84 protein-coding genes, 2 tRNA genes and 1 pseudogene are annotated in these 96,466 nt (G+C 55.7%); 47 read left to right on the forward strand and 40 right to left on the reverse strand.

The window, feature by feature from the left end:
- Positions 1-26: 26 nt before the first annotated feature.
- The 6 genes from GSQ94_RS13575 to GSQ94_RS13595 all read left to right on the forward strand — a co-directional run bounded on the left by GSQ94_RS13575 (position 27) and on the right by GSQ94_RS13595 (position 6,466).
- Complete coding sequence (locus tag GSQ94_RS13575; RefSeq protein WP_371417513.1) at positions 27-1,214, forward strand: phosphatidylinositol-specific phospholipase C1-like protein; 1,188 nt, start codon at positions 27-29, stop codon at positions 1,212-1,214.
- 386 nt (positions 1,215-1,600) lie between these two features.
- Positions 1,601-3,274: an alkaline phosphatase family protein gene (locus GSQ94_RS13580; protein ID WP_158944418.1), complete on the forward strand. Its 1,674-nt coding sequence runs from the start codon at positions 1,601-1,603 to the stop codon at positions 3,272-3,274.
- Positions 3,275-3,434: 160 nt separating this feature from the next.
- Positions 3,435-4,043: a TetR/AcrR family transcriptional regulator gene (locus GSQ94_RS13585; protein WP_158944419.1), complete on the forward strand. Its 609-nt coding sequence runs from the start codon at positions 3,435-3,437 to the stop codon at positions 4,041-4,043.
- A 349-nt stretch (positions 4,044-4,392) separates the two neighbouring features.
- Positions 4,393-5,142, forward strand: a complete 750-nt coding sequence (locus GSQ94_RS13590; RefSeq protein ID WP_254063862.1) for an alpha/beta hydrolase — start codon at positions 4,393-4,395, stop codon at positions 5,140-5,142.
- 6 nt (positions 5,143-5,148) lie between these two features.
- The gene (locus GSQ94_RS21450) at positions 5,149-5,373 is read left to right on the forward strand and encodes a prolyl oligopeptidase family serine peptidase (RefSeq protein ID WP_256369980.1); all 225 of its coding nucleotides are present in this window, start codon (positions 5,149-5,151) and stop codon (positions 5,371-5,373) included.
- 256 nt (positions 5,374-5,629) lie between these two features.
- Positions 5,630-6,466 carry a hypothetical protein gene (locus GSQ94_RS13595; RefSeq protein WP_158944420.1) on the forward strand — a complete coding sequence of 279 codons (837 nt, stop codon included), beginning with the start codon at positions 5,630-5,632 and terminating at the stop codon, positions 6,464-6,466.
- Positions 6,467-6,549: 83 nt separating this feature from the next.
- Here the strand turns inward: GSQ94_RS13595 and GSQ94_RS13600 are convergent, their stop codons facing one another.
- Together GSQ94_RS13600 and GSQ94_RS13605 are read right to left on the reverse strand one after the other, a co-directional pair.
- Positions 6,550-7,317 (reverse strand): heme-binding domain-containing protein, encoded by a 768-nt coding sequence (locus tag GSQ94_RS13600; RefSeq protein WP_158944421.1) that lies wholly within the window; start codon positions 7,315-7,317, stop codon positions 6,550-6,552.
- Entirely contained in the window at positions 7,314-8,309 is a 996-nt protein-coding gene (locus tag GSQ94_RS13605) for a metallophosphoesterase (protein WP_158944422.1), read from the reverse strand. The genes GSQ94_RS13600 and GSQ94_RS13605 overlap by 4 nt, the downstream gene beginning before the upstream one ends.
- A gap of 193 nt (positions 8,310-8,502) precedes the next feature.
- On the opposite strand from GSQ94_RS13605, the gene GSQ94_RS13610 reads away from it, so the two are divergent.
- Positions 8,503-9,036 carry an RNA polymerase sigma factor gene (locus GSQ94_RS13610; RefSeq protein WP_158944423.1) on the forward strand — a complete coding sequence of 178 codons (534 nt, stop codon included), beginning with the start codon at positions 8,503-8,505 and terminating at the stop codon, positions 9,034-9,036.
- A complete protein-coding gene (locus GSQ94_RS13615; RefSeq protein ID WP_158944424.1) occupies positions 9,033-9,800 on the forward strand; it encodes an anti-sigma factor in 768 nt (255 codons plus the stop codon). The genes GSQ94_RS13610 and GSQ94_RS13615 overlap by 4 nt, the downstream gene beginning before the upstream one ends.
- A gap of 110 nt (positions 9,801-9,910) precedes the next feature.
- Here the strand turns inward: GSQ94_RS13615 and GSQ94_RS13620 are convergent, their stop codons facing one another.
- Both GSQ94_RS13620 and GSQ94_RS13625 read right to left on the reverse strand, forming a co-directional pair.
- Entirely contained in the window at positions 9,911-11,044 is a 1,134-nt protein-coding gene (locus GSQ94_RS13620) for an NAD(P)/FAD-dependent oxidoreductase (RefSeq protein ID WP_158944425.1), read from the reverse strand.
- Positions 11,041-12,591: an FAD-dependent monooxygenase gene (locus GSQ94_RS13625; protein WP_158944426.1), complete on the reverse strand. Its 1,551-nt coding sequence runs from the start codon at positions 12,589-12,591 to the stop codon at positions 11,041-11,043. Before GSQ94_RS13625 ends, GSQ94_RS13620 begins: the two co-directional genes overlap by 4 nt.
- A 76-nt stretch (positions 12,592-12,667) precedes the next feature.
- Between GSQ94_RS13625 and GSQ94_RS13630 the strand changes: the two genes are divergently transcribed.
- Positions 12,668-13,357: a TetR/AcrR family transcriptional regulator gene (locus GSQ94_RS13630; protein WP_158944427.1), complete on the forward strand. Its 690-nt coding sequence runs from the start codon at positions 12,668-12,670 to the stop codon at positions 13,355-13,357.
- Between the two features lie 170 nt (positions 13,358-13,527).
- On the opposite strand, the gene GSQ94_RS13635 is transcribed toward GSQ94_RS13630, so the two are convergent.
- Positions 13,528-14,508, reverse strand: a complete 981-nt coding sequence (locus GSQ94_RS13635) for an SDR family NAD(P)-dependent oxidoreductase (RefSeq protein WP_158944428.1) — start codon at positions 14,506-14,508, stop codon at positions 13,528-13,530.
- A gap of 114 nt (positions 14,509-14,622) precedes the next feature.
- Here GSQ94_RS13635 and GSQ94_RS13640 point away from each other — a divergent pair, with 114 nt between their 5' ends.
- Positions 14,623-15,204, forward strand: coding sequence for a TetR/AcrR family transcriptional regulator (locus GSQ94_RS13640; protein WP_158944429.1), 582 nt, complete (start codon positions 14,623-14,625; stop codon positions 15,202-15,204).
- Positions 15,205-15,243: 39 nt separating this feature from the next.
- Here the strand turns inward: GSQ94_RS13640 and GSQ94_RS13645 are convergent, their stop codons facing one another.
- Complete coding sequence (locus tag GSQ94_RS13645; protein WP_158944430.1) at positions 15,244-15,807, reverse strand: carboxymuconolactone decarboxylase family protein; 564 nt, start codon at positions 15,805-15,807, stop codon at positions 15,244-15,246.
- 157 nt (positions 15,808-15,964) lie between these two features.
- Here GSQ94_RS13645 and GSQ94_RS13650 point away from each other — a divergent pair, with 157 nt between their 5' ends.
- The 4 genes from GSQ94_RS13650 (at position 15,965) to GSQ94_RS13665 (ending at position 21,310) form a co-directional block, all read left to right on the forward strand.
- Entirely contained in the window at positions 15,965-16,615 is a 651-nt protein-coding gene (locus GSQ94_RS13650) for a carboxymuconolactone decarboxylase family protein (RefSeq protein ID WP_158944431.1), read from the forward strand.
- Positions 16,608-17,888 (forward strand): MFS transporter, encoded by a 1,281-nt coding sequence (locus GSQ94_RS13655; RefSeq protein ID WP_254063864.1) that lies wholly within the window; start codon positions 16,608-16,610, stop codon positions 17,886-17,888. The genes GSQ94_RS13650 and GSQ94_RS13655 overlap by 8 nt, the downstream gene beginning before the upstream one ends.
- 2 nt (positions 17,889-17,890) lie before the next feature.
- Complete coding sequence (locus GSQ94_RS13660) at positions 17,891-18,463, forward strand: carboxymuconolactone decarboxylase family protein (protein ID WP_158944432.1); 573 nt, start codon at positions 17,891-17,893, stop codon at positions 18,461-18,463.
- Between the two features lie 99 nt (positions 18,464-18,562).
- A complete protein-coding gene (locus tag GSQ94_RS13665) occupies positions 18,563-21,310 on the forward strand; it encodes a glucosidase (protein ID WP_158944433.1) in 2,748 nt (915 codons plus the stop codon).
- Between the two features lie 14 nt (positions 21,311-21,324).
- Here the strand turns inward: GSQ94_RS13665 and GSQ94_RS13670 are convergent, their stop codons facing one another.
- Together GSQ94_RS13670 and GSQ94_RS13675 are read right to left on the reverse strand one after the other, a co-directional pair.
- Entirely contained in the window at positions 21,325-22,749 is a 1,425-nt protein-coding gene (locus GSQ94_RS13670; RefSeq protein WP_158944434.1) for a cytochrome P450, read from the reverse strand.
- A 115-nt stretch (positions 22,750-22,864) separates the two neighbouring features.
- Positions 22,865-24,139, reverse strand: a complete 1,275-nt coding sequence (locus GSQ94_RS13675; RefSeq protein ID WP_158944435.1) for an acyl-CoA desaturase — start codon at positions 24,137-24,139, stop codon at positions 22,865-22,867.
- 260 nt (positions 24,140-24,399) lie between these two features.
- Between GSQ94_RS13675 and GSQ94_RS13680 the strand changes: the two genes are divergently transcribed.
- Complete coding sequence (locus GSQ94_RS13680) at positions 24,400-27,693, forward strand: fatty acyl-AMP ligase (protein WP_158944436.1); 3,294 nt, start codon at positions 24,400-24,402, stop codon at positions 27,691-27,693.
- Between the two features lie 2 nt (positions 27,694-27,695).
- On the opposite strand, the gene GSQ94_RS13685 is transcribed toward GSQ94_RS13680, so the two are convergent.
- A complete protein-coding gene (locus tag GSQ94_RS13685) occupies positions 27,696-28,319 on the reverse strand; it encodes a hypothetical protein (RefSeq protein ID WP_158944437.1) in 624 nt (207 codons plus the stop codon).
- A 300-nt stretch (positions 28,320-28,619) separates the two neighbouring features.
- Between GSQ94_RS13685 and GSQ94_RS13690 the strand changes: the two genes are divergently transcribed.
- Positions 28,620-30,857 carry an MMPL family transporter gene (locus GSQ94_RS13690; RefSeq protein ID WP_158944438.1) on the forward strand — a complete coding sequence of 746 codons (2,238 nt, stop codon included), beginning with the start codon at positions 28,620-28,622 and terminating at the stop codon, positions 30,855-30,857.
- On the opposite strand, the gene GSQ94_RS13695 is transcribed toward GSQ94_RS13690, so the two are convergent.
- Complete coding sequence (locus GSQ94_RS13695) at positions 30,844-31,212, reverse strand: hypothetical protein (protein WP_158944439.1); 369 nt, start codon at positions 31,210-31,212, stop codon at positions 30,844-30,846. The two genes, GSQ94_RS13690 and GSQ94_RS13695, sit on opposite strands and share 14 nt — an antisense overlap.
- Before the next feature lie 92 nt (positions 31,213-31,304).
- On the reverse strand, positions 31,305-31,973 hold the full coding sequence (locus GSQ94_RS13700; RefSeq protein ID WP_158944440.1) for a hypothetical protein: 669 nt from the start codon (positions 31,971-31,973) through the stop codon (positions 31,305-31,307).
- A gap of 401 nt (positions 31,974-32,374) precedes the next feature.
- On the opposite strand from GSQ94_RS13700, the gene GSQ94_RS13705 reads away from it, so the two are divergent.
- Positions 32,375-34,444, forward strand: coding sequence for a beta-N-acetylhexosaminidase (locus GSQ94_RS13705; RefSeq protein WP_158944441.1), 2,070 nt, complete (start codon positions 32,375-32,377; stop codon positions 34,442-34,444).
- Between the two features lie 118 nt (positions 34,445-34,562).
- On the opposite strand, the gene GSQ94_RS13710 is transcribed toward GSQ94_RS13705, so the two are convergent.
- Positions 34,563-35,399 carry an SGNH/GDSL hydrolase family protein gene (locus GSQ94_RS13710; RefSeq protein ID WP_158944442.1) on the reverse strand — a complete coding sequence of 279 codons (837 nt, stop codon included), beginning with the start codon at positions 35,397-35,399 and terminating at the stop codon, positions 34,563-34,565.
- Between the two features lie 89 nt (positions 35,400-35,488).
- Between GSQ94_RS13710 and GSQ94_RS13715 the strand changes: the two genes are divergently transcribed.
- The 3 genes from GSQ94_RS13715 to asnS are packed head-to-tail and all read left to right on the forward strand — an operon-like array spanning position 35,489 to position 38,169.
- The gene (locus tag GSQ94_RS13715; RefSeq protein WP_158944443.1) at positions 35,489-36,364 is read left to right on the forward strand and encodes a sugar phosphate isomerase/epimerase; all 876 of its coding nucleotides are present in this window, start codon (positions 35,489-35,491) and stop codon (positions 36,362-36,364) included.
- Positions 36,361-36,807, forward strand: coding sequence for a hypothetical protein (locus GSQ94_RS13720; protein WP_158944444.1), 447 nt, complete (start codon positions 36,361-36,363; stop codon positions 36,805-36,807). Before GSQ94_RS13715 ends, GSQ94_RS13720 begins: the two co-directional genes overlap by 4 nt.
- Before the next feature lie 15 nt (positions 36,808-36,822).
- Positions 36,823-38,169 carry an asparagine--tRNA ligase gene (gene asnS / locus GSQ94_RS13725; RefSeq protein ID WP_158944445.1) on the forward strand — a complete coding sequence of 449 codons (1,347 nt, stop codon included), beginning with the start codon at positions 36,823-36,825 and terminating at the stop codon, positions 38,167-38,169.
- Here the strand turns inward: asnS and GSQ94_RS13730 are convergent.
- On the reverse strand, positions 38,160-39,077 hold the full coding sequence (locus tag GSQ94_RS13730) for a hypothetical protein (protein WP_158944446.1): 918 nt from the start codon (positions 39,075-39,077) through the stop codon (positions 38,160-38,162). The two genes, asnS and GSQ94_RS13730, sit on opposite strands and share 10 nt — an antisense overlap.
- Positions 39,078-39,590: 513 nt before the next feature.
- Here GSQ94_RS13730 and GSQ94_RS13735 point away from each other — a divergent pair.
- Complete coding sequence (locus GSQ94_RS13735) at positions 39,591-39,905, forward strand: hypothetical protein (protein ID WP_158944447.1); 315 nt, start codon at positions 39,591-39,593, stop codon at positions 39,903-39,905.
- A gap of 81 nt (positions 39,906-39,986) precedes the next feature.
- Here the strand turns inward: GSQ94_RS13735 and GSQ94_RS13740 are convergent, their stop codons facing one another.
- Both GSQ94_RS13740 and GSQ94_RS13745 read right to left on the reverse strand, forming a co-directional pair.
- The gene (locus tag GSQ94_RS13740; protein WP_158944448.1) at positions 39,987-40,349 is read right to left on the reverse strand and encodes a type II toxin-antitoxin system VapC family toxin; all 363 of its coding nucleotides are present in this window, start codon (positions 40,347-40,349) and stop codon (positions 39,987-39,989) included.
- Entirely contained in the window at positions 40,346-40,564 is a 219-nt protein-coding gene (locus GSQ94_RS13745; RefSeq protein WP_158944449.1) for a CopG family transcriptional regulator, read from the reverse strand. Before GSQ94_RS13745 ends, GSQ94_RS13740 begins: the two co-directional genes overlap by 4 nt.
- 514 nt (positions 40,565-41,078) lie before the next feature.
- Here GSQ94_RS13745 and GSQ94_RS13750 point away from each other — a divergent pair.
- Positions 41,079-41,741 (forward strand): Bax inhibitor-1 family protein, encoded by a 663-nt coding sequence (locus tag GSQ94_RS13750; protein ID WP_158944450.1) that lies wholly within the window; start codon positions 41,079-41,081, stop codon positions 41,739-41,741.
- Positions 41,742-41,837: 96 nt separating this feature from the next.
- Positions 41,838-42,374: an SDR family NAD(P)-dependent oxidoreductase gene (locus GSQ94_RS13755; RefSeq protein ID WP_158944782.1), complete on the forward strand. Its 537-nt coding sequence runs from the start codon at positions 41,838-41,840 to the stop codon at positions 42,372-42,374.
- Positions 42,375-42,426: 52 nt separating this feature from the next.
- Here GSQ94_RS13755 and GSQ94_RS13760 read toward each other — a convergent pair whose 3' ends face one another.
- From GSQ94_RS13760 to GSQ94_RS13770, 3 genes are all read right to left on the reverse strand, one after another.
- Positions 42,427-42,966 carry a DinB family protein gene (locus tag GSQ94_RS13760; protein ID WP_254063866.1) on the reverse strand — a complete coding sequence of 180 codons (540 nt, stop codon included), beginning with the start codon at positions 42,964-42,966 and terminating at the stop codon, positions 42,427-42,429.
- 171 nt (positions 42,967-43,137) lie between these two features.
- Complete coding sequence (locus GSQ94_RS13765) at positions 43,138-43,686, reverse strand: DinB family protein (protein ID WP_254063867.1); 549 nt, start codon at positions 43,684-43,686, stop codon at positions 43,138-43,140.
- 54 nt (positions 43,687-43,740) lie between these two features.
- The gene (locus GSQ94_RS13770) at positions 43,741-44,700 is read right to left on the reverse strand and encodes a VWA domain-containing protein (protein WP_158944451.1); all 960 of its coding nucleotides are present in this window, start codon (positions 44,698-44,700) and stop codon (positions 43,741-43,743) included.
- A 179-nt stretch (positions 44,701-44,879) separates the two neighbouring features.
- Between GSQ94_RS13770 and ychF the strand changes: the two genes are divergently transcribed.
- Complete coding sequence (ychF, locus tag GSQ94_RS13775; protein ID WP_158944452.1) at positions 44,880-45,977, forward strand: redox-regulated ATPase YchF; 1,098 nt, start codon at positions 44,880-44,882, stop codon at positions 45,975-45,977.
- 65 nt (positions 45,978-46,042) lie between these two features.
- Here ychF and GSQ94_RS13780 read toward each other — a convergent pair whose 3' ends face one another.
- On the reverse strand, positions 46,043-46,285 hold the full coding sequence (locus tag GSQ94_RS13780; RefSeq protein WP_158944453.1) for a hypothetical protein: 243 nt from the start codon (positions 46,283-46,285) through the stop codon (positions 46,043-46,045).
- A 97-nt stretch (positions 46,286-46,382) separates the two neighbouring features.
- Positions 46,383-47,915, reverse strand: a complete 1,533-nt coding sequence (locus GSQ94_RS13785; protein ID WP_158944454.1) for a FecR family protein — start codon at positions 47,913-47,915, stop codon at positions 46,383-46,385.
- A gap of 338 nt (positions 47,916-48,253) precedes the next feature.
- On the opposite strand from GSQ94_RS13785, the gene tyrS reads away from it, so the two are divergent.
- The 3 genes from tyrS to GSQ94_RS13800 all read left to right on the forward strand — a co-directional run bounded on the left by tyrS (position 48,254) and on the right by GSQ94_RS13800 (position 53,178).
- A complete protein-coding gene (tyrS, locus tag GSQ94_RS13790) occupies positions 48,254-49,516 on the forward strand; it encodes a tyrosine--tRNA ligase (RefSeq protein WP_158944455.1) in 1,263 nt (420 codons plus the stop codon).
- A 105-nt stretch (positions 49,517-49,621) separates the two neighbouring features.
- Positions 49,622-50,443, forward strand: a complete 822-nt coding sequence (locus tag GSQ94_RS13795) for a hypothetical protein (RefSeq protein ID WP_158944456.1) — start codon at positions 49,622-49,624, stop codon at positions 50,441-50,443.
- Positions 50,444-50,481: 38 nt separating this feature from the next.
- Positions 50,482-53,178, forward strand: coding sequence for a ribonuclease R family protein (locus GSQ94_RS13800; protein WP_158944457.1), 2,697 nt, complete (start codon positions 50,482-50,484; stop codon positions 53,176-53,178).
- On the opposite strand, the gene GSQ94_RS13805 is transcribed toward GSQ94_RS13800, so the two are convergent.
- The gene (locus GSQ94_RS13805; protein WP_158944458.1) at positions 53,175-53,651 is read right to left on the reverse strand and encodes an anthrone oxygenase family protein; all 477 of its coding nucleotides are present in this window, start codon (positions 53,649-53,651) and stop codon (positions 53,175-53,177) included. The two genes, GSQ94_RS13800 and GSQ94_RS13805, sit on opposite strands and share 4 nt — an antisense overlap.
- An 87-nt stretch (positions 53,652-53,738) precedes the next feature.
- On the opposite strand from GSQ94_RS13805, the gene GSQ94_RS13810 reads away from it, so the two are divergent.
- From GSQ94_RS13810 to GSQ94_RS13820, 3 genes are all read left to right on the forward strand, one after another.
- Positions 53,739-54,011 carry an oxidative damage protection protein gene (locus GSQ94_RS13810; protein ID WP_158944459.1) on the forward strand — a complete coding sequence of 91 codons (273 nt, stop codon included), beginning with the start codon at positions 53,739-53,741 and terminating at the stop codon, positions 54,009-54,011.
- 103 nt (positions 54,012-54,114) lie between these two features.
- A tRNA-Pro gene (locus GSQ94_RS13815) sits at positions 54,115-54,191 on the forward strand.
- A 727-nt stretch (positions 54,192-54,918) separates the two neighbouring features.
- A complete protein-coding gene (locus GSQ94_RS13820; RefSeq protein ID WP_158944460.1) occupies positions 54,919-59,307 on the forward strand; it encodes an S-layer family protein in 4,389 nt (1,462 codons plus the stop codon).
- 382 nt (positions 59,308-59,689) lie between these two features.
- On the opposite strand, the gene GSQ94_RS13825 is transcribed toward GSQ94_RS13820, so the two are convergent.
- Positions 59,690-60,349 carry a response regulator transcription factor gene (locus GSQ94_RS13825; protein WP_254063868.1) on the reverse strand — a complete coding sequence of 220 codons (660 nt, stop codon included), beginning with the start codon at positions 60,347-60,349 and terminating at the stop codon, positions 59,690-59,692.
- Positions 60,315-61,448, reverse strand: coding sequence for a PAS domain-containing sensor histidine kinase (locus GSQ94_RS13830; RefSeq protein ID WP_158944461.1), 1,134 nt, complete (start codon positions 61,446-61,448; stop codon positions 60,315-60,317). The genes GSQ94_RS13825 and GSQ94_RS13830 overlap by 35 nt, the downstream gene beginning before the upstream one ends.
- A gap of 615 nt (positions 61,449-62,063) precedes the next feature.
- On the opposite strand from GSQ94_RS13830, the gene GSQ94_RS13835 reads away from it, so the two are divergent.
- Complete coding sequence (locus GSQ94_RS13835) at positions 62,064-65,510, forward strand: carboxypeptidase-like regulatory domain-containing protein (protein WP_158944462.1); 3,447 nt, start codon at positions 62,064-62,066, stop codon at positions 65,508-65,510.
- A 40-nt stretch (positions 65,511-65,550) separates the two neighbouring features.
- The gene (locus GSQ94_RS13840; protein WP_158944463.1) at positions 65,551-66,576 is read left to right on the forward strand and encodes an acetamidase/formamidase family protein; all 1,026 of its coding nucleotides are present in this window, start codon (positions 65,551-65,553) and stop codon (positions 66,574-66,576) included.
- 283 nt (positions 66,577-66,859) lie between these two features.
- Here the strand turns inward: GSQ94_RS13840 and GSQ94_RS13845 are convergent, their stop codons facing one another.
- Both GSQ94_RS13845 and GSQ94_RS13850 read right to left on the reverse strand, forming a co-directional pair.
- On the reverse strand, positions 66,860-67,339 hold the full coding sequence (locus tag GSQ94_RS13845; RefSeq protein WP_158944464.1) for a glycoside hydrolase family 30 beta sandwich domain-containing protein: 480 nt from the start codon (positions 67,337-67,339) through the stop codon (positions 66,860-66,862).
- Positions 67,336-68,001 (reverse strand): hypothetical protein, encoded by a 666-nt coding sequence (locus tag GSQ94_RS13850; protein ID WP_158944465.1) that lies wholly within the window; start codon positions 67,999-68,001, stop codon positions 67,336-67,338. The genes GSQ94_RS13845 and GSQ94_RS13850 overlap by 4 nt, the downstream gene beginning before the upstream one ends.
- Between GSQ94_RS13850 and GSQ94_RS13855 the strand changes: the two genes are divergently transcribed.
- Positions 68,000-68,248 carry a hypothetical protein gene (locus GSQ94_RS13855; protein WP_158944466.1) on the forward strand — a complete coding sequence of 83 codons (249 nt, stop codon included), beginning with the start codon at positions 68,000-68,002 and terminating at the stop codon, positions 68,246-68,248. The genes GSQ94_RS13850 and GSQ94_RS13855 overlap by 2 nt on opposite strands.
- A 404-nt stretch (positions 68,249-68,652) precedes the next feature.
- Here GSQ94_RS13855 and GSQ94_RS13860 read toward each other — a convergent pair whose 3' ends face one another.
- From GSQ94_RS13860 to GSQ94_RS13870, 3 genes are all read right to left on the reverse strand, one after another.
- Positions 68,653-70,131: an aminotransferase class V-fold PLP-dependent enzyme gene (locus GSQ94_RS13860; protein ID WP_158944467.1), complete on the reverse strand. Its 1,479-nt coding sequence runs from the start codon at positions 70,129-70,131 to the stop codon at positions 68,653-68,655.
- The gene (locus GSQ94_RS13865) at positions 70,132-71,544 is read right to left on the reverse strand and encodes an amino acid permease (RefSeq protein WP_254063869.1); all 1,413 of its coding nucleotides are present in this window, start codon (positions 71,542-71,544) and stop codon (positions 70,132-70,134) included.
- A 337-nt stretch (positions 71,545-71,881) separates the two neighbouring features.
- Positions 71,882-72,841 carry an oxidoreductase gene (locus tag GSQ94_RS13870; protein WP_158944468.1) on the reverse strand — a complete coding sequence of 320 codons (960 nt, stop codon included), beginning with the start codon at positions 72,839-72,841 and terminating at the stop codon, positions 71,882-71,884.
- 132 nt (positions 72,842-72,973) lie between these two features.
- On the opposite strand from GSQ94_RS13870, the gene GSQ94_RS13875 reads away from it, so the two are divergent.
- From GSQ94_RS13875 to plsX, 4 genes are all read left to right on the forward strand, one after another.
- On the forward strand, positions 72,974-73,924 hold the full coding sequence (locus tag GSQ94_RS13875) for a catalase family peroxidase (RefSeq protein ID WP_158944469.1): 951 nt from the start codon (positions 72,974-72,976) through the stop codon (positions 73,922-73,924).
- A 25-nt stretch (positions 73,925-73,949) separates the two neighbouring features.
- A complete protein-coding gene (locus tag GSQ94_RS13880; protein ID WP_158944470.1) occupies positions 73,950-74,546 on the forward strand; it encodes a DUF177 domain-containing protein in 597 nt (198 codons plus the stop codon).
- 70 nt (positions 74,547-74,616) lie between these two features.
- The gene (gene rpmF / locus GSQ94_RS13885) at positions 74,617-74,802 is read left to right on the forward strand and encodes a 50S ribosomal protein L32 (protein ID WP_125485089.1); all 186 of its coding nucleotides are present in this window, start codon (positions 74,617-74,619) and stop codon (positions 74,800-74,802) included.
- 33 nt (positions 74,803-74,835) lie between these two features.
- Positions 74,836-75,840, forward strand: a complete 1,005-nt coding sequence (plsX, locus tag GSQ94_RS13890) for a phosphate acyltransferase PlsX (RefSeq protein WP_158944471.1) — start codon at positions 74,836-74,838, stop codon at positions 75,838-75,840.
- 19 nt (positions 75,841-75,859) lie between these two features.
- On the opposite strand, the gene GSQ94_RS13895 is transcribed toward plsX, so the two are convergent.
- Positions 75,860-76,954, reverse strand: a complete 1,095-nt coding sequence (locus GSQ94_RS13895) for a hypothetical protein (protein ID WP_158944472.1) — start codon at positions 76,952-76,954, stop codon at positions 75,860-75,862.
- A 103-nt stretch (positions 76,955-77,057) separates the two neighbouring features.
- Positions 77,058-77,675 (reverse strand): thiamine phosphate synthase, encoded by a 618-nt coding sequence (locus GSQ94_RS13900; protein WP_158944473.1) that lies wholly within the window; start codon positions 77,673-77,675, stop codon positions 77,058-77,060.
- 186 nt (positions 77,676-77,861) lie between these two features.
- On the opposite strand from GSQ94_RS13900, the gene sthA reads away from it, so the two are divergent.
- The gene (gene sthA / locus GSQ94_RS13905) at positions 77,862-79,259 is read left to right on the forward strand and encodes a Si-specific NAD(P)(+) transhydrogenase (RefSeq protein ID WP_158944474.1); all 1,398 of its coding nucleotides are present in this window, start codon (positions 77,862-77,864) and stop codon (positions 79,257-79,259) included.
- 34 nt (positions 79,260-79,293) lie between these two features.
- A complete protein-coding gene (locus tag GSQ94_RS13910) occupies positions 79,294-80,190 on the forward strand; it encodes an ROK family protein (protein ID WP_158944475.1) in 897 nt (298 codons plus the stop codon).
- A 22-nt stretch (positions 80,191-80,212) separates the two neighbouring features.
- On the opposite strand, the gene mutM is transcribed toward GSQ94_RS13910, so the two are convergent.
- Positions 80,213-81,046, reverse strand: coding sequence for a bifunctional DNA-formamidopyrimidine glycosylase/DNA-(apurinic or apyrimidinic site) lyase (mutM, locus tag GSQ94_RS13915; RefSeq protein ID WP_158944476.1), 834 nt, complete (start codon positions 81,044-81,046; stop codon positions 80,213-80,215).
- A 188-nt stretch (positions 81,047-81,234) separates the two neighbouring features.
- Between mutM and GSQ94_RS13920 the strand changes: the two genes are divergently transcribed.
- The gene (locus GSQ94_RS13920; RefSeq protein ID WP_216843088.1) at positions 81,235-82,152 is read left to right on the forward strand and encodes a YncE family protein; all 918 of its coding nucleotides are present in this window, start codon (positions 81,235-81,237) and stop codon (positions 82,150-82,152) included.
- A 120-nt stretch (positions 82,153-82,272) separates the two neighbouring features.
- Here the strand turns inward: GSQ94_RS13920 and GSQ94_RS13925 are convergent, their stop codons facing one another.
- Positions 82,273-84,309 carry a fused MFS/spermidine synthase gene (locus GSQ94_RS13925; RefSeq protein WP_158944478.1) on the reverse strand — a complete coding sequence of 679 codons (2,037 nt, stop codon included), beginning with the start codon at positions 84,307-84,309 and terminating at the stop codon, positions 82,273-82,275.
- A gap of 262 nt (positions 84,310-84,571) precedes the next feature.
- Here GSQ94_RS13925 and GSQ94_RS13930 point away from each other — a divergent pair, with 262 nt between their 5' ends.
- From GSQ94_RS13930 to GSQ94_RS13945, 4 genes are all read left to right on the forward strand, one after another.
- Positions 84,572-85,660 (forward strand): VWA domain-containing protein, encoded by a 1,089-nt coding sequence (locus tag GSQ94_RS13930; RefSeq protein WP_158944479.1) that lies wholly within the window; start codon positions 84,572-84,574, stop codon positions 85,658-85,660.
- A 157-nt stretch (positions 85,661-85,817) separates the two neighbouring features.
- Entirely contained in the window at positions 85,818-87,128 is a 1,311-nt protein-coding gene (locus tag GSQ94_RS13935) for an adenylosuccinate synthase (RefSeq protein ID WP_158944480.1), read from the forward strand.
- Positions 87,129-87,140: 12 nt separating this feature from the next.
- The gene (locus GSQ94_RS13940) at positions 87,141-87,428 is read left to right on the forward strand and encodes a putative quinol monooxygenase (protein WP_158944481.1); all 288 of its coding nucleotides are present in this window, start codon (positions 87,141-87,143) and stop codon (positions 87,426-87,428) included.
- A 146-nt stretch (positions 87,429-87,574) separates the two neighbouring features.
- A complete protein-coding gene (locus GSQ94_RS13945; protein WP_254063870.1) occupies positions 87,575-88,114 on the forward strand; it encodes a nuclear transport factor 2 family protein in 540 nt (179 codons plus the stop codon).
- A gap of 475 nt (positions 88,115-88,589) precedes the next feature.
- Here GSQ94_RS13945 and GSQ94_RS13950 read toward each other — a convergent pair whose 3' ends face one another.
- Positions 88,590-89,030 carry an HIT domain-containing protein gene (locus GSQ94_RS13950; protein WP_371417517.1) on the reverse strand — a complete coding sequence of 147 codons (441 nt, stop codon included), beginning with the start codon at positions 89,028-89,030 and terminating at the stop codon, positions 88,590-88,592.
- Positions 89,031-89,585: 555 nt separating this feature from the next.
- On the opposite strand from GSQ94_RS13950, the gene GSQ94_RS13955 reads away from it, so the two are divergent.
- Positions 89,586-91,595 carry a 30S ribosomal protein S1 gene (locus GSQ94_RS13955; RefSeq protein WP_158944484.1) on the forward strand — a complete coding sequence of 670 codons (2,010 nt, stop codon included), beginning with the start codon at positions 89,586-89,588 and terminating at the stop codon, positions 91,593-91,595.
- A gap of 93 nt (positions 91,596-91,688) precedes the next feature.
- On the opposite strand, the gene GSQ94_RS13960 is transcribed toward GSQ94_RS13955, so the two are convergent.
- The 6 genes and pseudogenes from GSQ94_RS13960 to infC form a co-directional block, all read right to left on the reverse strand.
- On the reverse strand, positions 91,689-92,537 hold the full coding sequence (locus tag GSQ94_RS13960; protein ID WP_254063871.1) for a hypothetical protein: 849 nt from the start codon (positions 92,535-92,537) through the stop codon (positions 91,689-91,691).
- 165 nt (positions 92,538-92,702) lie between these two features.
- Entirely contained in the window at positions 92,703-92,882 is a 180-nt protein-coding gene (locus GSQ94_RS13965; protein ID WP_158944485.1) for a hypothetical protein, read from the reverse strand.
- Between the two features lie 75 nt (positions 92,883-92,957).
- On the reverse strand, positions 92,958-93,134 hold the full coding sequence (locus GSQ94_RS20985) for a hypothetical protein (protein WP_174240937.1): 177 nt from the start codon (positions 93,132-93,134) through the stop codon (positions 92,958-92,960).
- A 64-nt stretch (positions 93,135-93,198) separates the two neighbouring features.
- Positions 93,199-93,378 (reverse strand): hypothetical protein, encoded by a 180-nt coding sequence (locus GSQ94_RS13970; RefSeq protein WP_158944486.1) that lies wholly within the window; start codon positions 93,376-93,378, stop codon positions 93,199-93,201.
- A 76-nt stretch (positions 93,379-93,454) separates the two neighbouring features.
- Positions 93,455-93,631 (reverse strand): hypothetical protein, encoded by a 177-nt coding sequence (locus GSQ94_RS20990; RefSeq protein WP_174240938.1) that lies wholly within the window; start codon positions 93,629-93,631, stop codon positions 93,455-93,457.
- A gap of 561 nt (positions 93,632-94,192) precedes the next feature.
- Positions 94,193-94,717: pseudogene (gene infC, locus GSQ94_RS13975) on the reverse strand (translation initiation factor IF-3); the annotation flags it as partial.
- Positions 94,718-94,973: 256 nt separating this feature from the next.
- Here infC and GSQ94_RS13980 point away from each other — a divergent pair.
- The gene (locus GSQ94_RS13980) at positions 94,974-95,591 is read left to right on the forward strand and encodes a response regulator (RefSeq protein WP_158944487.1); all 618 of its coding nucleotides are present in this window, start codon (positions 94,974-94,976) and stop codon (positions 95,589-95,591) included.
- A gap of 19 nt (positions 95,592-95,610) precedes the next feature.
- Here GSQ94_RS13980 and GSQ94_RS13985 read toward each other — a convergent pair whose 3' ends face one another.
- Positions 95,611-95,877 (reverse strand): hypothetical protein, encoded by a 267-nt coding sequence (locus GSQ94_RS13985; RefSeq protein ID WP_158944488.1) that lies wholly within the window; start codon positions 95,875-95,877, stop codon positions 95,611-95,613.
- Positions 95,878-96,116: 239 nt separating this feature from the next.
- Between GSQ94_RS13985 and GSQ94_RS13990 the strand changes: the two genes are divergently transcribed.
- Positions 96,117-96,203, forward strand: a tRNA-Leu gene (locus GSQ94_RS13990).
- The last annotated feature ends 263 nt before the right edge of the window (positions 96,204-96,466 follow it).

Below are 96,466 nucleotides of genomic sequence, written 5' to 3' on the forward strand. Positions count from 1 at the left end.
GGATTGCAGCCGGAGAGGGGTTTCCCTTGCAAAGAAGCGTGAGCATAGCCGCGCTATTCGTCTTCAGCATTGTGAGGATATTACCTGGACAGACTAAGTCCGATCAGGACGCCAGGGTTCACCTGAACCAGATCCAGGTAATCGGATCGCATAACAGCTATAACCTGGGATTTGCCCCAAGTGAGGAAAAGTTCGCCCGTAGCCGCAATCCTCGCGAATACGAAGCTCTCGAGTATAGCCACGCAACGCTCAGTGCGCAGTTGAATGGTGGAGTCCGGCAGCTGGAAATTGACATTGTCCAAGATCCGCATGGCGGGCGCTTTGCGCATCCAAAGATTGTCGCGCTGACGAAACAGGCAGGGCTTCCGCCGGACACGGATTTTGATCCAAATCGCAAGATGGATAAGGCCGGATTCAAAGTTATCCACATACCCGATCTCAATCAGCGTAGCTCTTGTCTCCTGCTTACGGATTGCCTCAAAGAAATTCGAGCCTGGTCAAAGGCCCATCCAGAACATGTCCCGTTGTTCCTTCTGATCGAGACCAAACATGGTCGAACGGAGTCGATACCCGATAGCGTTGAGGCGGAGCCATTCACCAGCGAAACGTTCGATGCGCTCGATAAGGAGATCCGTTCTGTTTTTGCTGACAGCGAAATGATTTTGCCGGATAAGGTGCGTGGCAACCACCCGACCCTCGAAGCCGCCGTACGCGCAGGTCACTGGCCGACTCTGGCGGAGTCGCGAGGCAAGGTGATTTTTCTGATGGATCAGAAAAATGCCGGACCAGTGTACACAGCCGGCCATCCGCTGCTACAAGGCCGCGTGTTATTCACAAACTCCGACCCTGGCAAACCCGACGCCGCGTTTGTTGAAGAAAATGAGGGCACTCCACAGCTCATCGATCAACTCGTGCGCCAAGGTTATATCGTTCGGGCCCGCGCTGACGAAAGCACAATCGCCGCTCGCACCAACGACACCACTCGTCGCGACGCCCTCTTGCATTCCGGTGCGCAAATGATCAGCACAGATTATCCCCTGTCGGAGCCTTCGAAGTGGACTGGCTACAGTGTCGGTTTCGCGGGCGGGTTGCCTGCGCGCTGCAACATCATCAATGCTCCGGCCGCCTGCAACAGCAGCTTGCTTGAGCCGAACGCAAGAAGTGGCGGAGTGCCCTCGCCGGAAAATCATCCGGTCTCCCAGCAGCTGAAATAGAGCCAATGTGCCCTCGAAGCAGAAGAAATGCACAACTGGAGGGGTGCGAGATGAAGTTTCTCGTAGCTCGCAATACGCTCCTGCAGGGGCCAGGAGCATCGATGTTTCTGACCACAAGACTTTTGCGACGCCTTTGCATGCCGTTGCCGCAAGGGCCTGCACTTGGCAATTCGTCTCAAGATATCCCATGCGATCTTTGGTTTTCGACGGGGTACAGTATCAAAAGTACTAAGTTGCAATCAGGACATAAGCGAGAAACCCGCGCACGCGTACTCAAGCGAATCCGCACGTCGTGGAGCGTAGGTATTCGGTCGTTTCGATTGGTATAAATCAACGGTTTGTCGACCCGATAACGAATAGTGTGTTGCTGACAGGAGTCATCCCTCATGAAAAGGTTAGATCATCTGTTCCTTGCTTTAGCACTTCTTGCTTCTTGCACGTCCAGGGCGTTTGGCGACGCATACGACGCCCAGCCAAAACTGGTCATTATTCTCGTGTTCGATCAGTTTCGAGGGGATTACCTCGATCGGTATCGCGCCGAGTTCAAGGAAAAGAATGGCTGGAATCTGTTTCTCAAACAAGGTGCGCATTTCACTGACTGCTACTACGATTACGCCAATCTTGTCACGGCGGCAGGCCACGCAACCATCGGCACTGGAGCTTACACCGACGCCCATCAGATTCCGTTGAACGAATGGTATGAGCGTTCCTCTGACGGCACGCTACGACAGGTGAGCTCCGTCGCTGACGATCGTTACAAGCTTGTCGGCGCACCAAGCGGCACAAAAGATCTTACCGGCGCCTCTGCTCATCGAGAGATGGCCACGACCCTTGGAGATGAGCTGGTGCTCGCAACACAGGGGCGCTCTCGCGTCTACGGTGTGTCTATGAAGGACCGGGCGGCGATTCTTACAAGTGGCCACGCCACGAACGGGGCCTTTTGGGTCGACCATGAGACGGGCCAATGGGTCACTTCGACTTACTGGATGAAAGATCTTCCCCAATGGGCTAAAGATTTCAACTCAGGCAATCACACCGCGGAAGCTCGCGCGAAGAGCCATGTGCCCCAGGGAAACTTTTACGAGATGGTAGGCAGGACTTCTGCCAGTGTCCAATATCAGCTTGACTTTGCGCAGGCCCTGATCGACGCGGAAAAGCTCGGAAGAAATCCCGCTGGAGTTACAGACATGATTACGATTTCGATTTCTTCAACCGATATCAATGGCCATGCCTTCGGCCCGGACGATCCCTCGCAGGAGGCTCTCATCGTTCAGTCCGATGCCTTGATTGACGCCTTTTTCACCCATCTCGATCAAACCATCGGCCTCAAAAATATTCTTGTTGCCGTCACTGGAGATCATGGCGTAGCAACAAGCCAGAAAGCTGGAGATGCCGATCGTATGCCAGTGCTCGACTTTCCTGCTGAGTCATTCACGAAGCCACTAGAAACAATGCTGGAAGAGAAGTACCCGCTCAAAGACAAGGGTGCCTACATCCTGCAAATGGATAACCCTTATCTTTTGCTGAATCAGGAAGCATTTGAGGCTGTCGGCCTGTCGGAGGGGACTGCAGAAGACACAACAGTCACCATGCTCAAGCAGGTCTTCGCGAAATTCAGTGATCCTCAGAAAGCGGAAAGCCATCGAGAACCTCCGGTCTTGACACACGTCTACACAAGCAAGCAGATGCGCGAAGGACTCTTGCCCGACACGCAGTACAGCCGTCTGATCGCGCATAGTTATTCGCCGAACGTGGGCTGGGCCCTGCATATCAATTTTGGTCCCTACCAATTTCCCTGGAAGGGGAGTGGCACGACACACTTCTCAGCCAATAGCTATGATCGCCACGTCCCTCTAGAGTTCTTTGGAAAGCCGTTCCTTCCAGGGACGTATCACACCCTTGTGGCGCCAGTCGATATTGCTGCTACCTTCGCTTCGCTCTTACGCATCAACCGCCCCAGTGCTGCGGTTGGCCGGCCATTGACAGAAGCCCTCAGGGCTGAGGAGCCGGGTTCTACCTGGGTGATCGATTTGGAAGAGGCTAAGCCAAGAAAGCCCTAAGCTCCCTCGGAATGCGATCTTGCTGGGCGTAAGACGCTTTACACCCCTGAACTCAATAGAGCTGCTGGATGTATATGAGCGGTTCGTAGCGATGCAGAACAACGCATCGCTTTTCTTGATACGCTTGCATGAAACATTCGTTTCATGTAGCAATCGTTTCATGAGCGAAGTGATCGAAAGACGAGAGGAGCTGCTGGAGAAGATTGTCGACGTTTTCCTCGCCAACGGGATTGCGGGGCTTTCTCTCCGTCCCCTGGCTGATTCTGTCGGCAGTAGCGCACGATTGTTGATTTACCACTTCGGATCGAAGGAGGAGCTCATCGCTGTTGCTCTGGACAGGGTGCGCTCTCGCATCACCGCTGCGGTGGGCGAGGTGGTAGAACGTGGAAATCCCGCTTCGCTTGAAGATTTCTTGCGTATGTTTTGGAGATGGGCGATTCAGGAGACCAATCAGCGCTACTTCAGATTGCTTTTCGAGATTGACGGCCTCGCGATGCACGAGGGCAATGTCGTCCCTGAAAAAGACCGGGTAGCAGGCGTCAACCGGTGGGTACAGATCTTCAAAGGAAAGGTCGAAAGGTTCTCAGACACGACGGAAGGCCAACTCGGCGCTTCGACGATTATCCTGGCAGCGATTACTGGACTCCTCCACGATTACTTCGCTACAGGTGACTTGAAGCGGACTACCGCTGGCCTGAATTTCTTTATCGCGACGCTCTCCAACCAAGCTACCTCGACTGCACGCAAAAGAAATAAGAAGGGAGTCTGATATGGAAGAGATGTTCACGCAAACAGAAGAAGGCTTCGCGAGTGGCTGCAAGTCAGGAGGCGAGGAGAGAAATAGATGCCTGGAGATGCTCGTCTGTGACTTGTTGCAGAAGAATCAGGAACTCCGTTTCGAAATGCCTTACCTCTACGGCCGAGATCAAGTGTCCATGCTGTGAGAGCTGCAAAGAGCACAGTCCGTAGACGGCTTCTCTCAGGTCTAGCTAAATCACTACGAAGCGTGAGTTTTGACTGTTGGTCGAAGGCGCTTCTCTAACCCATATCGAAGGCCTTCCAATCACGCTATCAAGAATGGCGCGTCAGATCTACGTTTCAAGAGTCAGGACACATACATGAGACCCCGCTCGCTCCATATCGTTCGCATTGCTACCTTCACAATCTTCGCCATCAGTGTTCTGCTGGCCCAACATCACAGGCGCGAACCGAAAGCCTACGATTCCCGTGATGTCGCCAGCCATAATTGTTATGACGCATCCGATCCGTCTGAGATTCGCCTGTGGCCAGGAGCTGCACCGGGCGCCATCGGTGCCGATCCTTGCCGCGACATTCCATACCTACGTGTTTTTCGACCGCCAGCTAATGTGAGCAAATCTGGTCAGGGCTTCATCGTCATCCCCGGCGGTGGCTATGATCGTCTGTCAGACACAAAGGAGCAGACGCCAGTCGCCAATTACTTCTCCCAACAACTCGGTGTCACTTCGTTCGTCCTTTACTATCGGCTCGTGCAGCTGGACGGTTCGTATCGTTATCCCGTACCCATGTGGGATGGGCAGCGTGCTTTGAAGCTGGTTCGCACACGTGCCCGCGACTTCGGTATCAATCCGGAGCGTGTGGGTCTCTTCGGTTTCTCTGCCGGCGGACACCTCGCCAGTACGCTGACCCTGCACTCGGCAACAGACTTCGATCTCCCGGTGCATGACAAAATTGACACGGCAGACGGACGTCCGAATCTCCTCGGTCTCGGCTATCCGGTTATCTCGATGGATCCCTCACAATTCGCCGCGACCAGTTCGCACAACCACCTCCTCTACGGTTACACCGGCCCGGCCCTTGATCATCTCCAGGATTATCTCTCCGGGTAGGATCACATCACCCCGCATACACCGCCAGTCTTTCTCTTCGAGAGCATGGATGATCAGCGCATCAGTCCACAGAACAGCGTTATTTTCGTCGAAGCACTCAAGCGTGCAGGTATACCAGTCGAACCTCATCTCTTTGCTCATGGAGTGCATGGTGCCGGCTTGGCGCAGGGAATCCCGGAAGAAGAGGCATGGCCGACCTTCTTCTCAGCATGGCTCGATAGCGAACGATAGAGCATCCGCTCTGTAGAGCACAGACAAATTCCATCAACAGACATCTGCGTTGTGAGCTGAGATGTTCTTCACGAAATTTGAAGTTGGAAAGAGGTTTCAAAATGCAGTACCCATTCACAAGCTACGCAAGAAGTTTCACTTTGAAGTCTGCCGCAGTCCTTGCTTTTTCGGCACTTCGCTACTCGCACATGGTGAACCAGCTCTTCACGACTCAAAGTCACCTCATCAAATGGTTGCTGCAAAGGAGCTTGTCGGTTTGGAAGGAGTTAAGCCGAACTCCGAGGGTATGCTTTCATTCAGCGCGACAGATCTGCGTTTCACAACAGAGCAAGGGTCAACCGATATCGCCCGTCAAAGGATCATCGCCGTCTCCAGCGGCGACGAACGAGTGGAGACTGGCGGTACGACAGCCAAAATTGGGCGCATGCTCCTTCCTTATGGTGGAGGCCTTGCTGTTGCCACCGTCACCCACAAGAAAGTCGGGTTGTTGACCGTCGAGTTCCTTGATGTGACCGGCAAATATCACGGCGCCGTCTTTGCGCTCAACACCGATGATATGGAAGATACGATCCAGCAACTTCACCTTTCGGTCCCACCGCCATATCCCTCTCGTGTCTCAGCAGCGCTGGCTTGCCCTGCGTGGGAGGTAGAGGAAAATGCCATCCGTGTAGAAGTTGTAAGCTCAAATCCGCAATCTGACTTTCCTTCGGAGGATCGCGTCCTTCTCTATGAACGTCTTCTTCAGCAGTTGAAGTCGGAGAAGACCATCCAGAACGTCTACCGTGCAGGCGATCAAAGCCCCGAAGGAAGTTGTGCCGAGTTCACCGTTACCGTGCGGCCCGTCGCCTTTACCAAAGGAGATCAGGCCGTCCGCGCATCCGTCGGCCCTTTAGGGCATTTCGTTGGAGCGACGAAGCTGAGCTACCACCTGACACTGTCCAAGCAGGACGGTATGCTCCTCTTCGACGGAGATATGAAGAACTCCGAGGGATCCGACAGCGACAGCCTGAATGTCACTAAAGTTATAAGCAAGACAGTCGTCAAGAATCTTAAGAAGTCGAGAACAAAGATGCGAAAGACGCAATCGGTATAAGCCGGAACCGGGTCGCCTACGCGAACAGTGGAACTAAACAGCTACTTCAAGCAGAAATTATCTGCGATTAACTTCTCGTGTCGCTATTTTTTCTGCTTGAAGTAAGCAATCAGATCCGACCGCTCCTGAGCTTTCGGAACACCGACGCCCATATTGTTATCCGGAACCATCACATCGGGATCGCTAAGCCACTTCTCCAATGTGGTTTCATTCCACGTGATGCCGGAGTTTTTCAGTCCCGCGGAGTAGTTGAACCGGGTCACGCTTCCGGCCTTTCTTCCAAATACTCCTCCCAGCCGTGGTCCTTCCCGGTCTTGCTCCATGGTGTGGCAGCCTGTACACCGCCTTTCAAATACGATCTTGCCGCGTGTGGCATCGCCCGTACTGCCTGTACCCTCATGCGCCGGGCCGCTTTTTTGCATATCTGAGAGCGTCGCAACGTCGGTGGTAGTCAGCTGGGATTTCCAGTGAAGAAGACGGTACTGCAAAGGCGGCATTTCGCCATTTTTCGCTTCATGGATGATCTCTCCGATCATTACCTCCTGGTCATCGGGAGACTTCTGATCCCAAAGCGAGAGATTCATCTTCTTTCGTGCCTCTACGATATCCCGCTCGATCAGCCACGAACCGGGCGCCACACGTGCATATACCGGCCATCGTGTCTCGTTCGAGTGGCAGTCAGCGCACTTCGTCATCAGGATCTTCTTCGCATTCGCGGGCATGTCGGCTTGTACGAGCAACGTATCGAGCCCTTTTGGCGGCGCTACGCGCGGATTCCCGAAGGGATGAACAAATCCGCTTCCCACCACGACGACAGCAGACAGAACAATGATTACAACTTGATGTTTCAAGCGCCCTCCGCCAACGAGTGATCGACAACGGCGAGATGGCTGTGTCCGCGAATAACCCTGACATCGGTTACTCCGAGTACGCTCTGCAGTTTGCCGGCTGGAACCACCATGGGTCCGGGGTTCGGCGTGGTTCCTGGAGCGGGCTGAGGAAATGCCGTAGCCATTGCTGTGTGGAACGCTACGTTGCCTTCCACCTTTTGCACTACTTGATGAATGTGGCCATTCAACACGGTGACAGATCCAAAACGCTTCAGAAGAGCCAGCGCTTGTGCGCCATCGGCTGTGCCCCAGCCCCACTTCTCATAGACCATCCACAAAGGCAGGTGAGCGAAGACCACGATCGGCGTCGAGGCGCTCAGACCAGCAAGATCAGATTTTAGCCACGCAAGCTGCTCCGGGCCCAGATTGCCCATCGCGTCGACCTGCACGCAGTTGTTGAGTCCTACAAAATGAACACCCTTGTGGCTATAGCTATACCAGCCATTGCCAACGGTTCCCTTGCCGTATCGCTGCTTGTAAAGTGCACCGTCATCGAGCGAAAAGTCATGCTCACCCGGGACGTAAAACACCTCTGAGACCTTGGCGCTCTTAATGACCTGAGCAGCGGTATCGAACTCCGATGCCTTCGAGTTCTGCGTGATATCACCGGTATGGATCATGAAGTCAGGTGCCTTCATCCCAGCCGGGACAACGTTGATCTTATCGATGGCCTTCTGCAGCGTTCCCGTGACATCCGGATTCGCGCCTTTGTTGAATCCAATGTGACTATCGCTGATCTGGACGAAGGAGAAATCCTCGACCTTCCCGACACCGGCGCCGGACTTTACCCCCTGGGCCAATAGTTTCGATACCGGAACACCGCTGGCCATGGTCCAAAGCAGACCTGTACCAGCCCATGCCATGCATCCCAGGAAGTTCCGTCTGTCGATTCCGTCACCCGCAGGCTGCGCCTGATTCTCTTGCACTGTTTCGTCTTCTTTAAAGCGATTCATATTCAGCTCCAGTAGGTTTATTTGCCTGCCAAATAGAGAACTGCCGAAGGACAGATTTATTCTGTGTAATCTGAAAATAATCAGATGGAATAAATCGGACCTAAATTTGGTTTAGGGTTAGGGTGTTCCATACTTAGGGCAACTCCCTATCCCCGGCTCCGCGCCTGCACTTAGATTCGAGGATCTCTGCATAATGCCCGCACCCGCCAGTAGCGCGCTCTTCGAACAACTTGCGCTGCCCCTCCTGCCATCGCTCTACAGCCACGCGTTCTGGCTAAGCCGCAATCATGAAGAGGCGGAAGATATCGTGCAGGAGACCATCTCCAAAGCGCTACGTGCCTTCGATTCCTTTCATGCCGGCACCAACTTCAAAGCATGGGTCTTCCGTATTCTGCGCAATACATTCCTTACTTCGCGTACCGCCATCGCTGCCTCGCGTACGGTCTTTCTGGAAGATCATCCCGATCTACTCAACATCAGCGACATGAGTCCTACACCGGAAGATCACCTGCTCCGTCTCGACAACCAGGCGGCGATGGACCAGGCTCTTGACCGTCTGCATCCTCAACTTCGCGAAGTGTTGCTGCTATGCGATGTAGAGGGTCTCAAATACAAGGAGATTGCATTGGTCATCGATGTGCCGATTGGGACCGTCATGTCGCGCATCTCTCGCGCACGTAGAACGCTTCACGAACATCTGCAAAAACAGCGTGGGGTATCGCTATGACTCACATCAACGCACATCTCGGCTACGACCAGGTGAGTGCCTTCATCGATGGCGAACTTTCTCCGAAAGAGACGAGCGAAGTGGAGGAGCACCTCGCTAATTGCCATCCATGCGCCATACGCATTCTTTCTGCGACACAGCTCAAAGCTGCCACCAGACATGTCTCCGAGCGTTTCGTCGTCCCGCCGGAAGCGCTGAGTCGCCTTACAGCGCAACTTAGCCCTGAGGCATCGAAAAAGCCCGCGGGTGTTTACACCTTACGTTCATGGACGTGGGGCGCACTGGCCGCAAGCCTGATCCTCGCTGTCTCCCTCCTCGGGTGGCACGCAACTCGCCAGTCCGGCAGTCTTGCTGCGGAGCTGCTCGATCAGCATCTGGCCGTCTTGTCCGGTGGTTCTCCGCCTGAGGTCATCTCCAGTGATCGTCATACGGTGAAACCCTGGTTCCAAGGAAAACTGCCCTTTAGCTTCAATCTGCCCGACGCTCTACCTGCCGGTACTACGCTCAACGGTGGCGACCTCACCTTTCTCCACGGACAGCCTGCGGCGCTACTCCGCTTCAACATCGGCAGGCATCAGGCCTCGGTCTTTTTTACGCAGCGGTCTCGAGATGAGAGTGAACCGGCAACCTCAGGAATTCAGTCCGGATTCGTCATCCAATACGCCAACACGCATGACCTGCGTATCACCGCTGTCAGCGACGTGAACCCCTCTGATCTTGCTCGCCTCATGTCCGTCCTGGTGGAGGCACAATCGCCTCGCTAGGCTAATGGAGGGTGTCTTTGGCGTAAGGTAAGTCCTGAGAACGCGCTTGTCGGAAGGAATCGGTTAGTAAACACAAGACGTTTATCGAGCCTCAGAAGGCGCGCAGGCAACTACTTGACGGGCTGGTTCTCAGTGAAGAAGTCAAGCAGGCTCTGAGGCGAGTTGTCACCGAAGAGCACCTCTTGCATCCGGTCCGCCTCCGCAGCTTCCAAGGCGCTGAGCGGAAAGAGGTCAGTCTCATAGGCAAGGAGCGCGGCTTCCACGTTCCCCACGTTCTCGGCGATGGCCTTCGCGAGTTCAGCGCCGTCGTACATTGCGAGATTGGCCCCTTCGCCTGATGGCGCCATCAAGTGCGCTGCATCGCCAACCAGCGTGACGCCGGGAACCCGGGTCCATCGGTGTTCGACCGGGAGCGCATAGATAGGGCGAGGCACAGGCTCAGTCTCACCGTCGGTGATAAGCGCAGTCAGCTTCGGGGCCCAGTCGCCGAACTCTTCGGCGACGAAGGCAGCAGCAGCTGCCGGATCGGAGAAGTCGATAGCGGATATCCAGTTCTCCGGTTTTTTCAACGCCACGTACGTATGCAGCACACCATTGGGTTCTCGGTGCGCCATAATGCCTTTTCCCGGCGCCATGGCAAACAGTGCGCCTCCGCCAACGGCTTCGGCACTCGCCTTGTGACGGGTGTCACTGTCGTAGAGGTACGTTTCGACATAGGTGATGCCGGCGTACACCGGTTTTGCCTCGGAGAGCAGTGGACGAACCTTCGACCAGGCGCCGTCGGCCCCTACGAGTAGATCCGTCGTCACGGTTGAGCCGTCAGCAAAGGTCAGGACGTGTCGGCCACCGCCGAGCGGAGCCGCAACTTTGAGTTTGTGTCCCCACCGAACCGTGTCGGGAGGGAGTGATTCGAGCAGGAGCCGGCGTAGCTCTCCCCGGGGCACCTCAGGTCGACCGCCTGTACCGTCGTCGGGCACATCGAGCAGCACGTTGCCGTCCTTGTCGAGTGCGCGCCCCTGCTGACCGCCAGAGTGAATGATCTCAAGAAATTTATCGAAGAGTTCCGCAGCCTTGAGTGCGAGCTGTCCGTTGTGTTCGTGAATATCGAGCATGCCGCCTTGTGCCCGAACGGTGGCAGAGGCTTCCGCTTCGTAGATCGTGGCTGGAATGCCGTGCACGTGGAGGACGCGCGCAAGGGTCAAGCCGCCGAGCCCAGCACCGATGATTGTGATTGCAGTGTTCAAATTGTCTCCTTACGAGCAAACCAAAGAGCGGCGGCTTTTCTGATGGATTGTTCCCTCGGTTCGCTGTCAGAAGCCCAGGCGACAAACCCATCAGGACGTATCAGTACAGCGCTCAAGCCGAGTTGTTCTTTCGCTCGGCGTGAAACGTACTTCAGCTGATCGCCATATTCACTCGCCAAAGTTTTGAGTGAAGTATCGCCATCGAAGTCGAGCAGCACACCGCGGCCATCGTGCATGAGCTCGCCGAGTCTTGCACCGTCTTCGAACTCAAAGTTGGGAACGCTGTGGCCCACCAAAGGGTGGTCGCCTCGGAGATCGTAGTGTGTGGTGACACCCCACACTCGTCCTGCAATGTAGGTGGCACCATCGCATGTCTCCATCAGGTCACGCATGATTGCGTTCATCGCGCGGGCAGCTGGGTCGGGCTTCATGATTGCAGCCTGGGCGCGAGACCAATCCAGGACCTTTGCACCAATGGGGTGCCGTTCGACATAGTAACTATCCAGCAAACCTTCCGGAGCTTTCTCTTTGCTCCTCGACGATCGGATGGTTGCGGCGAGCTTCCAGCCAAGGTTCATGGCATCGCCCAGCCCAAGGTTGAGCCCCTGGCCTCCTAACGGCGCGTGAATGTGCGCGGCATCGCCGGCTAAAAGAACTCGTCCGGTGCGGTAGGTCGTGGCCTGCCGTGCCCGGTCAGTCCATGTGGTTGCGATATGCAGAGCGCTGATGGTGACGTCGGTGTTCGAGATGCGGCGCAGCACCTCTTGCACGTGTTCCAGCGTGATCGGCTTGTCTGCGCCATGAAATTCCCCGCCATCAAAGTCCTGGATCATTAAATAACCAGGCTGTGATTGCAGGTACATGCCTGTTGATGTGATGTTTCTGCCTGGTTTGAGCTTCTCCGGATCGATAAGGTCAACATGAGCCGAGTAGCCGGTAAATTCCGGCTCCGTGCCAGCGAACTCAAAGCCGCCGACCTTGCGAACAATACTACGGGCTCCATCACAACCCACAAGCCATTGAGCTTGAAAGGATCGGTCACCACACGCAACAGTGACTCCGTCCTCGGTCTGATCGAGGTCAGTGATGGCAAGCCCGCGCCTGATGTCTACGCCCAGGGCTTCTGCCCGGCGGGCCAGCACTGTTTCAAGCTCCTCCATCTCTGATATCAAAATGGTGTCAGTAGCGCTTGGGAGGCGATACCTCCACTGTGAGGCGTCGATATTGCCGGAAAGCAACGGGATGCCGGCGAAGTGCCCGACCTGACGACGTGGCCCTTGTACGGCATTCGAGTGCGGGTCTTTCAGGCGTTTTGGCACCTCAAGCTGTTCCAGTAGCCCACGGCGGTACAGTGCTTCAATAGAGAGCGCATTGAGCCCTCGCAGACCGAAAGGAAGTTGCTTCAAGGGCGAGTGGAGATTCTCTGCCTTTTCCAATATCAGGACAGAACACTTCGCCATGGCCAATTCACAGGCAAGAAAGAGTCCTACCGGGCCAGCCCCGGAGATGATGACGTCGTAAGCCGGTTGATGTTGCTCGTTCCTCACGCAGAAGCTCCCGAGACGTTAGTGGAACGTCATTCCGTTATTGTGGAATGACATTCCATTTATGTCAAGATAGAGCATGGCAAAAAGAGCACACAGCGTCCAGCGACGCGAAGAATCGCTCTCTCGAGAACGCATCGTTGAAGCATCGATCCAGCTGTTAGACAGCAGCGGGGAAGAGGGTCTGACGTTCCGAGCGCTGTCCGAACGGCTCTCTACCGGCCCCGGTGCTATTTACTGGCACATCGCCAACAAAAGCGACTTGCTGACCGCCGCCTGCGACGCCGTGGTCGCGCGCACGATCAACGAAACCATCGTCGCCAGGACACCGGAGGCAACGATTCGCGCTGTCGCGTTGGGCCTGTTCGACGTGATAGACGAGCATCCGTGGGTAGGCTCGGCTCTCACAAGCGTTCCGGGGCTGTCGCCCATCGTGCGCATTCTTGAACGCATAGGCCAGCAGATTCGCGCTCTTGGCGTGCCGGAGGAGCAACAGTGGGCGGCCGTAGGCGCGTTGATGGCTTACATCCTTGGCGTCAGCAGGCAGAACGCAGCCAACGGGCAGCTCGCTCGGACGCGGGGTCTCGATCGAGCCGACTTTCTGGATGCGGTGTCGACCGCCTGGTCGCAGCTCGATCCGAAGGAGTACCCGTTTGCACGGAGCGTAGCTGGAAAGATCCGAGATCACGACGACCGGGTAGACTTTCTTGCCGGGATCGATCTCATCCTTAGAGGCATCGGCTCGCCGCGGCGTCGTCTACGACCTTAACGTAAAGATGTGCCTCGCCCGTGACTTGCGCTCGGCGCAAACAGATCGGTACCGACCATGCGCTTATCGTCCATGACCGTCCGTACTGTATCAACCAACCACTTCCGTAAGTCTGGAAGATGCGGCAGCCCGCTCACACAACATAGAGTGGTCTGCCGCTTCGTTTTTCGTTACGCGAAGGTTTCGCCAACCATCTGCTCGCTTTTCTTCCAGAGAGCTGCTGCGTTCTCGGAGTCGAGCGCATACCCGCGCACGCCTCTGTTGATGGCGCTCACCTGCAAGTCTGCAGGGATGAGTTCGCCGACCTGGCAGTCCTCACAGTACTTGCCTCCGACTTCATCAGCCGCCGCCACCACTCCAGCCCAGACCGAGGTAGCCGCGCCCTGTGGAACCGACTTGAACTCAAAGGGCTCCTCTCCTGCGGCAGCGCGCTGTTCTTGGACTTGCTGAACAAAGGCCTCGATGGCGCCATCTGGCATATGCCGCCCGAGTTCCGTCGCGATGCCGCCAGGGTGTACAGCCGTAGCGCGCACACCGCGGCCACGATGACGCCGGTCGAACTCAACTGCGAAGAGGATGTTTGCGGTCTTCGAACGTCCGTAAGCGAGAAAGGGCTCGTACGACGTTGTCTCAAAGTTGGGATCGTTTAGATCGACATTACTAAAACGGTGCCCTGAGGAAGAAAGGTTCACCAGGCGTCCCTCGTCCTTGATCAGTTTCGCGATGCGGTTCACAAAGACGAAGTGGCCCAGGTGATTGGTGCCGAACTGCGTCTCGAAACCATCCTCGGTCTTACCGGGCGGTGTGGCCATGACACCGGCATTCGCGATGATCACATCGAACGGTCTGCCATCGGCAAGCAGTTTGTCCGCAGCTCCACGCACGCTCTTCAGACTGGCTAAATCGAGCTCAATCAGCTCTAGATTCGCCCCGGTTTTTGCTGCGGTTTCGCTGACTTCTGTTGTCGCGCGCTTCGCCTTCTCGAGGTCACGCGCCGCACCCATCACATCCGCACCGTGGGCAACCAGCGCACGGGCTGTCTCGACTCCTAACCCGGCCGAAACCCCAGTTACAAGGATCCGTTTGCCCTTCAGATCTACGCCCGCGAGCACATCTTCCGTCGTCGATTTTGCACCAAACTGTCCTGCCATGTCGCACTCTCCTGTTTGAAACCGTTGACACGGGCTGCTGCCCGCGATAAAACGGAGTCTGTCTCCGTTATACCGATAAGATTGCCGGAGAGTGCCTCCGGTTTCAAAAAATGTATGGTGAAAAAGCTAACCCCCAATACTCCGACCCGCAAGCCACGCGTAGACGCGCAACGTAACCGTGCGCGGATTCTCGAAGTGGCGAAGCAGGTCTTCACGCGCCGCGGATCGGAGGCCAGTATGGATGAGATCGCCAAGCGCGCCAAAATCGGCCCTGGCACGCTCTACCGTCACTTTCCTACACGCGATGACCTGCTGGCCGCTGTCTACATCACCGAAGTCGAGAAGCTCGCTGAGGCACAGAGAAAGTTCTCCGCCGAGCTGCCTCCCATCGAGGCGCTGCGGGCATGGCTGCTGGTCTTCATCGGTTATATTGCTGCAAAAAAGATCATTGCCCCTGCGCTGAACGCAATGGCCGGCGGCCCTTCTCGGGTGTTTGAGCAGACCAACCGCGTTATGGAAGAAGCTGCCAAAGCGCTGGCGAACCGCGCTGTCGCCAGCAAAGATATTCGCCCGGATGTCGATCCAATGGACATGCTGCGCGCCATCTATGGAATTTCCAGCGCGGGCAGCACAGACGACTGGCCCACTAAGGCGCGGCTATTCGTGGATATCCTGATTCGGGGCTCCCGACCCTAAGGAGCAAGTTAGTCTTTCAGAAACACGCCCTGGCGTCGTCTACAACTGACGCGGAAGATATTCTTTGCTCATCTCCACATATCCTTCGCGCGCAGTCTTTTTGCCACGCTCGCGATAGAGCGACTCTTCGCGCGGTTGCCATGTGTCGAGTCCATCGACGTAACGGTTGTACATACAGAACGCTGCCGAGATGAGCACCGCGTCATGAATCTCAGTGTCGGTGGCGCCTTGCGCGCGGGCGGCTTGCACGTCGTCTGAAGTCACATTCTTGCCGCCCTTTTGAACCTTCGCTGCAATCACCAAAAGCGCTTTCAGTTTGTCGGAGATCTCTGCTGCCTGGAAGTCGGCCTTCACCCGCTTCACCAAATCGTGGTCGTCGTTGAGACATGCGGCTGCTATGGCACCGTGAACGGTCTGGCAGAAGTAACAGTCGTTGAGATACGACACATAGGTCGCAATCAATTCGCGGTCTGCCTGCGGCAGCGAGTTCGGCGCATGCAAAAGAGCTTCGGCGAGTTCGTTCAGCGGCTTTGCTGTCTCTGGCCGAAATGCCATGGCGCTGCGAATGCCTTGCAAGTCTTTGGGAAGCTGAATATGTGGCATAACGTCTCTCCTTCGTGCTTAAGTGCGTCATGAGCATAACGTGATGTATCGCGTCGGCGATAGGTGGAGTCGTTTCTCCACCGAAAGATCGACGACAGATTTCAGCGCAATCTGTAGGATTCACGTGACCGCGACTAAATGACGTTCCCATAGACCCATGAAGACTCCTGAAGACGAACAGCCTGCGCAGCGCAGCGATTTCGAGCAGATACAGGCCGCGAATCTGCCTGTCGTGAAGGAAGGCAGCGCTACCCCTGAGGTTCAACGGCTGTATCAGCAATTTCGCGCGGAGTTCGACCGACCCCAGGTGCCGGGCATTCTGCAGTGCTTTGCCACACATCCACCGCTCTTGGATCACATGATGGGCCTGGCGAAATCCATGCTCTTTGTTGCTGGCGCTCTCGGCCGTCAACACAAGGAGATGATCTCCACCTTCGTCTCCGCAAGAAACAGCTGCGAGTACTGTGCGGACAGTCACGCCTATTCCTTTCGACTAAACGGCGGTTCGGCGCCTGCGCTGAATTCGGTGCTGGCCTGCGATCTGGAATCCCTCTCTCTCAAAGCTGAGGAGCGTATACTCCTTCGCTTTGTAAAGAAGATCAGCGAGAATTCGCACACGATTACCTCTGCGGACATCGAAGCGATGCGACTGGCTGGCTGGACTGATCTTCAGATTGCGGAAGCGATCCACGTTACCGCACTGTTCGCCTGCTTCAATCGCATCGTGAATGCGTTCGGCCTGCCTTCACAGGAGATGTTGAAACTTTTCCAGCAGCAGCATCAGGAGGACGGTGCTGGCCATGCATGAGACAAGTCCAGTGATGGCGAACGACGAGAGCTCCCTCCGCTATCCCGGATGGAGCGTCGCGACTGCTGCCTTCGCCGGCGTGATGACGAGCTTCGCGCCCATCGTGCCGTACACGTTCAGCCTGTTTTTGAATCCGCTGCACGCGGCCTTCGGCTGGAAACGTGAGGCATTGGATGGGACCTTTGCGATCGCTGCTATCACGGTCGCGCTGGTGTCTCCGTTTATCGGGATGTTGCTGGATCGCTTCCCACCCCGGCGCATCATCTTGCCGTCTATCCTCGTCTTCGCTCTGGCGCTTGCTTCACTCAGCCGTTTGAGCGGCAGCATCGGACAGTTCTACCTCACGTTTTTCATTCTCGGACTGGTTGCCAACGGAACGGCTCAGTTTGCCTACACGCGCACGATTCTTACGTGGTTTCAGAAGCGCCGCGGCCTCGCGCTGGCGTTGATTCTCACGGGAAGCGGCGTGGGATCAATCCTTATACCACCTGCCACGCAATGGACTATCGCGCATCACGGCTGGCGCAGCGCCTACCTGCTGCTGGGTGGAATCGCGCTGCTTGGCCTGCCCCTCACGGCACTTCTTGTCCGTAACCGCCCAGCTGAGACGGCACAGTACGAAGAGCCTGTTGTCTCAGGTCTAAGTGTGAGATCTGCTTTCACGAGTTCAGCCTTCTGGCTGCTGTGCGGCATCACCGTGCTCTCTGCCTTCAGCGAGAACGGGCTCGTGACAAACCTCGCCGCGATCCTCTCCGATCACGGAGTAACAGCACAGAGCGCGGCGCTGGCTCTATCGGTCCGTGGCGCCGCCGGCATTCTTGGCAGGCTGGGCGTCGGTCTCCTGATCGATCGCTTCTCGCCGCAACGCATCCAGACCATGATCCTGGCCCTAGCAGCCACTGGAACTCTGGTTCTCGCCTTCGCGGGGTCTCCGGCCATCGCTCTGTCTGGAGCGGTGCTGCTCGGCATCGGCCTGGGCAGCGAAGCTGACGTCTTGCCCTACCTGCTCGCGCATTATGTTGGCCGTAAGCACTTCTCCGTTCTGTATGGTCTCACCTGGACAGCCTATGCGATCGGCGGAGCTACCGGGCCAATGTTTATCGGCCACATGTACGACGTTGCCGGAGCCTACCACTACTGCTCCATCGTCTATCTGGCAGCGATCGCCTTTGCTGCAGCCGCCGTCAGCTTGCTGTTGCCACGCAGGAAAACCGCCGGTTTCGCTATGTCTGGAGCGGCATTTGCCGCAAGCCCTATCTCATTGGAGGAATAAACATGCCACACATCGTACTGCCCGAAGAACTGCCGGGAATTACCGCCGGGTTCGCCTTCCGTCCGGAGACGGCAAAACCCATGCGGGAACTCGCACACGTGTTGCTCCACGCCTCAGGCAACGACGGCTTCACCTCCGCAGACAGAGAGTTACTGGCGGCGTTCGTATCCTCACGAAACACCTGCTACTTTTGCCAGACGAGCCACGGGGCAGCCGCAGCCCATCTACATGAAGGTGGTGAGACGGTCGTGAACGCAGTCTGTAGCGATTACAAATCAGCACCCATTTCGAACAAGCTCAAAGCGCTTCTCGCGATCGCAGAGCAGGTCCAGATCGACGGCAAACGTGTTACAGCGGACCTTATCGCGAAAGCCAAGGCCGAAGGAGCAACCGACCTCGACATCCATGACACGGTCCTGATCGCCGCGGCCTTTTGCATGTACAACCGCTACGTCGATGGCTTGGCGACCTGGCAGCCGCGCGATCCGGCCATGTACGTCGAGATGGGCAAACGGATGGCGATGCAAGGGTATGTCAGTGGCAAGGACCCTGATACCAGGTCGGAGCAGCGCTAAGACTTCAGCGGTATCTTTAAATGGTTGTGGGTGGAATCATCTAGCCTGCGAGATTAATATCTCAGGTGTGGATCTGTGTCCCCTAAGGTAAGGACAACTATGAGCGATGCAGTCTCAAAGACCGCTGAAGAAGAGCGCCTCATTGAAAACAAGGATCGCACCAAAAACTGGCAGCGATGGGGCACTTATCTGCCGGAGCGCCAGTGGGGCACTGTACGGGAGGATTACTCGTACAACGGTGACGTGTGGAATTCGTTCCCCTATGAGATGGCCCAGTTCCGCGCTTATCGCTGGGGTGAGGACGGGCTTCTCGGGTGGACGGATCGCCAGTGCCGTTTATGCTTCAGTACTGTTCTCTGGAACGAGAAAGACCGGACATTAAAAGAACGGCTCTTTGGCCTTGGGAACCCCGAAGGCAATCACGGCGAAGACGTCAAGGAGCAGTTCTATTATCTGGACGCACTTCCCACTCATAGCTACTGTAAGGCGCTGTACAAGTATCCCCAGAGCGCGTTTCCTTACGATGAGCTTCGCGCGGAAAACAAGCGGCGCGGCTATGACGAGCCGGAGTATGAACTGCTGGATACCGGCATCTTCGACGACAATCGATACTTCGATCTCTTCATTGAGTATGCGAAAGCTGACGCGGACGATACGCTGATTCGCATCACGGCGCATAATCGTGGACCAGATGCAGCGCCGCTTACGATCATGCCGCAGCTTACGCTACGCAACAATTGGTCATGGAAGAATCTTGAGGCAACGGGGAAGACAAAACCCATCATCTCGCAGACCGGCCCCTTCCGAGTGCAAGCTGAACACAAGATTCTTGGCGCTTATCGTTTCGAACCCCTGGAGGGAAATGCCATCTTGCCGGAGCGCCTTCTCTTCACTGAGAACGACAGCAACATGCGCCGGCTGGATCCAAACTATAACGGCCCTGATCACTTCAGCAAAGACGGCTTCGATCGCTATGTTGTCCACGGGGAGCAGAACGCAGTGAAGGAGGCCAGCGGTACGAAGTGCGCTTTCTTATACCGCGTCGTCCTTGAGCCGGGCACAAGCCAGACGATTTACCTCCGTCTCGCACGCATCGAAAGCGAGACCTTATCCGGCGGCAAATCGGACAGCTCACCCGGAGTCGAACCAGCGACGATCGACATTGCGACCGCTCAACGGATATTCGCAACACGCGAGGCGGAAGCAGACGACTTCTACTCACAGCACATTCCGCACGAGGCGACGGCAGAAGAATACAAGGTCTCACGTCAAGCCTACGGCGGCCTATTGTGGTGTAAGCAGTTTTATTACTTCATCGCAGAACGGTGGATGACCGGAGACCCCACTCAGATCGCGCCTCCGCCCGAGCGGATGAAAAAGTCAGAAGAGTGGAGGCACCTCTTTTGTCGTGACGTTCTTTCGATGCCCGATAAGTGGGAGTACCCGTGGTTCGCTGCCTGGGACACTGCGTTTCATATGATTCCCATGGCAAGGATCGATCCTGAGTTTGCGAAGAATCAACTTCTTCTCCTGCTGCGCGAGTGGTACATGCATCCGAACGGGCAGATGCCCGCGTATGAATTTGCCTTCGGCGACGTCAATCCACCCGTACATGGATGGGCAGTGTGGCATATCTACCGCCTCGGCGCCGCTGAGAACGGAGTCGGCGATCTCGACTTCTTGGAACGCGCCTTCCAGAAGCTCATGCTGAACTTCACCTGGTGGGTCAACCGCAATGATGAAAAGGGACACAACCTCTTCGGCGGCGGCTTCTTAGGGCTCGACAACATCGGTGTCTTCGACCGTTCCGTGACGCTACCGGATGGTGTGCAATTGCACCAGGCTGACGGCACTGCGTGGATGGGACTGTACTGCTCGGTCATGCTGCAGATCGCACTCGAACTCGCACATCATCGTTCAAAGGCCTACGAAGACATCGCCAGCAAGTTCTTCGAGCATTACATCGCTGTCATCGATGCCATCAACTCCATTGGTGGGACCGGTCTGTGGGACGAGGAAGAGGGATTCTATTTCGATCAGTTGGATCATGACGACGGGCGCAGCATGTCGCTGAAGGTGCGTTCTCTTGTGGGTATCGCCCCACTCTTCGCTGTGTGCATTATGAAGCGCGGCACGGTTGAGGGCCTGAAGGACTTCGAGAAGCGTACGAAGTGGTTCTTGGATTACAAGGAGCAGCTCTCGGAGTATGTCAGTACAGCCAATGGTCGCAGCGACGAAATCAACGGCTCGAAGTGGATTGCCATCGCGCCGCACGACCGATTCAAACGCATTTTGCAGCGGGTTCTCGACGAGTCTGAGTTTCTCTCCCCCCACGGTATCCGCGCACTGTCACGGCATCATCATGACAATCCATTCGAAGTCAATCTTCGAGGACAGCACTTCACCGTCCGTTACACACCGGCGGAAGGAGACAGTGGCATGTTCGGCGGCAACAGCAACTGGCGCGGCCCCGTGTGGTTTCCTATGAACATGCTGCTGATCAACGCATTGGAGCGCTACTCGCTGGTATACGGTGATGACTTTAAGCTTGAGTACCCAACCGGCAGTGGCCAGCAACACACCCTTGTAGAGATTGCTGAGGACATTGCACGTCGCCTGGTCAGCCTCTTTCTTCCTGACAAGGATGGCCGTCGTCCGAGCCATGGCCGAGAAGAGCGTTATGCGACTGATCCCCATTGGAAGGACCTGATCCTCTTCAGCGAGTACTTTGATGGCGACACGGGTCGCGGTCTGGGCGCTTCACATCAGACGGGCTGGACCGCGCTTGCTGCAACCCTTATCCAGGCCCTCTATACACGCCGCGAGATACGCAATCGCTCACAGTGACGAACCTCGTCTCTTTACTGCGAGAGAGTGGGTTCGGTTGGACGACGGACTTCGTCCTCGGATGCGGAGCTGCGGCCTGCCCCATGTCCTTCACTGACGCGCGTAACCAGGGTCATGCGGATTCCGTGCTTCGGTCGGAGGATGACCATTGGCTGCTCTTCGATAGTCTGTCCAGGAGTTAGCTGAAAGTCGTATCTTCTCAGCAGATCGCTCAGAATCATGAGCATCTGCAGCATCGCGTAGTTGCCGCCGATGCACCCCCGCGGTCCGCCTCCGAATGGGAGATGGGTGAAGGGTGTCCGCAGCTTCTCGTTCGCTTTGATGAAACGCTCCGGGTCGAATTCTTCCGGGCTCTCCCAGTAGCGCGGCGCATGGTGCGCGCCGTACACGAAGACAATCACCGTCGATCCTTTGGGTATGACGATATCCCCTACGTGATCGTCGGCGACGGCCATGCGGTCGATCATCCAAAACGGCGGGTAGAGGCGGAGACCCTCCTGAATGACCTGGGTGGTGAACTCAAGCTTGGAAACGTCGCTGAAACTCAGAGGCCCATCGCCCAACACGGAATCAAACTCCTGCCGTACCCGTTCGAGACAGTCTGGATGCGAGCTTAGAAGATAGAGAAGCCACGAGAGGCCATTCGATGAAGTCTCATGGCCCGCAACCAGCAGTTGCATGCTCTCGCTTAGGACCAGTTCATCGCTCATGCCTTCGCCATCGCTGTAACGGGCGTCCATCAACGTCTGCAAAAGGTCGTGGCCCGGCGCTTGTTGGCGGCGTGCCTTGATGTACTCCATAAGAATGCCGTCTGCGCGGGTTCGCATCTCCTCGTGCCTACGGAGCTCCCCCGAAGCTTCAAACCAGGGATTCAGGTAGGGTTGAAGGGTCTGTCGGACAATGAATTCCTGGACGGTGCAGATGGTATGGCTAACGACGTCGATATCTTCGTCCTTCAGCTTGGCCCCAAAAAGTGAACGGGCGACCATGGCGAAGGTCATCTTCATAAGGTGGGGGTAGATATCAACGGGGCCGACAAGGATCTCTCGGTCGAAGTCCCGCAGCGACTCGGCGAGGGAGTCCTGCATGATCGCGGACAGAGCTTCGAGTTGCTTTCGGTCGAAACCCTTCTGGATGAGACGGCGCTGTGTGCGCCAGGCTTCCCCATGGGTGGTCAGAAGACCTTTGCCCAGAAAATGGCCCATCCGCTTTACTTGAATTTCGGACTTTTGATAATTTTCCGCATTGGTCTTCAACACATGCTGAATGACGGAGGGATTGGTAGTGACGATGGCTTTTTTAATACCACCCAAATAGAAGCGAAACGTGTCGCCGAAGAGTTCGGTGTACTTCGACAACACCTGCACGGGATTGGCGACCATGGCGCGCGAATCAGCGAAGGAGCGAAATCGTGAAACAACGGGTATCGATGTGGGCAACGTTACTCCTCACTGCCCAGATTGCTGTCTGGACGCCCGCATAGAACAATCTGGAGTTTTGTGGGGTCTTCCTGAAGCCATTGGGTAGCCATAAATAAAAACTAAGCGCTCAAAATTAGATTTCGTTTCCCAGTTGCTTCAAAAGTATCAGATGATGCCAGATTGCCCGAGTCATCGTGGGATGCTGCCGATAAGGAATGCCGAACTCTTCAGCGGTCTCCTTCACAATCCGGGTCAACGGAGCATAGTGGGTATGGCACACGAACGGGCATAGATGATGGACGATGTGATGGTTGAGTCCACCCGCAAGCCAACCTACGATCGGGTTACTCGTCGCATAGTCGGCCGTGGTCGCGAAGATGTGATAAACGCCATTGTCAAACTCGTTGCGGCTCGAGGGAAAGTGAGTACTGTCGACGGTATGCGTAGTCTGGAAGACCAGCGCTACGGTCAAGCCTACGATCAAATGGACCAGTACGAACGCCCCGGCGACCAGCAGAGGCGACTTCCCCAGCACCAACACCGGCAAGAGGAGCATGTAGGTAAAGTAGAAACCTTTCCCCGCAAAAAGGATGGCGTACTCTCGCGCCGGATGCTTCGTACGTTTCAGGTATTCGTGGGACGGGAAGAAAAAGGATTCGAAGTCCCTGACGAAGACATAGTCGAGAGAGAAAACCGCGTACAAGAACAGCGCATAGAGATGTTGGAATCGATGCAGGGGTTTGTGGGGCTCATGGGGCGTAAATCGAAGGATGCCGCGTCCGGCTAGCGCGTCGTCTTCGCCCTGGACATTGACGCAGGAGTGGTGGCCTCGATGATGGAGGATACGCCACATGTACGAGTTGATTCCGCAAAGATCGAAGACATAGTTCAGAGTTTTGTTTACGGATGGCACAGACGAGATGGCGTTATGGTTGCTGTCATGGGCGATATTCAGCAAAAGAAATGTCTGGGCAAGACCGCTCAAGACGTAGAGGGCAACAAACTTCCATGAATCCGGCTTGAGGGCGTAGATGACAATCCAACTGCCCACCAGCACCGTCAGCCCGGCGGCGATCTTGACCCACATGGTACGGTCGGCTTTGGGAGAGATCTTCGCATCGGCAAAGAACTTGTCGAGGCGGCGGCGTAAGACCTTCGGGAAGGAAGAGGGGCCAATCTCGTCGCTGACGGACTGTAGCGGCAAAGCCTCGGAGGGGACCAGATCCTCGACAGCAGGATTTAGGGTGATCACCGCGTCGATGTGAGACGTCACCGGAGCCTCCGCAATCCTGTTTAGTCGGCCCGGCGTACCCCGGTCGGTCGCATCAGCGGCCTGCACCAGCGTCTCTGGGCTTACCACCGACAGCGTCAACACTTGATGATAACGCGAAAATTTATGCAGAATCAAGAAAATTCAGGGTCAGACGAAGCGAGCTTGGGACTTCTCGTTTCTGGAAGCGGGACCACGTCTATTGCTTCCGGGCTCTGCTACCATGAACTGACTGACTGATGCAGCGGCACAGAATGTTTTATGCCTTTGTTCTCATTCGGCTTACACTGTAATTCCGCACTCCGAGACTCAGTCGTATTTCACCTGATCAGGACACTGGGGAGCAGCGTCTCGTACTGAGTTTTGCTATTTAACCTCGGAGGTATTGCTGATCTCTTATGGCGTCGATCTTAGACCAACTGGATAGGCTGGGTGAGGAACACCCGCACAAGCTCCTTTATTCGTACCTTGACCTGAACGGCAATCCGATCGAGTGCTACTCGTACGCCTCGTTTATCAAACGGACGAAGGCGATCGCCGATCATTTGCTGAAGGAGAATCGCTTCGCGGCGGAGGACCGGCTTCTGCTCGCCTACCCACCGGGACTCGAGATGATCTGCGCGTTTTTTGGTTGCGTGCGCGCCGGATTGATCCCCGTGCCCGTCTATCCCCCAAGTTCTCGTGGCTTCCAGAGCGCGCTGTATAAGATGGTGCACATCGCCAAGGATTGCCAGGCATCCGGGATTTTAACCAGCGGAGATTACCACGCGTCTCTGAAGACAAATCTCACGCGAAGTGGGGTCTCGGCGTCGGGCGTTGACGTCGACTACATCTCCAGCCTTCCGTGGATCGTCACGGAAGAGTTCTTGGAGATGACTTCAGACGAACCCTCTTTCGGCACTTCGAAGATTCTGTTTCTTCAATACACCTCGGGGTCGACGATGGATCCCAAAGGTGTGATGGTGACGCACGAAAACATCCTGCAGACCTGCCCGCTCGTGATCGATCATCCCAACCCGGTCGTCGTATCCTGGCTCCCTCAGTATCACGATATGGGACTGATCGGGTGCTACCTTTATCCCGCGCTGAGAGGAGGCACGACGTATGGCTTCTCTTCCATGGACTTCATTCAGCGGCCGATCCTCTGGTTCGACACGATAACAACTTATAAGGCTACCGCGACTGCGGCACCCAACTTCGCCTACGACTATTGCCTGCGTCCGGGCAGGTTATCCAAAGAGGGCCTGGAGGACTGCGATCTCAGCTCGCTCCGGGTATTGATGTGCGCCGCGGAACCTGTTAAGCCAGATACGTTTACACGATTTCTAGAGGCGTTTCAGCCTCACGGATTGAGGTCAGAGAGCTTTTATGCCGCCTTCGGGCTGGCTGAAAATACTCTTGCGGTTTCACTCGGCGGCCGCAATATTGTCTCCGTCAATAAGCGGGCCCTCGCGCTGGGTAAGGCGCGCATGACGACCGAGGTCTCCGAGATCGACGGGGCCACGCAGATTGTCAGCTGCGGAACCCCGCTCGCGGGTATCGACGTTAAGATTGTGGACCCGGAACAGCACTTCGCTCTGGATTCGGGCCATGTCGGGGAGATTTGGATCGCTGGAAGCGGCAAGTGTCTGGGGTACTGGAACAACCCGGAGCTGACGCTGAAGCAGTTTCGCGCACGGCTTGTAGATGATAGTCCCTATGACGATGGCTATCTCCGAACCGGCGACATGGGATTCTTCCACGACGGCGAACTCTACGTTTGCGGTCGCATTAAGGACATGATTATCCTGCGCGGGCAAAATTATTATCCGCAGGATATCGAAAATGTTGTGGAGAGAGCTTCCGGCCTGATCCGCAACAGTTGCGTCGCCGCATTCCAGATTCACGAAGACAGCGAGCCTGCACTGGCAATCGTGGCCGAAGTGAAGAATCCTAAGGCTCTTCCGGATGCGCGAAAGATTGCAGCTGCGGTCCGGAGTTATCTGAACGTGGAAGTGGCCCTGATCTCCTTCATCGCACCGCGTGCGGTCCCGAGAACGAGTTCGGGAAAGATCATGCGCCATAAGACGAAGCAGATGTGGCTGGAGGGTCAGTTCACCGTTCTCTCCGAGTTTTCGCGGGAGAAGGACGCCGGGTGCTCCGAGCCCAGTTCTGGGCCGCAATCGACCTTCGACGAATTGAAGGTCAGGTACAACCTGACAGGCTCGGAATCCTACAACCTGGTTGAAGCCGGCCTGGACTCCCTCGACCTTGTCGTGTTCATGCATGAACTCAAGGAGCTTTTGAAGGATAAGGGCGCCGAGATGCTGGCGCGGCAGGTCGATATCGGTGTCATTCAGCGTGTCAGCGTGGCCGATCTATTTCGATTGGCGGAGCAGTTGGAGCGTGCGCCTAAGGAAGCACTGGAGCAACTGCGCCATTCCCTGTCAGCTTTCCGTGATGAGCAGCGCGCAGCAGAAAAGCAGATGATGGGCGACGACAGCAAGCTCATCTTCGCCCCTTCGGCTCCGGAGCCCTTGCCCCAGATGCCGGTCATGAATCATGTCCTGCTGACGGGCGGTACCGGTTTCATCGGACCGTTCCTCATGAAGAGTCTGCTGGAGCAGACGCGGGCGAAGATCTATGTTCTCGTCAGAGCTTCCGACGATGTTCAGGGCAGGCAGAGGCTGAGGGCGGCAATGGAATCGATGGGGCCTTGTCCCGTCGCGCTCATGCGGACATTCGAAGCACGTGTTACTCCCATTTGCGGCGATCTCGGGCAGCCAATGCTGGGGCTGAATCAGGATGTCTGGGACTTCCTCGCCAGTGAAGTAGACACGGTATTCCACAACGGCGCGACCGTGAACTATCTGTTTAACTACGACCGCATGCGTGATGCGAACGTGATGGGAACCAACGAGGTCCTGCGGCTGGCCTTCGAAGGGAGATCCAAGGAATTCAATTATGTCTCGACTACCTTCGTGTTTGGCTGGGCAGTAAAGAGTGTCCTCTATGAGACCGACTTCAATAAGGATATGGAGCTTCTTGATTTCGGATACAGCCAGACCAAATGGGTAGCGGAACAAGTTGTTGCAGATGCGCGCAGCCGGGGACTTTCAACACGGATCTTCCGGCCCGCACTTGTTAGTCCCTCAGTGACTGGCGGAGGCAACAACTTCGATATCGCTGTTCGTTTAGTGGCGTTTATGGTGAATCACGGCATCGGAGTCGACACTCTCAACCAGGTGAGTTTCGTTCCCGCGGACATCGTGGCAAACAATATCGTTGCAATCTCAACCACTCCCGGCACCGCGAATAAGACTTACCACGTGGTCCGGGACGACTATGCGAACATGCTGAATATTACCGAGCTCATCACCAAGTCCACAGGGCGGCAATTCGAAATATTCAATATCTCTGAGTTTGTTCCCGAGTTGATCCGCAGATGCCGGAAGGAAGATCTACTCTTTCCGCTGCTGGATTTTCTAGTGGGCTCGGTGGACAACATCTCCGCGATGGAGTTCAAGCGCTATGAGAGTTCCTCCTATCAAGAGGCGCGCGATGCTTCTAAGTGGGGCATCCCGGATCCGTCGCTCGAAGATACGGTCGCCGGCATTCTGAAGTTTATGCACCGTAAGGGAATTATCTCGGTTGCGGCTCGTGAGCTCAGCGCTACGTCATCTCCTGAGCCTCTTGCCTTCACGGATGCATAATCCTATTGCTTCTTGAACACCAGCGTTTCAGTCAGGTGCTGACCGGTCTCTAACGTGCCTGCGGTGGTCAGTGTCATCTGCTGGCCATTCGCGGAGACCGTCCACCTGTCTTTTTGAGCCACCTGATCGTCTCGCCGGTAGATCGCGTCGACGGTGTGTGGGTCTACAAGTTGTAGCGTGACGTTATCGTTGCGGGAGCTCTTCACGTCGTACTGCTTCCCGTCGAGACGTGCGGTGTAACTGAACTCACCCGAAAATCGGACCCCATCGTTTCCGTCCGGCTCTATCTTTATCACCAGCCCTTGCCGCATACGAGTCTTGGTGGGATCCTGTGTCCACTCGCCCGCGAGCAAATCGCCACCGGTCTTCACGTTTCCACTTCGGGTCCACACGGTGATCTTGTCGGCATTGCCTGCGCTCACAGTAGTAATCGTGAGCTCGTTCCCATCCTTCGAAAGCTTCTCGCGAACCGTCGTCACGACAGCTCCATCCTTCTTCTCCTTGACCTCCGCCTGTCTCTTATTGATCCTTCGCAGCTCGACCTGATTGAATGCCGGATTCCCTGGGACGGCCGTCTCATGTCCGTTCGACTTCGCGGTGAAATCGAGGTGGATATCGCCTGACATCACTACGTGCACCGCGTCATGAAGTGCGGTGACGGAGAGCTTGTTCGGAGGAGTCAGGCTGGACTGCGCGGAGAGAAGCGTCCAGGAGCCAATACGAGGGTCAGCGGTTCCAGATTGAAAGGCGGCAAGCAGTGCGAGTAACGCGAGTTTAAGAATGGGTCCTCCTAATCGATCGGAACAAATTTAGCAGATTCAGGGAGCCGACTACGTCCACCTCTGGCACTGATTCCGCCTTCGAGTTATTTTGATGCCATCGGAGAGTGGCATATTGCCTGATTGGCAACGATTTTGTGTGACATCATGAATCTCATGCATGTGCGCCGTTTTTGGGTGGCCGGAGTAGTCCTTGCCGCTGTCGTTGCGCTTCTTCCATTCTCTTTCCACGCCGAGCGCCATCTGGAGACGGCAACCCGTGTTGAGGGAAGTGAAGCGGAGGCTGTCCGACAAGAGCTTGTCAGTCGTTTTCATTCGCCGTTCGTGGATCGCGTAGTCCTCGTGATTCAGGGACTACCTCCCGCGGATTCAGCGGAGGGCGAGCAGGCACTGGCAACCATTGTGTCAGGGCTGAGAGAAGAACCCGGCGTGTCCGGCGTCGTCTCTCATCTCGAGTTGCGCGATCCGGTCTTTCTGGGCAAGGGCGGTGGAACGTTTGTCCTGGTTGGGCTGTCATCGACCGAGGCGCCGGTGGAGTCGCTCGTTCCGAAGCTTCACGAGCGGGCAAACTCTCTCGCCAATCAACTGCGGGGCCGCTATCCAAACGTGAAGATCGAACTGACGGGCGAACTTCCGCTTAACTTCGACATCCGCAAAGCGAGCGCCGATGACGTGCGACGCGGAGAGAGCCTGGTGATTCCCGCGACCCTCGCGCTTTTGCTGGTGGCCTTCGGAAGCCTGGTCGCTGCCCTCATCCCATTGGCCGTCGGCCAGCTTGCCATCGCGGCTACTCTGGCGATTACAGGATTACTGGCCCATCGCTTTCACTTGTCCATTCTGGTTCAAAATTTGGCCACCATGCTCGGCTTAGGCCTGGGAATCGACTATGCGCTTCTCATGGTCAGCCGCTTCCGTGAGGCGATCTCAGCCGGGCACGACGGGGCCGCAGCGTCGGTCCTAGCGGCTCGTCAGGCAGGTCGTACGCTTTTGATCTCTGCCTCGACCGTCGCCATCGGGTTTCTCGCGCTTCTAACCGTTCCCATCAGCGAAATTCGTTCTATCGGTGTCGCGGGATTCCTGGTTGCGGGAATGTGTGTGTTGCTCACAAATACAGTCGTCCCGGCAGTCCTGGCCTTGCTCGGTCGGCGGATTGACGCTGGTCGTTTGCCTTTTACTCCGAAGCTGGATGTCCATAGGGCCGAACGTACGGGAGAACGCTGGAGGAGCTGGGGAAAGGTGATTGTTGCCCATCCCTGGCTTGCCCTCGTTCTGGCAGGCGCCCCCTTGCTTCTGCTCGCGTGGCAGGTCACGCGATTGGATACCAGTCTCCCCAAAGGGGATTGGCTTCCGGAGTCAGCGGAATCAGTTCACGCGCTGCACACCCTGGAACAGATGGATCGGGCCGGCGTTGTTTATTCGATGCGTGTCATCGTCGAACTGCCAACAGATTCCATAGCGCAAACCGACGCAGGATGGAACGCGCTCGATCGCCTCAGCAAGCGCCTCGCGAGCGACCCTCGTTGCGCCCGCGTCATCTCGATCTCAACCATTGCGGAGGGCAATCGCGCCTCTCTCACGGACCTCTCGCGGGAGACGAGGCGTACGTTTCTGAGCAGTGACGGACGGGCGGCGCTGCTCGAGGTGCTACCCGCGACTTCAGTCTCCCTGCGCGATCAAGTCGACTGGGTCCGGGAGCTCCGAAAGACCGGTGCGGCAGCACTCACCGGCGTGCCTGGGGCAACGCTACAGATTGGCGGGATTCCAGCACTCAACGCCGATTACCAGACGATTGTCACAAACCGCTTTGTGCCAGTGATGGGGATGGTGGTGGGAGCGACGTTCCTGGCACTTCTCTGCGGGTTCCGATCCCTCTTCGCTGCCGTCAAGGCGATTGCACTCAACTTGCTCTCGGTCGCAGCTTCCTTCGGAGCCTTAGTCCTGGTCTTCCAGGATGGACATGGGAGCAGCCTGCTGGGAGTCCCTGGGGGGACGGGAAGCGTGTTCCCGCTTGTTCCTATCGTCGCCTTTGCCATCGTCTTCGGGCTAAGCATGGACTATGAAGTGTTTCTGGTCGCACGGGTTCTGGAAGCCAGGAGGGGCGGCCTGGGTGAAATGGACGCAATCCCGGAGGGGATGGCTAGAACCGCAGGCCTGATTACGAGCGCCGCTGCGATCATGATCGTGGTCTTCGCGGCATTCACCTTCGGAAATTTTCTGGTGGTCAAGATGATCGGATTTACACTGGCCGTCGCCGTGTTGATCGACGCGACACTCGTTCGTATTGTGATCGGTCCCGCGCTCCTTCGTGTTGCCGGTGATTGGAACTGGTGGCCTGGCGGACTCGGCAAGCCGCGCAGTGCGCCCAAGGCGGCTAGCCGCGAATGATGCGTATTTTTTCGACCAGGTCGAAGACTGTCGTGTAGTCCATAAAAGCGTTTTTTCGCCTCCACCTGCTGGTCGAAGGCGCGGCTGCGGCATAGGGTTGAGTCTTTGGCGTCAGCCTTGTTTCCAGGATTCGCAACAGGCTGTCTCCTCCGCCATCGATATCGAAACAGATCACACCTGCCAGCTCTCCGCCCAAAATGGAAAACCCCAAAATAAATCCTGAAAAGATGGCGCATTTTTCCGCACCGAAAAAGTGGTTGCTAAAAAACCACCTTAGCCATACATTCCACCACGATCTCACCACCAAAAAACCATCTCCAAACACCCTGTTTCCGCAAAATCCCCCAGAAAACACCACATCTCACCACGGAAAGAAAATTCTGCTCTGCATCGGCTGGAGACGAAATCTGATCATCCACAGCTTGCTGTTTTTTTGAGGATTGACGGCTACTCGACGTGGGCGACGTCATCATTCATCGAAAAAACGTCTTTGAAGTCCCTTTCGTAAGGAAAAACGTGGATCATCCAGGTGAACATGGTGGGGTGGAAGGTGCCCCGTTCAGCCTCGCACACCTCTTTGCTGTGAATCGAACCGAACATGCCGAATTTGGGATGAGCTCCCAGGTAATCTTTCACGCGGTCCGCCGGTGCGGCGCAGAAGTTGGTATGCACGTGCCAGCGCGCAACGCTAAGAGGGATGCGCTGATTCAACTCCTCTTCCGTGGCGTTCGGGCGCGCCGTAAACATGACGCCCTCCAGCTTGTATTGCTGGTACTGAGTCCGCCGGTAGAGCAGTGAAGTAGGCTTGCTTGGGTCGAAGTGGTCATCGGCCTCTCGAGCATTGGCCTCATTGTTGAAGTGGTACTGAGGTTGTTCAAGCTTCGGGTTCGCAATAGAGTATCCGTCGGCCAAAGCTTTGCGGTAGTCCCGGTAACGCTCCATGCTTGCTTTAACCGTAGCTACTACGGCCTTAGCTTTTTCCTCGTCACCTGGCTGCTTTGGTCGCAGGGCTGTGATGTACATGTGTCCGGCCATGGCAGCCATGCTCGGACCCATATTGCTCATGTCACTCATACCGCTCATATTGCCTTTGCCGCTCATGTCCATTCCGGGCATGCTGTCTTTTTGCCGAGCATCTACTGGGGAAACAGTCAGCGACACGATACCGAGAAGGAAAGCCACCGAGATCATGCAACGAGCGTTGAGCATTCTGGCCCCCGCGATAGTTACCGAACTAGCTTCGGCTCCATTGATTCATCATTCCGTGGTCGGTTACAAGAGCCACCTCTGCGGCGTCGAGTATAGCCACTGCGAATCTGAGATTCTTTGTGATGAGGCCAACGGATGCACGTTCATCGACGGATTTCTGTCGGCGGGCTGGAACAGCGTTACTCTATTTTGGCGATAAACTATCGTAGTTTGAGGTAGCGGCCCTAAGCCGGGCTAAGATCACCACCTTCAAGAGATAAGCCTCGCCAAACACAAGGCGGTGAGCCAGGAATCACCAAGGAGCAGCAATGAACCATGCATCGACTCTGCGTCATCACTGCGCCAGAGTAATCGTCTCCGGGACACTCTGCTTTATGACCCATATTCTTGCCGCGCAATCCTCCAACTTCAAAAACACGCTCCTTCCGCAGCCATCGAAGGTTGCCCTTGGCAGCGGCGCTATTCCCATAACCAAGAACTTCACCGTCTCGTTCAACGGGACGCACAACACCATCCTCGAAGCGGGCGTTCGCCGCACTCTCGATAGCCTGGAGACAGAAACCGATACTCCGCTCAGCAAAGAGCTACAGGCCGTCAACCCTACCCTCGTCATTCAGGTGCAGGATGTCACCGGGACACGGCCTACCCTGGAGACTGATGAGACGTATACCCTCAGCGTCTCTAAGGACAAGATCACTCTGCAAGCGCACACGGTCTTCGGAGCGCTTCATGGTCTTCAAACCCTACAACAGCTTGTCCAGGTCGAAGATGGCCGCTACGTCATCCCCGCAGTTGACATCAACGACTCTCCGCGTTTTCCCTGGCGCGGCTTCATGCTCGACGTTAGCCGTCACTTCATGCCTTTACCCGTCATCTATCGCACGCTCGACGGCATGGCCGCGGTAAAGCTCAACGTCTTCCACTGGCACCTCACTGACGACCAGGGCTTCCGTATCGAGAGCAAGCTCTTTCCCCTTCTCACCTCCAAAGGCTCCGACGGCCTCTTCTACACTCAAGATCAGGTTCGCGCGGTCATCGCGTACGCCAGCGCCCGCGGCATCCGCATCGTGCCGGAGTTCGATGTTCCCGGCCACGTTACCAGCTGGCTCGTCGGCATGCCCCAGTTCGGCAGCGTCCGACGCTCCTATGAGATCTCCCGCACCTTCGGAGTCTGGGACGGTGCACTCGACCCTACCCGTGAGAGCACTTACCAGTTTCTTGACGCATTCATCGGCGAAATGTCCGCACTCTTTCCCGACGACTATCTCCACCTTGGCGGCGACGAGAGCAACGGGGCCGACTGGAAGGCGAATCCCGCCATCGTCGCCTATATGCACGCCCATAATATGAAGTCCACGGACGATCTTCAGACCTACTTCAGCACGCGTGTTCTTACCCTTGTCCACCAGCATCACAAGCAGATGGTCGGCTGGGACGAGATTCTTACCCCGGGCACTCCTAAAGACGCTCTCATCCAAAGCTGGCGTGGCGTCGAATCTCTTGCCGTCGCCGCCAAACAAGGCAATCGCGGCATCCTCTCAGCTCCCTATTATCTCGACGGCATGAAGTCAGCCGAGCGGATGTACCTCGACGACCCCATACCCAGCAACACCACTCTCACGGCGGCCGAGCAGAAGCTTATTCTTGGCGGCGAAGTCTGCATGTGGGCTGAGCAGATCACACCTCAGACTGTAGACTCCCGCGTCTGGCCACGTACGGCTGCTCTTGCGGAACGCTTCTGGTCGCCACGCGATACCCGCGATGTGCATGATATGTATCGCCGCCTCGAAGTCGAATCTATCCGTCTCGACGGCCTCGGTCTTTCCCATATCTCCGGACCGGAGTCCGGACTGCGTCAACTTGCAGGTAGTGAAGCCGCAGCTTCTCAGTTGGCGGTCCTCGTCTCCACACTCTCTCCGGTCTCCTTTGGTGACCGCTACAACCAGCAAAAGACCTCGCAGCTTACCCCGATGGGTAACGCCGTCGATTACACCCGTCCCGATCCACCCCTCCGCGAAGATCTCCGCCTCCTCGTAGAAGGTTATTTGCACAGTAGTTCGCCTGCCGACCACATAGCCGCTCGCAAGCAGCTTCAGACCCTCTTCCAATCTTGGGTCTCTTCGGGCTCGTCATTAGACGCGCTCTCTATTGAGCATCCCAAGCTCAATCAACTCACACTCCGGCGAGCCCAACTGCCTAAGCTCGGACAATTGGGTCTTCAGTCCCTAGCCTCTATCGAATCCCACACAGCGCCTGCGCCCGCATGGATCGACGAGCAAAACAGTGTCCTCAAGACCGCGGCTGACCACTCCGAACTTACAGACTTCGTGATACTTCCACCGTTGCAGCAACTACTCGATACTGCCGGGCTCCACTGATGTGCGGTTGTCGATTCCCTCACTCGTTTTGCGATGGTCTTTCTAACGTGATCCATGAATTCCGAGAACAACGTACGCTACATAAGTCGCAATCGTTAAACGTTGGAAGAACCACTCTTTACTCACCCAGCGTCTTATCAATCGCTGCCTGCGCCAGTGGCGTCATGATCGCGTACCCCTGCGCATTGGGATGCACTCCGTCAAAGCTGATTCCGAGCTTCATTCCGCCATCTGCTCCCACCATTGCCGAGTAATAGTCCAGATAAGTTACTGAGTGATTGACGCAGTAGCGTTTCAGCCAGTCATTCAATGCTCTGATCTTCGGCGAGGGTGCAAGGCCCGGCTTCCACGGATAGTCCGCCGCTGGCAGAATGGATGCGACAATCACGCGGATCCCATTCGCCTTGGCCAGATCGATCATCGACCGGAAGTTATCCTCGGTCATTTGCGGCGTCATCGGACCGGTATTCCCGGCGACGTCGTTAGTCCCTGCCAGAATCAGCACCGCTGCCGGATGCAGATCGATTACATCCTGGCGAAACCGGACCACCATCTGCGGTGTGGTTTGGCCGCTGATGCCGCGATTTACGTACGGCTTCCCGGGAAAAAACTCGCCCGTATTCGGCAGGCGGCCCCATGCATCCGTGATTGAGTCTCCATAGAACACCACCCGCTGCTCCCCCGCCGCCGTCACCGGAGCTAACGCCGCGTTATCCGCCTGATATCGTTCCAGTCCTGGCCAATCTGCCAGCTTTGCCTCCATCCCGGCGATCTGTTTCGCCCTCTCCACTGTCATGGAGACCGGCGGCACTACCGCCGAAGCCGATGTTGCTGCCGGGGTCTGAGCCGGCGCAGGAGTGCTCTCAACCGGAGCTGTAATACCAACCTGACCATTAGCCATCCCACTTCCCCAGGAGATACAGCCCGCTAAAACCATCCGCACGGCAAGCTTCATCTGGACCTCCACTCGGTTCAAATTCTAGCCGAACTGCCGAACCCTTCCGCTACACCGCCGGATCCCCTCCTGCTGTACCCTAAAAGGTGATGCAACCCGGTATCTCCACCCACGTCTTCTTCTCGCAGCGCCTTCACCCCGGCCTGCTCGACGCTTTGCACAGATCCGGCGCTCAGGTGATCGAGCTCTTCGCAGCCCGCCACCACTTCGACTACACCGATCGCGCCGCCGTCCGAGATATCGCCACTTGGTTCAACTCGACCGGCGTGGGAGCCACGCTCCACCAGCCCCTCTACCTAAGCGACCGTGCCGACGCCCAGTGGTCCCGCCACGTTGCCCACAATCTCAATCTGATCGACCCCGAAAAATCCCGGCGCATCTCTGCCATGGACGAGGTCAAGCGCGCCCTCGAGTCCGCTGAGCAGATCCCCATCTCCGCCTGTACCCTTCACCTCGGTCATAAGGACGATGCCTGGAACCTTCGCGCCCTAGAGAACTCCCTTACCGCCATCGAGCACCTCAAGGCCTTCGCGCACCCCCTCGGCGTTCGCATCCTGCTCGAAAATCTCCAGAACGAGATCACAACCCCCGAACACCTCCTCGAAATACTGAAGGTGGGCCACTTCGACCGCGTCGGCGTCACCCTCGACCTGGGCCACGCCCACCTCGCCGCCCCCGAAGCCAACAAAGGCATCGACGAGGCCTTCGAGTTCCTCAAGCCCCGCATCGCCGAGCTCCACATCCACGACAACCTCGGCGCCAAGGATGACCATCTCTGGCCCGGCACCGCCGGCATCGACTGGCACAACATCGCCAGACACATCGCCACCCTCCCGGCCAACACCCCGGGCATCTTGGAGATCGCCCACGAACTGGAAGAAACCCCCGAATCCGCGTCCACCAAGGCGACGCAAGCCTTCGACCTTCTCAAACGAGCCGCCGAGGCTACCGCCTCCAAAGCATGAGCCGTTTATCCAAAGCTGCAGCCTTTTCATTTCTATTGACGTCGACTCTTATGACAAGCGCGCAGGCGCTTAGAGTTCAAATTCTCAACGGGAAGAATGGTAAGCCCGTTGCAAACGAACACGTCAATCTGTTTCGAACTGGAGATTTTGGCGATCTCGCCGGTGATCGTAACGTGCGTGGATTCAGGACGGATGCCGATGGCATCGTCACAACGTCCGACATATCTCCAGATATTCATTCGTTTTTCGTCTCTGTCGATTGGCATCGTCAATGCAATGAAAACGAAAAAGTGAATCGTACTCCGTTTTCATTACCTGAGATCTTCTCGAAAGGCATCGTCAGCAAAAATTCTTGCAAAGCGAAAGTGCAAAGAGCTGCTGAGCCCGGGACCCTGATCCTCTTCGTCCGCGATGAAACGTTCTTCGAGAAAATGGCGCACTAGTAGACTGAAAGAGACATGTCTACCGAAACAACAACCTCCGCACCCATCGCCACCATTGCCTCCCTCTCCGCGCACGAAGGCCAGACCATCACCCTCCGCGGCTGGCTCTACAACCTCCGCGCCTCGGGCAAGCTTCTCTTTCCCATCTTCCGCGACGGCACCGGCACCATCCAGGGCATCGTCCCCAAAGCCGCGGTCTCCGAAGAGGTCTTCGAGACCCTAAAGAATCTCACTCTCGAATCCAGCCTCACCGTCACCGGCAAAGTTCGCGCCGACTCTCGCGCTCCCTCCGGCTACGAGCTCGACGTCGAAAGCATCGCAGTCCTCCAGCGCGTCCCCGAAGACACTCCCTTCCCCATTACGCTCAAAGAGCACGGCGTCGACTTCCTCATGGAGCACCGCCACCTCTGGCTCCGCACCCCGCGCCAGTCCGCCATCCTCCGCGTCCGCGCCACCATCATGCGTGCCGCAGCCGAGTACTTCGACACCAACGGTTTCATCCGCACTGATCCGCCGATCCTCACGCCCAACGCCTGCGAGGGCACCTCCGAGCTCTTCGAGATGGACTACTTCGACGACGACAAGGCCTACCTCACCCAGTCCGGCCAGCTTTACATCGAAGCCACCGCCCTCGCGCTCGGCAAGGTCTACAGCTTCGGCCCCACCTTCCGCGCCGAAAAATCCAAAACCCGCCGCCACCTCACCGAGTTCTGGATGATCGAACCCGAGGTCGCCTTTCTCGAGCTCGACGGCCTCATGAACCTCGCCGAAGGCTTCATCACCCATATCATCACTCGCGTGCTCGAGTCGCACCGCGCCGACCTCAAGGTCATCGGCAAAGACATCGCCAAGCTCGAAGCTGTTGTCGGCACCTTTCCCCGCCTAAGCTACGACGAAGCCCACGCCATGCTCGACGAAGCCCACAAAGCCGGCAAGATCGAAGCTCCTCACAAATACGGCGACGACTTCGGCAGCCCCGACGAGACCTACATCTCCAGCCAGTTCGACAAGCCCGTCATGATCCACCGCTACCCCGCCGCCTTCAAGGCCTTCTACATGCAGCCCGACCCGCTCGACCCCAGCAAGGCCCTCTGCGTCGACGTCCTCGCGCCCGAAGGCTACGGCGAAATCATCGGCGGCTCCCAGCGCATCGACAGTTACGACCTCCTCAAGTCCCGCATCGAAGAGCACCATCTCCCACTCGACGCCTTCCAGTGGTACCTGGACCTGCGCAAGTACGGCAGCGTCCCCCACGCCGGCTTCGGCATGGGCATCGAGCGAGCGGTAGCCTGGATCTGCGGACTCGACCACGTCCGCGAAACCATCCCCTTCGCCCGCACGCTCAACAGAATTTACCCGTGAAGCAAGTCTCGATAAGCAGATCTATTCGGCTTTGCCGTGTCGTCATCTACAGGAACCGCATTTAGCGGTGGTCTTGAACGTCGCGCAGGTCTAAAGGCCTTTTCTTCTTGGTCATGATAGAGGCGATGCAGTCGGCTGGCGGATTTAGCAGCTTTTTCTTGCGCTTCTGAAGGTTCTATATCTTCGATAAATTCAACCAGTTCAACTAACGCAGCGTGAAACTTACCATTACTCAGATCGTGACTTCCGCGCGAATTGATTTCGCGGCTGCTGCGACTTATAGCCCACTCTAAATATTGTGGCGGCAACAAACTCTCGGGATTACTGAAATGCCGTTGCTGGCTTCTTGCAAGATCAAGCAACTCCTCTATCATTGCCTCCTGTTTAGTAGGTACAGCTGAGGTCTTTACTTTCATTGGAGCGTCTTGAAGAATTGTCGAAAGCTCTCTTTCGAGCTCCGGCCACCATTTATCGAATGTTCGTTTTACGGTTGCCAGCTCTACGCGCTCCAAATCGCCAGACTTGTTGTTGATACTCTCTATAAGCTTACGTACCTCGTCTTGCGTAAACGCCGTTGCTTGGAACTGAATAAGCGGTCCGTTATTTAGCTCTGCCGCCTTCAGATTTAAAAGAAATGGGCTAACAAACGACTTGTCTATCGCCTTTGAGAGAGCTCCGGCTTCAAAGTTGAGCCAAGCAGCTCCCTGATTGTCAGCTGTCACGCAAAGAATTCCATAAACCGAGTCATTAAGCTCTTTGGCTATATCGACGCTCCACCGTGTTCCTTTATCGATGTCTTCAGAAGAAACGTAAGGACGGACATATTGAAGGACACAAGGAATCCAGTCCCGCAACGCACAAGCGACTTTTTGACTTAGAGAACCGGACCAACTTACGAAAACTTTCATGAAGCTCCAAAAAGAGAAAGAGATAGTATTTTGACTCGAATGATGATACCTGACACTGGAGGCGACCCATATCTAGAATTGCGACACAAAACCTAACTACCCAATCTCATCATTGCCGTGAGTATTCGCACCGCGGGAACCATTTTTTGCAATCCTCGGGAGCCTATTCATCCCAATAAATTCTCTTGCATTTCCAATTCGTAACTGGCAAAGTAACAAAGCGTAGGAGAGGCTCCGATGAACACCAAATCGCACAACACGATGCATAGATCACCACAGACGATGTTTGTCTGGAGCGATCGCCGGGCTTTGCCTCTCACCTGCCGCTAACCTTTAGCAGACGATCCTACGCAACCCACACCCAACGGCGAATAGCCAACAGCTGAGACAGTCGTTTCGACGATGTCCTGTCGAACCGCCTTGCCGTCTTCGCCAACTCACATGCGCCATCGCGCAGCTGCAAAACTGCGCCCAAACACTCCAGCCTCCGCTGGTTAGAAAGAAGGGCCCGCCATGAGCAAGGCTTACATCAAGGGCGGAACGCCGATTGGTTCGGCATCGCTCTGTAAAACCTGCTCCTACGCGCACATCATGACCGGCTACCGAGAGTCGGAGATGGTCACAATGTGCAACGAAGTCCACCCCAACATCGTCGTCCCGTTCCTCATCTACGAGTGCACAGGCTACTACGATAAGAACCGTCCGAACTACGACCAGATGCAGAAGCTCGCTATCGACGTCGCTTCCGATCCGATGAAGCCTGTAGGTTTCAAGGTAGGTGTTGGCTTCCACGAAGCCGCCGTCGCACGTATCTCCGACGATGACTAACCGGGTGCCGGGTGCCCCAAATCTCGATTTTGAGATGTGGGCATTCGCGCCCTCGCGCGAACCGCTTTTTCCAACGCAACCTTAAATCTTGTAAGGCACCCGCACTCCACGAGTCCCAGCCGGAAAATCCTTCACATTCCTCGTTACCAGAATCCTGCCGGCAATCTCAGCCGTCGCCAGAATAATCGCATCCGGCATCTTGATCCTCTTCTGCCTCCGATTCAAAGCCGCTTGCTCCGCCACCGCGCTCGTAATCGCCAAAACCTGAAAGTTCACCAGAAAAGCCCGCAAAATCACCTCCTCACTTTGAGTCTTCGCTCCCGTCATCACTTCGATCCACGTAATCGTGCTGATCGAAGGATTCTGGCGTTGAATCTCCCGTGTGGCTTTGCTAACTCCGTTCAAATGGTCAATCAGGATATTCGTATCGAAGAGTTCGTTCACCGCTTCCACTCATTCCGCAGCTTATTCTGGAACTCCACTCCATCCACCCCGCGTTCCTTCCACAACCCAAAGGAGTCCTCAAGCCCGGCCTTATTCTGCGCAAGAAATCCTGCCACAGCCTGCCGAATCAACTCCGCCCGCGACACCTTTCGCGCCTCGCTCAAAGCATTCAACTCTTCAAGCTCGTCCTCCGGAATATCAACCAGCGTTCGCATGGCACTCCTTATGATATACAGTCACGATATCACCTGTGAGTGGCACAAACCCAGGTGCCCGGACAGGAGATCGTATGCGTATAAGCAATGCGCCCGGCCCCTCAGCTGTCGCCAAAATAACCGCATGCGATATCTTGATCTTCACCTGCCGTCGGCCCTGTCAAGCCATCTCAAACTTAAAAATCCGACAACGCACACAAAATAAATGCGTTATCGGCAAAAATAACACCCTTCCAAAGTGCCGTTCAGTTTCACCTCGTCAGGTAAAATAGTGATAGGAAAATTAGAAGATCTCGAGAGCAGGTCTGGATTTTTGTAAGTCCCCGTACAAGCCGTTCTATTACAAGACTTTGACTCATTTGACGCATCCCGGGAAGCCCGAAGTCCAGACCTAAGTCTCCTGCTTTGAAGACTTTGCGTAAAAACAGCGGGAGTGGCAGGGCTCATCCTGCATGACAAACCGACCGCAAAAGCGTCTCACTGAATGAGAAGTAAACGGAGCAAACAGCAAGCCATGAACGACTACCGCATGAGTCAGAACTATCCGATCACTCTCGAAGGCGCACGCGAGGAGACCTCCTCACTGCTCGCCAAGGTGCTTGCCATCACCTCGTTCGGCTTCTTTGTCACCGCGCTCGGTGTCGCCACTGCGCCGCCCTGGGGAACGTTCGTCGGCATGATCGTCGTTCTGGGCCTTGTCTTCGCCATCAACTTCACCCGCAAGGCCAACCCTGCTATCGCACTCGGACTCTTCCTCACCCTCACCTACTTCATGGGCTGGGAGATCGGTCCCCTCATCCAGCGCTACATCCACAACTTCGGCTCCGCGATCGTCTTCAACGCCGCCGCCACCACCGGCGCTGGCATGGCCGTCATGGGCTGCGTCGCGTATCTCTTCAACATCAACTACCGCCGCATCGCCGGCATCGGCTTCGCCGCGCTTCTGCTGCTGATCATCGCCGGAATCGCCAGCATGTTCTTTCACTTCCTCTCGCCGGACACCTACTCCTGGCTCACGCTGGGCATCTTCGGCCTGCTCACCGTAGGCGACTTCGCCCGCATCCGCGCCGGTGGAGACGGCCGCTCTGCCGTCTCGCTCTCCCTCTCCATCTACCTCGACGCGATCAACATCTTCCTCGCCGTCCTCCAGCTAATGGGCGGCCGTCGCAGAAACTAACTCCGGTACCTACCAACATCAACTCATACCCAACCCAATAGCCGCTCATGCGATCCAAGGCATGAGCGGGTTACTTTTGTTTCTTCAAAAAAAACCATAAATAACGTAGGCTGGATTGGCCGCAAACCAGTGGTCCGCTGCGTTCAGGCTGTGCTCCCCGCCATGCGCGAACGCCGCAGCGGATGCATCATCAACATCAGCTCCGTCGCGGGACGCATTTGTAACCCGCCACTCACCGCCTACTGCGCCTCAAAGTGGGCGCTCGAAGCCCTCAGCGAAGGCCTCACCGGCGAGATGAAGACCTTCAACGTCCGTGTCGCTCTCGTTGAGCTCGGCATCATCAACACCGCCATGGCTCGCCGTATCGAACATCCCGAAACCGAATCGCCCTACGGACAGAGCGCCCGCTTTGCAGCCTTGTTTGAAAACTCGCTAAAGACCCCCGTGCCTCCGTCGCTCGTCGCCGACAAGATTCTAGAAGTCGTCGACAGTGGAACATGGCAGCTCCGCCATCCTGTCGGCCCTGACGCTCTTCCATTCATTCAGTGGAGGACCGCTATGACCGATGAAGACTGGATCGACATGAACGCCGGAGACGACGCAAGCTTTTTCGCGAAGTTAGGGGCATCCTAGTCCACCATCCACTGGCGCAACCCGGAGACTGCAGTAGTTCGATGGCTGGCGTCTACCGCACGCCTTTGTTCGGATCCCATACTCCCTGCAGCTTCCGGACATAAACAATCTGACCAACGTGGTAAGCATTGTGAGTTCCAACGTGCGCGATTCTCGAAGCCCATAGCGATATCTTGGCGTCATCGGCCGCCTGTACCGCGTTCTCCCAATCCGTCATCACTGCATCCAGATCCGCAACAGTCTTGGTCCAACTCTTCGCATCGAATTCATTGAACGTCTCATCGTTGTTGCCATCGAACTTCGCTGGGGTCTCCCCCTTGAACTTCGTCAGCATCTCACGGTCCCAAAACACAAGATGATTCGCCAGTTGCCCGACAGAGTGATTTCCGCTTTTATCCGTCCAGCTCGCCTGCGCTGGGGTCAGCCCTGCCACTGCCGTATTCGCCGGAACAAACCACTCTGCTTTGTTATGCGTCGACCGAAGCTGTTCCAGTAGGACAGCTTTCAAAGTCATCGGCTTCTCCTCTTGCGCCTTGATGAAACCACACGAGAAGACCCCAAACATCAGTAGCCCAAACAGCATTCGTCTCATGGAAATCTCCTGTAACTAGATTTTGCGCATGAATCAACTGCAGGCCCAATCGACCAAATCATCCCACAGCGCGACGGCAAGCTTCGTAGAACACGCCTTTGGTGGTTCGGCCGTTTAATGCATCATGGCAACGCAGTTGCTGACTGATCCTGGCAAAAAGCATTCGAATAACTACTTCTCGCTGGTGGGCGGAATCAGTCCCTTCAATCTCATGTAGAGGGCCAGCGTCGCATACTGTTCGTTGTCGTGAGATACGGTTCCCCACAAAATCCCAACGCGTGATCGCTTTGCATTGAAAACGTCGAACAAATCCCCGAGGTTTGTGTCGGTAGCAGAAGCAAAGGCCTTATCGCATTCGGCAAACGAGCCTTTCAGCGCATCGATGATTGCAGCCTTGTCAGCTGTCTCGGCAGGTACCTTCGGCAAGTCATTCGCTGTAGTTCGATTCACGGCACCGCAGGTTCGCAGTTGCGCCTCGGTAACATGATTGACGACTCGCGCAAAGGTTCTTACCTCCGGCGTAGGCCTGAAGGAATAGTCCTCCGCCGGTGTCTTGTCCGCAGCCTTGAGGATATTTCCTTTAAGGGTTGTATAGCTTCGTTGTGCCTCGGCTGCTGGTCCGGTTGGTCCGGCTGGAGCACTGGGGGGTGCCTGACCGATCATCACTTTTGCAGCCATAAGTGCTGCAATGGCACAGATCACATTTATCTTTCGCATCATCTACCTCTCGACTTCAGATTATCCTTACGCGTAATGCGTTCCTACAACTTTTTGTTAATGCTTTGTCATCTTTGAATCTGGAGGCTCCGAAGACCAATAGTTGCTCCGCGCTGAGACCAACATCTCCGGATGGTGAGCAAGTTGCACCTTGATGGTATGCAGCCCCGGATCCACCGACGTAGGAGAGAAGCTCAGAATGTAGCTATTTCGAAGATGATTCTTCAGCGTACCAAGATTTCGTTCCAACTCTGCCTGATTATCGAAACTGCTCCACTCCCCACCGGACAAAGTTGCTACCTCAGCCGAAGTGTTTTTCTTTATCGCTCCAAGGATAAGACGCAGGGGCTCGCTTAGATTGAAGTAAGCTTGGTAATTCCCTTCTCCAACGTGAAGTGGTGGATTCAAGTGGGCAGGATCCTTGAACGCCTGTCTGGCAGCTGTCTTCTCTGCCGAAAACGTTACGCTGTAAATTACGGTATTGGTCTCGCCAAGTTCTTGTACAACGTCTTTTAGAGAGGTTTTGCTCCCCTCGTCATGTTCCTGACTGATCAGTAAAATCGCTCGTTGATTACTTGAAGAACGATTCTTCAGCAGATCGAGTCCATAGGCAAGACTGTCGAAGATCGCAGCGCCGCGATCGCCCTCGTCAGGATGGTCAACCGCGTCGCTCCACTGAGCGACATCAGAGGTAAACGGAGACGCCGCCTCTGGGCGACTGTCGAAGTTTACGATCGACACTTCGTTCGAGGCGTCACCAAGCAGGGAAGCGAGCATTTTATCAAGATTGGCATAGCTCGGAAACTGACCACGCGCATCGCCTCCCGTCTGCATCAGTACGACCAGCGACAGAGGCCGTCGGCTCTCCTCCTCTAACGTGATCTTCTGCTGCACTCCATTGTCGGTCAGGACGAAATCCTCACCCGTCAGCGAGAAGACGAGTTCTTTCTCCTGTGTCTGCACCAGCGTGGGAACGACAACTAGAGTTGTCGTTGTATGCAGGGTAGTCTGAGCCAAAGCCACTCCACTCAACACAGCGAGAAGACCGAATTGGGCTACGAGGAATCGCATTGCGCCTAGATTAGACGGGCAAAGGCTAGCGCGGCACGGAAGACAGTGCAAAAAGGTATCCTGTATAGGACACCCACGGCGCCAAAAGCCTCGTACCCAAGCTCTGTAACAAGGAAAATCGCATAATGCCATTGAACTGCGGAATCGTTGGACTACCCAACGTCGGAAAGTCTACTATCTTCAACGCTCTCACTTCGGCGAAAGCGCAAGCCGCCAACTATCCCTTCTGTACGATCGACCCCAATACCGGTGTCGTTACCGTACCGGATGAACGACTAGCCAAGATCTCCGAGCTCATCAAGCCCAAGTCGCTTGTTCCCACAACGATGGAGTTTATCGACATTGCCGGTCTTGTCGAAGGCGCCTCTAAAGGAGAAGGTCTGGGGAATCAGTTTCTCGGCCACATCCGTGCCACCGATGCTATCTGCCACGTCGTTCGCTGCTTTGACGACCCCGAAGTGATCCACGTCGCCGGAGGTGTCAACCCGCTCCATGATATCGACATCATCAACACTGAGCTTCTACTCGCGGACCTGGACACTGTCGAAAAACGTAATACCAAGGTTGAGCGTGCTGCCAAGGCGTCGAGTGATGGCAAGGTCAAGGCCGAACATGCCATGCTGCAGAAGTTGCTTACAGTGCTAAACGCTGGAAAGCCGGCGCGTACTGCCGAACTTACCGACGAAGAAAGGATTCTCTCCAGAGATCTTTTCCTAATCACAGCCAAGCCCCAACTCTATGTAGCGAATGTGGACGAGGCTGGGCTTATCGAAGGCAACGCTTACACGGCCGCGGTAGAAAAGCGCGCCGCAGAGGAGGGCAGCCAAGTAGTCCGCATCAGCGGTGCCCTTGAGTCAGAAATCGCACAATTAGAGCCTGCCGAGCGCGATGAATTTCTCAAGGATATGGGCCTCTCCGAGCCTGGACTCAACCGCCTTATCCATTCGGCCTACCGGTTGCTCGATCTCATAACCTACTTCACGGCAGGGGTACAGGAGGTCCGCGCCTGGACGATCCGACGTGGTACGAAGGCTCCCGGCGCCGCAGGAGTTATTCACTCAGACTTCGAAAAAGGTTTTATCAAAGCCGATTGCTACGCCTCTGATGATCTCTTCAAATACGGTAGTGAGCAGTCCGTAAAAGAAAAGGGGCTCCTACGATCTGAAGGTAAAGAATACGTAGTTAAAGACGGCGATATTCTCTTCTTCAAGTTCAACGTTTAGATAGCGCACAGCAAAAAGACGGCTCCGGGAAGGAGTCGTCTTTTTTGCTACGCTCATTTGACGAACTACTCCTTCGTCTTCAGCGCCCCATCATTTTGCTGAATGAAGGCTTCAATCTCGGGAGCCATCTCAAGAATCTTTCTCCATTGCTCTTTGTACAGCGTTACTGGGAATCGACCCATGCCGTAAATGGATAGCCCACCTTTTTCACTTACCTTCAGGCTTACCCCGCGCACGCCTTTGCTCTTAAGTTTGTCATTCTCCGCACGTAGCCGTTCAATCTCGGCTTTCAACTCTTCATCAGACATAGGTGATTCACTCCTTCAGTGAAAGAGTACGACATTGTCTCAGATCTGTGCATAAGAGACGTGTCGATTACTGCGTTGCTTTCCTATTGTCAGCCAGCTACTTCGGACTCACCGAACCTCGGCTTGCACCACCCGGACTGCCTGAGGCACTGTTCATCGTCACTCCAGTACCTGTCGGCTGAGAAGAGCCTGCGCCACGGTAGGACTGGCTCGTTGAACTCCCTGCAAATGCGGCCGATCGTGACGCAGCAGAAAAAGATTCGTTCGGAGATCCCTGCCGCAAAATGACTGCCCCCCTGTTTATTTCATTGGCAGTTGAACTCATTCGATTGCCAACAGGTTCGCTGTAGACCTGCATACTTGCTGAACCGTGTTGTTCCACATGGCTGGAAATCTTATTCAAATTGCCCAAAGATCCTCTGGGAACGCCAAGCCCTGCGGAGCCTCTTTGAAAGACAAAGCTGCCTTCCTTGTTTTGTCCAGAGAACACCATCGGATTCTGGTTCGCAAGCATTAGCGATGATTTGGCAGCTCCTTCAACGGGTGCCTGTGGAGGGAACGCTTGACGCAGCGGCGAATGAACTTGAGTTCCGGTCGGCGAGACTCCGCCTGCTGCCGTATTGTTCAAACCAGACCAGTTGCTGCCTGGCTGCCATCCCCAGCCGTAGGTCGGATAGTACGTCCAGGTGCCGGAGTGATACGGCAGCCATCCCCACGGATACGGCGAAACCCAGGAATAGCCGGCTCCCGGATATAAGGCCCACAAACCATTAGAGTAGGGGCTCCAGCCTGAACTGATGAGATAAGGCTGCCAGATCTGCCCGTATCCGCCAGCGTTAATGAAGTTTCCGTAGTAGTTGAGATCGCTCAGGCCATAAGCATTTCCGGAACCGGCGAAGGCATTCGCTTTCGAATAGCGAGCGTGATACTCATTCGAGTCTTTGTCCCACGCATCATATGACTCCGCCGCAACTTTCTTGTCGACGGTGACTTGCTCTTTATCCAGCGTCAGCGACTCTTTTTTTCCCAGTAGCGTCGTCTCTCCTGCGCGTTGCACTTCAACATTTCCACTGAATACCGAGATCACGATCTTTGCCCCCTCGACCTGCATGCGAAGATGCGTCGAGGGCGTCACCTTCATCTTTGTCCCTCCGGCGATCAAGAGGAACTCGTTTCCTTTCGTGCTCTCCAAGCTCACGTAGACTGTGCCATGCAAGACGTTCATCGTCGAAGCCTTCGCCCCTGAACTTCTCAAAGCAAGCAGCGAAAAATCTACCTGGGAGTTCGGAGTTAGGCGAAGAGTGCTGTTATCTTCGAACTCCACTTCAGCATATCCATCGGAGGTCTGTAGCTTTTCTCCTTCAACAATAGGCATGTTCTGCATCGTCTGCTCAAATCCGTGACCTGTCTTCCGATCCAAAGCAAGCGAGCCCTTCACATCACTTAGCCTCACAATGCGCACATGGGAATCATCCGGCTGCGCGCCGTTGCTTTCCGCTGAAGACGTGTCAGCCAGTAAAGGCCCATTGGCGACTGTCGTCTGCGCTGTCGCCCATTCTCCGAACGACGCTGGCCCAGCCAGCATTCCCAGCACTAATCCCATGACCATCGCTTCTGAAGCTGTCTTCATCTCCGCCTCCTGAAGGGTTCGAAGCCTTCTAAAACCTCTCAGACGGGCAAAGTATACGCTTGGCATCACTCCGTGGATATCTTTAGTTTTCTGTGGCGTCCAGAAGTTTGCATACCAGGCGCACATAGAAGACTCGCAGCTGAGAGATGAAGACGTGAGCCTCGTAGTCGCCAGATCTTCTGGAGAATGAGCCACGAAACCCATCCAATCCGCCTCGCAACTTCGTCATTTTTACATCACGGTCGACAAGTGCCTAATGCATAACCCGCACTGGTCTGACACACCCTACCGGTCAGGTCTCTTTGGTTCGAGGGCGCCGGTCTTTATACTTGAGGAATATGCCTACGTTTGCCTCGCTTGAAGACCAGCTTGATTTGATCACAAAAGGTGCCGCGGAGATTGTTCCACTGGAGGCGCTGAAAGAGCGCATTACGAAGTCGATTGCGTCGGGCGTGCCGATGCGAATTAAGGCAGGGTTCGACCCTACCGCTCCTGATCTGCACCTCGGGCATACGGTCTTGTTGCGAAAGCTTAAGCACTTTCAGGATCTAGGGCATACGGTGATCTTTCTGATCGGTGATTCGACTGCATTGATAGGCGATCCGACAGGACGCAATGTCACACGTAAGCCGCTGACGCCAGAGCAGATTGCGGTCAATGCCGAGACGTACAAAGAGCAGGTTTTTAAGATTCTGGACCGTGAGATGACCGAGGTCCGGTACAACTCCGAGTGGTTGGACAAACTTGGCTACTACGACATGGTGAAGCTAATGGCTCAGTTCACCGTGTCGCAGATGCTGGAGCGCGAAGACTTTCATAAACGATTCAATGAAGAGCAGCCGATTGCCTTGCACGAACTGATCTATCCGATTGCGCAGGGGTATGACTCTGTAGCGCTGAAGTCCGATGTAGAGCTGGGTGGTACCGACCAGAAGTTCAATCTGATGCGTGGGCGCGACCTGCAAAAGCACTATGGGCAGCCGCAACAAATTGTATTAATGATGCCAATCATTGAGGGCTTGGATGGTGTGCAAAAGATGTCGAAGTCGCTGGGCAACGCGATTGGAGTGCATGAGCCTGCGGCGGAGATGTATGGAAAGTTGATGTCGATTTCGGATGAACTCATGTGGCGCTATTGGACGCTTCTGACAGATCTGCGGGGCTCGGAGATTGCGCAGATGCAGACGGATGTTGTGGCTGGTGTGTTGCACCCGATGCAGGCGAAGAAAAATCTTGCCTGGACGATTACACGTGGATTCCATTCGAAGGAAGAGGCCGATGCAGCAGCCGATAGCTGGGCGAAGACGTTTCAGCAGCGCGGCGTCAGCGAGGACGTTCCGGTAATACAAATCTCATTAAGCGCTGATGGACTCGCTGCGGCGCTGGATCTACAAACCGGTTCATCAGTTCGGATGCCGAAGCTGCTGCAGCTCGCGGGGCTTGCTGGTTCTACAGGAGAAGCGACACGCAAGATTGCGGAGAATGCGGTGAGTGTGGATGGGCAGAAGTTCAAGGATAAAGTACTTGAGGGCGTGAAGGTAGGAGATTTCCACGCGCTGCGATTGGGAAAGAAGAGCATGAGGGTGGAGTGGATTAACTAGAAATCTAGATACGGAATCGTCTAACGCTTAGATCTCTGCGTTCTCTGATAGAGTCGGGAAACGCAAACCTTACTGAAGAATCTGCATCTTAGAGGATGTGGTTCTATGAAGAATTCGAAGTCCTTTTTGTGGTCAATCGTCGTGCTCGGACGGTTGTTCGCTGGATCGCTACAGATGCATGCGCAAGCTTCGCCGGTGCCAAGGGAGATCGTTCGAACAGCGATGCAGACAGAGCTGTCGGCAGACCTGAACGATCACTCACGCTGGAGGTATCGCGATGCGCAGAAGGATGGTTCTGATACAGTTTCGATTGTCGTAGAGACCGATCATGGAGCCGTGAAGCGTCTGGTCACCCGGAACGGAAAGCCGCTCAGCGACTCAGAAGCGAGCACCGAGGATGCAAAGGTGCAGAGTTTTGTCCACGATCCGAGTCAACTCGCAAAGCAAAAAAGAGATGGAGTCCAGGATGGAAAGAACGCAGAAGAGTTACTGCGAATGCTTCCGGATGCCTTCGACTGGAAACTCCAGAGCGAGGATGTAAAAAATCTGACGCTTCACTTTGAGCCGAATCCCAAGTTCAGTCCTCCGGATATGCAGGGGCGGGTACTTGGTCAGATGGCGGGTGAGCTGGTTGTTGATAAAGGGCAAAACCGCATCGTTACCATTAGCGGAAAATTGACGGAAGATGTGACCATCGGCTGGGGACTTCTCGGTAGACTCCGCCAGGGCGGGACATTCCGGGTTGAACGTAGAGAAGTGGCTCCTGGCCTGTGGCAGATCACTGAAACTCATGTACATATCGAGGGGAAAGCCCTGTTCTTTAAGAACATTGGGCAACAACAAGACGAAGTACAAACTGACTTCGTCGAGGTACCGCACGGCACGACTCTGGAACAGGCGGCGGAGATGTCGAAGACGATGAAGTAGTAAAGAACAAATGATTACTCGCTGTATGCTCGGAGACGATGGCACATACTCCCTACCCACAGACTGATCGCGAGTTGATGCGATTAATTGAGCGCTCACCCGGGCACCGTGCTGGGTACAAGCAGCTGATTCGCGAGCTTGGTATGGGCGGCGGACGCGAGCGCAGATTGCTGCTCGAGCAGCTTTCCCGAATCACAGCTCGCGGCGAATTGGTGAAGGTTGATAGCGAGCAGTGGAGCCTGCCAACAGCTACACCAGAGAAGACGAAGCGGCCAAAGCGCGGTGCAGTTGAGATGCCAGTAGAGCACCGGCCAACACGAGACAAACTGCTTGCGGGGAAACTCGATCTGCATCGCGATGGCTACGGTTTTGTGCGACCCAATGGAAGTGTAGACCGAAGCGATGATCTCTTTATTCCACCCCATGAGTTGAACGGTGCAATGCAGGGCGACGAGGTGCTGGTAGACGAGGCACCTCCGGGTAGAGACGGACGTCGGTCGGGTAGGGTTGCGAGAGTGCTGAATCGAAAGAACCCCACAGTGGTAGGGATCTTTCATTATGCAAGAGCACATCGAGGCGGCAACAACCCCGGGGAAAGTCTTCCCCTAGTCAATGGAAACTACATTACGCCTCTGGATGAGCGGATGACTCAGGCGATATTGATTCCAGAGGGCGCGGAGATTTCCCCTACTTTGAAGCAGACGCCGCATCGCGTTCTCGGGGAAGAGGCTCATGCGCAACAGTCTCATTGGTCCGAAGAACTGGATCCGCACAAGCCCCTCGAAGGACTTGCCGTCGATGTGGAGATCACCGATTTTCCGACTGCGGGAAGGCCCGCGCGCGGACGCATCATCGAAGTGCTAGGCCCCCCCGATGCATTTGGGGTGGACGTTGAAATTATCATTCGCAAACATCATCTTCCGCATATATTTCCGGCGAACGTGCTGGCCGAAGCGACAGCTTCCGCGGCACAAACGGTGGAGTTGCTGGAAGACAGTGAAATCGCGCGTCGAATTGATTTTCGCGGGCGAAATATTGTCACGATCGATGGCGAAACAGCGCGAGACTTTGACGATGCGGTGCTGGTGGCACCGATGTCGAATGGCAATTGGGAGCTGCAGGTTCACATTGCAGATGTGAGCCACTACGTAAGGCCGGGAACGGCGTTGGATCTCGAGGCTCGTCTTCGCGGAACATCAGTCTATTTTCCTGACCGCGCTATTCCAATGCTGCCGCCACAGCTCTCAAGCGGAATGTGCAGCCTGCGACCAGACGAGGATCGGCTGGTGCTTAGCTGCATTATGGAGATTGATTATCGTGGCGAAGTGCTGGGTTACAAAGTGTGCGAGGGGATCATTCGCAGCGCAAAACGAATGACCTATACACAGATCCAGGGAGTGCTCGATGGCAACGTCGAGACGCGGGCAGAGTTTTCTACCCTCGTGTCGGAGTTCGAGCAGATGTATGAGTTGGCACTGAAGCTGAATGCAAAGCGACATCGGCGCGGATCAATTGATTTCGATCTGCCGGAGCCTGTGATTCAGTTCGATCCGGACGGCAACATGGAGGCGATCGTTCGATCCCAGCGCGGATGGGCTCACCGGCTGATCGAAGAGTTCATGTTGTCCGCGAATGAATGCGTTGCGACGTGGATCGAGTCGCAGAGAGTAGCGAGTGTATATCGAATTCACGAGGTACCCGATCCAAAACGGATTGTCGATTTTGAAGAGACCGCAAGCCAGTTTGGATATTCCTTGGGTTTCAGCAGTCTGCCTGTTAAAAGGATCCAAACAAGGGGGGATCGGCGCGATGTTCGCGGCACAGATCGTCAGGTGAAGACGCATGAGGTTGCGGAGTCGATTCCGGTAACGCCGCAGATGTATCAAAAGTTGACAGCAAAGATTGCCGGAAAAGCAGAGGAGCGAATCCTTTCGTACCTGATGCTGCGATCACTGAAACAAGCCCGATATAGTGAGAAGAACGTTGGCCACTTCGCATTAGCGAGTCCGAGCTATACGCACTTCACCTCGCCAATCCGGCGCTTTCCGGATTTGATCGTCCACAGGCTGTTGCGCGAACTTATCCAAAGTGGCGCTGACACGAAGGGCGCAGCAATTCTGTCAGACGCTCCACAACCCTGGGGTGAAAAGGGGATCACCAAAGATCAGGCGCGAGATGCTGGCCGTCCGAACTTGGAGGGGCCAATTCCCGAGGCCGAACTAGGTGCAATTGCTGCAGAGTCCAGTCAGTCAGAGCGAAGGGCCGACGATGCAGAGCGCGAGCTCATTGAGTGGAAGAAGATTAAGTTCATGCAGGACCGTGTAGGTGAAGACTTCAATGCAATTATTCTTTCATGTACAAAGTACGGTTTCTTCGTCGAACTGGATAGTCTATTCATTGAGGGCTTGGTGCCGCTAACGTCGCTACAGGACGATCGCTACATGTTTCGCGATACGGACCGGCAAATCGTCGGAACCCGAAATGGACAGGTGTTCAAGATGGGGCAACGGGTACACGTGCTGCTGGATCGCATCGATCGCCAACAACGAAGATTGCAGTTCGCCTTAATTCCAGAAGAGAACAATGCGAAGCCCCGATCGCTGCGTAAGTCAAAGACGGCTGCTAGTGCGAGCGGGGAAAGACCACACTCAAGCCCAAACCGTTCAGGCAAAAAGGAGAAGACAAAGTCGAAGGTTCGGGAACGAAACAAAAAGTCGAAAGGAAAACGGCGTTAGATTGTTGCATTTGCGGGGATGCCGAACAGCCCGGTAAGTAGGAGCAAAAAAGCCATGATTAAGAGGACAACTCTCGCCTGATGCAGCCGGTCCCAGCGGCGCCGGTCCTGAAGCCAGCAGTCATAGGGGTGCTCTGGATCGATCTTAGCGATGCGATTGTTGATCGGCACGAGCATGGCGATGGTAAACAGAATGGTCACAGCCCATAGTCCGCCTGCCAATAGAAGGAACAAACCAGGCCCGCTCGAAATCGGGCGATGCTCGGAAGCAGCGCCGAGGATCAACACAAGGGCCAAGCCATACCAGAGAGGCATCGCTTTGCCGAGTATGCTGGCTAACGGCGCTGCGATTTTGGTGTGGGTCCTGTCGTCCACCTTGTACAGCTGCGGATGAACGAAGACTGCGACGGCCAACTCGTTGCCTGCCATCAATCCGACTATGGCTGTGGTCGCTATGTCGTAGGCAACGGTCATAGCAGGGTTGGATGCATTGCCATTCGGGCGGATGCAGTGAAATTGCGGTGCGCATCGTAAAATGAAAGCTTCAAAGGAGTTCTAGCTATGGCGCATATGGTTTTCGACACAAGACTCAAGGCAGAGATGGAGGGGCTGGACGAACCGCCGTTCGATTCAGACTTTGGCCAGAAGATCTTCAAGAATGTCTCAAAAAAGTCGTGGGGTGAGTGGGTGGAGAGGCAGAAAATGCTCCTGAACGAGTACCGCCTGCAACCATGGACCCGCGAGGCGCAAGAGTTTCTGGTTGAACAGATGAATGAGTTCTTCTTTGGGGAAGGCGGCTCCTTGCCAAAGGAGTTTGTGGCTCCTACCACCTAATGCATCAGCGTGCGAGTAGCCGCAAAAGTCTGACCAATCGTGTACACTTAGGTCTGCAATATACCCCGCCGTCACCCACCCGGGCTGACGTGCAAACAATAGTCGGGACGTGGCTCAGCCTGGTAGAGCGCACCCTTGGGGTGGGTGAGGTCGCTAGTTCGAATCTAGTCGTCCCGACCATTCATTTGTTCTCCTATTTTGAGTAATTTGCAGCAGAATCTATTTCTAACTTCACATGTGTGAGTCTCGCTGATACGTCCGCTTTGGAGTGTGGTCGGACGGAACGTTTGTGAACTACGAACATGGAGTGAACTCGGTAGTGAATCGCCTCCGCGAAGCTCTTGGGGATAAGGTGAGCAATCCGAGATTTGCTGAAACGCTAGCCCGTCGCGGCTATCGTTTCGTAGCTCCTGTGGAGCGAATTGCGTTTGAACAAGCTTCCGCCGTGGGCATAGTGGAACAGGTTTTGAAGGAGTCAACGATCATTCCGACGGTGTGGATTTCTCGACCCGGTTCTGGCTGCATCAGACGACCTGCCTAAGAGTTCGCACTCCGTTGTGCAGGCACTCTTCCTTTTGCTGCAATTGATGCACCTAGGCTTCTATGTTGGGGCGCTCGCCAATTTGCATGTAAGAAGAAGCAATAGTTCGTCTCCTGCAGTTTGCGGAATGCCATGGATATGACGCACGCGAGCAATCCAAGGGGGCTGACCAGTTCCTGTCTTGGCTCCTCTCACAATCAAGTCAAAGGGATAGCTATCAGCAGGCATTAAGCTTACGGCATCTACAAGGAGTTGGGGCACTCCATCGCAAGCCAGGTTGGAAAGCTCGGTGCAAGCCAAGCAAAGCCTGATGTCAATGTGCAAAACCCTTGCAGAAAATTGCGGTTTCGATATGATGGGCTTCTCATGAAATTCTTTAGCGGCCCCTTGCTCTGGACGATTTGTGTCTATTTCTGTTCGTTTTCTCTTTCAGGCTGTTCCGGCGGCGGGAACAGCTCCGGAGCTGGTGGAGGCACAACGACTCAGCCTGCTCCTGCGGTGACCTCGATCTCGCCCACGAAGCTGACTGCGGGCGCCGGCGTCACCATTGTAACTATCACTGGAACAAATTTTACGTCTGGCTCAACCGTTAAGGTTAACGGGGTGTCGGAGACGACTACGTATGTGAGCGCCACACAGTTGACCGCTTCGGTTCCTGCCAGTCAACTTGCGTCCGGCGCAAATCTTTCGATCGTCGTATCGAATGGTTCGACAAGCAGCCCGAGTAGTGACACAGTCAGTCTCGAGGTAGACAATCCCGCCCCTGTGATCGCCAGCTTCTCGCCGTCTTCGCTACTAGTAGGCAACGCAGCGACCCTCTCCATCAGTGGTACCGGTTTTGTACCGACGACAACGATCCAAGTCAATGGCGCCGCGCGGACGACGGCATTCGTGAGCAGCACCCATGTCAACGTGCCGCTTACCGCAGCGGACGTTGCCGCCGGTGGTGCGCTTTCGATTACGGCAGTCAACAATGCGCCGGGTGGAGGCACCTCGTCCGCGGCTTCGGTTCCGGTGAACAACCCAGCACCGACGATCACGGCGATCTCTCCTTCCAGTGTGGCAGCCGGAACCAACACGCCGACGACCGTTACGGTTGCGGGAACAAACTTTGCTGCCGGGTCCACGGTGATGGTTGGTACCACAGGCCACGCCGCGACGGTGATCAGTGGCAGCCAACTGACGTTTCAGCTCTCGGCGGCAGAGCAGGCTGCGGCCGGCAAACTGGCGATCACTGTGGTCAATGCGGGGGGCACCTCGAATGCCGTGAGCCTTACGGTCGCCACGGCTGCTTCATTGACTCCGACGCTGACTGCCGTAAATCCAGCCAGCTTCATCACTGGCGCAGGTGACAGCAACCTCAAGCTCTCTGGAACAAACTTCGACTTTAGCTCCGTCGTGCAGTGGAATGGCGCTTCATTGGTGACAAGTTATCAAGCAGGGGGGTATGGTGCGTATCTTTCAGCAGCAGTGCCGGCAGCCCTTCTGGCTTCCCCAGGTACGGCCAGCGTCACCGTGGAGAATCCAGCTGCCCCCACCCCAACCTCGAATGCACTCTCAGTAACGATCACGAATCCGCCGGTTCCGACACTCACTTCGACGACCCCGGGATACGGCGCGATGAATACCGCTTTCCAAGTGACAGCATTAGGAACTGGATTCGCTTCAACGAGCGTGGTGAACTTCAGCGGAACACCACTAACGACGACATACAACTCGTCAACATCCCTGTCGGCCAACGTCCCGGCCAGCCTAGTGGCAGCTCCGGGAAGCTACTCGATTACGGTGACTACCCCTGCACCAGGCGGCGGGACAAGCACCGCCCAAACCTTTTCCACTTACATTCCCCTCGTCAGCAACAGCATGATCTACAACCCGGCAGACGGAATGATCTACGCATCCATCCCCGGGTCTGTGGGCGCGCCGATGGGCAACTCCGTTATCTCTGTAAACCCTGCGACGGGGGCGATCGGAATGCCGATCTTTGTCGGAAGTGAGCCGGACAAGCTTGCTTTGACTGCGGATGGAAGCTACCTGTGGGTGGGCCTGGACGGCGCTTCGTCAGTGCGAAAGGTCGATCTAACTGCGAACACGGCGGGGCTGCAGTTCAGCCTTCCAGCAGTAAACGGGGGAATTTATGATTCGCCCGCAAAGCCCCAGGCTCTGGCCGCTTTGCCGGGAGCTACTGACTCTGTTGTCGTCGCGCTAAGTAACTCGAATCTGATCTCCAATGTCGGTCTCGCGATCTTCGACAGCGGTGTGATGCGTCCTAATGCAGCTCAAAATACGATCTATGATAACGAGATTAATGCGATTCAAATAGATCAGAGCAGAAGCGAGATCTATGCGGGCGGGTCGGGTGCATACGATACTTACACCTATGCCAGCAGCGGACTGACGCAGAAGGTGGCGCTGACCAATATCAGTCCCGCGTCGAGCTCGCAGGATGAGATGCAGTTATTGTCGGGAAAGATATATACCGACTTCGGGCAGGTGTATGACGCCGAAGCCGGAGCACTGCTCGGTACACTCTACGCTACCGGCCAGACGATCGCGCAGGGCCCAACCATTGCGGATGCGACGCAGGGAAAGATCTTTACCCTCGACAATTCTATGGGGCAGGGCTACAGCGGGTATAACCAGATTCAGATCTTCAACCTGAACGACTACACATCACCAAGACCCGCAATTCCAGTCAACGCACCCTATCTGGTGGGCAATAACTCCTACCCTTCGAGGTTAGTGCGGTGGGGCGCCAACGGGCTCGCCTTCCACACCGGTATTGGCATCTTCACGCTGCAATCCAATCTGGTGGCCGACCTGGGATCGACAGTGGCGGATCTGGGAGTAACGCTGACATCGGGTGGTTCAACCGCGACAGGCGATAATACCACTTACACCGCGCAGATCACCAATAACGGGCCTTCGACCGCGACTGATGTCGTTGTGACGGCGCAGGGTCCTTTGACGGGTAGCGTTGTATCTGCTGTCCCGAACCAGGGGAGTTGCGGCGTAACGAACGGCGTCTCCTGCTCGTTTGGTAGCATCTCCAGCGGAGCAACGGTGTCGGTCACCTTCACGGTGCTGCAGGCCACGGCTGGTACATCGACGATGGCAGTGAGTGTGTTCGGATCGACGACCGACAGCAACAACGCAAACAACTCGGCGACCAGCTCAGTTACCGTTACAGGCGCCAGCTACAATGCGGCTGCCGTGCTGACCTCGATCAGTCCGGCAGCAATCCAGACTGGAACTACGGACGCTACCCTGACAGTAAATGGCACCGGGTTTGTTAGTGGATCGACGGTCATGCTGGGCTCTACGACACTGTCGACGACCTTCGTCAGTGCAACTCAGCTCACAGCCATTGTTCCCGCTTCCAACTTCAAGTCAATGGGATGGGCCCCAGTCACGGTTTCGACGCCTGCGCCCGGCGGAGGCACATCAGCTCCAGTCCCGCTTACGTACTTCGACGTACTGACAGTCGGCTTAAATCACATCGTGTACGACCCATACTCGCGCAACCTGCTGGCCAGCGTAGGGTCCGGCTCAAACACTGTGACGGGAAATTCAATCGTAGCCATCCAGCCGGATACTGCGACGATTGGGGCGGCCGTTCCCATCGGAAGTCAGCCGACGAACCTTGCTCTTACCTCTGATGGGCAGATCTTGTACACGATTCTCTCCGGCAGTCAGAGCGTAGCGCGCTTCAACATGCTGACCGGGCAGGCCGACTACACGTATCAAATACCTTCGAACTCCAGTTTTGACGGCGGTATTACGTTACGTGGTATTGCAGCGCAGCCGGGCACAGAAAACACCATCGCCCTCGACATCGCTTCCTTTACGGGCAATGCGATCTACGACTTCGATCCGGCGAATAAGACGGCAGCGATCCGTGGGCAGGCCAGTGGCCCCTACAGTGGCTCCTGCATCTCCTTCCTGGACGCTACGGACCTCCTGGCGTTCGACACGGACACGAGCGGCTCTACGCTGGATCACTACACCGTGACATCTGCGGGCTTCACCTACTACAACTACTCGCAATACACCGAGTCGACTCTCAATAACTTCGGCTGTTTCAAGCTAAGTGGCGGGCTTGCCTTTGCGAACGGCGGCGGAATTGCTAATCCGGCGACAGTCCCGGCAACCCAGGTAGCTACCTTGAGCGGTGCCAGTGGTGGCGGCTTCTCCACCTCACAGGCTCTCGCGCCGGACAAGTCCTTGCAGCGAGCTTTCTATCCGGCGATCAGCTCATCTAGCTACTACTCGAGTTCTGCCGACGGCATTACTGCCTTCGATCTGAACACCTACCTGCCGACCACAACCATGTCGCTCAATATGCCGGTCATCGAGGGCTTGACCAGTGGCTACTCTCAGGTGGATATCGTTCGCTGGGGACAGGATGGCTTGGCGGTACTAACTTCAACTGGGCATATTTACCTGCTGCGCGGCGCAGCCATTGTTCCTGGACTGATGATAGGTAGTGGTACTGTTGCGACCTTAAGCTCTGTCTCTTCGGCAACGCTTTCCAGTGGGTCGGGCAATGTTCTGCTGACCGTAACCGGTTCAAATTTTGCGCCCGGCGTTGCGGTTACCTGGAACGGTTCCTACCGGACGACGACCATCGTTGATGCCACACATGTTACGGTTGCGATACCGGCAAGTGATCTGGCCAGTCCCTCTGCTGCAACCATAGTAGCGACGAACCCCGGCTCCTCGGCGTCGAACTCGTTGCAAATCACAATCAACTAGCCGATCTTCAGAACGCAAGCGGAAATCCATCAGAGTGACTGATAGAGGGGAGTAAATTGGGATTGTGATGTCGCTTACTAGCGACTAAATAGCTTCTTCGTTTTCTCTGAATCAATTCGATAAGTCATGCCGCGGCAGCCGCGCTTCGATTTCGTTCTGTGGATGTTGCACTTGTTCCTAAGGCAACAGTTCACCGTCGACGAGGTATAACTAGCTAGATTCGATGAGTCGCAAGAACTCATTCAAACTTAGAATTTCGAATCGTCTATCAGGGCCGACCATTCTTCTTGGCTATTTATTTCAGCTACTTACAATCAGACGGACCATGGAGCGACATCATTTCACCCGACCGCTTCAGCCCGTCCCTGAAGGTTAGGTTCAGTCATAGTTTGAGACTAGCCACAATATCGTGATGCATTGCATAGTGAACCAGATCCGCGATGGATTTGAAATTCAGCTTTCGGTTGATATTGATGCGGTGACACTCCGCAGTACGAACACTGATCTTCAGCTCATTCGCTACTTCACGACTAGTCATACCCGTCGCAAGCAGCGCAATAATCTCCTCCTCTCTTCGCGTAAGAGGTGAAGCGAGCCTGGACATTGGCGTCTGCGCATCTTGAATACGGCCCGTCGTAGAAAATCGACGTGAAACATCTTGTGAAAAAAAGGAGCGGCCCCGTGAGACCGCCTTGACTGCTTCGACTAAGTCTTGTTCCGCATCGCTCTTAAATACCAGTGCAGAAGCGCCGCTACCGAGCAATTGCAGAAGAATTGCATCCGAGTCATGCATCGTGAGGAATATGACGCGGGTTGCAGCAGAAAGGCGATTCAGTTCCAAAGATACCGAAAGACCATCCAGGCGTGGCATCGAGCAGTCAAGTATCGCGATATCTGGCTTATGTTGACAAGCAAGCCGAATTGCTTCGATCCCGTCAGCTGCTTCGCCAATAACATGCCAGTCGCTCTCTACCGAAAGTAGATCGCGTATTCCTCTCCGAATCAGTTTATGGTCGTCGGCGATCAAAATGCGGAGTGTCATAATGTCTCCTCCTTTCGAGGTCGATGGGCAGGCTGGCCGAAATCGTCAGACCGTTCTTCCGATGTTGCACTTCTAGAGCGCCACCGAGTTGGTTGAGGCGCTCCCGCATCCCTTCAATCCCCGTACCAGAAGACCTACGAGGAACACCCGGCGAGTCTTTGTCATGATCTCCAATCTCTTCGTTTGCCATCGTCAGCTTGAGCCAGTTGGAGTGCCACTGCAGCGAGACACGAACCCGTAGGCTGTGAGAGTGTCTGAGTGTATTAGCAAGCCCCTCTTGCACAATTCTGTAAAGAGTCGCTTCTACTTCGCTCGGCAGTGAGCCAAGATCCCCGCACAGCGAGAGTTCCACGTCCACTCCGCTTCGGTCCTGAAAGCCCTGAGTAAGGTCTTCGATCGCGGATGCCAGATCCGCTTCGTACAGAAAAGGCGGATGTAAAAGATACGACGCACTGCGAATCTTCTCCGAACACTCCTGAGCAAGCTGCCGCGAATACTCAACTAACTCCCTAAGAGGCTCCTCGCCACCCTCCACCAAACGTGTCAGCCTGTTCAGGTTCCAATTCAAGGCAGCCAGTTCCTGTGAGGTGGAGTCGTGTAAATCTCGCGCGATGCGTCGCCGCTCTTCCTGTTGAATGATGTCGATCTTCCCGGCTATATGGCGAGACGCATGAACGCTTCTATTGCGTTCGGTAATGTCCTGATACAGTCCGTACACCCCCATCACCTGACCGTTCACGATGAGCGGCACCCCGTAGATTTCAACGTCTACGATCATGCCGTTCTTCTGTCGTCTCTGAGTAACGCAATGGGTGTGGGTCCCTTGCATCACAAGCCTGGTTAGCCGGGCAGCCTCCTCAGCAAAACGAGGCGTACTGATGAGATCGTCTAGAGTTGAGGCGGCGAGCTCTTCTGAGCTGTATTTGAAGAGACGCTGAAATGCAGGGTTGCAGAGTGCATAGCGATGAAAGGAATCTAGTACGACGATTGCAATTGGACTGTTTTCTATAAGCGCATGGAGATAAATAGAAGAACAACCGCTATCGTCTTGAGAAAATGAGGCCCCCAGATGGGCTTGAAGATACTCGCTTCCTTGCATCGTTACCTCCCCTTGCAGTCAGCAATAAATAAGGCGGTTCGGAATAAGCTAAAGCTACCTATCTAGCCAAATAAGCTGGATGAGAATGAGATCAAATTGGGCTAGAGCTTTCACAGAAGCTCGACATCTTTATGTCAATGACGGGAGATATCTAAATATATCAAATACTAGATCCGATGATAAGACCGCAAACTCATCCGAGCTTCCGGACGCTCTAAGTGTCCCCGAAACAACAGCTTGCGTGGCTGCCATTTCACAAGCGATACCCCATCGATGATGACCTGCTGAAAAGCATTCGGCCCAAATCAAGATCTGCGATTCTGGCCATGGTTGTCGATTACAAGATCCGTAGATATACGGATGCCCTCAGTACATCTACTAAGTGAATTTTACGAAAAACTGCAAAACCCGCGAATTACATGCGTTTTCCAGTTGTTCCGTGCAATTTCGCTCGCTGTAGCCGAATAGTATCGGGTTATTCCTTCCGTGTCCGAATCTGCTTGAGTCCGCCAATCAGTGCAATCAATGCGACGAGAGACCAGTGCCGGTTTTTTTCGGAACGGCCGTCGCGATACAGCGAAACCTGCGGCAAAAAAACAATTCAGCGAGGTATGCATGTCAAAAACTATTGTCAGATTAACCCTCATCGCCCTTAGCGCTGTATTGTCCCTCTCCTCCCAAAACTCCAGTTTGGCTCAGACCCAGACTACTGGTGCCATCAGTGGTCGTGTAACAGATACGACGGATGCGATTATCGTGAACGCAACCGTCATAGCGAAGTCAAAGGCCACCGGCGCACAAAGCTCTGCTGTCACGGATCAAAATGGAAGCTATCGCTTTTCCCTCCTTCCTCCAGGCGCTTATGAACTTCGCTACACTGCGGCAGGTTTCAAGACAGAGCTTTCTTCGAATGTAGTGGTCACCGTAACAGAGACCAGCGTGATAAACACGAGGCTTGACACTGGACAACAACAGGAGACGGTCCAGGTGGATGCCCAGGGCGCACTTCTGCAATCGAATAACGCAACTTTGGGAACGACCGTACAGGGTTCAACGATCCAGGCGCTTCCGCTTGCGGGCCGCAACTACACCCAGGTCCTCACGCTCTCCGGCGGTGTCGTCGGAGCTGTCAACAACGCTGCTGAGCTTGGCCGGGGAACGATCGATGTCTACGTGAATGGCGCGAGCAACATCAGCAACAATTTTGTGATGGACGGCGTAGACATTAATAACTTCGGCAGCGGGCGAGGCGGAGACTTCGTTCAACAGGGCGGAATCCCTATTCCAAGTCCGGATGCCATCGAAGAGTTTCGCATTCAAACCACACTCTACGATGCCGGCTTTGGCAGAGACGCCGGCGCCAACGTGGAAGTAGTCACCCGCTCCGGCACCAACCGCCTTCACGGATCTGCCTGGGAGTTTCTCAGAAACAATATCTTCAATGCCAACGACACCTTCTTGAAGCAGCAAGACAAGCCTCGTCCGGACCTCAAGCAAAACCAGTTCGGCGGCAGCATCGGCGGCCCCATCCTCCGCGACAAGTTTTTCTTCTTCGGCTCCTATCAGGGGACACGACAGGTCAACGGTTTAAGCTCCAGTTCTCTCGCCTCATTGAATCTTCCAAACCTTTCCAGCAATCGCACTGCCGCAAGTATTGGCGCAGCATCCTGTGGTCAATCGACAGCCAATGGTGGCGTACAGGTTGCGTGTGACGGATCCAACATCAGTCCCGTCGCCCTCAATCTCCTGAACTTGAAGAACGCCGACGGTAGCTATCTCATTCCCTCGCCAGGTACAACATCCACTTCAGGCTCCAATCTAGCGGTCTTTAGCATTCCCGGAAGATACACAGAAGACCAGGTGCTGGCCAATCTCGACTACCAACTAACACCGAAGCATCGCCTGAGCGAGCGCTTCTTCTACTCCCGTGATCCGCAGACAGATCCATTCAGCAGCTGCAGTCCAAGCTGCCCTCCAGGATTTGCCCTCAAAACCCAGTTCACCAATGACGTGGGCTCGCTAAAGCTAACCTCTGCGCTCACCCCCTCCTTTCTCAACGAAGCCTTTGTTGCTCTCATTCGTAACACCGGCGTACTCAACAGTCAGGCGTCCATTACAGATGCGTCACTTGGGCTCACCCCTAGCGACCCTGACTTTCCTCTCCTGCCAATCATCTCCATTCAGGGATTGTTCAGTCTTGGTGGCGGTTTCAATGACTTTTCCAACTCTGCCGTCAACACATACGAAGGATCGGACCAAGTCTCCTGGAACCATGGGAAGCACACGATTCGAGCAGGCTTCGACTACGAGCGGCAACAGTTCAACTTCCACGATCCAGGTCCGCGCCGGGGCTACCTCGAATTCCTATCCTTCCCTGACTTTCTACTTGGCATGAGCGCGGCACAAAACGGAAGCAGCCAGAGTAACCTTTTTCTCAGTGAGGGCATTGCAGGCGACATCTCGAAGAACTTTACTGCCTACGACATGTCTGTCTTCGTTCAGGATGACTACAAGATCTCGTCGCGGCTTACTCTCAACGCAGGACTTCGCTGGGAGCTGAACAGCAACATCGGAGAGTCGGGCGGACGGTTGAGCAGCGTGATCCCGAGCCTGCTCACTCCCAATGCGAACCTTACTGCGGCAGGAGATTTTGCTGGATGGGTCGTGCCGAACAACTTCGTCGGAGGAGTCCCCACGGGAGTAACTCGCCTCGGCGGTAACACCGTCACGAATGATGATCTTCCTCTGCATAACTTCGGCCCTCGCGTTGGATTTGCCTGGCTGCCCTACGCAGACGGAAAAACCTCGGTGCGTGGCGGATATGGCGTCTACTACACTCGTCCCAACGGCAACGCGACTCTTCAGGTGCTCACAGCCCCGCCCTTCGTAGGGTTTTCTACCCTCGTCGGCGGGGGGAATGCGGCTGCGACCTTCGAGAACCCATTCAACCCTCAACCAACCCCGGGATCCTTCCCCCTACGCACTCCTACCTCGCAGAACGCTGCGACGATCATCGCTCAGAACTACGACTCTCCGATGACGCAACAGTACAACATCGACGTTCAGCAACAGCTGTCCCCTTCGACAGTCTTCGACATCGCCTATGTCGGTACGCGTAGCACCCGCCTGCTTGAGAGCCGCAACATCAACGAAGCACTCTTCGCCAGTCCGGATGCACCCATCAACGGTGTAACAACGAATACCATCGCCAACGTTTCGCAGCGTGTTCCTTACCTTGGCTTCTCGCCGGGCGGCCTGGACCGCATCGAGTCCTATGGCTTCTCGATGTACAACAGTCTTCAAATGAGCATCCGTCGCCAACTCAGTCGCGGCATCCTCGTGCAAGGTTCGTACACATGGAGCAAGGCACTCACCGATGTTCAGGGCCTCGGCACGAACGCTGTCTTTACCGGCGGCAGTGGCGACAGCAATGATTCGAACGATCGTCATCAGCGGTTTGGACCTGCGGCATTCAACCGTCCCCAGCGCCTCGTCGTCGCCTATCGCTGGGAGCTTCCAAAGTTGCGCAACTCGAATCTCGTCACTCGTCAGGTGGTTAACGGTTGGGCCGTCTCGGGAGTAACGACCATCCAGGCCGGCGATGCTCTGACCATCACAGACTCCACCCTGGGCTCCATCTTCGGCTCAGTTAGCTCGGCCCGTGCACAACTCTGCCCCGGGATGAGCGCAGCCAATATTCAAACTCGAGGCAGCGTCACCAGCCGCCTTACCAACTACTTCAACACCAGCGCATTCGCTGACTCTCAAACCGGATGCGCGCTGCCCGTCATAGGTGACGGTCTCGGATACGGCAACAGCAGTGTCGGAACCGTGCGCGGCCCCAGCCAGGACAACACCGATCTCACCATCTCGCGCGACTTTGGAATCTTCGCTCCTGCAGAGCAGCGCAAGATCGAATTCCGGGCCGAGTTCTTCAACGCCTTCAACCACGCTCAATATTCTGATCCGGCAACTGCTCTCGGACCAGGCAGCTTCGGGACGATTACTAGCAGCTCCGTTGCTCCTCGTCTCATCCAGTTCGCCTTGAAGTACCAGTTCTAGTCAGCGCGCCTACCCAACCCGCTTCTAAAGGAAGATCGAAATGAAGGCTTTACCTCTAGCTGTAGGCATTCTCGCGATATCGAGCTCCGTGCTCTCCCAGTCTCCAGTAAAGCAGTTGCTGGCGACACCTTCCACGGTGGTGTGGGGGTACTACTGGTCTCAGGCCCATCCCATCCTCACGGTCCACTCCGGCGACACTGTCCATATGCAGACAGTGTCGTCCTGCGGACCGCCGTCAGAGCTGATCAAGGCGGGGGTCAAAGAGCAGGACGTCCCGCAGTACTACAAAGACATCTATCAGGAGGTTAAGGATCGTGGACCCGGAGGCCACATTCTCACCGGACCAGTCGCAATTGAGGAAGCTGAGCCCGGCGATGTTCTCGAGGTGCAGATCCAAAGCATCACCATCGACACTCCATACGCCTGTAATGTCTTCGGTCCCAAGAGCGGCTTCCTCCCGGAAGACTTCCCGTATAGCAGTTACAAGATCGTTCCGCTGGATCTTGACCGTAACGTCGCGAACTTTGCCAAAGGAATTGAAATTCCTCTCCGCCCGTTCTTCGGCAGTATGGGCATTGCACCGCCTCCAGCCGCAGGCAGAATTGACAGCGCTCCGCCCGGCGAACACGCCGGCAACATGGACAACAAAGAGCTCGTCGCCGGGACGATCCTCTTCATCCCCGTGCATGCGAAGGGGGCTCTCTTCGAAGTCGGAGACGGCCACGCCGGTCAGGGAAACGGCGAAGTCGACATTACAGCTCTTGAAACATTTCTCTCAGGCACATTCAAACTGGTTGTTCATAAAGACCGCCATCTCGATTGGCCAATGGCCGAAACTCCTACCAGCTATATCCTTATGGGCTTCAGCCCCGATCTCGTGCAAGCCACGAAAATGGCCGTCAGGAACACCATCACCTTTCTCACGACCGAAAAACACCTTAGCCGCGATGAAGCCTACATGCTGTCCAGCACTGCGGTTGACTTCGATATCACGGAGTTGGTCGATGGGAACGTTGGCGTTCACGCAATCGTGCCCAAGCGCCTCTTTGTCTCTTCGACACACTAGATAGAGTAAAGGCACCCGAGAGGGTGCCCACTCAATATGGTTACAGTTACAATCCAGCGTTGTTCAGTACCGAATTATCGTAGTTTTTGACACTCGGGTCGCCTAAAGTAAGAGGAAGATCACCGTGAAGCTTTGCGTAGGTTCGACACGGGGCGTGCGCTCTAAATTGCCCGATCCCCGATCTCCCTGGGCGATGGCTCGCCCCACAGATCAAACCACGAAGTCGTCCAAGCTCTGGCCGGCTTCGCCACCGTTGGGGACCTGTCGCTGCCTTCGATGATGATTATGCCTTCGGTTCGTGTCCGCGTGGCCAAATATAAGTGGCGAGGGACTGCGCGGGAAGCGGCATATAAAAGGATTTGCCGTTCCAAGTTACAGCGAAATCTGTTGTGTCGGAACGATTGTTAAAGACAAGCAGGACAATGGAGTCATCAGTATTTTGGAACGCCACACTCTCGAGGCTTTGACGGCCGAGTGAGGAGAAATGGATGTGGACAGCTCCCAGGTGAACGAACTTGCTGGCCTGAGCTAAAGCGTAGAAGTCGCCGGTGTAAGTGATCGTCGGGGGCTGTTCCTTGAAGTTGACTGTTACGAGGCCGCGGCAAGTCCCGCAGCCACCGGCGTGAGGGTTATGATCGCTGTCAAGAATTACTCCCCATAGTGAAACTGCCTCGGCCCAGTTACGTATGCTATCGATAAGCAGATGGGTAGTGACGGCAAGTGGGCTCTCCTTTTGCCAGGTCCCGCCCGAACACTCTGTCATCCAGATGCCTTTGCTAGGAAATTTTCATGGATCACAGATTGTGCGCTGGGATCACCGCCGTAGCAATGCATCGCGGACCCGGCAACAAAGGGGCCGGCGGAAGAGTCAGAAAGAATTTCGAGCGGATATTCGGGATGATCCCAGTTGTGGTCATAGGCCAGCACCTCGGTATCTAAGCCGGCCACGCGCATACCTGGGCCGAGATAGCTACCGATGAAACGCTTCTGCTGATCAGCGAGCATCAGGCTCCCAGGAAAGTCCTTGGTCTCGTGGAGTGGTTCGTTCTGAACCGAAAGATGCTTCACGGGAATACCATTCTTTTTGAAGCTTTCAAGAGAGCGGAGAAGGTAATGTGCAAAGACGGACATGGACTCTTCACGAAGAGAGCCTCCTGTCATTGAGTCATTCGTCTTCATCCATGCCGGTGCGTTCCAGGGTGTAGCCATTACGGTAATTGAGGGGTTGAGTTTGAGAGAATCGCGCATGATGGGGAAGACTGAGGCGTCGTCGTGCGCCGTGGAGAAGTGTTGAAGATCGGGGTCTTGCTGGCCTGCTGGAAGGTCGTCGTAGCTATATTGGTCGCGAGGGAGATCGGTGGAGCCGATCGGCAGTCGCACAAAGCTCAGGCCGATACCGCGACGGGGATCGAAGAGGCGTGTCATGATCTGCTGGCTCGTCGCGGGCGATGCGATCGTGCAGCAGCCACGCGGAGCCTTCGACCATGGAGACGCCAAAGCCGTCCATGGTCTGGAAGCGCTGTTTGTCGTCGACTTCAATGATGAGCGATGTAACGGGCGTCTGCCGAGAGAATGCGACAGTGGGCTGCTGTTTGAGTGCCTCAGACAGATCGGCTGTAGTGCGGAAGGAGTGCACTGTCTGCGCGAAGCAAAGTGGGGAGATGAAAAATAACAGTGCAGCAGTGCGCAGGCGCGGAGATGTGAGCACGATAATTTCTCGATATACCTTACGAAGATGCAGTGCGAAACAGAGAACGCCCGCCATAGAACAGTATTCAGAGTGGCAAAATGAGGACATAGAGAAAGATTACCGAGCTATCGCGGCAATTGCGATAGCCGGGCAGACACAAGCCCATCCATTTACGACAGCTTCGACTCGTCCCCTGAGTGATATCCGGGAGACACCGGAGCGGTCGTCTTTCAAAAAGAAGGTGCACGAAGGTGAAGGAGCGATAAGGCCTCGGTCCACCCGCACGGCAAATTCGAAGCCGGAATGCCACGGCAACGCAGACAGCGAGCACCCCAATCTGATGGAGTCCAGGGACACCTGAAGGTTGACGAGATTGCTCTTCCGCTCTACGCCAGAGCCTCTTGCGCGGCTGGCACGTTCTCTTCCAGATACGTTCCAATAATCCTGAGCGTTTCATCCACGATCGCCGCGGTCGTTCTGACGTTCAGGATGGCAATCCGTGCGACTGTCCGTTCATGGACGCGCGTCGTGGAGAGGTGGACACGCCCGGTTCCGTTGGCATATTTCACTAACTCCTCTGTCGCGATGTCGTCGTCCATCGTGTTTCCGCTTTCAGTGCGACAGTAAAATCCGACGATTGACAGATCAGGATCAGGCAGAACACTAATCTGAGGCATCTTCTGCAACTCGTTATAGGCATGTTCCGTAAGATCGAGCTTCTCATTGAGAGCATCGCGAAATGGCGAAATGCCGTGTAGATGAAGTGGCAACCACACGCGCAGACCGCGGTTGGGCCGTGTCAGCTCGGGGCTCATGTCGCGAAACTCGGGCAGGAGCGCATCACTCGGATCAGGGCATGGCACGTCGCGAAGGCAAAACGCCTCCACGCCAGAGTGCGCCCTGGAAAGAATGGTTCTATCCCGCACCAGCAAACATCCCGTCCCGAAGGGGAGAAACATGCTCTTATGGAAGTCAACGACGAGCGAGTCGGCGTACTCGATTCCCGCAAGACGTTCTTTCCCACGTTCCGTAAGCTGGAAAAATCCGCCATAGGCACCATCGACATGGAACCAGAGTTGTTCCTCTTTCGCTACTGTGGCGATCTCCAGGAGTGGATCGATGGTTCCGACGTTGGTGGTTCCCGCGTTCGCGGCTACGCAGAAGGGAATGAGCCCCGCTTTGCGATCCTGAGCGATCATGTCACGCAAGGCTTCTACATTCATGCGCAGATGTTCATCCGTGGGAACGAAATGAAGCGCTCTGGCGGGAAAGCCTGCCAGACGCATCTCCTTCGAGAGGCAGGCATGCGTCTGGTCCGTGGTGTACACGACACCGTCGAGGAAGTTCTCGGGGAGGCGAGCGTTTCGAGCGCAGACGACGGCAGAGAAGATCGCCATCGAGGCTCCGGAGGTCAAGAAGCCTCCTGAGGTCTCAGGGAGCCCCATCAGAGAAGCAACCCATCGAAGCACCTCTGCCTCCAGGGCGACCATGGCAGGGGATGCCGCGCTTACGGAGGTGTATCGGTTGAATATGCCAGAGATGAGATCCGCGGCTGCGGAAGAGACGAGGCCGCTTCCCGGGATAAACGCGAGCGCTCCGCCGCCAGCCGTATTCGTATCGTTTTCGGCTGCCTGCACAATTATATCGAGCAGCTCGCGAAGGGGCCGGCCGTGCTCCGGAGGAGGTTGAAGCGTTACTGCGGCGTTCTTGTTGATGAAGGTGGTGGCGTCGGGAGGAAAGGCCACTCCGGAATCGGGAAGGCGATCGAGAAACGCAGCGAGTTCGGGGATGATCTCCGCCATCATCGTGGTTAAGTCTTTACCGGCGAGATCGAGAGGGTTTCTTGTTTTTACGGTGGACAGCATTTAGTTTCCTTGAGTCGTTGCGGGCTTCGCGGAGCTCTTCGCGTAGAATGCCGCAACCAAAATGACCAACCACAATGTGATGATGTAGAAGGTCGTTCGTGTCGTAGAATTTGCTGCGATCATCACGGCGATCACAGCGATTGCGAGGATAATTCCCCAGTTGGTGTAGGGAGCGCCGGGCAGTTTGAATTTAACTTGTGGAGTCAAGACATCGTAACGGCTCTTCCAGTAGTTGAAGTGACTCAACATGATGGAAGTCCATACCCACAGAACGATCCAGGCTACAGCCGAGAGCAGATAACTAAAGATCTTATCGGGAATCAGATAATTTAACACGACCCCGGCCATCAGGAAGGCGCCGGAGAGGGTAACCGCGAGATAGGGAATGTTTCGCAGGTTCAGCGTTTGCAAAGCCTTGGGCGCATCGTCGACCGAGGCCAAGGCGCGGAGGGTTCTGCTGCTTCCATACAGTGCGGCGTTGCTTGCAGAGAAGAAAGCGCTGACGGCCACAAAGGTCACTGCGCCTGCCGCCATCTTAAAGCCTGCCTGGCTGAGAAGGAGTACAAAGGGGCTTCCCTTGGGTTCGAGGGTATTCCAGGGGTAGAGCATCATCACGATGGCGAGAGAGCCGACGTAGAACAGGTTGATCCGGAAGAAGACGCCGTTGATGGCTCGCGGCACCGTGCGCTCGGGCTGTTCGGTCTCCGCCGCGGCGAACCCGATGATCTCCGTTCCCCCGAAGGAGAAGATGACGAGCGGCAGGGCTGCGAGCAGGCCGGAGAAGCCGGCAGGCAGGATGCCTCCGTGTTGCCAGAGATTTCCGACATGCGCCTGGGAGCCTGCGCTGCCAACTTTGAAGATCAGGACCGATGCCCCGCACAGAAGCACAAGGATGATCGTGATGACCTTAAGGAGAGAGAGCCAGTACTCCGATTCGCCGAAGGATCGCGGGGTACGCATGTTGATGGCGTAGAGCATCATCGTGGCACAGAGCGCGGGAATCCACTGAGGAAGGCCGGGATAGTAGCTGTGGAGAAGGACGCCGATTCCTGTGATTTCAGCTGTACCGACCAGCAAAAGGGCCAGCCAGTAGGACCAACCGGTGATGAAGCCGGCGAGAGGACCAATGAAGCGGGTAGTATAGGTGGCGAAGGATCCTTGGGAAGGATAGGCGAGGGTCAACTCTCCGAGAGCGCGCATGACGAGATAAATCATGCCGCCGGCCAATAGATAAGCGAGGAGAAGTGCCGGGCCTGCCTGCCTGATGGCCGCTCCGGAGCCCAGAAAGAAACCGGCTCCAATGGCGCCGCCGAGGGCCATCATTTGAAGATGGCGATTTTTAAGACCGGTAGATGGTTGAGTTTTAGAGTCGTTCGGATCGCCAAGCTTAGCTGTAAAAAATTGCTGTTTCAATGTCGTTAATGTGTGTTCCGTTCTGTTGATTCCAGCCGTTCAAAGGGCCGCTCCTTAATTATAACGCTACTGGTGCATCTACCGTCTGGTGTCGATAGGACGTCAAACAATTGAATCGACCCTGCGCAGGAACTCAGCGCAGCCCCCTTTAGAATCATTTGGACTACAGAGGTCCATCGGCATAAGAAAAGATGACTGCCGCTTCGATCGCAGCATAACCCTATGCACTTCCTACGCCCGTGGCACTAAGGCCTGAAATGATCCGAGAGGTCTGGCCATCAGGAATGAGAGCGTCTCTAATTGCTTATTTCCTACGTCTTTTCCGGATACAGCAAAGCTAAAGAAGCTTGACTCCCGTGAGCTCTTCGCAGATCCCCCATAGACGGGAGGCAGCGGTAGTGTCTTTCGCCTGCGAAGCTATCCTTGCCGGACCTACGTTCTCTCCTCGCATCTCCTGAAACCCTTGCGGTCCATAGTAGCCACCGTCAGTTACTTCGGGAGAGGTGGCGGCATACAGGGTCGGTAGGGCTCCCTCGGAGTCTGTATTGAGCGCAATGCTAATGACGTGGCTCGCGAGATTGCGCAGGCTCTTTTCCAGCGGTGAGTATTTGCCGGACTGGAAGAGGTTCGTGCTGGCAACACCCGGATGTGCGGCAACGCTCATAATGGGCGAGTGCACCGCCCGCAGCCGGCGATCGAGTTCAAAGGCGACCAGGAGATTAGCTAGCTTCGATTGCTGGTAGGCACCCATGGGAGAGTAGTTTCGCTTCGATTGAAGATCATCGAAGTTGATGCGCCCGCGCTTATGAGCAATCGACGCGATGGTTACTACGCGCGGCCTATCGCTCTCAGCAGCGGACGCAGCAGCAGCAGCTCGTTCGAGCGCGGGCATCAGGAGAGCGGTGAGCGCAAAATGGCCGAGCACATTAGTGCCGACCTGTAGTTCAAAACCATCTGTCGTTTCCAGACGCTGGCGCGGAGCCATTACACCCGCATTGTTGATCAACAGATCAAGGGCGCGATTCCGCCCAACTTCGGCTGAAGCGAAACTGCGCACGGAGGCAAAGGAAGCGAGGTCAAGAATCACCAACTCCGTATGAGTGCCAGGCGAATCAGCCTGCAAACGTGCTATCGCAGCTTCTCCTCGTTGTCGGTCACGGCACGCAAACAGAATATGAGCTCCTTTGCGGGCCAGCTTTAGCGCCGCGTGGTAGCCGATACCGCTATTTGCTCCGGTGATAAGAACCCGTTTGCCCGCGAGCGATGGAATATCCGATGCTTGCCACTTTCTACTCATCCGTATTGGACGTAGCAGGGGGCTGCTAAAGATGCGGAACTTTTTTTGCAGGTTCGCCAATACGCTTTGCTGCCCCGGTCCTCACACTGCTAAAACCTAATCTGCAGTAGATTTGTGAGGAGGAGAATGGTGATGCCGCTTCCTACAGATCAAAAACTTATCGCGCTTAGCGAGCAACTGCTGCTACAGTTCGACGCGATCTTCGGGTTGAATCCAGGCTTTCGCCCTGTACATGCCAAAGGCATCATGCTGACTGGTACGTTCATTCCGTCTAGCGAGTCGGCCACGCTTACTAAGGCATCCCACATTATGCGGGAGTCGACCCCGGTCACAGTCCGCTTTTCAGACTCGACAGGCATCCCCCTGGTGCCCGATAACGATCCAAACGCCAATCCACACGGTTGTGCAATACGTTTCAATCTCGCCGAGCATGTCCACACCGATATCGTCAGCCACTCGACGGATGGCTTTCCCGTAAGGACTGGTGAGGAGTTCCTGGGGCTCCTGAGGGCGCTCGCGACGAGCGATCCCAAGAATCTGGCTGGTACTCCTCTTGAAGCGTTTCTCGGCTCTCATCCCAAAGCCCTCGCATTTGTACAGACTCCAAAACCTGCACCCTCCAGCTTTGCCCGTGAGAGCTACTTCGGTGTGACCGCTATGAAATTTACCAATGAAGAAGGAGTAAGTCGCTTCGGGCGGTACCGCATCATCCCCGAGGCAGGAAATGACCACCTCGAAGATGCTGCGGCGGCAGCGAAGGAACCGAACTATCTCATGGACGAGATTGTGAAGCGTGTAGCAGAGGAGCCTGTTAAGTTCAAAATTCTGGTGCAGCTTGCAAACGATGGTGATGTGGTGGACGATGCCACGATCCATTGGCCGGAAGATCGCAAGGTTCTTGAACTTGGCACAATCTCTCTGACTTCCTCTGTTGCCGATACGGCGCATGAGCAAAAGCAGATCATCTTCGACCCGATTCCCCGCATCGACGGGATTGAACCTTCAGACGATCCCCTGTTGGAGCTGCGAGCAGCGATTTACCTAATAAGCGGACGCCGGAGAAGATCTGCTCCTGCTAACTAGCCGCGCCGTTTCAGGGCTATTTGATATGCGCCCCGAACCTGCTACGCTTAATACTGTGCTGATTACCCCTCTCCAACTCGTAGACGAACCGCTTGAATTCAATGAAGTCATCGTCCCAGGGGCATTGGATTACGCCTCCGACATCAGGCAGGTCGGCCCACTTCCAGTGAACGGCGTGGCTGATCTCTTAATCGAGCATCGCAGCTCCAGTTCGCATGTGAACGATATTCGCCTGCGAGCCAACTTCAGCGCGGACTTCGAGATCCTATGCGCGCGCTGCGTCGATCCGGTTGCAGTGCCCCTTGCTGGAGAATTTGACCTCATCTTTCGCCCCGAATCAGCCGATGCAGACTCAGGAGAGCGTTCTATTACTGCGGACGAGACCGAAATCGGTTATTATCAAGAAAGCGGTCTTTTGCTGGAAGATGTGGTGCGCGAGCAGGTGTTACTCTCCCTGCCTAGCCGTACCCTCTGTACAGCAGATTGCAAAGGGCTTTGCCCGCGCTGTGGTCAGAATCTTAATCAAGCGAAATGTTTCTGCGATGAGGCTCCGGCCGATCCTCGTTGGAACGCGCTCGCGGGGCTGGGAAATCTGACAGATAAGCTCGAGTTGAAGCACTAATCAAGTTTTTGTCTCGTCGACTGCGTGCTCTCAGCATGAACTGCCGCGGCCGATCGAAAGGGATACTGCAATGCCTAATCCAAAACGGCGCCACTCCAAACAACGGACTGCCAAGCGCCGCAGCCACGACTTCTTGACCCCCACCGGCCTCTCTGAGTGCCCCAACTGCCACGAGCGCAAGCTTCCCCATCGTGCCTGCCGCAAGTGCGGTACGTACAAGGGTCGCGACGTTCTTGTGACCAAAGAAGCCAGCTAACATTCTGAACCTAGCCCCTGCTCTTCCCTGCTGATGCCGACTGACATCGTTGTAGACGCAATGGGTTCCGACAAGGCCCCCGAGCCAGAGGTTCGCGGGGCTGTCCTTGCTACGCGCCAGTACGACGTGCGTGTGCATCTTGTGGGACCGGAAGATAAGCTAAGACCAATTCTGCGGCAGGCGTTGAGGGGTCAACGCTTGCCCGTCTTCATTGTTCCCGCCAGCGAGTGGATCACGATGGACGATAAGGCCGCACAGGCCGTCCGATCCAAGCGCGATTCGACCATGCGGGTGGGTCTGAAGATGGTTCGCGAGGGCCGCGCCGCAGGCTTCTTCACGGCAGGTAATACCGGTGCCGCTATGGCTACCGCAAAGATGGTGCTGGGGATGCTCTCTGGCGTCGATCGACCAGCGCTGGCTCAGATCCTTCCCACCGTCCATCGCGTCCCCTCATTGCTGCTCGATGTGGGTGCCAACGTCGACTGCGATCCAGATAATTTGGTTCAGTTTGCCGTGATGGGTCACATGTACGCCAAGAACATCTTGAAGATCAACAACCCGCGCGTTGGACTCCTCTCCATCGGGGAGGAGGATTCAAAGGGCAATGCGTTGACCCGCGACACCTTGCCACTCCTGCGTGAGCTGAAGGGAATCAACTTTAAGGGAAACGTCGAAGGCCGCGATCTCTTCAACGGACACAGCGATGTGGCCGTCTGCGATGGTTTTGTGGGTAACGTCGCGTTGAAGTCCATTGAAGGCACGGCGCAGCTGCTAAGTCAGTCGCTGCGTGAGTCTTTGAAATCGACGGTGACCTCGCAGGTGGGCGCTCTGCTATCGCGTAGAGCCTTTGCCGAGTTCAAGAAGAGGCTCGATTACTCCGAGTACGGCGGTGCGGTGCTGCTGGGGGTACGTGGCGTCTGCATTGTGGGGCATGGATCCTCAAACGAAAAGGCCATTATGAATGGCATTCGTGTGGCCGCAGAATTCGCCCAGGCCGAGGTGAACTCGGGCATCGAAGCTGCTCTCCGCCCTGCTTGAGCTCGGCAGCACCTGACATCTACTCTGCCTTCAGGTTAGCCACGGGAACATTCTTGGTGAACGCTTTGAGCAGACCCTCTAGAAACGCAAAGAACACATCGACCGCGTAGCCGACAAGAAACGCCAGCGCCAGAGGCGGAATCGAGGCCTCCTGCGTGACGCTGAAGTTGTTGAATAGGCCGATGACCGCTCCTCCAATCGCTGCGATCAGGAATCGGGCGGAGTTTGCGGCGGACGGGGTGAAGGTGCGGCTGCCCATCTGGTGTTCAAAGCTTCGCAAGAGGTAGGCGCACGTACCCAGCAGGGCGTAAAGCACTGGCAAAATACACGTTGTGATCGCCCCATAAAACACCGCAACATCCGTCTGGATCGATTGGGCAAAGTAGCGGACATCCTGGTAGGTGTCGGTAATATTGTCGCGAGCCGCGATGGGATCAGGGATGCCGACGGGTAATTCAAATTTCTTTTTCCGCTCCTGCGGAGTGCCGACGTCTTCAGAAGGAAGCCGGTGGAACGGGATGATGAAGTAATTCAACTTGCGGGCACGGGCATTGAGAATCCTGACCGTCGAAGCGTAGTCCTGGAGATCGGAGACAAGGTCAGCCTCGCTCAGGCCTTTAGGCAGATCCGCAACATGTTCGCCAGGAGTCAGCGGAGGGCCGAGCTGCGCCCGTAGCTTAACCGCAAAACCATTTGCCCTCACAACGTCGGCACTGATCGCAGAGGAAACCGCTGACGTAATAAACGTAGCCACAGAGACCGGCAGGATGATGCTGGCCAGGATGATCGCGATCCTCAGATACGACCTGACGGTAGGACGAGTGTCGTCGTGATAGGCCTTCAGGCTCGCCGCAGTGACTGGATGCATTCGAAACGACAGGGTGGTGACGGCAGCCAGAAGCTTGGCCGCAGCCTCTTCGGTCCAGTCGGTCGGATAGATGGCACGGGCCTGAAGAATGGCATGGCGAGTATCGTCGGCGACATCGATTCCGAACTCCGCTGCATACTGCATCAGGCGTTCGGCGTCATTGATGACGCAAGCGAAGTACGCCGGTGCCTTCTGATGAGCTATCTGGTCGTCGCATAGGGGCCCGTTGGGATCTGAGTGTGTCATGGCGCCACACCTTCCTAACTACGCAAGTGTCTGATCTCGGTGAGGATGCCATAGTACCCCGAACCGGAGGGAAAGCAAAACTCTCATCTGGCAACTGCTCATCCTAGCTGGTTCCGGAATGAAAGAGGCGAATCCCGGCGACTCCCGCTGCTCCGACCCCCAGGCAAGACTCTGCATTCTGTAAAGTGACTCCACCGAGTGCATAGACTGGGATTCCTTGGGCCGCCAGGCAGGCGGCATGAAGAGCCTCCAGTCCTCGTCCGGGAAGCGACGAGGAGCCAGCAATCGGCTTCTGAAAGACGGGCGCAAAGAGGATGGCGGTCACCTGATTACGATGTGCGCGCTCCACGTCAGCCACCGTGTGGCAGGACATCGTAATCAGCGGCGGAAGACGCTTCGCAGCGTCGTAAAGACGACGAACCTGATCTGGCGTGAGTGCATCTTCGCTCGAGGAAAGATGCACGCCGTGAGCTTTCGTGGCAAGAGCAACATCGGGGCGGGAGTTTACGATCAACTTCGTAGGGCTTCCCTCTAAGCCTATAACTTGCAACAGGTTACGTGAGAGCTTCGCAAGTTCCGAAGCAGGCAGATCTTTCTCCCGAAGCTGAAGAAACTCGAGGCCCTCGGAGATCCATCGGGAAGCGTTCTCGATCAACGAGGCCTGTCGTTGTTGTTCGTCTCCGAGATGATGACTCCGGCTGGTGATGGCATAGCGAAACATGGTCAAATCAGTGTATGGTGCCAAGGCCCAAAAGGTAGAGCCGTTGATGTCGGTGTGGTAGCTTCAAGGCAGTAAGGCGAACACGCACAATCAAGAAACTGGCCCCTCACGATCGCCATGCAGGGGCCGATAACGGGACAAGACCCGCCGAGACTTGGAGTGGAATGTCCATGAGTATGTGCCAATATGAGTAGTGTTTACGATCTGATTGTCATCGGGTCCGGGCCGGCCGGGCAACGAGCTGCAATTTACGCTGCAAAGCTGGGCAAGAAGGTCGCGCTGGTGGAGATGCGCGAAGTAGTTGGCGGAGCCTGCATCAGCACAGGCACCATTCCCTCCAAGACCATGCGCGAGGCAGTTCTGCATCTCTCGGGATATAACTATAAGTCCATCTACGGGATGAACTACCGGGTCAAGGAACGGATCACAATGGCCGACCTGGCCTTCCGGGTCCAGCACGTGATCAAAACCGAGATCGACGTGACTGAGGCGCAGCTGTCGCGCAATAACATCGAGATGCTGGTTGGCGTAGCAAGCTTTGAAGACGCGACCCACGTCAAAGTCACCAACTCCCGCGGCTCAACCGTCTACGAGGCGAAGAACATCCTCATCGGAACGGGAACCAAGCCCGCCTCCTCGCCAAAGGTCCCAATCAACGGTCGCAGCATCATCAACAGCGACCTGGTGCTCGAGCTCGTGAACCTGCCCAAGACCATGATCATCGTCGGTGGCGGCGTCATCGGCGTCGAGTACACCTGTATGTTCTCAGCCCTCGGAGTGCGAGTCACGCTCATCGAGCGCCGCCCGCGGCTACTGGAGTTCGCAGACCAGGAGATCATCGAGGCGCTGAGTTATCACCTGCGAGACTCCCGCGTAACCATGCGGCTCAACGAAGAGGTAGAGTCGGTCGAAGAGATGCCGGACGGCACCGTCGTCGCGAATCTCGAGAGCAAGAAGAAGGTTCAGGGCGACGCTCTCCTGTACGCCGTCGGTCGGCAAGGAAACGTGGACGAGCTGAATCTTGGCGCTGTGGGTATCGAATCCGACTCACGCGGCCGTATTCCGGTCGATAAAGACTTTCGCACTAAGGTGCCGACGATCTTCGCCGTGGGCGATGTCATCGGATTCCCGTCGCTGGCATCTGTCTCAATGGAGCAGGGGCGCGTTGCTGCCGCCCGGGCCTTCGGCGACGAAAAGATCCTCTCGAACCCCGGTCTCTACCCTTACGGCATCTACACCATTCCTGAGATCAGTTTCATCGGCAAGACCGAAGAGCAGCTGACCGAAGAGGACGTCCCTTACGAGGTTGGCGTCGCCTACTATCGCGAGATCGCCCGTGGGCAGATCCGCGGCGACACCACCGGCCGGCTCAAGATCATCTTTCACCGCATGACCCACGCCATCCTCGGCGTTCACATCATCGGCGAAGGCGCGAGCGAGCTCCTCCATATTGGCCAGGCGGTCATGGCACTAGGCGGAAAGCTGGATTATTTCGTGGATACGGTCTTCAACTACCCAACTCTCGCAGAATGTTATAAAGTTGCGGCTTTCAACGGGTTGAACCGCGTAAGCAAATTTGAGTAGTAGCGCGGCACCCGAGGACGAGGCAAACAGGGAAATGGCAAAGACAATTGGGGTAATACTTTCGGAGCGGATTTCGGCTGGTCTAGTGGTAGATCATAAGCTTGTGGGGCCCGTGCGGCGCTTTCCAGAGGATCACGACGACGAAGATGCGCTGGTCGAGCAGCATACCGACGCGCTGGTCGAGACGATTAGTAAGCAGGTTCTCCTCGCCGCCGACGGAGCGACGGACATCACTGCGGTGGGAGTGGCGCTGCCTGGTCTAGTAAAGAACGGCGTGGTCGAAGAGGCGCCCAATCTCCCTCAGCTGAAGGGCGCAAGAATTCAGGAGCTACTAGTCGCCCAGCTGCGCAATCATGGCTTGGAAGTTTCGGTTACGGCTGTGAACGATGCCGACGGCATGGCCGCCGGTCTTGCCTCCCTGCACGGCAAGCTCGATAGCATGATCCGCGTATGGACCCTCGGAGTTGGAATCGGCTATGGGCGGTATCCGTTCGCTCCCGGGGTGTGGGAGGGCGGACACACCGTCGTGACGCTCGACGAAAAAGAGCGTTTCTGCGGCTGCGGCGGACGAGGCCACATGGAAGGCATCATGGGGCATCGCTCCATGCGCCTGCGGTTTCTTGACATGGAGCCGGAAGAGGTCTTCGAGGCAGCAAAACAGGGCGATCCACGTTGCGTGGACTTCAAACGCATGTGGCATAAAGCTCTGGCCGCCGCCACTGCGACCACGATCCACATGGCAGGCCCGGGCAAAATCTTCCTCTCCGGATTCAATGTGCGCTTTCTCGATATGCCTATGTTGAAGGATTATCTGCAGCAGATGGTAAAGATGAGCCCGTTGCAGAGCTACTCTCTGGAGATCGTCGAGGACACTCCCGAGGTCAGGGTGATCGGTGCGGCAGTCTCGGCAGAGCAGGCAGCCGCGCGATAGAACCTCAGCACGCTGATCGTCACTACTTCTGGCAGTTGGGACAGTAGTGTGTACTGCGGCCTCCGACGACGACCCGTTTGATCGGTGTGCCGCAGATATGGCAAGGCTGCCCTGTACGCGAGTAAGCATGGTGATGCAGCTGGAAAAACCCTGCGACCCCGTCCGCATCCACATAGTCCGAGACCGACGACCCGCCCAACTGGATCGCCTCGGTCAACACTTTGATCAACGCCGCACGCAGACGAATCAGCTCTGCGCGAGTGAGGCGTCCGGCCTGGCGCGTCGGGCGGATCTTTGCATGGAAGAGACTCTCGTCCGCATAGATATTTCCGACCCCATGCAGCAGGGACTGATTCAACAGCGCCGCTTTGATCGGAGTCTTCCGCCCACGGAAGAGTGCCACGAACTCCTCTTCCCCAATGGTCAGAGGTTCGACTCCGGGTCCTGTATATCTATCGTCCGCAGTCGTAAAGTCGACGATAGAGAGCCGCCCAAAACGTCGCGCATCGACGAAGCGAAGCTCCATTCCGCCGCTGAGGGTCAGGATTGCGTGGGTGTGGGCAGGAACCGGAGTGTCAGGCGTTGAGACGAGCAGGCGGCCGGTCATGCCAAGATGAACAAGAAACTGACCAGAGCTCTTTTCACCATCTTCCGATCGTGCCAGATCGACAACAATCGTCTTGCCGACGCGATAAACACGTTCGATGCGGCTTCCCGTAAGAGCTTCAACAATCGCATCCGGCGATGACTTGAAAGTCTGCGGCTTGTTACTCGTCCAGACAGAGCGAACCGTCTGGCCATGAACACGAGCATGAACGCCATTGGCTACGGTTTCGACTTCTGGGAGCTCGGGCATGGCTTCTAGAAGTATAGGCGGACTCCGGTCAGTCTCTAGGAACGTTCAACTCCATCACAGAAGCGAAGGCGAACAGCTATACTTGTGACCCTATGGAAATGACCCTCTTCCTCCGTACTCTGGCAATCAGCGGTTTAGTAAGTCTTACTGCAAATGCTTCGATAGCCCAAAGCAAGGAGGTACAGCCGATGCTACTGGTAGTAAACCAGGGGGACCGTGACCTTAGCCTTATCGATCCCTCCTCTGGGCAACAGGTCGCGACGGTATCTGTGGCTGGCATTACCGGGCACGAGGTGGCAGCCTCCCCGGATGGAAAGACCGCGTATGTGCCCATCTATGGAGACTCAGGAGTAGGCAAGCCGGGTACTGACGGCAGCAAGATTTCTGTCATCGATCTCTCCAGCCGAAAGATCGTGCACACCATCGACTTCGGTCATGGAGTGAGGCCGCACTGCGCCATCTACGACAAGAACAGCGGTATGCTCTACGTCACCACGGAGCTGGAAAAATCGATCAGCATCATCGATCCGCACTCGTTGAAGATCGTAGGCAGTGTACCCACCGGTCAGGAGCAGTCGCACATGCTGGCGCTCTCGCGCGATGGCTCACGTGGCTACACCGCAAACGTCGGACCGGGAACGGTATCGGTTCTCGATATGAAAGCGCGGAAGACTCTTGCGATCATCCCCATCTCTACCGATACGCAGAGAATCTCAATTTCCCGCGATGACAGCATGGTCTTCACCGCCGACCAGACCAAACCGCAGTTAGCGGTTATCGATACCGCGACAAACAAGCTGAAGATGTGGCTCGCACTGCCGGAAGTGGGCTACGGCACGGCCTCAACGCTCGATGGCCGCTGGCTCCTGGTGGCGCTGCGCACAACCCATCAGGTCGCGGTCGTTGATCTGACCACGATGAAGGTCGCGAGAACGATTGATGTCGCCGATGGGCCGACCGAGATCCTTATGAACCCCGATGGCAAGACCGCATACGTCTCCTGCACTAGGAGCAAGCAGGTGGCTGCAATCGATCTCACGCAGTGGAAGACGGCACGGTTGATCGACACCGGAGCGGCTGCAGACGGCTTGGCCTGGGCGAAGTAGCCCGAAGGCTCTCCGTAGCGACCAACGGGAGCACGAACCGAAGGGGTACACCTGTCACGAAGTGACCGCACTCCGCGCAGGAGGCCCGTCCGGCAGGACAACCCTTCTTCACGAAAATCCCTAATGGTGCGAAAGCTGTAGAACAGGCAGAATACTCGAATAATCATCCGTCCAGACACGAAGATGTGTGCCCGTGGTAATGGCGCTGCCAACGGATGCGATCTCGGGCCGCTCGAAGAATGCGCTACTTGCCGAGAGCAAAACCCAGGTGGCGCGGTAGGCGCCCAGCGAATCATCAGGATGACTTTCAATCAAGCTGGTCTGCATCCCGGAAGCCTTGGCGACTTGTGCAATCTCCGGCGCAAGATTGAGGTACTGGTTGGAGACATGAAAGGCGAGGATCCCGCCCGGTGCCAGATGTCTCTTGTACAGCGCGATCGCTTCGACCGTAAGCAGGTGGAGCGGAATCGCGTCGCCGGAAAAAGCATCGACGGCGAGAACGTCAAAGTGCTGTGGACTCTCGCGAGTCAAAGACGTGCGGGCATCTCCATCGGCAAACGAGATCTGCGCTGGTGAATCGCGCAGGTAGGTAAAAAGATTCTGTGCAATGGGGCGCACCAGCGGATTGATCTCGTAAAAGCGAATGCGGTCGTCTGCAGTTCCATAGGTCGCAATCGTTCCTGTGCCCAAGCCGATCACTCCGATGTTGCGCGGCCGGCCCTCGCAGCAATAACGCAGAGCCAGCCCGATGCCCGAGTCATCTGCATAGTAGGTGGTAGGGGTTCGCATCAGTCCAGCAGCAAAGAGCTGCGTTCCATGTTGAATGGTGCCATTTAGCAGCATACGTTCGGTCCCGCCATGCGGCCCGGTCATCTCCTTCACCCGAAGACTCCCATAGAAGTTACGAACCTCAAGGATCGCCTCCCTGGCGTAGGCAGTGTGCAGCATGAAAGCGAAGAAGAGGAGCAATCCGGTGGCGGTGGACCAAAGCAGACGTTGTGCCCAGCCATCGTTCCAGGTAACAACGATGGCTAACGCTGCAGTAACGAAGAAAGAAAGAGCAAGATCGTAGTTCGCCGAAAAAATCATCGGGCTGAGAACTCCGATAAAGAAGGTCCCCGCAGCTCCTCCAGCTGCAATCAGCAAATAGAAAACCGTCGTCTCGGCGGTGTCTTCCGGGCGCAGGGAAAACGCCTCTGCATGACAGAAGAGTCCCGCAAGAAAACACTCCGCAAGAAAGAAAACAATAGCCACCCCAATCGGCAGACTTACGTCGGTCTTCGAGATGGCATAGCCAAGGCTTGCCAGCATCACCACCAGAAGTCGCACCACGATGCCGCGTCGGTAAAGCGCCGGAAACTCGAACGCCACGATAAAAGTCAGCAAGTAAGCAGCAAGCGGCAGCATCCACAGTAGAGGAATCGCGGCAATATTAACCGTTAGATGACTGGTCACCGCACTCAACTGCATCGCGGCAGCCATGGGCAACAGGAACCATAACCATCTCGCCCATCCTGGAGCTGCTGTCTCGGCCACCGTTTCAGTGGGTAAGCCTTCCGCCGGAACCACACGCACTTGCCGCGCGAGCATCGCACAAAGGCTCGCATACACAAGGAATCCCACAGACCACAAAGCGCGTTGATGTTTGAGTGTGACATTAGGTTCTACGACAAATGGGTATGCGATCAGCGCCAGCAAAGATCCGACATTCGAGAGCGCGAATAGCCGGTACGGAATAGGACCGCCCTCAGCCCGCTGAAACCACATCTGCAGTAGCGGACTCGTCGCCCCGAGCAGCAGAAATGGTAGCCCGATTGTGAAGGCAAGCGTCGTAAAGATGGTGGCAACCGGGTTGTCGATACCTCGCGACACCTCTCCATGGACAAACCGTTGTGCCACCAGCAGGATGACAGCCGCAGCAAGCGTCACCAGATAAACATGCCTGCGCCAGCTTGTGGCCCGGCAGCGCGTAATCCAGTGGGCGTACAGATAGCCGAGCAGCAGCGTCACCTGGAAGAAGACCAGGCACGTCAGCCATACCGCAGAGGAGCCGCCAAGCACCGGCAACAGTTGCTTCGCGGCCATCGGCTCTACCAGAAAAAGCAGGAAAGCCCCGAGGAAGATGGTGATGCCATAGAGCAGCCGTGTTGCCGACATGGTTGGTCCTGAGATTCTCGCGTGGGAGTAAGGCGCACAGCGGCGCAGGAGGAGAATACCGATCTACTCGCATCTTGTGCCATCAAAAAAGGCGGGACTAACATCTCCGTCTCCTCGAAAACTCTCGAAGCAGGAATGGGGGCGAAATCATTGAAACTACCCGAACAGTCGCTACGTCTTAAGGAAAGTTCGAAACTCGGCACCAGCCACCACGTTGCTCCGGCGGCTTATAGGCCGCAGTGATGTTCTTTGAGGTGGAAGTATGGGTACTAAGAATCGGGCCACGCTGTCTCTCCTCTGTCTTTTCGTCCTCTCTCTCCCATCATTCGCACAGCAGCAGGCACCTCCTCCAGGCGACTCGCCAGTCGCGGCTGCCCCTCTCTCCCCAGTCAGAGACCCCAACATTGTGCTGGATGTTGTCGCGTCGGACAGATCGGGTAAGCCGAGAGTCGGACTCACTCAAAACGACTTTGTCGTGCGCGATAACGGCCAACCCCGAAAGATCCTCGCGTTTCGCGCGGTGGGCGGCGACGCCCCGGCAGAACCGCCCGTAAAGATCATCCTCCTGGTGGATGAGGTCAATACCTCATTTGGCCGCGTTGCCTATGAGCGCGATCAACTCAAAAAGTTCCTGCTCCAAAACGGCGGTCAGCTCACTCACCCCGTCTCCCTCGCCTTCTTTAGCGACTCTGGCACCGAGTTGCAGGCCGGTTCTTCCCGCGATGGAAATGCTCTGCTCGCCGCCTTCGATCAACACGCCACCAAGCTGCGAACCATCCGCCGTTCCACAGGCTTCTACGGCGCCGAGGAGCGGTTCAGCCTCTCGCTCCGAGGATTGAATCTCCTCGCCGCCAGCGAGACAAAGGAGCCGGGCAGAAAGATGGTCATCTGGATCAGTCCTGGCTGGCCTATTCTCTCGGGGCCGCGCATCGATCTGTCCGCCAGGCAGGAGCAACAGTTGTTTTCTTCCATCGTTCAGTTCTCCTCAGTTCTGCGCCAGGCACGAATCACTCTCTACAGCATCGACCCTCTCGGCGTGGAGGATGCCGCTACCAACCGTCTCAACTACTATGAGGAGTTTCTGAAACCGGTCTCCGCATCGAAGGACGTTCAGGCGGGCAATCTCGCCTTACAGGTGCTCGCCCGTCAGAGCGGAGGTCAGGCGCTCAACTCCAGCAACGACATTACGGACCAGATCAACCGCTGCGTAGCCGACGCCGACGCCTTCTACACCCTCGTTGTCGATCAATCGCCGTCTGACCGGCCCAACCAGCTCCACTCGCTCGACGTCAGGGTCGAAACCCCCGGCCTCACGGCACGGACCAGGAACGTCTATTACGGAGAGCCCTAAAATCTCGGCGGTCAGGTCGTTTTCTCGATCCCTGCACCCTCCCTAGCGGTAAAAAACGCCGATGCCACGCAACACGATATGATAGAGAAAAGCGTGCATTCGCGTGTTGCGTTGCCGTCTTCCGGTCAATCACCATCTCTTGGAGAACACATCCGTCGTGAATCAACGCAAATCAGCGGTTATTTTGGGTGCCCAGTGGGGCGATGAAGGCAAAGGCAAGATCGTGGACGTACTGTCGGAGAAGTTCTCCGTCGTAGCCCGTTACGCAGGCGGCCACAATGCCGGTCATACCGTCATCATCAAGGGCAAAAAGTTTGTTCTGCAGTTGATTCCATGCGGCGTCCTCCGTCCTGAGACAAAGGGCGTCATCGGCAACGGCGTCGTGCTGGATCCCATGGCATTCCTCAATGAAGTCAAAAAACTCAAGGACGCTGGCCTGCCTGTCGATGGGCAGCTCTTCGTCTCCAACCGGGCCCAGGTGATTCTCCCCTACCACCGGATGATCGAACTGGCTGCGGAGAATGCCCCCGGACGAACGAAGATCGGAACCACTAGCCGAGGCATCGGGCCGGCCTACGAAGACAAGATGCACCGCAGCGGCCTTCGCGTGGTCGATCTCCTGAACTCTGCGCTCTTGCGGACGCACATCGAGAACGCCTGCCACGAAAAGAACACCATCGCTCACGCCCTCTTCGGCACCGAGCCGCTCGACCCCAAAACCATGTATGAGGAGTACTCTCGCGCGGCCGAGCAGATTGCACCATTTGTAACCGACACCGCCGTGATGCTGAACCGCGCCATCGACAACGGCGAAAAGGTAATGTTTGAAGGGGCGCAGGGGGCACTTCTTGACATCGACCACGGAACCTATCCCTTTGTGACTTCTTCTTCTTCCACGGCGGGCGGAGCGGTCACAGGAACAGGCGTCGGGCCCACCCGAATCGGAACCGTGATCGGTGTCACCAAGGCATACGTCACGCGAGTCGGCGAAGGACCATTCCCTACCGAAATTCACGATTCCACCAGCGACCTGCTGCGGGCTCGCGGGCAGGAGTATGGTGCCGTCACCGGTCGCCCACGTCGCTGCGGCTGGCTTGATCTTCCTCTCCTCCGTTACAGCAACATGATCAACGGCACCGAGTGGCTGGTCGTCACCAAGATGGACGTCATGGACGAGTGCGTGGAGATTCCCGTCTGCACCGGATACAAGATCAATGGCAAGTTGAGCGACGTTATCCCCGCCGATATGCCGGGCTATAACGCCATCGAGCCGGTGTATACAAAGTTGAAAGGTTGGAACAGCTCAACCGAGGGAATCACGGAGTTCGACAAACTGCCACAGCTGGCACAGGATTATCTGAAATTTATTGAGCAAGAGTCAGGAGCCAAGATTGGAATGGTTTCCACCGGCCCGGACCGCGATCAAACAATAACCCTGCCGGCATTTGAAGACGCATTAAAGGCGTAAGAGAGGCGAACGATGCTCAGTTTTACCGTGCGAATGACGTTTGACCCCTCGGACAGGGAGGAGATTTCAGAGATCCTGCGCCACCTCACCGCCGCATCTCGGCAAGAGCCGGGCTGTGTGAGCTATATCCCTCACTTCGTGGAAGGAGAGGCTTGCAACGTTCTCATCTATGAGCAGTATGCTGATGACGCCGCGTTGGAGCATCATAGAGGAACATCGCACTTTCACCAATATGCCATTGGCGGTTTGTATCAGAAAATGAAAGAGCGTCAGGTAGAAAATCTGACGGCCATTTGTTAGCTTTCCGACGGATGTTTTGTATGGCCGCTTCGTCTTATCTGCATAAGCTTATGTACGACTAAAGTAGTTTTGACTCAACGCGGTAAATCGGTCTACCATCCGGTACGCTTATGGGCTTGTGGGTTCGTCCAATTCGTAGGTCGCTGATGGGCTCTGCCGTGATTCTGGCGGCAGTGATAATGGGATGGCCTGCGCCATCGGCATTCGCTGGTCACATGCAGCCGCTGCATGAGAAAAAGCACGATGCGAAGCGTCAGGTCGAAGCCCTCGAGGAGCAATGGCGCCAGGCTCAGCTCGCCGGTGACGTAGCCACCATGGATAAGCTGCTCTCCGACGACTACATCGGTATTACGATGACAGGCCAGGTCAGCACCAAGATCCAGCAGTTGGATCGCATGCGAACCCATAAATTCGTTCTCTCCAAACTTGACCTGGGCGAGATGCAGGTAAAACTTATCGGTTCCATCGCAATCGTGACCTCCCGCGCCGAGGTGGAAGGAACGAACGAAGGGGTAGCATTCCAGGGCACCTATCGTTACACCCGTGTCTATCAACGACTGCCCTCTGGAGTGTGGAAGATCACCAGCTTTGAAGCAACGCGGGTGCCTGGGCCCAGGGAGCCCGGTAACAGGGATACGGTCGCGCCCAAAGCAGCAAGCAGCGTCCCCCCGCTAGGACCCTCCTAAAAGAGCCCTGATCTGCTCTGATGACCCAAAACAAAAGACCTGCCTATTGGCAGGTCTTTTGTCAGTACGAAACTGGCTTAGGCTCTATGCGATCTTTGGAGAAACAACCGTAACCCGCGTCTCATTCATCTCTCGAGATACCGTCGGCGAGTCGAAAGCACGTGGGTGTGGCAGGTTCAGTGCCAATAGTCTTCGATACAGGGAACGTGTTGAGCCGGTAAGGCGAGCGTCTTCCGACTCATGAGGAAACAGGGCCACCGACCTGCGATTCGACACAGCCGGCTTACGAACAGGAACCAGATAAGGACGGCGATCTGCAATGGGCAGTCCGCAATTTGCGGCAGCCGCCGACGTGCCAGATCGCGGAGATGTGGGAACTATCTGTGTAAAAACAGCCATTGGGGAGACCTCAGACTAGACCGTCGGTCTCAGTCTTCATGATCAGTAAGATGGACACTTTCGTAACTTGGTTGCATTAATTCTTGAAAGCTGGCCGTAGCCTTGCCCATGTGACATCCAACGATTCAGGAAGCACTCTAGTCTCTGCGGTCACCGTCATAAAGTTCGTATCGCCGCTCCACCGAGGTAGCGCATGCAGGTGCATGTGATCGGCAATTCCAGCCCCGGCAGCCTCGCCGAGGTTTAGCCCCATGTTGATTCCCCCTGGGCGGTAAACTTCGCGGAGAGCCACCTCCGATCGCTGTGCAAGACTTATCAGCTCCCCCGCAACGTCGGTAGCAAGCGCGGCCAGCGAATCAAGGTGCTGGTAAGGCACCAGCAGTAGATGTCCGGTGGAGTAGGGAAACGCATTCAGACACACAAAGCAGGATCTCCCTCGGTAGACAACATGGGCTGCTTTCTCTGCGGCCTCCTGTTCCATCCCATGAGCCACCGCATAATCGACCGCTGCAATCATATTGCAGAAAACGCAGTGCTTATCCTCTGCCTCGGAAGGTGGCCATGCATTGAGAGCCGTAGGAACTCCGCTTCTTGACTGAGGATCCGATCGCGTCACGTAACTATAGCGCCAAGGCGTCCAGAGGCGGTCCATTCGGCGAGTATAGCGCGGCTCTCAAAACTTCTTGGATCGCCCAAGCGGACCAGAGACAATGGGCGCCGCAGATACACCGATTCTCCCATCACTTTGCATATTTGGACGTCCAATCTGCATCTAATCATCTAGGTCCAGGAAATTTTCATTCTTTTCAACATGACATGGCGATGAAAATGCAGGCGCAGAGGCTGGCTTTTGTTGACGTACCGTATGCAAAGCTCTATGCTTTATCAGTGAGCTATTGCGTGTGGGACCCAAGTGCAGTAGCTCCTCTGCAATACCTGATTCCTTCCATCCTGCCGAAGCTGTCGCGGGGATAGACAAAGCAGCCAGCATCCCTCCCGGGTTCGCTGTTTGCTCCCGCAACGCGCCGCTTTAGAGGAAGGCATCTCTTGGATCCCGGAGTCCGCATTCACCATGGTAGAAAACCATAATCCTGACCACAACGAGAGCAAACCCCTGACCACCGAAACGGAAGTCCTAGCGCCCGAAGCGACAGCGGCTCACACAGACCTGTCTTCTGAATCCACCTCAACCCAACAGCATGAGACCGCCCACGACGCGTCAAATGTAGCTGCACAGCATGTTGCACCCGCTGTTGCCGCTCATCAATCTGCAGACCACGGAACCGTAGCAACGGCCACCGCTGCAGCCGACGAGTCCGACGATGATTTGAACTACGACGCTGCTGACTTTGCCGCTGCCCTTGCGAACTTTGATCGCGAGCAGGCTGCCGAGTCCGCCGCTGCCCAGAACCTGACCGCAGAAGAGGTCATCGTTACCGGCACCGTCGTCAAGATCACCGACAAGCATGTTGTTGTCGACATCGGGCTTAAGTCTGAAGGTCTCATCCCTCTGGAGCAAGTTCTGGACATCCATGGTGTCTCGAAGTTCCAGGCAGGTGACACTGTTGAAGTTGTGGTAGAGCGCGAAGAATCCGAAGGCGGTTACCTGGTCAGCTATGACAAGGCTCTCCGTCACAAGGTGTGGGACAAGCTCGAGCAGGCGGCGAACGACAAGACCCCTGTCAAAGGCATGGTTCTCAGCCGCGTCAAGGGTGGTCTCACCGTTGACATCGGCATCAAGGCATTCTTGCCCGGCTCCCAGGTCGAAGTCCGTCCCGTCCGCAATCTCGACGGCTACATCGGCACCGAGATCGAAGTTCGCGTCATCAAGCTCAACAAGAAGCGCGGCAACGTCGTCATCAGCCGCAAAGAGCTTCTTGAAGAGGACCAGAATGCCAAGAAGTCCGTCACTCTCGCCACCTTGGAAGAGGGCAGCGTTCTCACTGGCACCGTGAAAAACCTCACCGACTATGGCGCATTCGTCGATATGGGCGGCCTCGATGGCCTGCTCCACATCACCGACATGAGCTGGGGCCGTCTCACCCATCCTCGCGACCTCGTCAACGTTGGCGACGAGATCCAGGTGAAGGTGTTGAAGTTCGACAAGGATAAGCAGCGCGTTTCGCTCGGCTTCAAGCAGCTAACGCCTGACCCGTGGCTCGATGCAACCGAGCGTTACCCGATCGGTGCGCAGGTTCGCGGCCGCGTTCTGTCGGTCACCGACTACGGCGCGTTCGTTGAGCTGGAGCAGGGAATCGAAGGTCTCGTTCACGTCTCCGAGATGACCTGGTCCAAGCGGATGAAGCATCCGTCGAAGATGGTCAAGCCCGGCGACGAGGTCGACACCATCATCCTCAGCGTCAATCCGAACGACCGCCGCATCTCGCTCGGCATGAAGCAGCTGCAGGACAATCCCTGGGAGCAGCTCGAAGACAAGTACCCGACCGGCGCCATCATTGAAGGCCGCGTTCGCAACCTGACCGACTTCGGTGCCTTCATCGAGATCGAGGACGGTATCGACGGCTTGGTACACGTCTCGAACCTGAGCTGGACCAAGCGCATCAAGCATCCTTCGGAAGTCCTGAAGAAGGGCGAGAAGGTTCGCGCGATCGTTCTGGGTGTTGAGCCTGAGAACCGTCGCCTGTCGCTTGGCGTCAAGCAGCTTCAGCCGGATGTCTGGGATACGTTCTTCGCTCAGCATCGCGTTGGCGATGTCATCAAGGGCAAGATCCTGCGTACCGCTCAGTTTGGAGCCTTCGTTGAAATTGCTGAAGGAGTCGAGGGCCTCTGCCACGTCTCCGAGGCGATTGACGCCGAAGGTAAGCCAGTCTCGATGGATGTGGACTCGGAGCACGAGTTCAAGATCGTCAAGATGAACCAGGAAGAGAAGAAGGTTGGTCTCAGCATCCGTGCAGTCGGCGAAGAAGCCAGCCGCGCAGAGGTCGAGAGCTACAAGGAGCGCGAGAAGTCGCCCAAGGGCAACAACTCCGGTTCCTCGTCCTCTTCTTCTTCGGGCAACAGCAGCAGTACCACGCTGGGCGACCTGATCAACTGGAAGCGTTCTGAATCCGAGCGTGACTAAGCCTCAACAAGGCAAGCAGTAAAGAGGCCATCCCAAAGCGGGATGGCCTCTTTACTTGTCGTATCTATCGAATCAGTGTTTGTTACTAATGTGCTAAGCGGAGAGAGAGTGCATGGAAGCCGGAACATCCATCGCTCCAGCAGCCATCTTCGCAGAGGCCCGGCGCATCACCTCAAGCTCAGCGGGAGCAAAGAGCTCCGGCGGAATTCCTCCGACTGCCACATGCCCAGGATCGTCGCCTAACGCCATTGAGATCTGGTTCCAGCGAAGGAACGGAGAGGTCGTCGGAAGAGTAATGATGCGGCGTTTCGGCTCGGGGAACGCGAAGTAACCGGACCAGATCAGAAGAGTCAGGCCAACGGCACCGCCGTTGATCAGGCTCAACGTGGAGTACATGTTCGCGTTGTGAGAAATCCACGCCGAGTTAACGAGACTGATGGTCGCAAGAAACCCGAGTCCAAGGCTAACTCCGAATATTCGGCTTCGGTAGGAAAGGCCCATGGGGCGGATGGCAAAGCAGACAAATAGCAACAGGCACAACGTAAGAATGCTGGATGTCTGTTGAAGCTGCGTAATCATCGCAACCATGAAGTTCACGCCAGAAAGATGCGGTGTGACAGCTACCCCGATCGCGACGGCAACCGATATGGCGGCAACCCACCGAAACACAAGCATCCCCAACGTCTGTAGGCCTTTCAGCGGGGCCATCGCGAGTTTGAAGATGCTATAGACAAGCAGGAGCGAGAAGATCGCCTCAAGGGCATAGCTTATCCAGTAGACATAAAAATAAACCTGATAGGCCGCATGCCGTTCCACCGTATGCCGGCTCAAAGAGAGCAGCGGGAGGCAGATAGCTGAGCATGTGAGTCGTACGCACAGGAGCGCAACGAGATATCCGAACTTTCGAGCGGCCTTGCTGCGGACGAGGAAAAAGACCAGCATGCCGCAAAAGACCGGCTCCAGATAATCTATTTGCCCAGTTAAGCTAGACAGGAAGTTATTCATCGGTATCGTACCCATTTGATAAAGCAAGCTCAGGCTAGCGTATTACCAGGTCCGATACAAGAGATTAATCCTTGGTTTATGCAAAAAATTGCCCAAACGGGTCTAGTGAGTACCCAGACCGCAGGCGTTGGGATCGTTGGGAGGGCAGGTGGGAACGAGCAGAGTGCTCGTGCGCGAGGTCGCAATATTAGTGCTCTTGGCCGAAGCGGAAGAGGTCGGGGTGGTGGAGGCTGCACCGGCAAGGACGAGGATGGCGACGAAAGAGCGAACGATGGATTTCATGATTTATTTCCCTTTAATGCTCTGAATTGTTGAAGTTATGGACATGATCCAACTGAACAGAAGTTGAGTCGAAGATTAACGAGTACCCAGACCGCAAGCGTTGGGATCGTTGGGAGGGCAGGTGGGAACGAGCAGAACGCTGGTGCGAGACGCAACTACCTTATTTTTCGCGGAGGCGCTGGACGTCTGGGTTGTGGCAGCTGCACCGGTGAGGACGAGAACAACGACAAATGCGTGAGCGATCAGTTTCATATCTGGACTCCGTGGCCTTATAATTTGTTGATTTTGTTGAAGTAAATCGTGAAGCAAACGGGATTTAGCGAGTACCCATACCGCAGGCATTGGGGTCGTTCGGAGGGCAGGTGGGAACGAGCAGCGTGCTTACGCGTGAAGCGACAATGTTGTTGCTCTTGACCGAGGCAGAAGAGGTCTGGGTGGTGGCAGCTGCACCGGTAAGGACGAGGGCTACGACGAAAGCGCGGACAATATATTTCATGAGTTGATACCTCTTAGTGCTCTTAATTGTTGAAGTTGCAGAAGATACGGTCCAACCGGATGAGGGTGGCCAAAGATTAACGAGTACCCAGACCGCAAGCGTTGGGATCGTTCGGAGGGCAGGTGGGAACGAGAAGCATGCTGGTACGGGAGACAACAACCGTATTCTTCGCAGAGGCGCTGGAGGTCTGGGTTGTGGCTGCTGCACCGGTGAGGACGAGGACGATGACGAAAGCGCGGACGATGTATTTCATGCTGGATACCCCTAAAGTTGTATTTACGTAAAAAAAGATTTCGCTGGACAAACTCAATAATGTAACCATAAGATATAAAATGAACTAAGTCTAATAGAATCAATTACATAAGAGAATATAAAACAAGAGTTGTTACTAAAGTAATCAGGCCTGTGCGCCGATGGGTGAGCGGCAACCTCAAAAGTCAAAACAAAGATTTTATTGGAGCCAGCAGAAATCTGGCATTCTCGGTTGGAGCCGTCCTCAGGATGGGCTGAGCAACGTCAACCTCAGCACCTGGTCGGGTTACGTAGTCAACCTGCTTGGCTATACCAACTCAAAGACAGCGCGCGCGTATTTAGACGCGCAGGAACGCCGCCTGACGTCGAGCGTCTGGCTGGCTTTTCCTATCTTTCTTAACTTGTGAGGTGAAATATTTTGCGCACCCACTCCAGCCTCAGAGGATAAGGAGAAGTGGGTGTTTTATCAAGCCTGAACGGGAGTAGGAACCGAAGGTTCAGCAGGCTTGGAGTCTGTCGCAGGGGTGGCCGGAGCCGCAGCTTTCTTTACTACAACTTCTGGCTTTTTCGAGGGAGCTAGGATAGCATGCAGGGTCGTGCCCTCCATGCGTGGCATAAACTCCACCAGGCCAGCATCGCCGATATCGAGAATAAGGCGGTTAATAATCTTGTAGCCGAGATCGCGATGGGCCATCTGACGACCTTTGAATCGCAGCGACGCCTTGACCTTGTCGCCCTCGCCGAGAAACCGGACAGCCTGGTTCTTCTTGGTCTGGTAGTCGTGTTCATCCACCGTCACCGAAAATTTGACCTCTTTGATGACGATAACCTTCTGCTTCTTACGGGCAGCACGGTCGCTCTTATCTTTTTCATAGAGAAACTTGCCGTAATCCTGAATTTTGCAGACAGGCGGAACGGCATTTGGAGAGATCTCTACCAGGTCGAGCGAGCGCTCGCGGGCCATCTTCAGAGCGTCAAAGGGAGCCATAACGCCAAGCTGTTCGCCATTTTCGTCGATGACGCGGATCTCGCGGGCGCGGATCCGTTCGTTGGTGCGGATAAAAGACTTGGCGGAACGTTTATCAATCGGTGGAATAGGTCGCCTCCACAGCAGGTCTTCTCTCCCGCTATGCGTTGTTTAGGGTTTAGATGCAAATCTCACAGAAGGTTGCACCGCAACGTGAAGTATAGCACTTCAGAGACGGAGCTTCATCGCTGAGGGCCACAGGAAAACGACCGTCGTAGATCCACCCATGCCCATTTCTGTTGCGACCGTCGCCTCTACTTTGGAATTGGCACTCCAATCATGTATGTTTGCTCGGAAGCAGTAGAAAGGGAACCGAATGAGACGCCGTATTCTGTTGGTCGATGATGAAGTCGCTGTCCTGCTGACCCTGAAGGCTGTACTTGAGATCAGCGGCTTCGATGTAGATACAGCCGCGTCCGCTCGCGAGGGTATATCCAAGCTGCACACCCGCGAGTATCAGATGCTCATCACCGACATGCGCATGGAGCATGATGTCGCCGGTATCGAGGTGATCAAAGCGGCCCGATCTGCAAACTACCATCCCGCCGTCGCGCTGTTGACGGCCTTCCCCGTCGCCGAGGAAGACTGGCAGCAGATGGGCGCAGACCAGCTGCTGGTCAAGCCCATGCACACTCGCATTCTCCTGCAGCAGATCGAAGACCTCATCGCATCGCACGAGCGGAAGCTCGCTGCACTCGGCCTCAAGCCCACCACCCAGAAGACGGCTCAGCCCCCAGTCAAAAAGAAAGTCGCAACGAAGACCTCTGTCCGGAAAACTCCTGCAAAAAAGCTGACCATCGCAAAGGCCGTTTCAAAGAAAAAGCCTGTGGCAAAGAAATCCTCGGCAAAGAAGACTGTCGTAAAGAGGGCCATCACCAAGAAAGCCGCCAAGACCGTTATCAAGCCCAAGCCAACCCGTCGGAGCAAGTCCTAGGTCGACAGCTTCAAGCTGGCTAATTCGAAGTGTGGTCTTTGATGTAGCTCCGCAATCTCTGGTTAAGATTCATAGCTTTCTCCACGCCGCTATCCAGCATGCGCAGCCAATCCGACGCCGGTTCTTTTAGATCCGCAGTGCTCAACAGATAACTCGTCTGCACAATAATCTCGAGTGCGTTGCTCAGGTCATGGGCAATTCTGCGCATCTCGACTGAGATATCTTCCGGGATCTTTTCCACGTCCGTATTCTGGGAGGGAATGGAGGGAGTCTTAGGTTCGTTCATTTAAGAGTGTCAGCCTTCCTTCAAATCTAGACGTAATTCCCGGAGAGAAGACTCGCAATCTTCGCACCAGCCATAAAGTGCATGGACGATAAAAGTATAGATGCTGCGAAACCGCGTGCTGAACGCATCTCTTCTCCCATTCAGCTAAAGCGTCACATTGACATCAGCCTCCGCCTTTGTAAAACTAGAAGCTCGCGGTTAGCGTGCTCCGGCCTTTACGGTGGGGCGAATGACACCGTGCCGTAGTGGCGGAATTGGCAGACGCGCATGGTTCAGGTCCATGTACTCGCAAGGGTGTGGGGGTTCGAGTCCCCCCTTCGGCACCAACGTTTCAACCCCGGATTGCATTCGCGGCGGTAGCAGGCACACAGCTCTCAACCCCAGCCAGCGACTGGACGCTTCATCCAACCATCTCGCACCGCGGACCTCACCTCTCACCGAGCCATCGCAAAGGGACTATGCCCACTCAGCTTGATCAGATCCTTGCACACATGCTCCTGCAGGTAAGGGCTCGCAAGGCGGTCGCCGACTTCTGGAGGCTCGAGCGCATGGCATCGGCCCACACTCCGCGCGGCTTCCGCGCAGGCCT

This window comes from Granulicella sp. S190 (assembly GCF_009766095.1).
GTDB lineage: Bacteria > Acidobacteriota > Terriglobia > Terriglobales > Acidobacteriaceae > Edaphobacter.

What these genes read in the sequence shown, in the direction of transcription:
- asnS (WP_158944445.1), top strand. Translation starts at nt 36,823, where the DNA reads ATGTCTACCGAAACAACAACCTCCGCACCCATCGCCACCATTGCCTCC.
- GSQ94_RS13835 (WP_158944462.1), top strand. Translation starts at nt 62,064, where the DNA reads ATGTCAAAAACTATTGTCAGATTAACCCTCATCGCCCTTAGCGCTGTA.
- GSQ94_RS13650 (WP_158944431.1), top strand. Translation starts at nt 15,965, where the DNA reads ATGAAGACTCCTGAAGACGAACAGCCTGCGCAGCGCAGCGATTTCGAG.
- GSQ94_RS13895 (WP_158944472.1), bottom strand. Translation starts at nt 76,954, where the DNA reads ATGACACACTCAGATCCCAACGGGCCCCTATGCGACGACCAGATAGCT.
- GSQ94_RS13750 (WP_158944450.1), top strand. Translation starts at nt 41,079, where the DNA reads ATGAACGACTACCGCATGAGTCAGAACTATCCGATCACTCTCGAAGGC.
- GSQ94_RS13920 (WP_216843088.1), top strand. Translation starts at nt 81,235, where the DNA reads ATGCTACTGGTAGTAAACCAGGGGGACCGTGACCTTAGCCTTATCGAT.
- GSQ94_RS13800 (WP_158944457.1), top strand. Translation starts at nt 50,482, where the DNA reads ATGGCACATACTCCCTACCCACAGACTGATCGCGAGTTGATGCGATTA.
- GSQ94_RS13985 (WP_158944488.1), bottom strand. Translation starts at nt 95,877, where the DNA reads ATGAACGAACCTAAGACTCCCTCCATTCCCTCCCAGAATACGGACGTG.
- GSQ94_RS13580 (WP_158944418.1), top strand. Translation starts at nt 1,601, where the DNA reads ATGAAAAGGTTAGATCATCTGTTCCTTGCTTTAGCACTTCTTGCTTCT.
- GSQ94_RS13860 (WP_158944467.1), bottom strand. Translation starts at nt 70,131, where the DNA reads ATGCTGTCCACCGTAAAAACAAGAAACCCTCTCGATCTCGCCGGTAAA.
- GSQ94_RS13820 (WP_158944460.1), top strand. Translation starts at nt 54,919, where the DNA reads ATGAAATTCTTTAGCGGCCCCTTGCTCTGGACGATTTGTGTCTATTTC.
- GSQ94_RS13665 (WP_158944433.1), top strand. Translation starts at nt 18,563, where the DNA reads ATGAGCGATGCAGTCTCAAAGACCGCTGAAGAAGAGCGCCTCATTGAA.
- GSQ94_RS13720 (WP_158944444.1), top strand. Translation starts at nt 36,361, where the DNA reads ATGAGCCGTTTATCCAAAGCTGCAGCCTTTTCATTTCTATTGACGTCG.
- GSQ94_RS13745 (WP_158944449.1), bottom strand. Translation starts at nt 40,564, where the DNA reads ATGCGAACGCTGGTTGATATTCCGGAGGACGAGCTTGAAGAGTTGAAT.
- GSQ94_RS13980 (WP_158944487.1), top strand. Translation starts at nt 94,974, where the DNA reads ATGAGACGCCGTATTCTGTTGGTCGATGATGAAGTCGCTGTCCTGCTG.
- GSQ94_RS13730 (WP_158944446.1), bottom strand. Translation starts at nt 39,077, where the DNA reads ATGAAAGTTTTCGTAAGTTGGTCCGGTTCTCTAAGTCAAAAAGTCGCT.
- GSQ94_RS13825 (WP_254063868.1), bottom strand. Translation starts at nt 60,349, where the DNA reads ATGACACTCCGCATTTTGATCGCCGACGACCATAAACTGATTCGGAGA.
- GSQ94_RS13610 (WP_158944423.1), top strand. Translation starts at nt 8,503, where the DNA reads ATGCCCGCACCCGCCAGTAGCGCGCTCTTCGAACAACTTGCGCTGCCC.
- GSQ94_RS13910 (WP_158944475.1), top strand. Translation starts at nt 79,294, where the DNA reads ATGGCAAAGACAATTGGGGTAATACTTTCGGAGCGGATTTCGGCTGGT.
- GSQ94_RS13930 (WP_158944479.1), top strand. Translation starts at nt 84,572, where the DNA reads ATGGGTACTAAGAATCGGGCCACGCTGTCTCTCCTCTGTCTTTTCGTC.
- GSQ94_RS13590 (WP_254063862.1), top strand. Translation starts at nt 4,393, where the DNA reads ATGAGACCCCGCTCGCTCCATATCGTTCGCATTGCTACCTTCACAATC.
- GSQ94_RS13700 (WP_158944440.1), bottom strand. Translation starts at nt 31,973, where the DNA reads ATGCCCGGAATGGACATGAGCGGCAAAGGCAATATGAGCGGTATGAGT.
- GSQ94_RS13965 (WP_158944485.1), bottom strand. Translation starts at nt 92,882, where the DNA reads ATGAAATCCATCGTTCGCTCTTTCGTCGCCATCCTCGTCCTTGCCGGT.
- GSQ94_RS13605 (WP_158944422.1), bottom strand. Translation starts at nt 8,309, where the DNA reads ATGAATCGCTTTAAAGAAGACGAAACAGTGCAAGAGAATCAGGCGCAG.
- GSQ94_RS13735 (WP_158944447.1), top strand. Translation starts at nt 39,591, where the DNA reads ATGAGCAAGGCTTACATCAAGGGCGGAACGCCGATTGGTTCGGCATCG.
- GSQ94_RS13685 (WP_158944437.1), bottom strand. Translation starts at nt 28,319, where the DNA reads ATGTCAGGCGATATCCACCTCGATTTCACCGCGAAGTCGAACGGACAT.
- GSQ94_RS20985 (WP_174240937.1), bottom strand. Translation starts at nt 93,134, where the DNA reads ATGAAACTGATCGCTCACGCATTTGTCGTTGTTCTCGTCCTCACCGGT.
- GSQ94_RS13900 (WP_158944473.1), bottom strand. Translation starts at nt 77,675, where the DNA reads ATGTTTCGCTATGCCATCACCAGCCGGAGTCATCATCTCGGAGACGAA.
- GSQ94_RS13655 (WP_254063864.1), top strand. Translation starts at nt 16,608, where the DNA reads ATGCATGAGACAAGTCCAGTGATGGCGAACGACGAGAGCTCCCTCCGC.
- GSQ94_RS20990 (WP_174240938.1), bottom strand. Translation starts at nt 93,631, where the DNA reads ATGAAATACATCGTCCGCGCTTTCGTCATCGTCCTCGTCCTCACCGGT.
- GSQ94_RS13880 (WP_158944470.1), top strand. Translation starts at nt 73,950, where the DNA reads ATGCGCCCCGAACCTGCTACGCTTAATACTGTGCTGATTACCCCTCTC.
- GSQ94_RS13940 (WP_158944481.1), top strand. Translation starts at nt 87,141, where the DNA reads ATGCTCAGTTTTACCGTGCGAATGACGTTTGACCCCTCGGACAGGGAG.
- GSQ94_RS13690 (WP_158944438.1), top strand. Translation starts at nt 28,620, where the DNA reads ATGAATCTCATGCATGTGCGCCGTTTTTGGGTGGCCGGAGTAGTCCTT.
- GSQ94_RS13845 (WP_158944464.1), bottom strand. Translation starts at nt 67,339, where the DNA reads ATGACAGAGTGTTCGGGCGGGACCTGGCAAAAGGAGAGCCCACTTGCC.
- GSQ94_RS13855 (WP_158944466.1), top strand. Translation starts at nt 68,000, where the DNA reads ATGATCTGCTGGCTCGTCGCGGGCGATGCGATCGTGCAGCAGCCACGC.
- ychF (WP_158944452.1), top strand. Translation starts at nt 44,880, where the DNA reads ATGCCATTGAACTGCGGAATCGTTGGACTACCCAACGTCGGAAAGTCT.
- GSQ94_RS13840 (WP_158944463.1), top strand. Translation starts at nt 65,551, where the DNA reads ATGAAGGCTTTACCTCTAGCTGTAGGCATTCTCGCGATATCGAGCTCC.
- GSQ94_RS13640 (WP_158944429.1), top strand. Translation starts at nt 14,623, where the DNA reads ATGGTGAAAAAGCTAACCCCCAATACTCCGACCCGCAAGCCACGCGTA.
- GSQ94_RS13945 (WP_254063870.1), top strand. Translation starts at nt 87,575, where the DNA reads ATGGGCTCTGCCGTGATTCTGGCGGCAGTGATAATGGGATGGCCTGCG.
- GSQ94_RS13805 (WP_158944458.1), bottom strand. Translation starts at nt 53,651, where the DNA reads ATGACCGTTGCCTACGACATAGCGACCACAGCCATAGTCGGATTGATG.
- GSQ94_RS13715 (WP_158944443.1), top strand. Translation starts at nt 35,489, where the DNA reads ATGCAACCCGGTATCTCCACCCACGTCTTCTTCTCGCAGCGCCTTCAC.
- plsX (WP_158944471.1), top strand. Translation starts at nt 74,836, where the DNA reads ATGCCGACTGACATCGTTGTAGACGCAATGGGTTCCGACAAGGCCCCC.
- sthA (WP_158944474.1), top strand. Translation starts at nt 77,862, where the DNA reads ATGAGTAGTGTTTACGATCTGATTGTCATCGGGTCCGGGCCGGCCGGG.
- GSQ94_RS13870 (WP_158944468.1), bottom strand. Translation starts at nt 72,841, where the DNA reads ATGAGTAGAAAGTGGCAAGCATCGGATATTCCATCGCTCGCGGGCAAA.
- GSQ94_RS13795 (WP_158944456.1), top strand. Translation starts at nt 49,622, where the DNA reads ATGAAGAATTCGAAGTCCTTTTTGTGGTCAATCGTCGTGCTCGGACGG.
- GSQ94_RS13960 (WP_254063871.1), bottom strand. Translation starts at nt 92,537, where the DNA reads ATGCTGGTCTTTTTCCTCGTCCGCAGCAAGGCCGCTCGAAAGTTCGGA.
- GSQ94_RS13760 (WP_254063866.1), bottom strand. Translation starts at nt 42,966, where the DNA reads ATGAGACGAATGCTGTTTGGGCTACTGATGTTTGGGGTCTTCTCGTGT.
- GSQ94_RS13680 (WP_158944436.1), top strand. Translation starts at nt 24,400, where the DNA reads ATGGCGTCGATCTTAGACCAACTGGATAGGCTGGGTGAGGAACACCCG.
- GSQ94_RS13710 (WP_158944442.1), bottom strand. Translation starts at nt 35,399, where the DNA reads ATGAAGCTTGCCGTGCGGATGGTTTTAGCGGGCTGTATCTCCTGGGGA.
- GSQ94_RS13630 (WP_158944427.1), top strand. Translation starts at nt 12,668, where the DNA reads ATGGCAAAAAGAGCACACAGCGTCCAGCGACGCGAAGAATCGCTCTCT.
- GSQ94_RS13780 (WP_158944453.1), bottom strand. Translation starts at nt 46,285, where the DNA reads ATGTCTGATGAAGAGTTGAAAGCCGAGATTGAACGGCTACGTGCGGAG.
- GSQ94_RS13925 (WP_158944478.1), bottom strand. Translation starts at nt 84,309, where the DNA reads ATGTCGGCAACACGGCTGCTCTATGGCATCACCATCTTCCTCGGGGCT.
- GSQ94_RS13585 (WP_158944419.1), top strand. Translation starts at nt 3,435, where the DNA reads ATGAGCGAAGTGATCGAAAGACGAGAGGAGCTGCTGGAGAAGATTGTC.
- GSQ94_RS13850 (WP_158944465.1), bottom strand. Translation starts at nt 68,001, where the DNA reads ATGACACGCCTCTTCGATCCCCGTCGCGGTATCGGCCTGAGCTTTGTG.
- GSQ94_RS13705 (WP_158944441.1), top strand. Translation starts at nt 32,375, where the DNA reads ATGAACCATGCATCGACTCTGCGTCATCACTGCGCCAGAGTAATCGTC.
- tyrS (WP_158944455.1), top strand. Translation starts at nt 48,254, where the DNA reads ATGCCTACGTTTGCCTCGCTTGAAGACCAGCTTGATTTGATCACAAAA.
- GSQ94_RS13615 (WP_158944424.1), top strand. Translation starts at nt 9,033, where the DNA reads ATGACTCACATCAACGCACATCTCGGCTACGACCAGGTGAGTGCCTTC.
- mutM (WP_158944476.1), bottom strand. Translation starts at nt 81,046, where the DNA reads ATGCCCGAGCTCCCAGAAGTCGAAACCGTAGCCAATGGCGTTCATGCT.
- GSQ94_RS13875 (WP_158944469.1), top strand. Translation starts at nt 72,974, where the DNA reads ATGCCGCTTCCTACAGATCAAAAACTTATCGCGCTTAGCGAGCAACTG.
- rpmF (WP_125485089.1), top strand. Translation starts at nt 74,617, where the DNA reads ATGCCTAATCCAAAACGGCGCCACTCCAAACAACGGACTGCCAAGCGC.
- GSQ94_RS13660 (WP_158944432.1), top strand. Translation starts at nt 17,891, where the DNA reads ATGCCACACATCGTACTGCCCGAAGAACTGCCGGGAATTACCGCCGGG.
- GSQ94_RS13645 (WP_158944430.1), bottom strand. Translation starts at nt 15,807, where the DNA reads ATGCCACATATTCAGCTTCCCAAAGACTTGCAAGGCATTCGCAGCGCC.
- GSQ94_RS13955 (WP_158944484.1), top strand. Translation starts at nt 89,586, where the DNA reads ATGGTAGAAAACCATAATCCTGACCACAACGAGAGCAAACCCCTGACC.
- GSQ94_RS13950 (WP_371417517.1), bottom strand. Translation starts at nt 89,030, where the DNA reads ATGATTGCAGCGGTCGATTATGCGGTGGCTCATGGGATGGAACAGGAG.
- GSQ94_RS13810 (WP_158944459.1), top strand. Translation starts at nt 53,739, where the DNA reads ATGGCGCATATGGTTTTCGACACAAGACTCAAGGCAGAGATGGAGGGG.
- GSQ94_RS13765 (WP_254063867.1), bottom strand. Translation starts at nt 43,686, where the DNA reads ATGATGCGAAAGATAAATGTGATCTGTGCCATTGCAGCACTTATGGCT.
- GSQ94_RS13970 (WP_158944486.1), bottom strand. Translation starts at nt 93,378, where the DNA reads ATGAAATATATTGTCCGCGCTTTCGTCGTAGCCCTCGTCCTTACCGGT.
- GSQ94_RS13830 (WP_158944461.1), bottom strand. Translation starts at nt 61,448, where the DNA reads ATGCAAGGAAGCGAGTATCTTCAAGCCCATCTGGGGGCCTCATTTTCT.
- GSQ94_RS13785 (WP_158944454.1), bottom strand. Translation starts at nt 47,915, where the DNA reads ATGAAGACAGCTTCAGAAGCGATGGTCATGGGATTAGTGCTGGGAATG.
- GSQ94_RS13635 (WP_158944428.1), bottom strand. Translation starts at nt 14,508, where the DNA reads ATGGCAGGACAGTTTGGTGCAAAATCGACGACGGAAGATGTGCTCGCG.